The following is a 110756-nucleotide window of genomic DNA, read 5'->3' as shown; positions in this document are numbered from 1 at the left end:
GTGTCGCACAAATCGCATTTGCCGCAAGGTTCGGCCTGTTCGCCGAAATAGCCCAGCAGAGTTTGACGGCGGCACACCAGCGCCTCGGCCAGACCCAGCAAAGCGTTCAGGCGGGCGTGGTCGGCCATGCGGCGCTCGGGCGGGGCCAACCCTTCGTCTATCTGCGACCGTCGCAGGCGGATATCGTCGGGGCCGAATAGGGTCAGTGTCTCGGCGGGGCCGCCATCGCGCCCAGCGCGGCCAATCTCCTGATAATAGGCTTCTATGGACTTGGGCAGATCAGCATGGGCGACCCAGCGGATATCGGGTTTGTCGATGCCCATACCAAAGGCAACGGTTGCCACAACGATCAGACCATCCTCGCGGGCGAAGCGGGCCTCGACGATGCGCCGGTCCTCGGGATCCATACCGCCGTGATAGTGGCAGGCGGTGTGGCCCTCGTCGCGCAAAGCCTTGGCCAGCACTTCGGTCTTGTTGCGGGTGCCGCAATAGACGATGCCGGATTGACCCTTACGGGCAGCGGCGAAATCGAGGATCTGTTTACGCGGCCCGTCCTTGGCAGCAAAAGCCAGATGGATGTTGGGCCGATCAAACCCACGCAGAAACTTGTGTGGTTCGATGCCGTCGAACAGTTTCTCGACAATCTCGTCTTGCGTCTCTGCATCCGCCGTGGCGGTGAAGGCAGCAATAGGAACGTTCAGCGCGCGCCGAAGTTCACCGATCCGCAGGTAATCCGGGCGGAAATCGTGGCCCCACTGGCTGACGCAATGCGCCTCGTCCACGGCAATCAGGCTGACATTGATCCGGCGCAGCATGCCTAACGCCGACCCGGCCGCCAGACGTTCCGGTGCCATGTAAAGTAGCTTGAGCCGTCCGGCCTCCAAAGCGTCCCACACCGCGTCGGTTTCTTCAGGCGTGTTGCCCGAGGTCAGCGCCCCGGCCTCGACCCCGGCCTCCTGCAACCCACGCACCTGATCACGCATTAGGGCGATCAGTGGCGATATCACTACGGTCACGCCATCTCGCAGCAGGGCGGGCAGCTGAAAACACAGAGATTTACCGCCCCCGGTCGGCATGATCGCAAGCACGTTTTCGCCAGCGGTCACGGCATCGACAATCTCTTCCTGCCCGGGGCGGAAGTCATCGAATCCAAAGACATCTCGCAGCAAGGGTGCGGAGTCGAACATCTGCGGGGTTGCCCTGTTTTAAGGTTTATCTGCTCTTAAGACAGGACAATCACATACTAAGATTCGGTGAACAAGAGGTCAGTAGAAGAACGCGGCATTGTTGGCGAGGATAATGCGAAGCGAAAACACACCGAGAAGCACAATCAGCGGTGCCAGATCCAATCCGCCCATAGGGGGCAAAAAGCGCCGAATTGGACCGTAGATCGGCTCTAATAAACGGTTCAGGCCGTACCAAATTTGCGCGACAAGTTGCTGGTGAAGGTTGAGCACCTGAAAGTTGATCAGCCAGCTCATGATGACGTGGGCGATGACTATGAACCAGACAACGCTCAGCAACATTTGCAAGATTTCGTATAGAGATTGCATGGGCACTCCGTTCTTTCACCGAAAAGAGACCTAAGCGCCCTCGTTGCAAAGAGCAAGTCTGCGCCAACTCAAAGCTTGCGAATTGAACCAAACCCCCGTCTTATAAACATAACGATAACAGAGGCAGTGATGGCAGAGATTTCCAAACGCAGGCGCATCTGGGGCTGGTGGTTTTTTGACTGGGCCAGCCAGCCATATCACACGCTGTTGGTCACCTTTGTCTTTGGCCCATATTTTGCCGGGGTGGCAGCCGGGTACTACGCGAACAGTGGGCTGGATGCCGAAGCCGCAGCCGCACAAGCGCAGACGGTCTGGGCGAACTGTTTGACGATCACGGGGCTGATCATTGCCTTTGGCGCGCCTTTGCTGGGGGCAATGGCGGATGTGTCAGGGCGGCGCATTCCGTGGATTTTTGCTTTTTCGGTCATGTACGCGGTTGGATCCGGTGCGTTGTGGTACACGATGCCCGATGGCTCGAACATGTGGCTGATGCTGTCGGCCTTTGGGCTGGGTTTCGTGGGCGCGGAATATGCGCTGATATTTATCAATTCTCAGCTACCTGATCTGGGCGACGACAGTGAAGTGGGCGAGATTTCGGGCTCGGGCTTTGCGTTTGGCTATTTCGGCGGCCTGATCTCACTGGCGATCATGTTGGCGCTGTTTGTGGAACAGGCGAACGGCAAAACACTGATCGGGATGGAGCCTGCATTGGGTCTAGATGCGGCGACCCGGGAAGGCACCCGTTTTGTCGGCCCGTTTACGGCTGCTTGGTTCATTCTGTTTATGGTGCCCTACTTCCTGTGGGTGCGCGATGACGTACCAAGTGACAAAACGGGCAGCGTGGGTGAAGCGCTGCGGCTACTGGCGAAATCAGTGTCTAACCTGCGCCATCGCGTCAGTCTTGCCAGCTACCTCGGTTCGTCCATGTTCTACCGTGATGCGCTGAATGGGCTTTACAGCTTTGGCGGTGTCTATGCGCGGTTGGTGCTGGAGTGGGACCTGATCAAGATCGGTATCTTCGGGATTGTGAGCGTGTTAGCGGCCGCCGCGTTTTCCTGGGTCGGCGGCAAGCTGGACAAGAAATACGGCCCCAAACCCGTGATCATCGTTGCGATCTGGGTTCTGATATTTGTCTGCGCCACCGTGGTCATGATGGACCGGACGCAAATCTATGGCATTCAATTGGCCGAAGGATCCAATTTGCCGGATATCGTTTTCTTCGGCTGCGGTGTGTTGATCGGTGGTATGGGCGGCATTCTTCAATCGGCCAGCCGCTCAATGATGGTGCGCCATACTGATCCCGAAGCTCCGGTGGAAAGCTTTGGACTTTTTGGTCTGTCGGGGCGCGCGACCGCATTTGCGGCACCGCTTTTGATCGGAATTGCAACAACCGTGACCGGCAGTGCCCGGTTGGGGGTGTCACCCATCGTTGGGTTGTTTATTCTGGGACTATTCCTGATGCGCTGGGTCAGACCGGAAGGGGATCAGAGCAGATGATTTTAAAGCGTTTTTTGATAATCGTGGCTGCACTTGCTTTGGCGGGTACAGCGACGGCAGAGCCGTTGGCAAAGCAGTTGTTCGGGGCGCAAAGGGTCAATTCGCAACAAAAACCGGCCGCGTTCGGCAGTTATTCGCGCGGATGCGCCGCCGGATCAGTGCAATTGCCCGAAACCGGGGCCACTTGGCAAGCTATGCGTCTGTCACGCAACCGCAACTGGGGACACCCCGAGGCAATCGATTATGTCAAGGACCTCAGTAAGTTTGCCGCGAAACAGCCGGGCTGGAATGGTCTCTATATCGGGGATATCAGCCAACCGAGGGGTGGGCCGATGACGTCGGGCCATCGGTCCCATCAGGTGGGTCTGGATATCGACATCTGGATGCTGCCCGGGGACAACATGCGTCTCAGTCGCAAAGCGCGCGAGAATATCTCTTCTATTTCTCTGCGTCGCGCAAATGGAGCTTTTGTCAACGGGAACTGGACGAAGCAGCACCATGCCGTTCTGCGCGAAGCCGCCAAAGACAAGCGTGTCGCGCGTATTTTCGTCTTTCCCGGTGCCAAAGTGCAAATGTGCAAGGATGAGAAGGGTAACCGCGCCTATCTGCGCAAGATCAGACCATGGTGGGGGCATCACTATCATTTTCACGTCCGTCTGAAATGCCCCCGAGGGTCGAAAGGTTGCGTCAATCAGGACCCGCCCCCCAAGGGCGATGGATGCGCTCAGGCGCAGGAATGGGTGAACAACATCCTCAATCCGCCGCCACCTGACCCGAACGCCCCAGCCCCCAAGAAACGCCGGGAATATGTTCTGGCTGATTTGCCACAACAATGCGCCGCCGTTTTGCAATCCAACTAAGCGTCTTTCTGTTTGCAGCCACGGCAGCTGTGGCGGTCGAAATCAAGTCCGCCACCCATCTGCACAGTTTTGAATGGAAAAATCCGGCGGATTGGTTTGGTGGGTTTTCGGCGCTGCACGTTCTGGGCGACGGTCAACAGATACTGGTGCTGAGCGATCGAGCCAGAATAGCCACGGCCCGCGTCGAGCGGGACGGAGACCAGATCACCAGCATTCATGTTTTGGATCAATGGCGGGTCTTGTCCAGTCAGGGGCACATCATGAAAGGTGGTGTCGGCGACTCCGAAGGGCTTGCGCTGGCACCAGATGGCGGGCTCTATATCTCGTTCGAAGGGGTGCACCGGATCGCCTATTATCCAGAGCCAGGTGCCAAGGCGCGGGTTTTGCCGCGACCCCCGGGCTTTAACGACCTCGCTGACAATGGGTCTTTCGAAGGTCTTGCAATCGATGCGCGCGGCCAGCTTTACACAATGCCGGAAAAAGACCGCACCGCTGACGGGGACGTCCCCGTTTACCGTTGGAACGGTGATGCATGGTCGATCCCATTTGTCCTGCCGCAACGCGATGGCTTCAAACCTGTCGGTGCCGACTTCGGCCCGGACGGAAAGTTTTATGTGCTCGAGCGTAAGCTGGGTTTTTTCGGCTTTCGCTCGCGGCTGCGTCGATGGGATGTGGCCGATGACGCACCCAGCGCCGAAGAGGTCCTGTTCGAAACAACAAAAGGCGCGCATGACAACCTCGAAGGGCTGTCTATCTGGCGTGACGGTCAGGGCCGTTTGCGGGCCACGATGATCTCGGATGACAACTTTCTGGCTCTACAGCGAACCGAATTGGTGGAATATCTGCTGCCCGATTGACAGAGCCACGGCAAAGGTCTAAACGCACGGCTTGCCTTGGGACGGTCCCTTGGCCAAGTCGCCGCTACCTTGTCAAAACGGGCATCAAAACATGCAACGCGCTTACATTCCCGGCATCATTGCCATGGCCGCCATTGTTGTGGCCTCAAACATCCTGGTCCAGTTCCTGATCCTTGACGGGCTGTTGACCTGGGGTGCTTTCACTTATCCGCTGGCCTTCCTGGTCACTGACATCATGAACCGCGTCTATGGCGTGGGTCCGGCCCGCAAGGTCGTGTTCGCCGGGTTTGTCACCGGTATCATCTGTTCGTTAATCGGCAGTCAGATCATGCTGCAAGGCGACGGGTTTGAATACGCCGCCGTACCGCTGCGGATCGCAGTCGCCTCGGGCACAGCATTCCTGATCGCGCAACTGACTGATGTTACTGTGTTCAATGCCATGCGCGGCGGCCGTTGGTGGCGCGCACCCCTGGTCTCGACGCTGGTTGGATCAGCGCTCGATACCGCCATCTTCTTCACCATCGCCTTCTCGGCCTCGGTCACGTTCTTCGGTGCCAACGCCGACACCGCGATCAACTGGGCGTGGGAGCCTGTGCCGTTTATGCTGTCCGGCCCGATGGCCCCGCTGTGGGTGACGCTGGCTTTTGCAGACTGGCTGGTGAAACTGTCACTGGCGCTGATTGCTTTGATCCCGTTCAAAGTCATTGTTGCCCGGCTGACTGCCGCACAGCCTGCGTAAAAAAAAGTGCTTTGAGAATGGCGCATCTTGTGTCAGGCTCAAAGTTAACCGCAACAGATAGAAAAGGAGGTGATCCAGTGTCAAGAAAGAGATTGGAGAGAGGTGTCGGAACAACCGGGGGGAAAGCCTGCTAGGGCAGCCCTTGGCGGAGCGCTCGCTCCGGCTGGTCGATTGATCTAACCGACCCGACCTCCTGAACTTTCGAAGGGCCGTCCCACAAGGGGCGGCCCTTTCTGTTTCCACCCCTGCCCTGTAAGGTCCGGCCCATGTTGCGCATCACCGACGATATCATCCTTCAAGACTGGGAAATGACCGAAAGCTTTGTCCGTTCTTCCGGTCCCGGTGGGCAGAACGTCAACAAGGTTTCCACGGCTGTTGAACTGCGGTTTGAAGCGGCACGGTCCCCCTCTTTGCCGGATCCGGTCAAGAACCGCTTGAAACGGCTGGCCGGGCGGCGCTGGACCAAAGAGGGCGCAATCATCATCCAATGTGAAGAAACCCGTTCTCAGGCCCGAAACCGTGACATCGCGCGCGCTCGGCTGGCCGAACTGATCACCCGCGCGCTCGTTAAACCCAAACGGCGCATCGCAACCAAGCCGACCTATGGGTCGGTCAAGCGAAGGTTGGCGGCCAAGAAGGCGCGCGGCGAAGTCAAAGCGCTGCGGGGCAAGGTCTCAGAAGAATGATCTGGCATCTTTTCGATGCGTTGTTACTCTGCCCCTGACAGGCAGGAGGGTAACGCCATGAGGCTGGAGGGAAAAACCGCAATCGTAACCGGTGGCGCATCCGGGTTCGGCGCAGGGATCGTGCAGAAGTTCCTGGACGAAGGCGCGCGCGTCATGATTGCGGATATCAATGGCGAAGCGGCGCTGGATCTTGCAAACACACTCGGAGAACGGGCAATCGGACACCAGGTTGACGTTGCAGACGGGGCTTCGGTTCAAGCCATGGCAGATACCGCAAAGCGTCAGTTCGAAAATCTGGACATTCTGGTGAACAACGCAGGTGTCACGCATTTGCCGACCCCGCTCGAAGATGTCGCCGAAGACGATTTCGACCGCGTGTTCAATGTAAATATGAAATCGGTCTATCTGACCGCCCGCGCGTTTGTCCCGGTGATGAAAGCACGCGGGGCAGGTGCGATCCTGAACGTGGCCTCAACGGCTGGGTTATCCCCGCGTCCCAACCTGAACTGGTACAACGCCTCAAAAGGCTGGATGATCACGGCAACCAAGACCATGGCCGTGGAACTCGCCCCGACCGGTGTGCGTGTGAACGCGATCTGTCCTGTGGCCGGAGAAACACCGCTGCTGAAATCCTTCATGGGCGAAGACACGCCCGAGATTCGCGCCAAATTCCTGTCGACCATCCCGCTGGGCCGTTTCTCCACACCAGAAGACATGGCCAATGCCGCCTGTTTCCTCTGCTCGGACGAGGCCTGCATGATCACGGGTACAGCGCTTGAGGTTGACGGTGGCCGCTGCATCTGATCCGCTCTTCATCTGGCTAAAAATACCTCCGCCGGAGGCAGCGCGCTTGCGCGCTTTTCGACCTGAACATCGAAGCAAAAAATGACACCCGGACCCAAAAACCTGATCACCGATATCCCCGGCCTGATGGTCGGCAACGCGCAGGACGACACGCTGAAATCCGGCGCGACAGTCTTGACGGCGCAGGCTCCTTTTGTGGCTTCGGTCCATGTGATGGGGGGCGCACCCGGGACGCGCGAAACCGATCTTCTTGCACCAGACAAAGCCGTGACACATGTGGATGCGATTGTATTGTCTGGCGGCTCTGCCTTTGGACTGGATGCCTGTTCCGGCGTCTCAGACGGGCTGCGCAAAAGGGGGCTGGGTTATCCGGTCGGCGACGTCACTGTGCCCATAGTCCCAGGGGCGATCCTGTTCGATTTGCTCAACGGTGGTGACAAAAACTGGGTTGAAAACCCGTATCGTGCCTTGGGTCTCGCAGCGTACGAGGCAGCGTCGGATCAATTCGATCTCGGCTCAGCAGGCGCAGGCACCGGAGCCTTAGCTGCGATGCAAAAGGGCGGGCTGGGCTCTGCGTCGTGTGTTCTGGACAGTGGCGTCACTGTTGGCGCGCTGGTTGCCGCCAATCCGCTGGGCAGTGTGACAACACCCGGGGATCGACACTTCTGGGCGGCATCGTTTGAAATGGGTGATGAATTCGGTGGTTTAGGGCCTGATTACAATGCCGCTCTTGGTACGCCGCAGGCCAGCCGCAAGGCGCAGGCGATGAAATCCGTAGACCCGAGCAAAACAAATACAACCATTGCCGTCGTCGCAACCGATGCAGCCTTGACCAAGCCCCAATGTCAGCGGATGGCCGTTGCCGCCCATGACGGCATTGCCCGTGCAATTGTGCCCGCCCATACACCGGGCGACGGCGATCTGGTGTTTGCCGCCAGCACCGGCGTGCGACCCTTATCAACCGAAGCGGAGCTGGGGCTGATTGGTCACGTTGCTTCGATTTGTCTGGCACGGGCCATTACGCGGGCGGTGTATCTGGCGACACCGGCCGCAGGCGACCTTTTGCCCTGCTGGTCCAGGGTACATGACATAAGTTAAGGACATCCCATTTGTCGCAGTGGCACAGTAAGCCTGCGCGGCAATCTGCGCGTTGACTCTTTTTTGCGCCGAAGGTCCATTCGGTGCAGCAAATTTGTATCGGAGCAATAGCTATGAATCGCATCCTCGCTACCGCAATTGTCGGCCTTCTGGCCCTGCCCGCCTATGCTGAAGGCGATGCCGAAGCCGGTAAGAAAGCCTTCAACAAATGCAAGTCCTGCCACCTGATCGCTGACCCGGAAGGCGAAGTGATTGTCAAAGGCGGTAAGACTGGCCCGAACCTGTATGGCATCGCTGGCCGCACCGCTGGCACATATGAGGGCTTCAAATACGGTGACAGCATCGTTGCCGCAGGCGAAAAAGGCCTGGTTTGGGACGAGACAACCTTTGTCGAATACTCGCAAGATCCCAAAGCTTTCCTGAAATCCTATCTGGATGACACTGCGGCCAAGTCGAAAATGACCTTCAAGCTGAAAAAAGGCGCTGAAGACGTCTATGCCTATATCGTCAGCGTTTCGGGCGAATAAGCCTTAACGCAAGATGCAACAGCACAAGGACCAAAGGCCGCAGCCCCTGCGGCCTTTCGTGCGATTGATGCCGGGGCAAATCACAGCCACTTTGGTATCAGACAGGTGGTTTCCACCCGTCGCACAGCCAGACCGATCCGGCGGCAGCTAAACTCACAACAACCGCCCGGTAAATGGACTGGCAGCAGGAGAGGACAGATGGGAATTATGATCCCGGCCTGGGTCGATGGCGAATTGACCCCTGTGGACAAGCTCGAAGCGCATGAAAAAGGGCTCAAGCACAAGGCTGTGTCCGTGTTTGTTGTGCGCGGAACGGAAATTCTGCTGCAACGTCGCGCAATGGGCAAATACCACACGCCCGGCCTGTGGGCGAATACCTGTTGCACGCATCCGGATTGGGATGAAAGCTCGTCGACCTGTGCGGTGCGCCGTTTGCGTGAAGAGCTTGGGATAACCGGTCTCTATCCAGAATACCGGCACCGTCTTGAGTACCACGCGGATGTCGGCAACAACATGGTTGAAAACGAAGTTGTCGACGTCTTTCTGGCCCATGTTCGCGGGCAGCTAAAGATCGAGCCTAACCCTGACGAAGTCATGGATATCCGCTGGATCGACTATCATGATCTTCTGGCCGAAGTGACCCGTCACCCGGATCGATTCACGCCATGGCTCAAGATCTATCTGCACAAATATGCTGACACGATTTTTGGCCCTGATCTGATCATTTCTGCCAAATCCTGATGCAGTTGGGCAAACCCTGCCTTGCAAGGTCGGCGCAAGCCGCCTAAATCAACGCGTCATGGCCAAGCAGAAGACAGACCCGAATTACAAGGTAATCGCCGAAAACCGGCGCGCTCGCTTCGATTACGCGATCGAAGAGGATATCGAGTGCGGCATTGTCCTGGAAGGGTCCGAGGTCAAGTCCCTGCGCGCTGGCGGGTCGAACATTGCGGAAAGCTATGCTTCGGTAGACGACGGGGAACTGTGGCTGATCAACAGCTATATCGCGCCTTACGAGCAGGCCAAGGTGTTCAAGCACGAAGAACGTCGTCGTCGTAAGCTGTTGGTGTCACGCAAGGAACTGTCGAACCTGTGGAATGCGACCCAGCGCAAGGGGATGACGCTGGTGCCGCTGGTCCTGTATTTCAACCACAAGGGTCGGGCGAAGATTAAAATCGGCATCGCCAAAGGTAAAAAGCTCCACGACAAGCGCGAGACGCAGGCCAAGCGCGATTGGTCACGTCAGAAGCAGCGGCTTTTGAAAGATCACAGTTAGATCGCGCTGGCTTGGTGTGACCGGGTGTAATCTGCTGCGTTGCCTACACTTGCGGAAAAGGTCGGCAAGCGGCCCGTGATGCCCTATGGCTTTGCACTTAAAGATGGCTTTCGCCATTCGAACCGTTCCACAGCGCTGTCCAGCGGCACTTCCGTCAATGCGGCCGTGTAATTGCTGACGACCTTGTTTGCGATGCCCAAAACAACCTCTAGCGCGTTTTGCGGAGTGTATCCGGCGGCCAGAAATTTTTTCAGGTCGGCTGGCGCGATGCTGCCCCGGGTGCGTGCCATGGATTTGGTGAATTCGTGCAGCGCATTGAGCTTTTCGTCGGGCAGTGCGTCGCCCGAGCGCTGGCTTTCCACAGCATCAGGCGTCAGCCCGGCCATTCGCGCCAATTTTGTGTGCCACGGGACGCAATACTCGCAGTTGTTCTCGAAATTCACGGTCAGATACACCACTTGCTGCTCTGCCGCCGTCAGTGTTGTTTTGGCAAACTCGTCCAGACAATCCAGGTGGGTCTTAAGCAACTGTGGGGACAGCGCCATAACGCCCTGCAAATTCGGAATCACCCCGTAGTCTGCTTTGGCCTTGTCCAGGAATGGCTTCGCGTCTTCGGGTGCGTTGTCGGGAGTGAGGACTTCAAAAGATGTCATAGCGCTTCCTGCAGGGATTGCGTTGCACGTCAGCCCACGCCAGCGGCGCAGACATGTTTCGGAAAACAATTCTATGGATCAAAACGCCATTGCGGCCTGTACTGCGCGTTGCCAGCGGGCATAGGCCGCATCGCGGTCGTCCTGCGCCATTTTTGGCTCAAACCGCGTGTCCAGCCGCCATGTGTCAGCAAACCCATCTTGATCGGGATAAACACTGGCCTTCATGCCAGCCAGCCATGCAGCCCCCAATGCAGTTGTTTCCTGCATCACCGGACGATCCACCGGCGCGCCCAGACAGTTCGACAGACCCTGCATGGTCCAGTCAGACGCACTCATCCCGCCATCGACGCGCAGGATGACATCGGTGTCTGCCCCCCAGTCGCCCTGCATGGCATGCCACAGGTCGCGGGTTTGGAATGCGATGCTTTCCAGCGTGGCGCGCGCGATCTCAGCCCGGCCCGAGCCACGGGTCAGTCCGAACATCGCGCCACGGCAATCGGGTTTCCAATACGGTGCGCCCAATCCGGTGAAGGCCGGCACAAGAATGACATGTTGGTTCGGATCTGCCTGAGCGGCAAGATCACCGCTTTGAGGTGCCGAGTCGATGATCTGCAATGCGTCGCGCAGCCATTGCACGGCAGCCCCGGCGATAAAGATCGATCCTTCCAGCGCATAGGTGCGCTGTCCATCCAACTGATAGGCAACGGTCGTCAACAGGCGGTTTTTCGACTGAACCGGCTGCGCGCCCGTGTTCAGCAACGCAAAGCAGCCCGTGCCATAGGTGGATTTCATCATGCCTGGCTGGAAACAGGCCTGCCCGATTGTGGCGGCCTGCTGGTCTCCTGCAACGCCCAAAATAGGAATGTCACCCCCGAATAAAGTGGTGGAGCCAAAATTCGCAGCGCAATCAAGCACGTCAGGCAAGATGGTCAGGGGTACATCCAGCAGGTCGCAAATCTCGGCGCTCCATGTGCCTTTGTGGATGTCAAACAAAAGGGTGCGGGCGGCATTGGTGGCATCTGTGGCATGGACACGGCCTTCGGTTAGTCGCCAGATCAGGAAACTGTCGATCGTGCCAAACAGCAACTCTCCGGCATCGGCCCTCTCACGCGCGCCCGAAACGGTATCCAACAGCCATTTCACCTTGGTGCCCGAGAAATATGGGTCCAGCAGCAATCCGGTTTGAGCGGTGACGTCATCTTCGCACCCGGCCTGTTTGTAGCGGGCGCAGATATCGGCGGTGCGGCGGTCCTGCCAGACGATGGCGTTGTGGATCGCTTTGCCGGTGTGTTTGTCCCAGACGACGGTCGTCTCACGCTGGTTGGTGATCCCGATCCCGGCGATCTGATTGGCGGAAATGCCGGTGGCTTCCATCACCTCGCGGCACACGTGCAAAACACTGGACCAGATATCTTCGGGGTCATGTTCAACCCAACCTTCCTGAGGGAAGTGCTGGGGAAACTCTTGCTGTGCGGTGCTAACTGGCTGCATTTGCGCATCAAAAAGTATGGCGCGCGAGGACGTGGTGCCCTGATCGATTGCCAGAATATAGGTCATGTCCGCTCTCCCCCGGTCTCGTTTCGCGGGACTTTAGCGCAAACAATGGCGCAGGGGCCAGAGCAGAAATCAGGCTGGATCAACCGGGATATTATCGATCAGACGAACGCCATCGGCCCATGCGGTTACGAACAGGCGGGCTGGCCTGCTGGCACTGGGCAGGCTTTCCAGCGTCTCGGCGCAGCGCAGGTCCACGTATTCGATCTCTGAAAACCCGGCGGCCAGCAAGCGCGCTTTGGCATCGTGCGCCAGAGTTGCGAAATCACCGCCCTCTGCCAGGTTTTGTGCGACCTGTTGCATAACCTTGTTCATATGTTCTGCGATCTTTAGCCCATCAGGGGAAAGCAGAAGGTTGCGGGACGACATCGCCAGCCCAGAGGGTTCACGCACAGTCGGGCAGCCGATCACCTCGATTGGAATGTCCAAATCGCGGGCCATACGGCGGACAACCAGCAGCTGTTGGTAGTCTTTTTCCCCGAAATAGGCTCGATCTGCTTGCGTTTGGAGAAACAGCTTGGCGACAACGGTGGCTACGCCCTCGAAATGGCCTGGGCGGAAAGGGCCTTCCATCATATCGGTCAGGCCAGCAACCGTAACTGTGGTTGAAAAGCCGTCAGGATAGACTTCCTGCGGATCAGGCACATAGATCGCGTCCACGCCGTAAGGGGACAGTTTTTTGGCGTCTTCATGTTCAGTGCGGGGGTAATTTGCCAGATCTTCGGGGTTGTTGAACTGTTTGGGGTTCACAAAGATCGTCACGATGACCCGGTCACACCCTTCCTTTGCGGCCTGCGCCAGCGACAAATGCCCTTCGTGCAACGCGCCCATGGTCGGAACCACGCCGATCGCATCGCCATTGCGGTGCCATTCAGTGGTTTTGGCGCGCAGCTCTGCCAGAGACCGCAAAATCGGCGCGGTCATGCTTTGGCTCCTTTGGTCGGAGCCTGATCTGCAAAGACATGTTCGTCTGCCGGGAAGGCCCGTGAGCGCACCTCGGCGGCGTATTCCGCGATGGCAGCCTCGGCCAGTGGGCCCAGCTCGGCATAGCGTTTGACAAACTTGGGTTTGAAGGCGGTGAAAAAGCCGACCATGTCGTCCACGACCAGAATCTGCCCGTCACAGCCTGCGGATGCGCCAATTCCGATGGTTGGGATCGCGACCTCTTCGGTGATCTGGTCTGCCAGTCCTTGGGGAACTTTTTCCAGAACGACTGAAAACGCACCGGCCTCGGCCACGGCGCGGGCATCTGCCATAACGGCTTCTGCCTGCTCGGCACGACCCTGCACCTTGTAGCCACCCAGCGTGTTGATCGACTGTGGCGTCAGCCCGATATGAGCCATCACAGGGATGCCGCGCTTGACCAGAAAGCGGATGGTTTCAGCCATCTCAACGCCACCTTCCAGCTTCACGGCCCCAGCACCTGTTTCCGCCATAAGGCGCGCGGCATTGCGGAAGGCATCGGCCGGAGAGTGTTCGTAGCTGCCAAACGGCATGTCGATGACCATCATCGCCTTATCCAATCCGCGCGATACAGCCTGACCGTGCAGGATCATCATCTCCATCGTAACGCCTAGCGTGGATTCCAGCCCGTGCAGCACCATGCCGACGCTGTCGCCCACCAGAACAAAGTCACAATGCGCATCCATCAGACGTGCCATGGGCGTGGTATAGGCGGTTAGCGAGACCAAAGGCGCGCCGCCTTTTTGGGCGCGAATATCCTCGGCATTCGGGGCTTTCTTGCGGGCGGTGGCGCTCATGTGTCGCTCCTGCAGGTATTATGTTGCAGTGCGGCATAGCAGACCGAACAGGGCCAAAGAAACCCCGGTTGCGCGAACATTCCCTTGATTGACCTCAGGTTTACAGGAAAACTGGTCTCAAAATGGCCCTGAAAACAAGGGTGCAACCAGTTTCAGTAGGGAGAGTTCACATGACAAAATTCATGTTTCGGACATTTGCGTCGACCTTGGCGGTGGGCGTTGGTCTGCTTGCCACGCAGGTCTATGCCAAATCGGACATCACCATTGCGATGCAGCTTGAACCCCCGCATCTGGACCCGACCAGCGCCGCGGCACAGGCCATCGACTCGGTGGTCTATTCCAATATCTTCGAAGGTCTGACCCGGTTCATGGGCGATGGCTCGGTCGTGCCCGGCTTGGCTGAAAGCTGGGAGATTTCCGACGATGGTACGGTTTATACCTTCAAGCTGCGCGATGGTGTGACCTTCCATGACGGCACAAATATGGATGCCGAGGACGTCAAGTTCACCCTTGATCGCGCCACCGCCGAAGACAGCGCGAACGCCCAGAAGGCGCTGTTTGCCGGGATTGAAAGCGTTGAGGTTGTCGATCCACTGACTGTCAAAGTCACTCTTTCGGAACCAAACGGCAATTTCCTGTTCAACCTGGCTTGGGGGGATGCGGTCATTGTCGCGCCCGACAGCATCGAAAACATCAAGACCAACCCTATCGGCACCGGGGCCTATACCTTTGGCAACTGGGTGCAGGGCGACAGCATCACGCTGAACCGCAACCCCGACTATTGGGGCGATCAGCCTGCGTTAGAGACTGCAACGTTCAAGTTTATCTCGGACCCAACCGCCGCTTTTGCCGCCATGATGGCCGAGGATGTGGACGTATTCGACAACTTCCCTGCGCCGGAAAACCTGCCGCAGTTCGACGCCGATCCGCGTTTTCAGGTTCTGGTTGGTACAACTGAGGGCGAGACGATTCTGTCCACCAACAACAAACAGCCGCCGTTTGACGACATTCTTGTCCGGCAAGCCATGGCTCATGCCATCGACCGGCAGGCGATTATCGATGGAGCGATGTTTGGCTATGGCACGCCGATTGGAACCCATTTTGCACCGCATCATCCGGCCTATGTCGATTTGACCGGCGAGTCCGCATATGACCCGGAACAGGCTAAGGCGCTGCTTGCCGAGGCCGGTTTTGAGAACGGGTTCGAAACTACGCTACACCTGCCGCCGCCGTCTTATGCACGCCGGGGCGGTGAAATCGTTGCCGCGCAACTGGCCGAGGTCGGCATTACGGCCGAGATCATCAATGTCGAATGGGCGCAATGGCTGGAATCGGTGTTCAGGGGTAAGGATTTTGGCCTGACGATTGTCAGCCATACCGAACCCATGGATATCGGAATCTATGCGCGGCCAGATTACTACTTTCAGTATGAAAGTTCCGATTTTCAGGCGCTGATGGATACGCTTAACGCCACCACCGATCCTGATGAACGCAGCCGTTTGTTGGGTGAGGCCCAGCGTCTGATCTCAACCGATTATGTGAATGGCTATCTGTTCCAATTGGCCAAGCTGGGCGTCGCAAAGGCCGGTGTGCAGGGATTGTGGGCAAACGCCCCCACGGCAGCGATCGACCTAACACAGATCAGCTGGTCTGAATAATGCCTGAACCGGGGCTTTTTGCCAGGGTCCCGGTTTCACGCTCTTTTCGTGTGTCTCTCGTAATGGTCTTGTTTCGCGGTTTTTGTTTTCTTTTACTGGCCCTTTGCCTTTCGTCGATTGCGCCGGACAGGGGCTTGGCGCAAAACGTGTTGGGTGGGCGTCTGGATGCATTGACCGGCACGCCTGAAAACCCGCTTGACGTTGGCATAGGTATCCGCATCGACCAGATCACCAGCGTCGATCAAAAGGCCGAAAACTACGGCGCCGTTGTGGTTTTGCGGGTCGAATGGACGGATCCTGCGCTGGCATTTGATCGTGCCGAGATCGGGCGCGAGATCCGGGTGTTCAGCCCACCGGATCTGGCGGATCATGCCGCCGATATCGGCACCGTTTTGCCCGCCTTTGTCATCCACAACCAGCAATCCAACAAGTGGATACACGAGTCTGCTGCGTCCCTGCGGTACGACGGGCGTGTGGTTTACGTTGAGAAATCGTCGCTGACATTACAGGCGCCGCATTTTGATTTCCGTAAATACCCGTTCGACACACAGGAGTTTCACTTCGAAGTCGTATCAATCTTTCCCTCTGACTACGTGAAGTACCGCCCGCTTGAAGAATACTCGGGACTTGGCGATCTGTTGGGGGAAGAAGAGTGGATTTTGGACAATGCACGTCTGGAAGCAACCAAGGTCACAGGTTTGTCCGGCAGGGAAAGCGATCAGGTCGCGCTTGTTTTCGAAGGTAACCGGCACCTGACTTACTACGTCATTCGGGTTTTCTTGCCGATGCTGGTTCTGATTTCTGTCGGCTGGGCGCTGTTTTTCCTAGATGAATACCGCCGCAGGATCGAGATTGCGGGCGGCAATCTGCTGGTCTTTGTTGCATTCAACTGGGCGATCTCGGCAGATTTGCCAAAGCTGGGCTATCTGACCTTTCTGGATTTTGTCCTGCAATGCATGTTCCTGATGACCGGGGCCTTGATTGTGTTCAATGTGGCGTTGCGGAAACTTAAAGTGTCCGGAAGGGAAGGCACAGCGCGGACGTTGGACAATTACGCGATCAAGTGGATCTATCCTCTGGGCTATGCCGCAATCGTGGCTTACGCGGTTTTCGCCTATCTTCTGGTGCCTTAGACGCTGGACCCGCGCCTGATGTGACCCTAACGTGGTGCCAATGCTCCGCTATGCCTTTAAACGCCTGATTTCGCTGTTGATCAGCTTGGCCGTCGCCTCGGTCGTCATCTTCGCGGTGATCGAGGTCGCTCCGGGCGATCCGGCCTCGTTCATGCTGGGCGTGAACGCGCAAGAGGATACGCTGGCAGCGTTGCGGGCTGAGCTGGGCCTGGATGGGTCAAAAGTGCACCGGTATCTCAATTGGGTCGGCGGAATGCTGGTGGGGGATTTTGGCACGTCCTACACGTACCGCACGCCGGTGTCCCAGATGATCGCAGACCGGCTATGGGTATCGCTGCCGCTGGCACTTTACGCGCTGACACTGTCAACATTGATCGCGTTTCCCGCCGGGATCTACGCCGCCGCCCGCCGGGGCAAGCCGGGGGATCTGGCGGTAATGGGCGCCACTCAGTTGGGCATTGCCGTCCCCAATTTCTGGTTTGCGATGATGCTTGTGCTGATCTTCGCCATCAACCTGCGCTGGTTCAATGCGGGCGGGTTTGTCGGTTGGAGCAACGGCGTATGGGCCGGATTGCATTCGCTGACCCTGCCCGCAATCGCACTGGCCTTGCCACAGGCGGCTATCCTCGCTCGCGTGATGCGGTCGGCTCTGTTGGATATTCTGGGCGAGGATTTCATGCGCACCGCCCGGGCCAAGGGGTTGTCCCGCCGTCAGGCGCTGTGGCGGCACGGGGTACGAAATGCGCTGATCCCGGTGCTGACCATCATCGGCTTGCAGTTTTCCTTTCTGCTGGCCGGGTCGATCATCATCGAACAGGTGTTCTACCTGCCGGGCCTTGGGCGACTGGTGTTTCAGGCCATCTCGGCTCGTGATCTCATCGTAGTTGAATCGGTGGTCATGTTACTGGTCTTTGCCGTAATCACCGTGAATTTTCTGGTCGATCTGGCTTATGCCGCCGTCGACCCAAGGCTGAGGAGCAGGACATGAGCCGCAACCTGTTTCTGGGCGCTTGTTTGTCTTCTCTGGTGGTTTTGGCCGCGCTGATTTCGTTTGTCTGGACCCCCTATGATTACTCGGCCTTGAGCATTCCAGAGAAGCTTCAGCCCCCAAATGCGCAGCACTGGTTCGGTACGGATCACTTCGGGCGTGACATGTTTTCGATGATCATGGTTGGTGCGCGCACGTCCATTGCGGTGGCTTTGGTGGCTGTGGGGATCGGTATGGCGCTGGGAGTCCCGCTTGGCCTGACAGCCGCGGCCCGCAAAGGATCGTGGTTGGATGAGGTCATCATGCGCGGCAACGATCTGGTTTTTGCCTTCCCCTCGCTAGTGATCGCCATCCTCATCACCGCCGTGTTTGGTGCCGGAGCGATTAACGCCATCATTGCCATCGGCATTTTCAACATCCCCGTTTTTGCCCGTATCACCCGGGGTGCGGCCCTGTCGCTGTGGGAGCGAGAGTTCATCCTTGCCGCGCGCGTGTCGGGAAAAGGGGCGGCGCGGATATCGGTCGAGCATATCCTGCCCAATGTCGCCAACCTGCTGATCGTGCAGGGCACCATTCAGTTCAGTCTTGGAATTTTGGCTGAGGCCGGTCTGTCCTACGTCGGTCTGGGGGCGCAGCCGCCCACGCCAAGTTGGGGCAGAATGCTGGCGGATGCGCAGACAATGGTCAGTTTTGCCCCGCATTTGGCTCTGATTCCAGGCGTGGCGATTATCGTCACCGTCTTGGGCCTGAACCTGTTGGGCGACGGGTTGCGGGATTGGCTGGATCCCCGGATCAGGGTGGCGCGGGCATGAGTTTGTTGCGCATCAAGAACCTGTCACTGTCGATCCATGGGACATCGATCCTGAAACAGGTCGACCTGTCCATCGATCACGGTCAGATCGTCGCCGTCACGGGCGAGAGCGGTTCGGGTAAATCCATGACGGCCTTGGCTGTGATGCAGTTGCTTCCGAACGGAGCAGAGGTAGACGGCTCGCTCCAACTGGAGGGCAAAGATCTGCTGACCCGGTCCGAGGCCCAGATGTGTGCTTTGCGCGGCGCATCCATCGGGATGGTTTTTCAAGAGCCGATGACAGCGCTCAACCCCGTTAAAACCATTGGCGATCAGGTGATGGAAACGATCCTGATCCATAAGGCGATGCCTCTGGCTCAGGCTAGAGTAAGGGCAGAAGAGGTTCTGACCCGCGTCGGTTTGCCTGCCGATCGGTTCCCTTTATCCCGTTACCCGCATGAGCTGTCTGGTGGGCAGCGCCAGCGCGTAGTGATCGCCATGGCCATTGCCTTGCGACCCAAGCTGTTGATCGCGGATGAGCCAACAACGGCGCTGGATGTCACCACGCAGGCGCAGATCCTTGATTTGCTCAAGGGGCTGGTGCGCGAATATGACATGGGTCTTCTGATGATCACCCATGATCTGGCTGTGGTCGCGGATATGGCTGACCAGATCACCGTCATGCGTCACGGCGAAGTGGTCGAAAGCGGCGCGACCAATCATTTGATGCACAACATGCAGCACCCCTACACCCGTATGCTGTTTGAGGCATCCGGCCATCAGGTCACGCTGCCAGAGCCACCGCAGCCTCAGCCGTTGCTGGAGGTGAGCCAGGTCGTGCGCGCGTACCGCCTGCCCCGAAAGGGCTTGTTTGACAGGCCGCTTCATCACAGGGCTGTGGATGGTGTGAGCTTTACCCTCAATCGAGGAGAGCGTTTGGGGCTTGTGGGTGAGTCTGGCTGCGGAAAATCGACCCTAACACGGGCTATTTTGGGGTTAGAAGAGGTGCAATCGGGCCAGATTCGACTGGACGGGCAGCCTGTGTTCACAGGTCACAAACCCAACCTTGCGGTGCGCCGGAAGATGCAGGTGGTTTTCCAAGACCCCTTTGGCAGTTTCAACCCGCGCCACCGTGTTGCGCGTCTGATCACCGAACCCTTCCATCTGCTAGATACTCCGCCGACTGGATCGGACCGTCAGGATCGGATCGCTGAGATGCTGACAGCGGTCGGCCTCAGCCCGGATGACGCGGGTAAGTACATTCACGAATTCTCGGGCGGGCAGCGTCAGCGGATTGCCATCGCGCGGGCGCTGATTATCCAGCCCGAGTTGATCTTGTTTGACGAAGCTGTCTCGGCGTTGGACGTGTCGGTCCGAGCGCAAATCCTGGATCTGCTGGCCGAGCTTTGCGACGCCTACGACCTGACCTATCTATTCATCAGCCATGACCTGAGCGTTGTGCGCACCGTCACCGATCGCGTGTTGGTGATGCAATCCGGTCAGATCGTTGAACAGGGCGAGACCAATCAGGTCTTTGAGGCACCACAACACCCCTACACACAAACTCTGATCGCAGCCGCACCGCGATTGCTAGAGATTGAGATGATATCGGCCTAAAACCACTGATTAGAGCCTGAAATGGAGACGAAATTGACCCAGAAGATATGGTTCGACCCCACGCTTTGTCTGATCGAGGGACAATGGAAACCCGCGGCCTCGGGTGGCACCCTGCCGCTCATCAACCCCTCGGACGGGACCGAAATCTGCCGGATCGCACGTGGTTCAGAGACAGATGTCGTCGTCGCAGTTCAAGCGGCTCAAGCCGCATTGCAGGGCGATTGGGGGCGTAAAACGGCGTTGGAGCGGGGGCGTATTCTTACGAGGTTGGGTCAGCTGGTGCTGGAACGGGTCGAGGATCTTGCACAGCTTGAGGCGATGGATGTGGGCAAGCCGTTGACGCAAGCCCGTGCCGATGCTGTTGCGCTGGCCCGGTATTGCGAATTCTATGGCGGTGCAGCAGACAAGGTGATGGGAGAGACCATCCCCTATCTTGATGGCTACACCGTTTATACGCTGCGAGAACCGCATGGGGTGACGGGCCATATCGTGCCGTGGAACTACCCGATGCAGATCATTGGGCGTTCGGTCGGGGCGGCGCTGGCCATGGGCAATGCTTGCGTTCTGAAACCTGCAGAGGAAGCTTGTTTAACGGCACTGGCTTTTGCTCATCTAGCGCAGCAGGCCGGTTTACCAGCCGGTGCGTTAAACGTCGTGCCCGGTCTTGGAGCCGAGGCAGGCGCGGCGCTGTCAGCACATCCGGGGGTGAACCATATTTCGTTTACCGGCTCGGTGGCCACGGGAGCCCTGGTGCAACAGGCAGCTGGCCGCAATGTGGTGCCTGTAACGCTGGAACTGGGCGGAAAATCCCCGCAACTGGTCTTTGACGATGCCGATCTGGACGCGGCGCTGCCGTTTTTGGTGAATGCTGGCATACAGAACGCAGGCCAGACGTGTTCAGCCTCGTCCCGCATTCTGGTTCAGCGTGGCGTATACGATCAAGTCAAGTCCCGTATGTCTAAAGCCTATGAACAGCTGACCGTCGGACCTGCAATGCAGGATCTGCGCGTGGGGCCCTTGATCTCGGCCCGGCAGAAACAGATCGTCAGTGGTTTTCTGGGCAAAGGCACGGATCTTACCATTGCGGCACAGGGGCAAATTGTTAGTGACGCGCCTGAAACCGGCGCTTACGTCCGGCCCACCTTGTTTGCTGATGTATCGCCCGATCATGTGCTGGCGCGGGATGAGATTTTTGGCCCGGTTCAGGTTCTGATCCCGTTTGACACCGAAGAGCAGGCTCTAACAATCGCAAACAGTACGGAATACGGCCTGGTTGCCAGCATCTGGACGCGTGACGGAGCCCGGCAGATGCGACTGGCGAAAGGGCTGCATTCGGGGCAGGTGTTTATCAACAACTACGGTGCCGGGGGCGGAGTTGAATTGCCCTTTGGCGGTGTTGGTAAATCCGGTCACGGTCGCGAAAAAGGGTTCGAAGCGTTGTACGGGTTCTCACAACTGAAGACTGTTGCCGCCTATCACGGTTAGACGACAACCTCGATCGCTTCTTGCGCGCCGACCCCGAAAACACGCTTGTACCGCTCGATCTGGTCTTGTGGTCCCATCGCCTTTTCAGGGTTGTCCGACAGCTTCACCGTCGGGCGACCGTTCGCGGAAACCGCTTTGCAGACCAATGAGAACGGGGCCAGTGCGTCATTGGGCACAAGTCCGCGAAAATCGTTGGTCAGCAAAGTGCCCCAGCCGAAGGAAATATTGGCGCGACCTGCGAATTGGGTGTGCAACTCCTGAATTTTCTCGACATCCAGACCATCTGAGAAAATGATCCGCTTTTGGGTCGGATCTTCACCGCGCGACTTCCACCACTCGATGGCCACTTCGGCCCCTGCCGCCGGATCGCCGCTGTCGATGCGTATTCCGGTCCATCCGGCCAACCAGTCGGGGGCGTTGTCCAAGAAACCTTTGGTTCCGTAAGTGTCGGGCAAGATGATACGCAGGTTGCCGTCATGCTCATCATGCCAGTCGCTTAGGACGTCGTAGGGGGCTTGCGCCAATTCTGCGTCGGTGTCGGCCAGCGCTGAATAGACCATGGGTAATTCATGGGCGTTGGTGCCTATGGCCTCAACTTCGCGCCGCATGGCGATCAGGCAATTTGACGTCCCGGTAAACGACGCGCCCAATCCTTCGATCATGGCTTGCACGCACCAATCCTGCCACAGGAAGGAATGCCGCCGCCGCGTGCCGAAGTCCGCAATGCTCAGACCGTCAACCGAGCTCAGCTTTTCGATCTTTTCCCACACGCGGGTCATCGCACGGGCATAAAGCACCTGCAGCTCGAACCGTCGCATATCATTGAGAACGGCGCGCGATCGCAGTTCCATCAACACCGCCAGCGCAGGGATTTCCCACAGCATGACCTCATGCCATTTGCCTTCGAAGGTTAATTCATACTGATCGCCCTTCCGTTCCAGATGGTAGGGCGGCAGGCGCATATTCTCGAACCATTCCATGAAATCCGAGCGAAACATCTGCCGTTTTCCATAGAACATATTGCCCCGAAGCCAGGTGCTTTCGCCCCGGCTCAGGCTAAGTGAGCAAATGTGATCCAGCTGTTCCCGCAGTTCTCCTTCGTCGATCAATTTCGCCAAAGGCACGTGATTCGACCGGTTTATCAGTGAAAAAGCCACAGTTGTTTGGGGCTTGTTTCGAAACACTGACTGACACATCAGCAGTTTGTAGAAGTCCGTATCGATCAAAGACCGGACAATAGGGTCAATCTGCCATTTGTGATTGTATACACGGGTCGCAATGTCGACCATGGGGAACTCCTGCAATTTCCGTAGTTAGATCAATCGACAACGGGAATGGCAAGAGTCGCTGATTTGGTGACAATGCCAGTATGACGTCACATTACCGGCATATTGTGCATTGTTTTCACCAGTTAGTGAGAAGAGGGGATGGAAATACGGAACTGAGTTTGTGAATGGGTCTCGAGTACGATTTTGATATTGTTAAAGCTGCACTAGACGATTTTGACTCTGAAAAGCCAGGGGCTCAGAGGGATGGGGGCCGTCAGGTGCATGCAGTTTTCCGCGACATTAGAACTGCGGATGCTTTGCGGGGAACTTCGCCGAAAATCCGCAAGATGTTCCTGGACGCTGGGTTCAGCCTTGAGTCGCGCAACAGCGGCATCGTGCCGGGTGTTTTCCCTGCCGAGGATCAAGCCGACCGGGTGCGGGTTCTGAGGTCACTGTTTGCCAATATAAAGACGCATGGGGTTCGCGGGGAATATTGCGGCGAATTCGACCTGATGGATTTCCTGACCTACGTGCGTGTTGCGCAGCCGATGGCAGGGATCGTGCGTGCGCGTCAGGTGCGTACGCCACCGCCAAAACCGGTGCAGCCTAGCAACGACCGGCGAACAGTACCTGGCCGCATCGGGTTGGCTTTGGGGTTGGCAGTCGTTTTGTTTGTGATTCTTAAGCTGCTGGCAGCCGCCGGGACGACCCCTTAAATCAGGGTAACTCCGGCGTCGCGCATGGCCTGTTCCGCTGCGGCCAGCGACCCCTCCATATCAATGGCGCGGCAGGCGTCCATGCGAACGGTGACATCAAACCCCAGCCGCGCTGCATCCACGGCCGAGTAATGAACGCAGAAATCAGTGGCCAAACCAACCAGCGTCAAGCGGTCGATACCTCGTGTTTCCAGATATCCTTTCAACCCTGTGGGCGTTTTTTGATCATTCTCAAAGAATGCAGAGTAGCTGTCGATGGCACCGCGAAACCCTTTACGGAGGATCAGATCGCCATTGACGCGGAGATCAGAGTGAAACGTGGCCCCCTGCGATCCTTGAACACAGTGGTCGGGCCAGAGAACCTGAGGGCCGTAGGGCATCTCGATCAGGTCAAACGGATTTTTGCCCTCATGTGAGCTGGCGAATGAGGAATGTCCTGCAGGATGCCAGTCTTGTGTCAGGATCACAGCGTCAAAATCGTCCATCATTGCGTTGATGGGGGCCACGATTTCATCCCCCCCTGCCACCGCCAAAGCACCGCCGGGGCAGAAATCGTTCTGAACATCTATGACGAGCAGGGCATGGGTCATTGCGGCCTCCTTTGATTGTCTTATCGGTAGGGGGCGGGGCGTCAGGCGTCAATGCACTCCCTTGCGGCTTCGGGTCTACGAAGGTAAATCGCGCCTATGTATACCATCGCTGCCCTGTATCATTTCACACGTTTCCCGGATCCCGCCGCGTTGCGCGACCCGCTGCTGGACCTGTGCCGCGCCCAATCAGTCACCGGCACATTGCTGCTGGCGCATGAAGGGGTCAACGGCACTATCGCAGGTCCGCGTGCTGGGATTGATGCGGTTCTGGAATATATTCGCGCCTTGCCCGGTTGCGCGGATCTTGAGTGGAAAGAGGCGACCTCGGATCATCCGCCATTTGGCAAGATGAAGGTGCGGCTGAAGAAAGAGATCGTGACTATGGGGCAGCCGGATGTCGACCCGCGTGCCCGCGTTGGCAACTATGTTGAGCCGCAGGAGTGGAACGAACTTATTCGTTCGGACGATGTTGTGGTCATCGACACGCGCAACGACTACGAAGTGGCAATAGGCACGTTTGAAGGCGCAATAGACCCTGAAACGGCCAGTTTCCGCGATTTTCCGGCGTGGTGGGAAGAAAACAAGGACCGTTTTCACAACAAACGCGTCGCCATGTTCTGTACCGGCGGTATCCGCTGCGAAAAATCCACCAATTATCTGCTGGGGCAGGGGGTTGAGGATGTCTATCACCTCAAAGGGGGCATCCTGCGGTATCTGGAAGAGACGCCCGCTGAAGACAGCACCTGGCAGGGTGAGTGTTTTGTGTTCGACAATCGCGTATCCGTTGGCCACGGCCTTGTAGAAGGGCCACACATGCTTTGCCACGGTTGCCGCCGACCGATCTTGCCTGAGGACATGAAATGCCCGGAGTACGAACATGGCGTGTCCTGCCACCAATGTATCGATGAGACGTCCGAGGCCGATAAAATGCGCTTTCGCGAGCGGCAAAAGCAGATCCTGCTGGCGCGCGAACGGGGTGAGACGCATTTGCGGCAGGATTGAATTCGGGTTGCAGGCCATTGCTTTAGGTCGGATGATCACCTGGAAATCAGCTTGAAGGGGCACTCATGCGCCGCAAACCCACAACACTGGAAGAGTGGAAGTCGACCTTTTTGGCTGCGTTGGGTTTGGTTCTGGCAAGCTTTCTTGCCTGGTATGGCCTTTCACGCCTGAGCGAAACGACCGCAGGTGACACGATCGGCACAATCGCTTCGGTTGGTCTGTTGATCTGGCTGGTGTCGCAGTCCTGGTACTACATGACTCAAGTGAAATCACCGCGTAGGCTATTGTTCCTGATGGGGGTGTCTTTCATACAGGTGGTCCCGTTCCTGTTTGCTGCGGTATATGGCGCGTTTGGATACAACGATCATTGTGTCGTCGGCGCGCAGGGTCCGGGTGACATTCTGTATTTTTCCTATGTGACCTTCACAACGGTTGGATATGGCGACATGTCTCCAACCGGCCTGTGTCGCGGGCTTGCCGTGTCCGAGGCTGTGACAGGATACATCCTGCTGGGTATGTTCGTTGCGGCAGCGGTCTCACTGTACGCGCGCAATCACAGCCATGAAGACCCTAAATAGGCTCTATTTGTTGTGATCGATCCAGCGCGACATCATTTTCTTGTCGCGAAAACACTCGGACGGGATAGGGCGGCGTTTGCTGCGTGAAATCCGCTCGGCAAAGGCGACTTGCTTGCCTGTTGGGTAGTTGTCGAATTGCGACGTGCTGCGCGGTTTGTGCGTTGAAATCCAATCCGAAAGCAGCTTTCGGTCACGTTGTGCCTCGACCGGTATCTCCAATGCCGATTTTTCGGCAATTGCGCGGGCATAGCGCATCTGTCGGTCCGTCACCGGAAGCAGATGATAGTCGTTGCTGGGCCCGTTCAGGGCAGATTGGCGCGTGTGCTGGGCCATCGGTTTATCCTCTGACTATGTAGAACATAAATAGAACATTAACCGAAAATTTCAAGGTTTGGGGGCTTCGGTTGGCATGATCCTGCCGTCCGAATGAATTTATTGACTGGTCAATCAATAATCTTTAGGGCCGATTTCAACGAACCAATTGTCCCGTTCAGACGGGTGAATAGAAGAGGACTTGGTATGAAGTTTCAGCCCAAAGCCAGCCATTTCATTGATGGCGCGTATGTCGAAGATACAGATGGTGCCGCCATCGACGTGATTTACCCGGCCACTGGAGAGGTGATCGCACGATTGCATTCGGCAACACCGGCGATTGTTGAACAGGCTCTGAACAGTGCCAAAAGCGCACAAGCAGCCTGGGCGGCGATGTCAGGAACCGAGCGGGGCCGGGTGTTGCGCCGTGCCGCTGACATCATGCGCGAACGCAATTACGACCTTTCCGTTCTGGAAACCCATGACACCGGGAAGCCGATCCAGGAAACCACCGTGGCGGATGCCACTTCGGGCGCGGATGCTCTTGAGTATTTTGGTGGTCTGGCAGGCAGCCTGACAGGCGAACACATTCCTCTGGGCGGCGGCGATTTTGTCTATACGATCCGCGAGGCTCTGGGCGTTTGCGTCGGGATTGGGGCATGGAACTATCCGACCCAAATCGCCTGCTGGAAAGGGGCCCCGGCGCTGGCCTGTGGCAATTCCATGGTATTCAAGCCATCCGAGACCACGCCCCTTTCGGCGTTGAAAGTCGCAGAAATCCTCATCGAGGCCGGCGCGCCAAAAGGCGTTTACAACGTGATCCAGGGGTATGGCGATGTAGGCGCTTCGCTGGTCACTGATCCGCGCGTGGCCAAGGTTTCGCTGACCGGCTCCGTTCCGACGGGCCGCAAGGTCTATGCCGCAGCAGCCGAGGGCATGAAACACGTCACCATGGAATTGGGCGGTAAATCCCCGATGATCGTGTTTGATGACGCCGATATCGAAAACGCGGTTTCGGGTGCAATCCTGGGCAACTTCTATTCCTCAGGTCAGGTCTGCTCCAACGGTACCCGCGTGTTTGTACAAAAGGGTATCAAGGAAGCTTTCCTCAAACGTCTTTCCGAACGTTTGGCCAACGCCAAAATCGGCGATCCGATGGACGAGGATGTCAGCTTTGGCCCGATGGTCAGCGAAAATCAGATGAATATCGCGCTGGGCTATACCGAAAAAGGCAAGGCCGAGGGCGCGCGTCTGGTCTATGGTGGAGCGCGGCTTGATGGCGACGGGTTCTACATGCAACCCACAGTCTTTGCAGACGTGACCGACGACATGACCATCGCGCGCGAAGAAATCTTTGGTCCGGTCATGTCGGTGCTGGATTTTGACACCGAAGCCGAGGTCATGGCCCGCGCCAACGACACTGAATTCGGTCTGGCCGCTGGTGTCTTCACCAGCGATCTGACACGCGCCCACCGCGTGGTGGCCGGGTTTGAGGCAGGTACCTGCTACATCAACACCTACAATCTCGCTCCGGTCGAAGCCCCGTTTGGCGGATCGAAAATGTCCGGCGTGGGGCGCGAGAACTCGAAACTGGCGATCAACCACTTCAGCGAGATGAAAACCGTCTATGTCTCAATGAACGATGTCGAGGCACCATACTGATAAGCGATGGCTCGGCTATAGACCCATTTTTCTGCGCCCGGCACAAATGTCGGGCGCTGAGCATATCAACAGGATTGCTATCCGACTTTTGGGGTTTCTGATACTTGCGAAACCAAAATCGGTGACGACGAAGCTTTGAATGGTTATCGGGGGGTTCATCCCAAGATGTAGAGTTCCCGCATTATGAAAACCTATTGACTGCGGCACGCGAGAAGCGCGGGTCACTCTCTATTGATCGAATTGAACATCTCAGCGATCTTCTGTCGCGTCGTTTCGCTGTCTTCAAGCAGATCCTGTGCGTCTTTCAATGGTTTTTCCAAATGCCTTTCAGGGGGAGCAATCAAGGATTGAGTGGTCCGGTTCAGAGTCGCGTATTTCCCATCCGTAGGATCAACCGTGTCTCCCGGCAAACCCGCCAACCATAAAAGTCTTTTTGCAGCCTCGTCTTGCTCCAAACTCTGCATGACCTCAGCTGCGCCCAAATAGTCCTGCGCTATTTCCATGGCCTGTGCTCGCAACGCCAGTGCTTTGTCCGAGTCGTCCTTAGCTAATTCAAGCAGCGCTTGGTGGGGGCGTTCCGAAAGCATGGCTGCCCTAGCTCGTAAACGGGCCCTTTCAGTCCGACGGGTTTGATCTTCGGTTCTGTTTGCCAGAGCAAACGCCTGATCCACAAACCCGAGCGTGGCGAGCCGATCAGCCAATGCGATTGCAGCGCCTGTGGTCAGGGGTGGCGTTTTTTTCATCTGCAGGATGTGAAATGTTTGCTGTAAGAAGGTCACGTCATCGGACCGCTCTGCCAATAGGTGCAGATGCCGATTGAACGCGCGGTCCCTGTCCTGCCCGTTTTCCAGTTCCAAAATGATGCCGAATGCAGGATCAAAATCCTGACTAAGGCTCAGCGCAATCGCATGGGTACGGGCCATCATAGGGCCCAGATACGAGCGCCGATACTCAACCGAATAAGACGCAGCCAACTCAAGCTCTTGCGTGGAAACAGTTTTGCGATCGGTCCTACGCTTTTCAACCAAACGGGCCAAGGCCACCGGTGCTTCAGGCGTTGCTTCGGTTGCCGTAACAACCTCGGTCAGCAACTTTTCTTCACGGGCTCCGTTGCCTTCGGCTGCGGCAATCATGGCCTTGGCGCGCGTCATGCTGGGCGACGCGCTTTCGTCAATACGCTCAACTGAACGTATCACTCTGCGCGCGGCTTCCAATTGGTTTCCTTCGACGAGAATTTGTGAAAGCTGCATACCAAACCTGCGGCGGAGATGATCCGGCAATCCTGCATATGCTTGCTCGATTGCTTCGACATCGGCATCGGCAGCTAACGCATTGTCAGAAAGGACAGCCCAAAGCGCTGCATCGCTGTCGCAACGTTGCAAACCACTGAACGGACTGGTGTTTTGCACCGCCGTTTCGTCTACGATCCGCGCAATCGCCTTGATGCGATCCGCTTCATCAGACACTAACTCGGTCAATTCTAAAACGGCCAAAGCCTCGGCCCCAAAGCCGTGGTATGCATACAGCTTAGCCAGTTTCAGAGCGCTGTCTTCGTCGAGCGTGTCAAACTCATGATAAAGCGCTGTACGCAGAACAGATACCTGCGTGGCGAATGGGTCCGCTGTGGACCAACTTGAGAAACCCAATTCGGACGTCGAGATGCAGGCTTTTTGAAGGTCGAGTTGCAGAACCTCGGAATTCAACACATCCTGCAGATCGTCCAGCACAGTCGTCAGGCGTATATTCGCACTCAAGCCGCTCAACAGTGGATCTTCATTGGATGTGATAGAACTGCGCGGTCCAACCGGGGCCAGATGCAGATCAAGCAGCTTACGGTCAGCGCCCTGCAAAAACCGGGTCGACAGTTGGTCTTTTAACCCACGCTCAAGAAGCGGCAGGTCAAGCCCTGACATTTGCGCGTTTGTATCCGAAGCAGTTGTTGCATTAACGGGCCGTTGTTGCATCGGCGGTGGAAAATCAGCCAGCAACGGCGGCAGGAACTCTCCCGGCGTGATGTCGAGAACGATCATCGACCCTCGGTACAGAAAAGCCGAAGCCACGCATTCGCAGCCGAACTCAAGGTCCAAAGCGTCCCCGGGTTGAGCCTGTGACAGCGATTCAAGACGGTTCGTCGTCAATCTGCTGAAAACCGATCCTGTTCGAAAGGTCACGCCGTCCAAGTCCACCGTCAATCGCGCGCCGTCTCTGCGCTGGGCCAATCTCCATTCTGTGTTCGGCGGCACTTTAAACACCAAACGCGTGTATCCGTCATGCTCACCTGACCGAACTGCCACGTCTTGCGCCGTGGCTGAGGAGGCCGCTGCGACAACAGCCAATATCAACAGTCCGAGATGTTTCATGCGGCCGCCTGCTTTAGGTCCTTCAACGCTTCTTCAAGTTCGGTAAAGCCGGGGCGGTTGTGCGTGGGTGTATTCTGACGGCCGACCTCGATACACATGGCAGCATTGTGGTTGTGCAGGTTTGCGACCAAAACTTCCTTGATAAGTTGATAGAAGTGATTGTCTTCCTCGACCACGGATTTCAATTTCCCGGCAAAGGGGCCCACCAGACCATACGCCAGGAAAACCCCAAGGAACGTGCCTACCAAAGCACCGCCGATCAGCTTGCCCAGCACCTCGGGAGGTTGATCGATCGAGCCCATGGTCTTGATGACCCCCAAAACCGCTGCCACGATTCCAAGCGCGGGCAAGCCGTCTGCCACTGTCTGTAAGGCATGGCTCGAGTGCATCGCGTGATGAAAATTCGCCACCATCCGCTTTTCCAGCACCTCTTCCACTTGGTGGGGATCATCATAATTCATCGCGGCAGACCGCATCGTGTCACAGATCAGATCAACCGCTTCCTTGTCGGCTTGAATCTTGGGGTAGGCAGAAAACAGGCTGGAGTTTTCCGGATCTTCGATATGTTGTTCAACCTCAACCGGATTGGCGCGCGCAATACGGATCAGCGAAAACAAAAGGCAGAGAAGGTCGCGATAGTCTTCGGGTTTCCATTTCGGACCTTTGAAGACCTTGCCCATATCCTTGACCGTGTGTTTCACACCGCCCATGTCATTGCTGATCAGAAAAGCGCCAACTGCTGCACCGCCGATCATCATCATTTCGAACGGCAGAGATTTCAGAATGATGGTCATCTTGCCGCCAGCAGCAAGGTAGCCGCCGAAAACCATCACAAAAATGACGACAATTCCTACAATTCCAATCATTTGAAATCTCCGGTTAGAGGGTGCGCTAGACGGGGTGACACAGGTAACTATTCCAGTGGGGCTGAGGCGTTGCGCCCGGCCATGACCACGCTGATCGTATAGGCCGCCTCAGGACTGAGACCCGCAAGAATCCCAGCCGCAGAGTCGGGCGGCACACGGGACAGGAATCCAGCTGCAAAAGTTGGCTCCATGGTTTCAAATAACGCGGCGGCATCTTTGGGTTTCATGGTCTGATAAACATCTGTCAGACGGGTCAGATCTTTCTCGGCGGCGTTGTCGGCAACGGCCAGAGTAGCGCGCAAAGACTGCTCTGCCTCTTCAAGCGCAACCAAACGCGTCTCAATCGCTTGACCGGCGATCTCCAGCGCCTTTTCCTGTTCACGAAGCATGTCTTCACGTTGCTTGACCCGTTCTTCTCGCTTTAGAAGTTCATGCAAGAGCGCCTGAATATCGCGTGCCTTTGGTGCTGTGGGTTTGGATTCTGCAAACTCAGATTCTGTCGGCTTCGCAAGGGCTGGTCCCGCCTCTAACCCGATACGAATAACGGCAGAGTCGAGCATCAGTAAGGCAATGACGGTTAGGACGCCGGCTCGCGGGCGGCCGTCTTGTCGGGAGGCGCGGCGACGGCTCATGCCTGGGCTCCGTCCTGATTGCGGTCATGGCGGAAAAACATCAACCCATCGGGGGCTTTGTTTTGCTGTTCCTTCCCTTCAGGCGCAGCGGACTCGGCGGGGTCTGCGGAGATTTCTTGCTCAATATCGCATGGCTCTTTTGGTTGGGTTGCATCAGAAACCGGCTCTTCCGTTGCATCCGGCTTAGGTGCCTCTTCGGGGACAATGTCATGCATTGACGCCATCATGAGTTCCAGCCGCTGAGCGACGGTTTCAGCCCGTTGTGTCAGCGCCCCAAGCTGTTCACCGGACTGATCAGATGCGTCACGTGCGTTATCCAGAGATTTCTTCAGCTCTTCCGCTTGTGTTGATAGCACGGCCACGGCGCCACCAACGCCTTTCTCAAGGTCGGTAAACCGCTTAAGGCGGCGCGATAGAACAAAACAGTACAGACCCGCACCCAGCGCGCCAGCGACCAGCAAAATATCCACAATCAGCTCCAATTTCGCCTCCTAATTCAGTATAAATTCCATGACCAGCACGTCGCGAACGCGACCGTCGCCTACAACAATTTCAACGCGCCGTAGCAAGTGGCCACGGATGCGCATCAGCGCCAGCGGATCTTCAAGATCGTGCAACTCCACTGCCCGCAGATATCCGTTCAGAACATCCATGATCCGCGGCAGCATTTTTTTGACGTCAGCCACATACGGGGCGTTCACTTCGAGCTGCGCGTGAAATTTCAGATGCCGAGAACTGCCCGAATTCACAGATACGATCACGGGTGGCAGATCTACGAACCCGACATCTGCCAATGCTCTGGCTGGCGTGTCCTTTTCGACGTCCTGACTTGATTCTTTTGCGGCTTTACCGCCGAACGGAATCAGCCCTGAAGAGGTCAGGAAATACCCGCCAGCAGCCCCGGCAATCGCCAGAATCACCCCGATGAGTATTGCTTTTTTCCCTTTTTGTCAGGGGCTTCTGCCTGTTCAGCCGTTGCGTCGGTCATGACGTCCTCATTCATCCGTTCTGTCGTTTCATAACCGGTCAGGGACTAACCGATTGTTAAGGGCAATCGTCCAAACAAGAGATGCGCCGGGCAGAATGTCGGCGAGTCGGAGGTGAACGTGCAGCAGATCGGAACTGTCTGGGCAAGTTTGGACAGGCGTAAACAAATTATCGTTGCTGGTGCGGTTGCGCTGGTGTTTTTGGGAATTCTGGGAATGTCCCGCCTTGTAACGGCGCCGTCCATGACGCTGCTGTATGCAGGCCTGGAAAGCGGCGCTGCAGGGGATATCGTGCGTGCCCTGGATCAGCGCGGCGTCATCTATGAGATTCGCGGTGGATCAATCTATGTCCCCGGCGCGCAGCGGGATGAGTTGCGGATGACCCTGGCCAGCGAAGGTCTGCCAGCGAATGGCAACCGGGGGTATGAACTGCTGGATTCGCTGAGTGGGTTTGGCACCACCTCGCAGATGTTCGATGCAGCATACTGGCGCGCAAAAGAAGGTGAGCTGGCGCGCACAATAGTCGGCAGCCGACATGTCAGCCAGGCGCGTGTGCACATCGCCAAAGGCTCGGCGAACCCGTTCCAGCGCAGTGTATCACCTACGGCTTCCGTCTATCTGGTGCCTTCAGGCGCCGACATCACCAGCGACCAGGCCAAGGCCATCCGGTTCCTGGTTGCCTCAGCCGTGAGCGGGCTTGCACCCGAGAACGTGACCGTGATCGACTCGAACACGGCCGTGATCGGTGGGCAGGACACAGCTGTTGCCGCTGATACAGCGGAAGACAAATCGCGCCAGCTGCGTGAACGTGTTCTGCGTCTGGTCGAAGCGCGCGTTGGAACCGGAAATGCGGTGGTCGAGGTCAGTGTGGACACTGAAACCAAGACCGAATCCATCCGCGAGCGGCGCTTTGATCCCAAGAGCCGTGTGGCGATCAGCACGGATGTCGAAGAACGCTCGGACAGTGCCCGCAATCAGTCTTCCGATGTCACCGTGGCATCGAATCTGCCCGATGGAGATGGGGCTGGCGGGGATGAGTCAAACTCCACCGCTACCCAAACACGTGAGCGTGTGAACTATGAGGTCTCTGAGACAGAGCTTGAAGTGCACACCGCGCCCGGTGCGATCAAACGACTGACGGTTGCTGTGTTGGTGAACGGGACCCGGACCGTGGATGCCTCGGGCGTGGAATCATTTGCACCGCTGCCACAGGCAGAGCTGGACGCGCTTCAGGAACTGGTGGCTTCGGCCGTGGGTTTCGATGCCGCGCGGGGGGATGTGATAACCCTGAAGTCTCTGGATTTACCGATAATAGAGCCGCAAGGCACATTGGCGTCGTCTTCAATGTGGCAAAGGATTCATCTGGATGCCATGTCCCTGATCCAGATGGTGGTCTTGGCGGTTGTCTCGTTGGTACTTGCGTTGTTCGTCATCCGACCGATCCTTATGAAGCCCGCAATGACGGCAGCGCTGTTGCCCGCCGCTGATGAAGCCAGTGAAGCCGCTTCGGTTCTGACTGGTGAAATTGCAACAGGCGAGGGTGCTGATTTCGCACCTTTGCCGCCACAGGGGGGCGTTCCTGTTCTGAGCGATAGCGCCACTGAAGATCCCGTCGCGCGATTGCGGACAATGATCGGCGACAAGCAAGAAGAAACAGTCGAGATTCTGCGCAGTTGGCTTGAAGAAGGCGAGGAGAGGGTGTGATGTCTATTGCCCATCTGCTTGAGGATTTCACCGCTCAGACCAGCACCGGCAACGTTCTGCTGCTGGATGAGGAAACGCTGGAAGAACAAAGGCTCGCATCTTTCGAAGAAGGCTACGGGGCTGGTTGGGAAGACGCCTCTCAGGCTCAAGAGCAAAACCGTGGGAAGGTTTCGGCCGAGCTTGCGCAGTCGCTGGAGGACATGTCTTTCACCTGTCACGAGGCGATGATGCGGATGACCATGTCTTTGGAGCCGATGTTTGAAAGTCTGGTCCAAAAGGTTTTGCCCCAGATGGTTGAACAAGGGCTGGCCGCACGTCTTGTTGAACAATTGTCCGAGATGGCACGGTCGCAGATCGAGCAGCCGATGCAGATCATGGTGCCCATCGGATGCGCTGAAGATGTTAAGGCGCTGTTGCTCTCAGGCACGCACCGCGAACCGAATGTCATCGAAGATCCTTCACTCGAGGCCGGGCAAGCACGCCTGCAGGTCGGAACCAACCGGCGCGAAGAGGATTGCAGCGCTTTGCTGACCACCGTCGCACAGATTTTTGACGCTTATGTCTTTGAGGCAAGAGAGGCTTTGTCCAATGAATGACACTCAAATCCCGCAAACAGAAAAACCAAACCCGTTTGAATCTGTCCCGATCGAGGTGACAGTCTCGGTTGGTCGTGCCCGTCCGCTAATCAGGGATCTGTTGAACATGGGCGAGAACGCGGTTTTGACGCTGGACAAACGGATCGAAGATCCGGTCGACCTTTACGTCGGGGACCAGCTGGTTGCGCGTGGTTTGCTGGAAGAGATGGAGGGCGACCAGGCCGGACAATTGGCTGTGCGCCTGACCGAGATTGCCGACCTTCAAAACGGGATCGGTTGATGCGCTTTGCGATCTGGCTGGCTCTGGCGATTGTGCTGACGCCATCGCTCGCTGCAGCACAGGACGTGACTTTGTCCCTGGGCGAGGGCGGGTCGATTTCGGCCCGAACCATCCAGTTGATCCTTTTGATCACGGTGTTGAGCATAGCGCCGGGCCTGGCAGTTATGATCACCTGTTTCCCGTTTCTGGTTACAGTCTTGTCGATCCTGCGACAGGGGATAGGCTTGCAGCAATCGCCGCCCAATATGCTGATTGTCAGTCTGGCGTTGTTTCTGACCTATTTCATCATGGACCCCGTGTTCACCGAAGCCTGGGAAAGTGGCATTCGCCCGATGATGGAGGAAACGATCGGGGTCGAGGCCGCGCTGGAACGGGCGCTGGATCCCTTCCGCACTTTCATGGCAGCCCGCTTGGATGCGGATACTTTTTATGCCATGGCTGCCCTACGTCCCGGTGGAGATGAGATGGAACTGTCGGCGCAAGCGCCGCTATCCGTCCTGATGCCGTCTTTCATGCTGTCCGAAATCGCGCGGGCTTTTCAGATTGGCTTTCTGATTTTCCTGCCGTTCCTGATCATCGACCTTGTTCTTGCGGCAGTGTTGATGTCGATGGGCATGATGATGGTTCCTCCGGCAATCGTATCCTTGCCATTCAAACTGGCGTTCTTTGTCATCGCAGACGGCTGGGCCTTGATTGCGGGCGCTTTGGTACGCAGCTATGCGCCCTGAAATCGAAACAAAAAAAGGGTCAGAAGAACCTGACCCTCTGTTATGTGCCTGAAATGGCTTCGAGCTGGCGCGTTGCCACGCCCGGCCGCAAGGTCAGCCTGTTTTGTTCAGATCTCTGATCAGTTGATCCAGATTGCCTTTCCGGGCATCCAGCATAGCGCCGATTTCGGTGCGTTCGGTCAGCAGCAGGTTCACGCCTTCGATGAACATATTATAGAACTTGTCCCGGCCCGACTTGTCGGAAACCAGAAAGGTCACGTCAAAGGGGGCCGAGCCGCGCAGTTTGACCAGCGTCCGAACTTCGTACCCGGCCTTGATTTTCCTGGCATTGCGCACGTCGACCTCGCCGCCGATAAACTCTCGGAACCGGCGGCCGTACTTGCGCGAGATATAGCCCTGGAACGCTTTGGTGAACTTTTTCAATTGGGCCGGGCTGGCCGTACGGGCATCCGCACCCAGCGCGTAACGCGCCATGATGGGGACATCGCCATATTGAACAAAGATCTTTTCGAAGTCGCGCAGCATTGCTTTTTCAGACTTGCCTGAATCGATCACTCGATTGATGTCAGCAACCACGCTGTTGACCAGCGCTTTTGCTGCGGCTTCGGTCTGTGCCAAGGCTGGCATCGGCAGCAGGGCCAATGCAAGGCCCGAGGCGATGAAGTGACGGCGGTTCAACTCGTTATTCGGCATAGGGGTCCTCGTAGGGGTCTAAAAAGGGGTCCCTGACCGGGTCTGTCCCGGTTTCGGCATAGGGGTCAGAATATAGATCCAGATAGGCGTCTTCGTCATCTCTTGCCAGTTCAAAGCGCCGATTTTGCAGAAAGATCAGGCGTGCTTGCGCGTAACTGTCTGCACTTTCATAAAGAATCGAATCGACGGTGTCCGAGAACCGGCCGCGATCTCCCATGCGGCGGACGATCTCGGCGTATACGCCAATGTTGTCGACGGGTCGAACCGGAGAAAAATTGATTGGGTTCGAGAACAAATTGATCACAACCCCGATCGCATCCCTTTGGGTCGATGGGCCGTAGAAGGGAAGCTCAACATATGCGCCTTCGCCCACACCCCACACGTGCAGCGTCTCGCCGAAATCGGTATCCACTGGTGGCAGGTTCAATTCATCCGCCGGTGCGGAAAGACCAAAGCCACCCACGGTCATGTTGATCACGAAGCGCAGCAACGCGTTGCCCATCTGTTTCGGATTGCCCTGCAACAGGTAATCAACGGCTTGCCCCGGCAGCGAGATGTTTTCGGCGAAGGTGCTGAAACTGGTCACCATCGGGTCAGGAACGATCTTCACATAGCCTTTCGAAGCAGGGCGGAACAAGAATCGGTCCACACCAAGGTTGAACTTGTGGATCGCCCGGTTGTTGTTCTCATACGGATCAAAAACGTCGCTACGCGAGGCCCCCTCGGGCGGGGTCGTAGCGCAAGCAGACAGAATGGCCATGCATGACAGGACAATAAAATGTTTCAGGCGCAATCTGCTTGGCACGGTTTGCTTCTCCCAAAATGGTCCGACACATGGTCCGCCGGACGTTCAATCAAAATCCACGTGCTGGGGTGGCACAAGTTCTGTCACTAGTCGTTTCGGGTCTTAAATGAAACACCTTGCGTGTAACCTGTCATTTGGGGGCGGGTAAAGTGACCAAGGATCAACAGCTCGTAATAAGTAAAGAAACGCTCAGATCGCAGGCAGACAGGACATTGCCGGTTTTCGACTTTCCCAAACCAAGCTTCCCGGTTAGCGTCCGGCAGAGTCGAATTTAGGGAAGGACCCTCTCAATGAGCATCGCCGCAAAGCTGGAAACCCTGGGTGTTACACTGGATGAAGCGCCTGCACCCGCTGCCAACTATGTGCCTTTCGTGCGCATGGGCAACATCGTTTATGTGTCGGGCCAGATTTCGAAAACCGATGAACTGATCACCGGTAAACTGGGGGATGACATGGATGTCGAAGCCGGAGCCGCAGCGGCACGGGTTTGCGCGATCAATCTGTTGGCGCAGGTCAAAGCAGCCTGTGGCGGCGACATCGAAAAGCTGGTGCGTGTGGTGAAACTAACAGGGTTTGTTAACTCGACGGCGGATTTCACGCAGCAGCCGCAAGTGATCAACGGCGCGTCTGATTTCCTTGTCGAGGCGCTGGGCGATGCCGGTCGCCATTCGCGCTCTGCCGTCAGTGCCGCGTCACTGCCGTTGGGCGTCGCGGTCGAGATCGAAGGGATATTCGAAGTCCAATGACACCCACATTGCCGTCAGAGTTTCTTCAACGCCCGATTGCGCATCGGGCGTTGCATGACATTTCCGACAACCGCCCCGAAAACAGCCGCGCCGCCATTCAGGCTGCAATTGACGCTGGATATGGGATCGAGATTGACCTGCAACTGACTGCAGATGGTCAGGTGATGGTCTTTCACGACTATGACCTCAAGCGTCTGACCGGACAGACCGGCGCGATTCAGCAGATCACCGGGGCAGAGGCGTCGGCGGTTCCGTTGCTGCATTCCGACAGTGAAGGTATCCCGTCGCTGAAAGAAGTACTGGATATTGTCGCCGGTCAGGTGCCGTTGCTTGTTGAGTTCAAAGATCAGGACGGGGCCATGGGCACCGGCATCGGTCCGCTGGAGCAAGAGGCCCTGCGTATTCTGTCGGGCTATGAAGGCCCGCTGGCGCTGATGTCGTTCAACCCGAACTCGACCGCTGAACTGGCGCGCCTGGCCCCGCATTTGCCATGCGGGATCGTAACATGCGCCTTTGAGTCGGAGGATTGGCCGTTGTCTCAAACCGTCCGCGAACACCTGCGCGACATTCCGGATTTTGAGCGCAGCAATGCCAGCTTCATCAGTCACGAGGCAGCCGACCTGACGCGCCCCCGCGTGGCCGAGTTGAAGGCGCGCGGCGTGCCGATCCTGTGCTGGACCATCCGGTCGCCTGAACAAGAGGCAGAGGCCCGTGAAGTTGCCGACAATGTGACATTCGAAGGGTATCTGGCTGCGCATTCAGCTTGAACCCACTCTGACCTGTCACAGATAATGGACAGGCGCGGAGGACATATGGATCAGGCACAGATCGAAATTCAGGTACTAGGCACCTTGTCGCAGATTTCTGCGGCAGAGTGGGATGCCTGCGCCTGTCCCGAGGCCGCTGATGGCGGGCGGCCTCTTGATCCCTTTACGACCCATCGGTTTCTGTTGGCGTTAGAAGAAAGCGGGTCGGTCGGGCGCGGCACAGGCTGGCAGCCCCAATATCTGACGGCTTATCTGGACGGTATGCTGATTGCAGCGGCCCCAATGTACGCCAAATCGCACAGTCAGGGCGAATACATCTTCGATCACAGCTGGGCCCATGCCTATGAAAGCGCAGGCGGGCGATATTACCCCAAGCTGCAGATTTCGGTGCCGTTCACCCCGGCAACCGGGCGACGTTTCCTGGTGCGCCCGGGTTACGAGAGGATCGGCATGTCAGCCCTTGTGCAAGGCGCAGTGCAACTGGCAGCAGACAATCAGGTCTCATCGGTGCACGCGACCTTTTGTACCGAAGACGAAGCGTTGGCCGGGGAACAGATGGGCCTGATGTTGCGCATCTCGCAGCAGTTTCACTGGTTAAATGAAGGCTATTCTGATTTCGACGCTTTCCTGATTGCCCTGTCATCACGCAAACGCAAGAACATCCGCAAGGAACGGGCGCAGGCCAATGACTTTGGCGGTGACATCCGCACCCTGACCGGCGACGCTTTGCGCCCCGAACATTGGGATGCATTTTGGCGGTTCTATCAGGATACCGGAGCGCGCAAATGGGGCTCACCCTATCTGACGCGTCAATTCTTTGATATTGCGCAGGAAACCATGGCAGACGACATGGCCTTGGTGCTGGCGGAACGGGATGGCTATGCCATCGCGGGTGCGTTGAACTTCATAGGTCGTGAAACGCTTTTTGGGCGGTATTGGGGCTGCGTTGAACACCATGCCTGCCTGCATTTCGAATTGTGCTATTATAGGGCGATAGACTTTGCCATTGCCCATGGTCTGGCCCGGGTCGAGGCGGGCGCTCAGGGTGAACACAAACTGGCGCGAGGCTATTTGCCAACGCGCACGCATAGCTTGCACTGGGTCGGCGATCCGGGTTTTGCTGATGCCGTCAAAAAATATCTGGACGCCGAAGGCCGTGCAGTGGGAGAAGAGATCGAGATTCTAACGGACTACGGCCCGTTCAGGAAATCGAACCCGGAGGAACAGCAATGACCGAACTCTTGTCGACCGAAACCCGTGGCCCGCTGCTGGATCCGCTGTTCAAGAACGGCTGGACGATGGTCGAAGGCCGAGATGCGATCACCAAAACGTTCATCTTCGACAATTTCGTTTCTGCCTTTGGGTGGATGACCCAAGTGGCGATTTGGTCCGAGAAATGGAACCACCACCCGGAATGGTCAAACGTGTACCGCACGGTTGAAGTCGTTCTATCTACCCATGACGTGGGCGGGCTGTCCTCGTTGGATGCCAAGCTGGCACGCAAGATGGACAGTCTTTGCTAGCGATCGTTGCCTGAGCCCTGGCCACCGGCGAGGGACGCGGCAGTGCCCATCTGTCGGAACTCGGCAGGTGTCACAGTCCCGTCGCTGACGTCAATGGATCTTGGGATACCCGTTGTCTTGTTTCCAATCTGGCGCACGCTGCGCGCGGCGGGGCTAATGTCGAGACAACGGTTTTCATAACAGGTCAGCCCGGATAGATTGATTTGAATGCGGGCCTGACCGTCCGGCCCCGTCACAACCGGGGCCTGCGGAACGTCACACGCTGCGACCAACGCCAATACACCCAAACCAATCCATTTGTTCATCTCAAACTCCTGTCCGTGGCAGGCCTAGTCCAGCTGGCCATTGCCATCCTTGTCCGCAGCGTTGAAATCCTCACCCATCTGAGCATCATATTCCGCCCTTGAGATAAAGCTGTCCTTGTTGCGGTCAACATCCTGAAACTGTTTGATGTCTAAAAACGGCTTTGCCTCGTCCAGCCCCAAAGTGCCATTCTTGTCTTCATCCATGGTCTGGAATGCGTAATCCGAGAATGCGTTGAACTCATCCTTGGACAAGAAGCCATCATTGTTCGCGTCAATGGCGTTCAGCTCTTTTTCATGCAATTCAGCAACGGTTTCCGCTGTTGCTGCAGATGCCAGAATAAAGGCTGCGGTTATGAAAATTGCTCGTGTCATGTCCATCCCCTCAGCATGCAAATCTTTGCCCTTCAAATCCGCCAGCAGCAGCGCCTGCCGCGGTCAGTATCGTCTTACCCGACCCACCGCCGAACTGGTTGCCGATGGCGCCACCGATCAACGCGCCGCCCAATGTGCCGCCCAGGCACGCGATCTCGTGCTGGCGCGCGGCTTGTTGTTGTGGGGTAGGGGCCGGTCCGCAGGCCGAGATCAGGGCTGCGCCGGTCAGAATAAGTGATAATGTCTTAAGTTTCATAAAGAACTCCACGTATGCGTAGGCCAAGTATTTGCGCAATGGAGCAAGGCTTCAAGTTAATTTGGGGTGCAAAGGCCCCGGATACCCGGGGCCGATGTTGTTCAAATGGCCTCTAACAGGCCCTCACCGGCAGAGATCTCACAAGCGCCTGGATTTTCTTCCAAATTCAAGGCTGTGACTTTGCCGTCTTCAACCAACATGGCATAGCGCTTGGATCGTGCAATCAGACCGACAGGCGGGGCGTCAAAATCCATGCCAATGGCTTTGGTGAATTCCGATGTCGCATCGGCCAACATGGTCAATCCGGCCTCGGACGCGCCTGTCGCTTCGCCCCAGGCTTTCATGACAAACGGATCGTTGACTGAAATGCAGATGATTTCATCCACGCCTTTGGCGTCGAACTGATCTTTCGTCCGCATGAAGCTGGGCACATGCGCCGAATGGCAAGTCGGCGTAAACGCACCCGGAACGGCGAAGATCACCACTTTGCGGCCCTTGGTCTTTTCTGAAATCCGAACCTCTTCCGGCCCGTCCGCGCCCATCTGGGTCAGTGTCGCTTCGGGAAGGGCGTCTCCTGTTGAAATCATTTTTCAGCTCCTGTTGTTTGGATTTGCAGAATTGGGCTTAGCCGCAATATAGGTGGTCCAATCACAGAGACCACGGGAAAACTGCAGGGTGGGCAAAACATGAACCATATTGTCGTGATCGGTGCCGGTCAGGCGGGGGCATCTTTGGTGGCGCGGTTGCGCAAGGATGGGTTCGACGGGGACATCACCCTTATCGGAGCCGAGCCGCATTTGCCCTATCAGCGCCCACCTTTGTCCAAGGCATACCTTCTGGGCGAGATGGAGCTGGAGCGCCTGTTCCTGCGACCCGAGAGTTTCTATGCCGAGAACAACATCACCCTTCGTCTGGGTCAGCACGTCACGGGCATCGATCCGCAAGCCAAGACTGTGACGTTGGGGGACGAGGTCATTACCTACGACGAACTGGCGCTGACCACCGGGTCCGATCCGCGTCGTCTGCCTGCTGCGATTGGCGGCGATTTGGATGGCATTCATGTGGTGCGCGATCTGGCGCATATCGACGATATGGAGCCCAAAGTGACCGAAGGTGCCCGTGCGCTGATCGTGGGCGGCGGCTATATCGGGCTTGAGGCCGCAGCCGTCTGCGCCAAACGCGGCGTCAAGGTGACTCTGGTCGAGATGGCCGACCGTATCCTGCAACGAGTTGCAGCACCCGAGACCAGCGACTATTTCCGCGCATTGCACAGCGAGTATGGTGCGGACATTCGCGAAGGTGTCGGGTTGGATCGGCTGATTGGCGAAAACGGTAAGGTCACAGGTGCCCTGCTGACCGACGGCACCGAGCTTGAGGTTGATTTTGTCGTGGTTGGTGTCGGCATCGCGCCCGCAACCCAATTGGCCGAGATGGCAGGGCTTGAGTTGGACAATGGTATCAAGACCGACGCCCATGGCCGCACTTCGGATCCGTCAATCTGGGCGGCAGGCGATTGTGCTTCGTTTCCACACGGTGAAGGCCGTATCAGGCTAGAGAGTGTGCCTAACGCAATTGATCAAGCCGAGATCGTCGCGCAGAACATGCTGGGCGCGGCCCGGGATTATGTGGCGACACCATGGTTCTGGTCGGACCAGTATGACGTCAAATTGCAGATCGCCGGTCTGAACACCGGATATGACCGGGTTGTGACCCGCAAGGGCGAAGGGCAGACCGTGTCCTTCTGGTACTACAAGGGCGATCAGTTGATAGCTGTGGACGCAATGAACGATCCCCGCGCGTATATGGTCGGCAAACGCTTGATCGATGCAGGCAAGACGGCCGATCCGGCCATCGTGGCGGATCCGGACGCGGACTTGAAGCCGCTGCTCAAAGCGTGAGGATCATCGCCGGAGAGTTCCGGGGCCGCGCCTTGGCCTCGGTCGGCAAAGGGGATGCGGGGGCACATCTGCGTCCCACCACTGACCGTGTGCGCGAAAGTCTTTTCAACGTCCTGACCCACCAGATCGACTTTGACGATCTGCGCGTGCTCGACCTGTTTGCAGGTACCGGGGCGCTGGGGCTCGAGGCGCTGTCGCGTGGTGCGTCCCATGTCACCTTTGTTGATGACGGACGTGTGGCCCAAGGGCTGATCCGCAAGAATATCGACCTGACCCACAGCGCCGGGCGCACTGACCTGATCCGCCGCGATGCAACGCGGCTGGGCGACAACCCGAACGCCCCATATGATCTGATCTTTCTCGATCCGCCCTACGGCAAAGCGTTGGGCCAAAAGGCAGTGACCGCAATAACCGCCGGTGGATGGGTCGCTGATGAGGCCTTGCTGGTTTGGGAAGAAAACACCCCGATGCAAGCACCCGCAGGGTTCAAGCTCCACGACAGTCGGAAATACGGCGACACGCATATCTCTCTGATGTGGAAAGACGAATCGGATGCATGATCTGGTGATTTTCGATTGCGATGGTGTTCTGGTCGACAGCGAAGTGATCTCGAACCAGGTGCTGATGGGCAATCTGGCTGGTTATGGCCTGCACCTCACATTGCCTGAATGCATGTCGCTGTTTGTAGGCGGAACGATGGTCGGGGTGCGCGACAAGGCACGCAGCATGGGGGCCGATCTACCCGACGACTGGGTGGATCAGATCTATGCTGAAACCTATGACCGCCTGCGCAAAGGGGTTCCTTTGGTGCCTGGTGTTTCCGAATTGTTGGCGGCACTGGATCAAAACGGCATCCCGTTCTGCGTTGCGTCAAACGGCAGCCCGGACAAGATGAAGATCACCCTGGGTCAGAATGGGCTTTGGGACCGGTTCAAAGACGTTATGTTCTCGGCTCATGTTCTGGGAACTGGCAAACCGGACCCAAAGATGTTCAAGCTGGCCGCTCAGCACTTCGAAGCAAATACCCCTGTGGTTATTGAAGACAGCCAGAACGGTGTCAAAGCGGCCTTGCGGGCAGGTATGCGCTGTTTGGCCTATGCCCCGCACGGAGGCGGCGACAGCTTGGCTGATCTGGGTGCCGAAGTCATCACGGATATGGCACAGGTGCATCGGCTTTTGGGACTCAGAGCCTGATTTGTGCTAACGTGCGATCATGGACCGCGCCCTGACACCCTTTAGTTGGACGTTTTCCCGCGACGCCGAAGCCTCAACCGGGCCCGAGCGCAAGCCGATGCGCGCGCCTGTTTTCATCCAAGACGCGGTGACGCCGTGGGGGGCAGAGACGATGCTGCTGAAAGTGATGCGCGAACAGGCTGCCGATCAGGAGGAATAGGTCGGGTGGAACTTGTCGCCCGGCGAGAGCGTAAAGATCTCGACCCCATCCGCCGTGACACCCACCGAATGCTCGAACTGTGCCGACAGTGACTTGTCGCGTGTTACAGCTGTCCAGTCGTCGGCCAGCGTCTTGGTTTCCGGACGGCCCAGATTGACCATCGGTTCGATGGTAAAGAACATACCCTCTTCCAGAACCGCACCGGTGCCCGGACGGCCATAGTGCAGAACATTGGGCGGCGCATGGAACACGCGACCCAAACCGTGGCCACAAAAATCGCGTACAACGCTCATCCGGTGCGCTTCGACATAAGCCTGAATGGCGTGGCCGATATCACCGAAAGTGTTGCCGGGCTTGACCATCTCGATGCCCTTGAACAGCGCGTCATGGGTCACTTGGATCAGCCGTTCCGCCTTGCGCGGCAGTTTCCCGGCCACGTACATGCGCGAGGTGTCGCCAAACCAGCCATCGACGATAACAGTCACGTCGATGTTCAGGATGTCGCCATCCTTCAGCTTTTTTTCACCCGGAATACCATGGCAAACAACGTGATTGACGCTGATGCAACTGGCGTGCTGATAGCCTTTGTACCCAATCGTGGCCGAGGTTGCGCCTGCGTCTTCAACCATCTGAGTAATCAGCCCGTCAATCGCGCCAGTGGTCTGGCCGGGAAAGACGTGTTCTGCAATATCATCCAGAATGCGTGCCGCCAAAGCCCCTGCCGCGTGCATTCCGGCAAAGTCGCTTTGTTCATATATGCGGATGCCGTCTTTGGTCAGGCGGCCACGATGTTCTTTCATCGACGCTAAGCTCCAAATGTTTCGCGCAGCATTCCTTTTACGCTGCTTGTGCAGAAAGTACCAGAGGGCGCAGGGTCACACTCCTTCAGCGAAGTAGTTCGACGGCTTATCAGTTTCAACAGCCGCTCGTTCATGTCGTCTTTACGACCCTATGTCGCGACAGGCTCAATCCCACGCTATTTTGGGGGGCGGAGTGCCACAAACTTCCAAACGAGCGGACAGTGCTATCAATTTACCCTTGGTCGCGGCTATTTCGCCTTCCAAGTCATCTCCCGACAAACTGGATACGGGAACTCCGATCAACAGCACACCAACAGCGTCACCAGCAACCGCTTGTTTCTGGGCGGAAACCAAGGCGGGTACTCTGGCGACCTCTTGTTGGTAGAGTTGTCGTGCCTTCGCGCAGGAAACGTCGCTATAGACATCCCCTATTGGAACCGGTGCAATCGAACTTGGTTGTTCCGCGCATGCGGTGACGGCGAGAAGGACTGCCAATGTGATTAAATTTTTTGGCATGCTGAACTCCGTGATTTCTGACAAAAGGCGACAGTTTCGCGAAGGCTCAGCAGGTATAGGTGAACTCCCACTGAGGGTCGATGACCAGTCGGGCAGAACGGATGTCACATGTTCTGCCGGTTGACTTCAGGTATTCTGCCGCTGCCGATTGAAAGACCAACTGCGTGGGGTCCATACTGCCAGCCAAGCCGAATGTTGCCCCTTCGGCGGCACCTGCCAATGCCGCATCTCCCAAGCTGGGCGTCAGCATAATCAAGCCGCTTTCAGGCTTGTCGAAGACGCGCCAGGTTCTGCCATAGGCTTCGAAGTTTATTGGGTCGACGTCGCCATATGTCTTCATCGCGTAACTCATGCCCGAGCAAGAGGCCGTGTATAGGAGTGCGGCGCACAGAACGGTCATACCAATAGCTTTGTATCGCATGACAAATCTCCCCCCGAAATTGTCGTGCTGAGTAGCAAAGCTTTTTGTGCGCTAATTAACCTTGATATGAATCAACAAATACCGTTTTAAGAATATATTTAGTCAGCTTTAGGTTTAACCCGAGACGCCAGGCTTTCTTGTTTCTCGAGGATGCTGCTCAATGGGCTCTAGATCTGTTTGGGTAAGACTGCGACACCCAAAGGTGAAATCTCTGTCCCATACACCAACCGTTCCACCCCCTTCGCCTGCGCTGCTTCAAACGCCGCCGCATAGGCCGGGTCAATATCAGCCGCCAGTGCAAACTGGTCGCAATCGGTGCGTTGTACCAGATACAGCATGATCGCGCGGTGTCCTTGCGCGGCCATTGCTGCCAGCTCGCCCAGATGCTTTGTACCGCGCGCCGTGACGCTGTCGGGGAACTCGGCCAGGCCGGGCTGGCGCGAGAGGGTCACGCTTTTGACCTCGACATAGGCGTGGGGCAGGCCCGGCCCGGTCAGTAGGAAATCGATGCGGCTGTTTTCGCCGTATTTCACCTCGGGCCGGACGGTGTCATAGGCGGCCAGTTCTGCGATCTCACCAGCTTCAAGCGCTGCCCTTAAGGCGCGATTGGGAACCGAGGTGTCAACGCCAGTGAAATGCCCGTTTTCGTGATCCACCAGTCGCCAGCCGTATTTCAACTTTTTCTTCGGGTCGTCATTGGGTTCCAGCCAGATTTTCTCGCCCGGTTCGGCAAGCCCCATCATCGATCCCGGATTGGCGCAATGGGCTGTAACCTCATGCCCGTCTTCCAGCGTGCAATCAGCCAGAAAGCGTTTGTAGCGACGGATCAGGCGGGCGGGGACAAGAGGGGTTTCAAAACGCATGGTTCAGGGCCTATACCTGCCCCTGAGAACGATCAAGAGGGGAGAGCGCCATGGCCAATCCAACCGCAGCGATGCTGGTGATCGGGGATGAAATCCTGTCCGGCCGCACCCGTGATGCGAATATGCATTTTCTGGCGCAGGAGCTGACGAAACATGGCATCGACCTGAAAGAAGTGCGCATTGTCAGCGATGACGCCCCTGCCATCGAAGGGGCGGTTAAGGCATTGTCTGATGCCTATGACACCGTCTTTACCAGTGGCGGCATTGGTCCGACCCATGATGATATAACCGCCGATTGCATCGCGCGGACCTTCAATACGCCGATTGATATCAGGGATGACGCGCGGGCATTGTTGCAGGCGCATTACGACAAATCGGGGTTGGAACTGAACGCCGCCCGACTGCGCATGGCCCGCATTCCCGATGGTGCGGCGCTGATCGACAATCCGGTCTCGACTGCACCGGGCTTTACTCTTGTGAACGTGCATGTGATGGCCGGTGTGCCTTCGGTGTTTCAGGCGATGGTGGCCAGTGTTCTGCCAACGTTAACCGGAGGCAGCCCCTTGCTGTCGCAAACTCTGCGCGTGGATCGGGGCGAGGGCGATATTGCCACAAACCTGTCCGCCTTGGCCGAAGAGTTCAGCGACCTGTCCATCGGCTGTTATCCGTTCCAGATCAACGGAGCCTTCGGTGCCAACGTCGTGATACGAGGCACTGACGGAGGGCGGATTGATGCGGCGATGACCCGTCTGGCGAAAGAGTTGGAGCTTTGAGCCTGAACTGGGCCGATATCGTCGACGGCACATGGCCTGCCGCAGGCTACAAGGCGCTTGGCCCGTTCCAACTGCGCGAAGGGCGGGGTGGTGGGTCACGTGTGTCTGCGGCCAATGCGTTGGGTCCTGCAACAGACGCGGATATTGACGCCGCCGAGGCCGCAATGCTGGCCATGGGGCAGAAACGCATTTTCTGTCTACGTCCGGGTGATGAGGCGCTGGATACAAAACTGGCTGATCGGGGGTACAGCGTTCTGGACCCGGTCAACATCTATGCCTGTCCGGTCGACCTGCTGACAGATCAACCGATCCCTCCGATCATGGTCTTCTCGGTCTGGGAGCCGCTTGAGATTATGCGCGAAATCTGGTCTTCGGCTGGGATCGGCGCAGAACGGCAAGCGGTCATGGCGCGCGCGAAAGGTCCCAAGACCAGCCTGTTGCTGCGCCACAACGATAAACCCAGCGGCGTGGCATTTGTCGCGATGCACGGGGATGTTGCGATGGTCCACGCGCTTGAAATTCTGCCCGATCATCGCCGCCAAGGTCTGGGCCACTGGACCATGCGCGCGGCGGCAATCTGGGCGCGGGATAATGGCGCGCAGACCCTCAGCGTGATCTGCACCAAAGCCAATGCAGGTGCCAATGGCCTTTATCGCGCGCTCGGGATGGAGCTTGCAGGCGAATACCATTACCGTCACCTTGAGTGAACTGAAGAGGCTGCCGTGACACAGAAAGACATTCCCACCGCGCTGAACCTGCCCATGGTCGATCCGCTGCCGCCGGAAACGCAGAAATACTTTGATATCTGTGTCGAAAAGCTGGGAATGGTGCCGAACGTATTGAAAGCCAACGCATTCGACATCGACAAGCTGAACGCCTTCACAGCGATGTACAATGACCTGATGCTGGCCGACAGCGGCTTGTCCAAGCTGGAGCGCGAGATGATAGCGGTGGTGGTATCGTCGATCAACAAGTGCTTCTACTGTCTGGTCGCACATGGCGCGGCGGTGCGTCAGCTGTCGGGTAATCCGCAACTGGGTGAGATGCTGGTGATGAATTACCGCGTTGCGCCGCTGGATCCACGTCAGCGTGCGATGCTGGATTTTGCTGCCAAGATGACTACCTCCAGCGCCGAGATCGAAGAACCCGACCGGCAGAAGCTGCGCGATGTTGGGTTCACCGACCGGGACATCTGGGACATTGCCAATGTTACCGGTTTCTTCAACATGTCCAACCGGGTGGCCAGCGCGACAGCAATGGTACCCAACGAAGAATATCACGCACAGTTTCGATGATCCGTACGGCTGTCCTTTTATCAATGCTACTGACGGGGCCGGTTCTGGCGCAGGACCTGACCCTGCCCACCAGTGCGCGCCAGATCAGTGACCGAACCTCGCCGTTGGACAGTTATGACCTGCCGACGGGGCCTTATGAGAACGGGGCAGTGCCTTCTGACACAATCGAAGGTCGGGTTGAGCGGTTCACGTGGCGGTTACAGGCAGGTTCCAGCACGACACTGCAATTATTGTCCCCGCTGCGCGACCAGATCGAGGCGCAAGGCTACAAGATCCTGTTTGAGTGTGAGGCGCAAGCTTGCGGCGGCTTCGATTTCCGTTTCGGGACGGAAGTTGTGCCAACACCAGATATGTATGTCGCCATTCAGGATTATCGTTTCCTTTCAGCGACCAAGGGGTCCGTTGCGCTTAGCCTGTTGGTCAGTCGCAACCCGCCGGATGGCTACGTACAGTTGATCCGCGTAACGCCGCAGGATGCGCCTGACCCTGATCCGGTTGTGATCGAACAGGCCGTCGAAGGCTCGGGCGGATTGCTGGAGGCTCTGACAAGAGCAGGGCATGTGATCCTGGATGATTTGCATTTTCCAACCGGCGAGGTGGCATTGGGTGAAGGGCCGTTCGCCTCGCTGACTCTGGTCGCCGGTTACCTGTCTGACAACCCCGATACGCGACTTGCGTTAGTAGGGCATACCGATGACACTGGCGCGCTGTCGGCCAATATCTCTGTCAGCAAAAGCCGGGCCGAGGCCGTACGCACCCGATTGATCGAGGCGCATGGCGTGGCCCCCGAGCGGATCGAGGCGCAGGGCGTGGGCTATCTGGCTCCGATAACGTCCAACGCGACGCCCGAGGGGCGCGACCTGAACCGCCGGGTCGAAGCGGTTTTGCTGGTCAACTGAACAGGTACGGTCAAGCCTAAAGGCAAAAAAAGACCCGCACTTTGACATGCGGGTCATAAGGTTGGTCTTCAGGGAGAATTACCAGTCCATCGGGCCTTTGTCGTGGTAGGAATTGACCAGGAAGTCGATGAAGGCCCGAACTTTGGGTTGTGTGAAGCGGCCAGGCGGGTAGACGGCATAGATGCCCTGGACCTCGTCCGGCAGAGATGGCATGGCGTCGACCACCTGTCCTGATTTTAACGCTTCGGCATAAAGATAGCTGGGAAGGTAAGCGATCCCCAGCCCCGAGATGGCCGCGTTCAGCAGCGATTGCCCGTCATTCACGCTCAACCAGCCCGCGGTACGCACCTGGCGTTTTTCACCCGATGGCGCGGTCAGTTTCCAGACGTTGCCCGAGGATTGGCTGGAATAGTGCAGCAGCTTGTGTTCGTTCAGATCATCGATCTTCTGCGGGCGTCCGAAGCGTTCAATATAGCTGGGTGCAACCACCATGCGTTTCACGGTTTCAGTTAGCTTACGGGCGCGCAGCGTGCTGTCTTCCAGCTCGCCGATGCGGACGGCCACGTCAAATCCTTCGGAAATCAGTTCGACATAACGGTTGTTCAGAACCATGTTCACTGTGATGTCGGGATAGGCGGCCAGGAACTCGGACAGAACGGGGGACAGGTGATTCACGCCGAAGTCGGTGGCAACGCTGATGCGCAGCAGGCCCGATGGGGCCGATTGCATCGATGTAACCAGCGAATCTGCTTCGCCCGCGTCATTCAGAACACGCCGCGCGCGGTCATAGTAGGCAAGGCCGATTTCCGTCGGCGACACCCGGCGTGTGGTGCGGTTCAGCAACCGGGCCCCCAGACGCGCTTCGAGGCTCGAGACATGTTTGGACACGGCGGATTTGGAGATGCCCATCTTTTTGGCCGCATCGGTGAAGCCACCTTGATCCACCACATTGGCGAAGGCTTCCATTTCAGTCAGTCGGTCCATACTCGTTCCCCAGATCTTGATTTCCTCTCTGACTATGGCGCTGAATCTGGGCGGAAACGCGGCAGACATGGGATAATATCAGGGATTTGAATCGGATCGTTTGCGTATGGGAAACGCAGAAACAGTGGTTTCCAAATGCGCCTGTGCCCCTGTCTGGCTGTGTTTTTTGGCGCAGCGACCTAATGTGTTACCTTGAGGATGGCATTTTTGTGACAAGGGAGGAGACCATGAAGACCGTTTTCACCATCGCTGCCTTTTGCCTTTTTGCGGGCTTTGCACACGCCGGGGGTGAAACGCCTTCGAACCCCGACGCGAAGGTTTATTTCGTTAATCTATCTGACGGTGACACAGTGCAATCACCGGTCACGGTTGTCTTCGGTCTCAGCGGAATGGGCGTCGCCCCGGCCGGGACCGAGAAGGAAAATACCGGCCACCACCACCTGTTGCTCAACCGCCCCCCGATTGGTGAGGGCGAGGATGGAGTGGATGAGCTGGCTTATGGCCTTCCTGCCGATGACAACCATATGCATTTTGGCGGCGGCCAGACCGAGGTGACACTGGACCTGCCCGCAGGTCAGCACACGCTGCAACTGGTATTGGGAGACGCGGGCCATGTGCCACATAATCCACCGATTGTGTCCGAGGTGATTACGATTACCGTTGAGTAGGTAGCTGCACGCCTGTTTACTTTCGGTTTGATGTGGGGAACTCTCCGGCAAGTGGTCGGAGGGTTCAATGTCGCTTGAGTTTTTCATTACATCTTTGATCGTCGTGCTGTTGCCGGGCACCGGCGTCATCTACACGCTGGCCATTGGGCTTGGCCGAGGATTTCGCGCCAGCATTGCGGCGGCAGCAGGCTGCACGCTTGGAATCGTACCCGCCGCTGTGGCCAGCATTATCGGCTTGGCCGCTCTGCTGCATACAAGTGCGCTGGCCTTTCAGGTTCTCAAATACCTTGGGGTGCTCTACCTGTTCTATATGGCGTGGGGGATTGTCCGCGAGGGCGGTGCGATGGAGGTCAGCGCGAATAAATCAGCCAAAGGGTACCTTAGAATTGCGGCGACCGGCACGCTGATCAACGTGTTGAACCCCAAACTATCGTTGTTCTTCCTCGCGTTCCTGCCGCAATTTTTGCCCGCCGGCACAAACCATGCAGGGCTGGCTTTGGTGCAACTCGCGCTTGCCTTCATGGCGATGACCTTTGTTGTCTTCATCGCCTACGGGGCCTGCGCGGCCTTGGCGCGGGACTACATAATCCACCGCCCGTCAGTGATGGCCTGGATCAAACGGTGTTTTGCAACGGCCTTTGGCGCGCTGGGGGTGAAACTTGCGCTGTCCGACTGACCGAGCTTAAAGCTCGGCCGCCAATCGTGTTCCCTGATTGATCGCCCGTTTGGCGTCCAGTTCGGCCGCTACATCCGCACCGCCGATTACGTGGGGGGTAACGCCGCGTTCGATCAGCGCGTCCGCCAGCGACCGGTCTGAAACCTGCCCGGCACACAGAACGATTGTGTCCGCCGAGATCGCGGTCGGGTCAGCACGGTCTTCGCCAAAGCTGACATGCAGGCCGTCATCGTCGATGCGCTCATAGTTCACACCGCCCACGAAGTTGACGTTTTTCATCTTCAACGCTGCACGGTGAATCCAGCCAGTTGTTTTACCCAATCCCTTGCCGTGTGCCTGTTTCTTGCGCTGTAGCAATGTGACCTGACGCGCAGGCGCGCTGGGTTGAGGCCCTTCTGGCGCAAGGCCCGAGCGGTGCTCGGCCGGGTCTGTTACGCCCCATTCCTTCATCCAAAGCGGCAAGTCGGTGGTTGCGCTGTGCCCGTCCTCCAAAAGAAATTCGGAGACGTCAAAACCTATACCGCCTGCGCCGATTACGGCGACGGATTCGCCGACTTCGGCCTTGCCACGCAGCACGTCGATATAGCTGAGGACATTTTCTCGATCCTGCCCCGGAATCTGCGGATCGCGCGGGGTGACGCCGGTTGCGATGATCACCTCGTCAAAGCCGGTCAGATCGTCGGCGCTGACCTCACGGTTCAATTCCACCTTTACGCCCAGATCGGCCATCATGGTGCGATACCAATCGACCAGCCCCCAAAACTCTTCCTTGCCCGGAACCTGTTTGGCCATGTTCAACTGCCCACCAATCTCTGCGGCGCGGTCAAACAAAGTCACGTTGTGGCCGCGCTGGGCAGCGGTCATCGCGGTGGACAAACCGGCTGGGCCCGCACCGACAATGGCAACGTTTTTCTGCGTCGAAGCAGGCTCAATCACCAGTTCAGTCTCATGACAGGCACGGGGATTGACCAAACAAGACGTCAGCTTGCCGCTGAATGTATGATCCAGACAGGCTTGATTGCACGCAATGCAGGGTGCGATTTGCGCAGATTGCCCCGCAACGGCTTTGTTGACGAAATCGGCGTCTGCCAGCATCGGGCGGGCCATCGACACCATATCGGCACAGCCGGAGGCCAAAACCTCTTCGGCGACCTCGGGCGTGTTGATCCGGTTCGAGGTGATTACAGGTATCGAAACCTTGCCCATCAGCTTTTTCGTCACCCAGGCGAAAGCAGCACGCGGCACACTGGTGGCGATGGTCGGAATCCGCGCCTCGTGCCAGCCAATGCCGGTGTTGATGATGGTGGCACCGGCCTTTTCAACCTCTTGCGCCAGTTGCACCACTTCTTCATGGGTCGAGCCGTTGGGGACCAGATCAATCATCGACAGGCGGTAGATGATGATGAAATCGCGGCCAACGGCCTCACGCGTGCGGCGCACGACCTCGATAGGCAAGCGCATTCTGTTTTCGTAGGTCCCGCCCCAGCGGTCTGTGCGTTTGTTGGTATGGGTCACAAGGAACTGGTTCAGGAAATACCCTTCAGACCCCATGATCTCGACCCCGTCATAGCCCGCCTGTTGGGCCAGAACGGCGGCGTTCACGATGTCGCTGATCTGTTTTTCGATGCCGTCTTCATCCAGCTCATTTGGCGGAAAGGGTGAGATAGGGGATTTCACCGGACTGGGGGCCACGCATTTCGGGCCATAAGCATAGCGGCCTGCGTGCAGGATCTGCATCGCGATCTTGCCGCCTGCTTCGTGCACCCGCTGGGTGACGATGGAATGGTTCGCCACCTCTTTTTCATTGGTCATCATCGACGCGCCGGGCAGAACCGAGCCCTCAAGATTTGGACCAATGCCACCTGTCACCATAAGCGCCACGCCGCCGCGCGCCCGGTCCGCATAGAATTCAGCCACCCGGTTCCAGTCACCGGTTTCCTCAAGCCCCGTATGCATCGAACCCATCAGCACGCGGTTCTTCAAGGTGGTAAAGCCCAGATCCAGCGGGGCCAGCATGTTTGGGTACGCAGTCATGGCGAAACTCTCCCTCCCGAATATGCGAGTTAGATTGACCTTCGCGTCATCTTTGTCACGCGAAACCCCACGTCACCCTCTTTGCTGTTGCCCCTGTGGTTGTTAGAGATTGGCGGAACAATCCGATGAGGCCCCGTATGACCCCCGAAGATATCGCCAAGCTGCCCTACCGTCCTTGTGTGGGGCTAATGCTGATAAATGCGGACGGCAGGATTTTTGTGGGTCAGCGCAATGATCGCCACAAAGACGCCTGGCAGATGCCGCAGGGCGGCGTGGACAAGGGCGAAGACCCGCGCGATGCGGCCCTGCGCGAGTTGTGGGAGGAAACCGGGGTAACCTCGGACCTGGTGGAGATCGTGGCCGAAACCGACGGTTGGCTGCCCTACGATCTGCCGCAGGACATCGTGCCCAGGATCTGGAAAGGGCGCTATCGCGGGCAAGAGCAGAAATGGTTCCTACTGCGCTTTGTCGGTAAGGATGATCAGATCAACATCGAAACCGACCACCCAGAGTTTTCACAATGGAAATGGCAAGCGCCTGATCGGTTGATCGACGAGATCGTACCGTTCAAACGGGACGTGTACGAGCAAGTGCTGGCGGCTTTTGAAGACCACCTCGGCTCGTATAAGTGACGCTTGGGAAAGTTGGACATCCTTTTGGCGGGACTTTAGCGCAGAGCTGTTTTTAACTGGCCAGTCATGATGAAAACCACCTATCCCAGCCCCGCGCGTGCGCATCGTACCGCCGACATGATTGTCCATGTGATCGGTTTGTCCCTGATCCTGACGGCTGGCAGCCTGCTGATCGTGAACGCCTATCAACGTCTGGATGTTGCGCTGCTTCTTGCGGTCATAGTTTATGTTCTCAGTGCACTTGCGTCGAACCTTGCGTCCTGCGCCTATCATTTTGCGCCTTGGCATGATCGCCGCAAGCTGTTGCGCCGTATCGACCACGCCGCGATTTATCCCAGTATCTGCGGGACGTTCACACCATTCTTCGTTCAGGCGGGCACGGCATGGACCATGACCTTGCTTTGGGTGTGCTGGGGGCTGACCATCGCAGCCGTCTGGAACAAGATCGCGAATGAGACGGTTAAGTCGCGATGGTCGACGGCGTCATACCTTGGTTTGGGTGGTATCGGTTTAGGCGCAATCCCAGACATGACCACCGTTCCCGCAGCCACCCTTTGGTGCATTGCGGGCGGTGCAGTCAGCTATGTCGTTGGAACGATGTTTTACGCCCAAAAGACACTGCCGTTTCGTTATGCGATTTGGCACGTCTGGGTGAACCTGGGTGGGGTTCTGATGTTCGTCGGAATCTGGCTGGCGCTGTTTTCTAACTAAAGGGTAGGGTTGGGGCGCTGACGCCCCAATCCATTTTGTGAAAAGGACCCGATCCGAGGTCAGAGCAACCCTTCGGCGCGCAGCAATTCCTGCATGTTTGCCTCGGGGCGCGGACCGATATGGCTGATGACTTCGCGGGCACAGACATTGCCGATCTTTGCGCAAGTCTCATAATCCCGACCTGTGGCCATGCCAAACAGGAAGCCTGCAGCGAACTGATCACCCGCACCTGTTGCGTCCACGGGCACAATCTTTTCAACCGGCACGTCAATGCGGCTGTCACTATTTAGAACTGTCACACCGTCGCCTGACCGGGTGCAGACAACCAACGGACAGATGGCGGCGGTTTTGGCCAGCGCTTCCTCCAGATCGTCGGTTTCGAACAGCGACTTGATCTCGGCCTCATTGCCGATCACGAAATCCAGTTCGTTTTCGATCAGCAACAGGAAATCGACGCGGTGACGTTCCACGCAGAACGGGTCGGAAATGGCAATACCGGCCTTTCCGCCGCCCTTGTGACAGGCGCGCGCGGCTTCAAGAAACGCGGCTTTGCCCTTTTCCTTGTCGAACAGATAGCCTTCGAGGAACATGATCTGGCTGTTTCCTGCAACGTCATCCGAGACGTCCTGCGAGGACAGCTCGGATGAAATCCCCAGATAGGTGTTCATCGACCGCTCACCATCGGGCGAAACAAAGATCATCGAACGCGAGGTCGGCAGCTCTCCGCCCGGAACCGGCGGGTTCACGAAGTCAACGCCGTCTTCGTTCATCGCATCCGCATAGAACCGCCCCAGCGCGTCGTCGTGCACGCGCCCGATAAAGGCAGCGTCCAGTCCAAGGGCACCGGCCCCCGCGATGGTGTTGGCGACCGAACCGCCAGGCGTCTGCACGCGGCCTTCCATCGAGGCATAGAGAACTTCACCGCGCTCCTGCTCGATCAGCTGCATGATGCCTTTCTCGATGCCCATCAGTTCCAGGAAACTGTCGTCGGCCTGGGAAATCACGTCTACGACGGCATTTCCGATGCCGGTCAGTTGGTAAGTTTTCATTGGGTTTTGTCCTCGAATCGACAGAGATCACGGATGATGCAGGTCGGGCATTGCGGCTTGCGTGCCTTGCAATGGTACCGGCCATGCAGGATCAGCCAGTGATGTGCATGAAGCTGGAAATCAGCAGGTATGTTGTCTTCTATGGCGCGCTCGACCGCGTCCACGTCCTTACCGGGGCAAATGCCGGTTCGGTTGCCGACGCGAAAGATATGCGTATCAACCGCCTGAGCAGGTTGCCGCCACCACATGTTCAGAACCACGTTGGCCGTCTTGCGCCCGACACCCGGCAGCGATTGCAACGCAGCACGGGAATTGGGAACCTCGCCGCCGTAATCTTCGACCAGAATCCGGCTAAGCTTGATGACGTTTTTCGCTTTCTGACGGAACAGGCCGATGGTCTTGATATGTTCGATCAGACCCTCTTCGCCCAGGTCCAGCATCTTTTGTGGTGTGTCGGCGATCTTGAACAATTCGCGCGTGGCTTTGTTGACGCCCGCATCGGTCGCCTGCGCCGACAGCGCGACGGCCACGACCAGGGTATAGACGTTCACATGCTCAAGCTCGCCCTTGGGTTCGGGGTCGGCCTCCTGAAAGCGCGTAAAGATCTCGCGGATCGTATGATAGTCGAGTTGTTTTGCCATCCGGGCCTTAATGCCGTGGGATTGTGCGGGCTGCAATTGAAAACACGCTTTATGTAGTCATGCGCGAAGCTCGTTTAGCTTGGTTGCAAGCTTTACAGCTTCAAACTCTGCAGGGGTCTCGTCACCCATTGGGCAAAAGCTGGCCACCAAAAGCCCGGAAGGGGTGTCTGGAAACTGCGCGATCAAATTTGCCGAAAACGGGCCGCATCCAGTGTGCCCGATAACGCGGCCCACGGGTTGGGCCGCACCGATCATCAGACCAAGCCCATAGCCGGTTTCGCTCCAAACCCGTCCCGGAATAGCCGGGCCTTGCATGGAACGGCTGAGCAACTGGTCTTTACTTGCAGCAGATAACAGATCGCCGTTCAGGACGGCGCGTAACAGGCGCAAGGCGTCGGTTGCAGTGCCCATAAGGCAGCCGTGGTAGACCCAGTCCGGGTGATAACCATGCGCGTTCCAATACAGTTGTTCGAAATCATCCCGTGTCCGAGCAACACGCGCGGTCAGACCCAGCGGCTGGCAAATACGAGCCTGCATGATTTCGGCCAGACTGGCGTTGTGCACCTCTTCCAGAAATTGGCGCAAGAGCAGATAGCCCACATTTGAATATACCCAGTTCGTTCCGGGCGGGTAGGCGAGGTTGCGAAAATCTGCTTCTGCCAACAACTGCTCGACAGACCAGGGATCTGCACCTTGCGCGACGGCATCTCCATAGCCCGGTAGCGCCCCATAATCTCTCAGCCCGGCGCGGTGCTGCATCAATTGGCGCAGCGAAAACGGATGCTCTCGGAACGGTGCATCAAGATCGCATTGCTGGCGTTCCCACGCCTGCATGACAAGAACTGCGATTGCAGTTTTGGTGAAGCTCCACCAGGGAAACAGGGGTTCACCGCACTCGTCCAGAAGAACGCGGCCTGTTTGGTCCATGGCGGCGGAGAGGGTCATGTTCGGCCCGGAATTGATTGGATGTGGTTCGACCCTAAGTCAGATCAATTCTCAAAGAAATACGGTTGCGCAAGTTTCGGGTCGCTCACCAATAGGCAGACGACGTATAGTCTGGGAAATAGTGCAAGAGGTAAGCGACATGAATGTCCAGACCCCGGAAAGCGGATACCACTACAACGTCATGCGCCGCGCAATCGACCTGATCGATCAGGGTGGCGAGGGCCTGAGCCTCGATGAGCTGGCCCGTCAGATGGATATGAGCCCCGCCCATTTTCAACGCTTGTTCTCGCGCTGGACCGGGGTATCGCCGAAACGGTATCAACAATACCTCACGCTGGGCCACGCAAAGGCCCTGCTGCGCGAGCGGTTCACCACATTGGAAACCGCGCATAACGTTGGCCTGTCCGGCAGCGGCCGCCTGCACGATCTGTTCCTGAAGTGGGAATCCATGAGCCCCGGCGAATACGCTCGGAAAGGCGCAGGATTGACGATCTATTGGGGCTGGTTCGAATGCCCCTTTGGCCCTGCGCTGGTCATGGGCACAGACAAGGGCATCTGCGGCATGGCATTCGGGGCAGAGACCGGGGAAGAGGCCGCGATGGAAGACATGATCTCGCGCTGGCCCAAAGCGGATTTCGTTGAGGATCCGATGCGTTTGCGTCCTTGGGTGCTGAGTGCCTTTGGGGCTGCCAGCGACCGGTTGGAACCAACGCCGCTTTACCTGATCGGATCGCCTTTGCAGATCAAAGTGTGGGAAGCGTTGATGCATATCCCTTCTGGGCAGGTCACAACCTATTCCGAGATCGCGCAGCGCGTAGGCTCACCACAAGCTGTTCGCGCCGTGGGAACGGCAGTTGGGCGCAATCCGGTCAGTTGGTTGATCCCTTGTCACCGCGCGCTGCGTAAATCAGGTGGGTTAGGTGGTTATCACTGGGGTCTGCCGGTGAAGCGCGCCATGCTGGCCTATGAAGCAGCGCAGGCAGACGCCTGATTGACAGATGACCCGACCGCTGCCAAAAGGCACCGCAGGTTCGGGTCCCCTGCCGTTCGCGGCCTTTGGCTTTGGTGAAACCCGATTTGAAAGACATCTGTTGCCCTTTTTCCGGCGCGCGGATGGTAATGCGAACCCCGTCCAGACTTCGCGCCCGTTCAAAGACACGAGGCACATGATGACACGACTCCAAACCGTTGCTCCGGTTGAAGAGCTGAAAGAGCAGGCAAAACGCCTGCGGGAAAAACTGAAAGCGACGGGCGTATCCCTGTCGCATAGCGCCACACTGGAACTGCTGGCCCATCAGCACGGCGTACGAGACTGGAACACATTGCATGCAATGGCCGGAAATCGGATGCACCTGCGTGTAGGTGACCGGGTTGAGGGACGATACCTGGGTCAGGCATACACGGGGGAAATTCGCGGCATAACTATGCTGGGCGATGGCGCGCGCCGTCGTGTTACCCTGCATTTCGATACGCCCGTCGATGTGGTGCGGTTCGATAGCTTTTCCGCCTATCGACAGCGCGTCACCGGAGAGATTGGCTGGGATGGTCAATCCCTACGGCACACATCTGACAGAGAGCCTCAGCTTGTGGTGCGGCCTGTTTGAAACACTAAGGGCGGGGCACCTATATTGCCCCGCCCAAATTGATTGACTCATTGGACAACTTATTCAGCCGCCCATCCGCCGACCGCTTTGATTTCAAGGAAGTCTTCCAAACCGAAAACACCACCTTCACGCCCGTTGCCGGATTGCTTCATGCCCCCGAACGGAGAGCCCGCGCTGCGTGATTGGCCGTTCATCTCGACCATGCCCGACCGCAAGACACGTGCCATACGATTGGCCCGCGCGCCGTCTTGCGTCTGAACATAGTTGGTCAGGCCATAGGGTGTATCGTTGGCGATCTCGATGGCTTCTTCTTCGGTGTCGAAGGGGATCATGGTCAGAACAGGACCAAAGATCTCTTCGCGTGCGATGGTCATCTGATTGTTGGCGTCGGCAAAGACTGTAGGGCGGACATAATAGCCTTTGTTTAACCCCTCTGGCCGTCCGGTGCCACCAGCGACCAAACGTGCACCTTCGTCGATGCCTTTCTGAATCAGGTCCTGAATCTTGGTCCACTGGACCTCATTCACCACCGGGCCAATGTGGCGGCCTTCTTCGATGGCAGGGCCGACCTTGACCATGTTGGCCACTTCAGTCGCCGTTTCCACCGCCTTGTCGTAAATCGGGCGCTGCACCAGCATCCGGCTGGGTGCATTACAGCTTTGGCCGGTGTTTTGCATCATGTGCAGCACACCGCGCTTGACGGCCTTATCATCTGCATCCTCAAAGATCACATTCGCGCCTTTTCCGCCCAATTCCAGATGCACTTTCTTGAGTGTCTCTGCAGCGTTCTTCGAAATCGCGGTACCAGCGCGGGTCGAGCCGGTAAAGCTGACCATATCCACATCTGGATGGCTGGAAAGTTGCGAGCCAACGCCCACCCCGTCACCGTTAACCAGATTGAACACGCCGGGCGGAAAGCCTGCCTCATCCATCATCTCGGCAAAGATCATCGCGTTCAGCGGGCTTTGTTCTGATGGTTTCAGCACCATGGTACAGCCCGCAATTGCCGCCGCACCGACCTTGAGCGTGATCTGATTCATCGGCCAGTTCCACGGCGTGATCAACGCGGCAACACCAACCGCTTCATAGATGATGCGATCATTGGGGGCGTGGTCGCCCAACGGGTGTTCGAACTCAAACGCATTGGCGGCGCGGATGAAGTTTTTCAGGTGGTAGATACCCGCCCCGGCCTGCGCCGAACGGGCCAGATCAATCGGTGCACCCATCTCAAGTGACATGGCTTGCGCCAGATCCTCGGAACGCGTCGCGTAAAGTTCGATTAGTCTTTCCACCAGCGCAATGCGGGTTTCCACCGGAGTCGCCATCCAACCGGGCAGCGCGGCTTTGGCCGCTGCAACAGCCGCATTTGTGTCGGCTTCATCACCCAGTGAAATCACGGCACAGGGTTCCTCGGTCGAAGGGTCGATCACTTGAAAATCATTGGGCGACGAAGGAGAGACCCACTTACCGTTGATGTAAAAATCCCGCTTTTCGATCATCGTGAATCCTCCTGATGGATCGGCACTAACCCAGTTGTCAGCGCATACTCTGGCAGCCATACCAAGATCGAGCAATAGCGAATTTGATCAAATTATTTTCCTTTAACGCGGTCGAATTCCGTATCCCTGAGCGCAGGGGATGGTTTAACCTGCGCGCAAAGTGACTAGGTTCCAAGCAACCGACTCAGGTTTTTAACAGGAAAGGAGATGCCCCATGGGTTTGCGCATCAACGATACCGTCCCAAATTTTACAGCAGAAACGGATCAGGGCACCGTTCAGTTTCACGACTGGATCGGCGACAGCTGGGCTATTTTGTTCTCGCACCCAAAGGATTTCACCCCTGTTTGCACCACCGAGTTTTCGGCTGTTGCGCAGCTGAATGACGAATGGGCCGCGCGCAACACCAAAGTAATCGGCGTATCGGTCGATGGGGTCGAAGACCACAAGAAGTGGAAGAAGGACATCGAAGAATACGGCAAGGCCAATCCCGGTTTCCCGATCATCGCCGATGACGGTTTGGCCGTGTCCAAAGCCTTCGACATGTTGCCCGCAGAAGCCTATCTGCCTGACGGTCGCACTCCGGCTGACAGCGCAACTGTGCGTTCGGTTTTTATCATCGGCCCGGACAAGCAACTGAAACTGTCGATGACCTATCCAATGACCGTGGGTCGGAACTTCGCCGAGATCCTGCGCGCTCTGGACGGGCTGCAGATGTCGGCTAAGGGCGTTGCAACCCCGGCTAACTGGGTGCCGGGCGAAGATGTGATCATTCCGCCTGCAGTGTCGAACGATGAAGCAAAAGAGAAGTTCGGCGAGTTTGAAACGATCTTCCCTTATCTGCGCAAAACCAAGGCACCGTCCTAAATCGGTTGCCGGTTCAGGGGGCTGTCTGCCCCCCCATCGCGCCTGTCGGCACGATTCCCCCCGAAGGTATTTTCGGCCAGATGAAGCAGGCGGTTGTTACGGGCAGGGCGATCCAAAGTACATCCGACGTGAGTTGTGTTGCTTGAATGCCCCCGCACCTTGGGTGCGAGGGCAAGAAGGCGGCAGAAAACCGGAGAGAAACCTGACGCCCAAAGCGATCAGAACTTGTAGCGCAGCCCGAAATTGACGCTGAATGTGTCCAGATCGTCTTCAACTGTGCCCGTCAACGCGCCGTTCGGGGCCAACCGCTCCGACGATACGTCAAAGGCGCGGGCATAGCGGGCGTCTACGGTAAAGGCGGTCGACGGGTTGATGTCATATGCCACGCCTGCGATCACCTGAGCTGCAAAAGCGGTGTCGCTGTCATCCAGTGCCACACCGGGGCCGTAAGCGAAATCCAGATCCGAGTAGGTGGCACCCAGACCAAACCCTGCAAACGGGGTCAGCGCACCGGCTTGTTTGAAGTCGAACAAGATGTTGGCAAAGAGCGAGGTTTGCGAAACGTCGCCAGAGATGTTGCCTTCTGGTGCTGGTCCGTTGCCGGTAAAGTTCACACCATCCACGTCGCTGTCGCGATAAGAAAGCTCCAGTTCGATTCGTGTTCCGATCGTGTCATTGGACCACTGCGGGATCTCTTTACCAATGGCCACGCCCAGGCCGAAACCTGCATCAAAGTCTGTATCGACCGATTGTGTTGCGCCCCCGATTGTGCCCGAAAAGTCGCTGTCTTGCAGTTGGCTGTAGCCGATAAAGCCCTGAACATAGGTGCCGTCACCCAGGCTTTGTGCGGTTGCTGCGGTTGTGCCCAGCATCAGGGCGGCGGAGGTCAGGATGAAACGACTAACCATGATCATGTCCTTTGTTCCAAAACGTTTCCCTGCTTAGATCATGTGTCTGGTGGTGCATGGAAAGGGTTCCGGCGGTCACATCGGGTCACTCTAATTTGGCGCCATGTGATAGAATAAATCGCTTGTTCGAGTTGTTGTCGCTGAATGGCAGGCCGTCGATTTCTGATCTGCGCCGGGACGTGCTAGTATGGCTCAAGGGGGCTGTTCCACAGGCGAAGGCCATCGGGATTTCACTGTACTTTGCAGGAGAGAACCATGGCGTTTACAGATTGGTATGTTGAAGGAGAAAGCTTCGGAAACTGCAATTGCGGTTATGCCTGCCCTTGCCAATTCGAAGAACTACCCACCCACGGAAACTGCCGGGGCTTCGAAGTGCTAGAGATTGGCACAGGGTATTTCGGTGACACTGATCTGGGTGGTGCCAAGGCCGCGCTGATCTATGCCTGGCCGGGGCCTATTTTCGAGGGCGGCGGAGAAATGCAGGTTGTCATTGATCCTGCTGCGACCCCAGCACAGCGCGCGGCGCTGGAAAAGGTCTTTCACGGTGAGGAAACGGAGGAGATGGCGACGCATTGGTACGTGTTCCGTGCCATGTGCGAAAAGGTGCACGACACGCTCTACCTGCCGATTGATTTCGAAATGAACATGGAAGAGCGGACCGCCCGTGTGTCCATCGGCGATGTGCTGAGCTCGACAGGTCGCCCCATTGAAGCCCCTCATGGCGGGGGACCGCATCGCGTACGAATCGATATTCCTGGCGGTATCGAGTTCTCTGTGGCCGAGATCGGCTGCGCTACAACGCGCGCAGACGCGGCGATCAAGCTGGATTTGAACGACAGCTATGGCCAATGGCACGTTTTGAAACACGGGCCGGGTGGTGTTGCCCACTAAACCGAGTTAGGCGGCCTTCTTAAGCGCATTTGGGTAAACCCGCCAATTTGGAACCTTCAGGTCTGATTTCAGCATTCCGGCTTCGAAAGGTTTAAGGACCGGTAGCACCGTTGGTCCGTAACCAGTCGCGCCGTGGGACAGGTCCGGGAACAGGTCGAACAACTTGCGCAGGGTGGCAGGTGCCATTGCACTGAGGGTCGTGTCGCCGGGATAAAAGGATTCGGACCAGATTCCTTCGACATTCACCAGCTCATGCTGATCTAAAAGGATGTGAACATATTCGATCCCTTGCTCAGGCGGGTCCTGCACAATGCTTTGCCCATTTATCAACGCCTTCGCCGGGGCCAACATCACGGTCTCGCCATGCATCAGTTCCATCATCGCTGAGGTTACAGCGACCCGATGTTGCGGCGACACCAGCAGGTCGCGCGTGGGGCAGTTCGGACCGAAACAGCCCGCCTTGAAACGCACTGGGCACAGATGCGGAGAGGAGCGCAGCTCTTGCGTCGACAGATGCCGTCGACCGATCCAGCGCACCGGGCGGATGCGTCCACCTGTGGTCAGGACAGGGTCCCCAGGTTCCAGTTCTTCCACCTGGCGCTGCCCGGTGGGGGTCAGGATCAGCGACCCTGTGGTGAAGCACACGAAAGACGGCAAGCTCTGATACGGGGTAGAAGATGCGGTGCCGCCAAAGCTGGTGTCTTCGATGGTGTCATTCAGCGCAGCTTGCCCCGAAGTGACGATGATATAGCGCGGGTTGCTGAACTGGATCAGGGTGAAACTGACAGGCGCGCCGTTGATCGTTCCGGTATACGTCTCGAACGTACTGAAATTCTGAGACGAGGCGGTAAAGCCCGGCAGCCCGGACAGGTCCAATTGGGTGCTGTCGGGGTCTGGGTCATCTAAGATCGCGTCGTTGTCCGTTACTTCAACAGAATACGCGGCCGTGATATCGACGTTGCGTGTGCTGAACGGGTCTGCACTGATTTCATAGACTGTAATCGTGGCCACGGTCGCACAACATCCCTGAGAGCAACTAAGTCACCCTTAAGGTTGTGCTAATACGTTTAAGAAACGTTAATGGTTGATTTACCTAGACCAGATTACGGGGGGAGTGGTCGGAGCCACACCTTAACAAAAAAGGCCCCGGACAGCGCCGGGGCCTTTCGAGCCAGAAGATAGGTACAGATTACTCTGCGTCTTCTTTCTTTTCTTTCTTCTCGGGAACGATCTCTTCGCCGGTTTCCTGATCGACGACTTTCATCGACAGGCGGACCTTGCCGCGATCGTCAAAGCCCAGCAGCTTGACCTTCACTTCCTGACCTTCCTTCAGAACGTCTGACGGATGGTTCAGGCGGCGGTTTTCGATCTGGGACACGTGGACCAGACCGTCGCGCTTGCCAAAGAAGTTCACGAAGGCGCCGAAATCGACGATCTTGACCACTTTACCGGTGTAGATCTGACCTTCTTCCGGTTCGGCCACGATCGAGTAGATCATGTCATAAGCCTTCTGGATCGATTCACCATCGGGCGAGGCGATCTTGATCACACCGTCGTCGTTGATGTCGACCTTGGCACCCGAAACCTCAACGATCTCACGGATGACCTTACCGCCCGAGCCGATCACTTCGCGGATCTTGTCGGTCGGGATGTTCATGGTCTCGATGCGCGGGGCGTGGACCGAGAATTCGTTGGTCTCGGACAGGGCTTTGCCCATCTCGCCCAGAATGTGCATCCGACCTTCTTTGGCCTGTGCCAGAGCGGTTTCCATGATCTGCGGCGTGATACCTGCGACTTTGATGTCCATCTGCAGCGAGGTGATGCCGTTCTCGGTACCTGCCACTTTGAAGTCCATGTCGCCTAGGTGGTCTTCGTCACCCAGGATATCGGTCAGAACAGCGTAATCGCCATCATCTTCTAGGATCAGACCCATGGCCACACCGGCAACCGGTGCTTTCAGCGGAACACCTGCGTCCATCATCGACAGCGAACCGCCGCAGACAGAGGCCATCGAGGACGAGCCGTTCGATTCAGTGATTTCCGATACCACGCGCACGGTGTAGGGGAAGTCGGTCGGCGCAGGCAGAACCGCCTGCAGCGCGCGCCATGCCAGTTTGCCGTGACCGATCTCACGACGGCCGGGCGAACCCACGCGGCCCACTTCACCCACCGAATACGGAGGGAAGTTGTAGTGCAGCAGGAAGTTCGATTTGAAGTTGCCGTGCAGCGCGTCGATGAACTGCTCATCGTCGCCGGTGCCCAGCGTGGTCACGGCCAGCGCCTGTGTTTCACCACGGGTGAACAGGGCGGAACCATGAGTACGGGGCAGCAGCGAGGTTTCGGCTTCGATGGCGCGTACATCGGTGGTCGAACGACCGTCGATGCGCTTGCCGCCTTTGACGACGTCGCCGCGCAGAATACCGGCTTCCAGCTTTTTCATCGCCGATCCAAGATTGGCGTCTTCCAGCTGTTCCTCGGTCAGCGCTTCTTTGATCGCTTCGCGGGCAGCGGCAACAGCGGCGGTGCGCTCTTGCTTGTCGGTGATCGCGAAGGCGGCGCGCATCTGCTCTTCACCGGCTGCGGAAACAGCGGCGTAAAGCTCCGAGTAATCGGGGGCGACGAATTCAAAGGGCTCTTTGGCGGTTTCTTCGGCCAGCGAGATGATCAGGTCGATGACCGGCTGGATTTGCTCATGCGCAAAGGTCACGGCACCCAGCATTTCGGCTTCGGACAGTTCGTAAGCTTCCGATTCCACCATCATCACGGCGTCTTTGGTACCGGCCACAACCAGATCCAGACGCTGTTCGGGGTTCAGGCGCAGGTCCTGCATATCGTCTACGGTCGGGTTCAGGACGTATTCGCCATCCACGAAACCAACACGGGCACCAGCGATCGGGCCCATGAACGGCGCGCCGGAAATGGTCAGGGCAGCCGAAGCAGCGATCATTGCAACGATGTCGGGATCGTTGACCAGATCGTGAGACAGCACGGTGCACATCACCAGAACTTCGTTTTTGAAGCCGTCAACGAACAGCGGGCGGATCGGACGGTCGATCAGACGCGCGGTCAGCGTCTCTTTCTCGGTCGGGCGCGCCTCGCGCTTGAAGAAGCCACCCGGAACTTTACCGGCGGCATAGTATTTTTCTTGGTAGTGTACGGTCAGCGGGAAAAAGTCCTGACCGGGTTTTTGTTGCTTGGCAAAGGTCACGTTGGCCATGACGCTGGTTTCGCCCAGCGTGGCAATCACGGTGCCGTCCGCCTGACGGGCAACCTTGCCGGTTTCCAGTGTCAGCGTCTCTTCGCCCCACTGAATCGATTTCTTCGTTACATCAAACATATGCGTATCCTAGAACGGAGCACTCCCGCCCCTGCGGGTCTCCGGTTTGCATGGCGGCCCCATTGCCGCCGACCCCACTTTATCTTCCATTCGAGTGCCGGGGTCAGGGCACAACGTCTCAGATACCGCGCGCATACATGAGAATGCGTTGGAAGGAAAGAGAAACCGCATAACGCTGAGACGGTTTCCCCCACTCAGAAAGATCGCTCACGGGACTTGCGTAGTGCGCGGATGTCCGTTGCTGTTTCAGGACCGGGTTGCGGACTGGTTGCCTGTAAAGGGGCCGCGCCGCTGTGTTTCAGAAACGCCAGAGCGCTAACCGACCAGATCCAGGAGTTCAGCCAAAGCAGGGCAGAACTTGCTGCGATTCCCTTCAGAATAAGGTCTAAGTCGAAATCGGGCAGAGACTGAGTCAGAATGATCGAGATAACGGAAATGAAGATAGGCAGAAGCGCAAATAGCGCTGTCAAAAGTCCGAAATAAAACTGAAGCACGATCGAGAAGAAAAAAACGCAGAACAATGGGATGAAACTGCGGCCAAAGCCGTAAAAAAACCCGCGGCTTGGTGCGCCGTAGCCAGCTTCCTGCGCGGCGCTGGCCATAGGGACGGCCATCACGGCACTGACCGCTGCATAGACGACGTACAAAACGATAGCTGTGCTGCCGAAGGTAAGCAGAACTAACGATGTCTGAACTGGTTCCGCAGCATCTTTGACCGCTGTCAATGAGATTGGTTGATCAAGCCTCCAGAGCGCAAAAATCGTTGAGGCAACACTTACCATTATACTCAGAGCGCCAAGCACGATCAGAAAAAACACTCCGTATTTGACAGCATTCAGAATGAGTATCTTTAGGTCAGTGCGACGCGTGTCCCCTTTGATTGCAAGGGCGGCCCGTATGCCAAACAGGGTTATTATTGCAGAGTTGACTGGTTCGCTCAGTGTATCTGCATAACCGGCTGTAATGATGTCCAAAAGCGACGACACAATCGATGAAAGGAAAAAGATAATGATTACCGGAACGATCATCCGCGAAAAAACGCCGAATGACATAGGGACAGCTTTTAGGATGAGAAACATAGAACAGGTCCGAAAACTATGTATGCAATGGTCAGGTATAGTGACTTGGTGTGTGAAACGTGAACTTGTCGAAAAGATCGTTTCAGTAGGTTCTACTTATTGGAGAGAGATGCGCAAGTGATGTTCAGTTCAGTTGTGCGATCTGAAATCCGGACAGGGCAATCACATAGATAAAGCTGAATGCATTTTGCAAAAATATGAAGGCAGTTTAAGATTTTACGAATAAGCCCACGGTCGAGATGACGGAAACGCGCCAAGGGGGTAACTATCTCATAACCGTCCGCCGACCGAATACCTTGGCGTTTGCAAATAGCGAACAGAAGGGCAATCGAATGGCACAAACAAAGAAGATGCTGGATCCGGACCCCCGGATTTACGACTTCGAAACGGAATATGAGCTGGGGCAGGATAACGTCCGGCCATTTGGTCTGGATATTCACAACCCGGTTTTTCTGATCTCGAGTATTTTGATCTTTGCGTTCGTTCTGATCGCATTGGCCAACCAAGAGGCTGCGGCTTCTTTCTTCGGCTGGCTCCGGCCTTGGCTGACCAGCACCTTTGACTGGTTCCTGGTTCTTTCGGTTGACGCCATCACCCTGTTCTGTCTGGTTCTGATCATTCTGCCGGTCGGCAGTGTTCGGATCGGCGGCAAGGATGCCAAGCCTGACTATTCCTATGCCGGATGGATCGCGATGATGTTCGCCGCCGGTATTGGTATCGGTCTGCTGTTCTTTGGCGTGATGGAGCCGGTTTACTATAACTTTGCCGAAGGCGGGAATGCGCGGCCCTTGGGCATTGATATCGCAGTTCCAGGCAATGAATACATCGGCATCGTCGGCACAATCCACCATTGGGGGCTGGAAGGTTGGGCAGTCTATGCCGCTGTGGGCCTGAGCCTTGCGATTTTTGCCTACAACCTGAATCTGCCGCTGACCCTGCGGTCGGCCTTTTATCCGATCCTGGGCGAACGTGTCTGGGGCTGGTGGGGCCATATCATCGACACGCTTGCTGTGTTTGCGACGTTGTTCGGCCTGACGACCTCTTTGGGTCTTGGGGCGCAACAGGTTGCGGCTGGGCTGAACGAGGTGTTCGGCATTGAACCCAGTCCGACCGTGACCGTCCTGCTGATCATCGGCATCACCATGATCGCGCTGGGATCAGTCCTGATGGGCATGGATGCAGGTGTGAAACGGCTGAGTGAGATCAACATGATCATGGCTGTGGGCTTGTTCCTGTTCGTCATTGTTGTCACCGGCGTTGGCACAGCCATCGCGCGGTATTTCAACGTGATGGTGGATTACGTGACGCACCTTCCAGCGCTGTCCAATCCGTTCGGGCGAGAAGACACCAGCTATTTCCACGGCTGGACGACGTTCTACTGGGCCTGGTGGATCGCATGGTCACCGTTTGTGGGTATGTTTATTGCCCGCATCTCGAAGGGTCGCACGGTGCGAGAGTTCATCCTCTGCGCGCTGCTGGCCCCGACGGCGGTCTGCGCCCTGTGGATGTCGACCTTTGGCGGTGCGGCCATCGACATGCTGAACGCAGGCGGAGCCGAAGGCGTCCGCGCCACCGTAATCGACAGCTACGCCCCCGAAGGCGCGCTGTTCGGCTTCCTGAAAGAGCTGCCGCTTTATGGCATCGTCGCGCCCATCGCGTTGATCCTGATCGTAGTGTTCTTTGTCACCTCGTCCGACTCGGGCTCGCTGGTGATCGACACGATTACGGCAGGCGGCAAGATGGATGCGCCAGTTGTACAGCGCGTGTTCTGGTGCACGTTGGAGGGTCTGGTCGCTATCGCCCTGCTGCTTGGGGGTGGGTTGTCCGCCCTGCAAGGCGCAGCGGTGTCTACGGGGATACCGTTCACGCTGGTGGTTCTGATGATGTGCTACTGCCTGTGGCTGGCGCTGAAATCGGAAAAGGCGAAGATGTAAATACGACCGCTATGAAAATTGAAAACGCCCACCAGATGGTGGGCGTTTTTTGATCCGGTATTAAAACTTGCCGTTGTCATGCGCCATTTCAGACGGGATGGGTGAGACAACATCCCAATGCTCAACAATTTTCCCGTCCTCTACGCGCCACAGATCAAAGAAGGCCCATGGCTCACCGCCCATGATGGCATCGGTGGCCACGAAGACGAAATTGCCCTCAGCTACGGCGAACTGAGGCTCGAACTTAGTGATCACCATGCCTTGCGCGGCGAAAGCGTCGATCGCGGCCATCAATCCGGCCAGACCGTCCTCAATAGAAGGATTGTGCTGCATATAGACCTCTGGGTCCATGTAGGTTGTGACGTTCTCTGGCGCGGCACCGCCCAGCACATCACGCACAAAGCCCAGCACCAGCGCCTTGTTTTCTTGGGTTTTATCGAGGTCGGTAATTTCAACCGGCCCGTCCGTCATGCCACGCCCTGACGCGGTGGTTTCTGGGATGGGTTGCAGATTGTCCCAGTGTTCGACAACCTTTCCATCTTCCACGCGGAAGATATCAAAGGCCGCAAGCGAAGAGGCTCCAAACGCGTCGGCATTGTCATAAGTGTTGTGCAGCACAACCATGTCGCCTTCGGCAATCACACGGTGGGTTGTGGCAGTCATGCCGGATTGTCCAACCAATGGGATCAGCCCCATCAGCCCTTCAGCGCCGGTCGGAACCTGCGGATTGTGCTGGATGTAATCGGCGCTCACCATCTGGCGTGCGGCTTCTGGGTCGTGATCGATAAAAGCGGCTGAGAACAGGGCGAGGACAAGCTCTTTAGGGGTCATGGTCAATTCCTGATGATTCGAGTTGTGCTGATAGTAAGTATTAAAAACGCACCACATTTCAGTTACGCACTAAACAGTCACGAGGTTACTCCTAGGATACTCCATTAAAAAACATAGCCTTGCGATTATTTCGGGAGGTTCTATTGTTGTTATAAGTTACTAAACCGCACCAGAGGTCCTCATGCTCCCCATTGGCGTCAACAGCAAGGCCGAAGCGTCCAACTGCTCGATCCGTTCGGTTCTGTCCAACGTCACCGGCAAATGGCGGATGATCACCATTTTGGCCCTTGAGGATGAGCCGAAACGGTTTGGAGAGCTCAAACGCTGTATTGGGGACGTGACGCAACGTGTGTTGACCGAAAACCTGAGAGGGTTGCAACGGGATGGGTATCTGACTCGCACTGTCGATCCCGGCCCGCCTGTTGCGGTTTCTTATGCGCTGACACCTTTGGGTCGCGACCTGTTGGAGCTGCTCAAGCCGCTTGTCTATTGGTCACACGAACAAATGGATCAGGTCAAATCCGCGCGCATGGAATATGAACGGGCCCACCCAGATTGAGGGCACCTGACTCCCAGCTGGTTGACCTGCACAAAAAAACGCCCGCCAAAGTGACGGGCGTCTGAAATCTGCAAGCGATGCGATCCGACCTTAGCGGCGGATGCCCAGCTTTTTGATCAGGTCCTGATAACGCGCTTCTTCTTTGCCCTTCAGGTAGTCCAGCAGCTTACGGCGCTGAGCAACCATTTTCAGCAGACCACGACGACCGTGGTTGTCTTTTTTGTGGGTCTTGAAGTGCTCGGTCAGGGTGTTGATGCGCGAGGTCAGGATGGCAACCTGTACTTCAGGCGAACCGGTGTCGCCTTCTTTGGTTGCGAATTCTTGCATGACGCGTGCTTTTTCAGCGGCAGTGATCGACATCGGGGTCTCCTTTAAAGGTTAGAGTTGATGGCGCAGGCCGGGATGTCGTCCAGCGCAGGCCCATGGAGAAAACCGCACCGATTCCGATGCGGATGGGCGCGTATAAGCGGATTTTTATCAAATGGCAAAGGGAATCTGCGGGGTCAGACCATCTGCCCATACTGTTCCAGTTGGGCTTCGGTGATCAGTTGGATATCGGCTGCCGTCATCCCTTCGGCACCATACACCTGTGCCACTTCCTGACTGTTGATGATCACCCGTGTAAGATTTGAGTCTTCAGCGTCAGGTTCCACGGCTATTTCAGGCTCGGATTCGTTCTCCCAGGTGACAAGCAACTTATCCTCACCCGGCTGGAACCCCATGACGGTAATATCGTCTTCACCTTGTCCCACCACAATGTCATCGGCCCCCTGACCACCCGTCACGACGTCACCGCTGCCGGCAACAAGAGTGTCATTGCCGGCACCGCCATTCAGGAAATCTTGCTCGGCTGCACCCTCTTCGATGCCGAATACAAAATCGTCCCCGTCGCCGCCAAAGATCGCATCCTCGCCTGCATCTCCGGTCAGGACATCATCCCCAAATCCGCCCTGTAGTGCGTCATCATCAGCCCCACCTGCCAAAGTATCATCGCCCTGCCCACCATAGAGCTCATCTTCGCCCTCGCCTCCGTCCAGAGTGTCGTCGCCGAAATGCCCGAACAGAGCGTCATTGCCCGTGTCCCCAAACAGCAGGTCATCATCCGCTTCGCCATGCAGGACATCGTTGTCCCGCCCGCCATAGATGGTATCTATCTCGTCGCCGCCATGCAGGACGTCGTCCCCCTGGCCCCCGTGGATCGTATCTTCACCGCCGTAGCCGTTGATCTGATCCACGCCGTCCCCTCCGGTGATGATGTCCGGGCCGTCTTCGAATTCGGAAAGGACGATACCGGTGGACAGGGGTTCGACCTCGGTTTCGACGGAGTCTTCGACGTTTTCGCCGATTTCCAGAAATTCCCCGGTTTCGGCTTCGGTCGGCGGCTCATCTTCGGGAATGTCTTCTGACGTGCCCTCGTCTTCGATCAGCATGTCGCTCATCGCGTAGGCTGCACCGCCAATGGCGGCCAGTCCGATCAATCCGGCCAGAAACATGACACTCCTCCGATAGCAGAATGCTCCGAGGATGAGTGTTTCATGCCGGGGACAGCGGCGTCAAAGGCAAGTCTTTGAAATGGTTAATACTTTATCACCACCGCTCGGGCTGCTGGGTGTAGGCGATGTAAAGGGGGTGTTTGGGGTGCCCGTCTTTGGTCAGCCCCAGATGGAACAGGGGTTGTCCGGTCGCCCTCAACAGCTGTTCAACTGCCGGACCACGGTCCAGATGTGCGCCATGGGTGCCCCAGGCGGCGACGACCTGATCGGCCCAGTCCACGCCGTCCAGAATAGCTTTGTCATTCGCAGGCCCGACCGGATCGGTTGCGGCGCGCATCTTGCGCGGGTCAGTGTCGCGCCAGGCAAAGATGTTGGTCACCTGAAACGCGCCAAACCCTAAGGCCCGCGCACGCCGTTCGCAGCGCTCCACCGTGGGGTCGTTCTGCACCTCGGTCGCAGTCGAGGGGTTCAGCATAACAAACAGCGCTTTTCGGCCTGTCGAATCCCATATGCGGGTCAGGCTATAGCGATAGTTCTCGCAATCGGAATAGACGGCGGTTGAGGGCGCATCGCCCTTGGTATGTGTTCGGGTGATCATGCCAACCGCCTAGCACGTGTTTCAGGAAACGAACACCCGGCTGGGATGCAGCTCGCCTGATTTGTAGACACCCACAGCCACCGCTTTACCATCCAGCGAGGCCCAGGCTTCATCGCCGTATTCGACGTCTGATGCCAGCACCATGCCGGGATTGCCGTTGCGCAGGCGAGTGGCACCCTCAGGGGTGCATTTCAATTCGGGCAGGTCCGACAGGCCGGTTTCCAGCGGGTGCAGATACGCGTCCAGTGCAGTGGTCTTGGCCATATCGTCGATCTGTTCGATGGTCAGCCCGTCTTCAGCTTCAAACGGGCCGGACCAGATGCGGCGCAGTTCCTTGACGTGGCCGTGGCATCCAAGTGCCTCACCCAGATCGCGCGCGATTGAGCGCACATAGCCTCCTTTGCCGCAGGTCATCTCTAGCACAACGTGGTCTTCGTCCGGTCGGTCGACAAGGATCAGTTCCTCGACCCAAAGGGGGCGGGCGGCCAGATCCACATCTTCGCCATCGCGGGCCAGTTTATAAGCGCGCTGGCCGTCGATCTTCACGGCAGAAAACTTAGGCGGAACCTGCATGATGTCGCCCAAAAACGGGGTCAGCGCCTGTTTGATGTCCTCATCCGAAGGGCGCGCATCGCAGCTTGCGATCACTTCGCCCTCGGCATCGTCGGTATTGGTTGCTTGACCCAAACGCACAGTGAACGTGTAAGCCTTCAGCGCATCGGTGATATAGGGAACGGTTTTGGTCGCTTCACCCAAAGCCACGGCCAGAACGCCAGTAGCCTCTGGGTCCAGTGTGCCCGCGTGGCCTGCCTTTTTGGCGTCCATCGCCCAACGCACCTTGTTGACCACCGACGTAGAGGTCATGCCCGCAGGCTTGTCCACAACCAGCCAACCGGAAATTTCGCGACCCTTGCGTTTGCGTCCCATCTTGCACCTTGCCTTTTGCTGAGGCGCGCGGGTTAACGGATCACACCCGCCCTGTCAATTTGCAGGCATGTCCTCAACTACACCCACAATCGGTCCCAAGGAGAATCCCAGATCCGAGCGATTGCCTGCCCGGTCATACATCCGTGAGATATTGCCATCCAGAAATAGCGCGTTTGGGGTGTTCAGAACATCGCGAAACAGGCTGCCGAATTCGTGGAAGGTGACATAATCCTCTGAGATCGCAAAAACGGTCCGCGTGCCATCGGCGCTCGTGCCAACACCGTTGCGGATATAGCGCGAGGTCGAATCAGGCAGAAAGCGCGGGTGCAGTCCGCCGTCGATCACCAGCATTGGGCCGGATTGGGTGGCAAAGCGGCAGGTGGGGGCCTGGTCGACGAAATCCAGTGTCTCGAACACATCGGCGCGCCCGTCACGGATGCAGAACACGCCATTGGGCAGCAGGCCGAAGTTGCCGGGGCCGGGGTTCGGGATCACCCGCATCTGCTCCTGCCCATCCTCGACATAATGGCCGACGGGCGAGCGGTCGTCGTGATACATGCCGGCGTTCATCGCAAAGGCCAGCCGTTTGCCCTCGGGTTCAAGCGTCTCGTTAACCGATGAGAAATGCCCCAACACTTCGCCGTCTTCACCATTCAGAAACAGGCGCAGATCTGCTGCAGTCGCATCGACCTCGCAGACGGTGTAGCGCAGATCCTCATGAGTCACCTTTTCGCAGGTCACCGCAGAGGCTTGCGCGGCCCATAAAGCCGCGCCCAAAATGGTCAGTGCCCGGATCACTCGTCCAGATCGCGGCGCACCGCGTCCTGCTGGAACATGCGGCGGGTGTCGTCCAGACGGTCAAACGTGTCATCCAGACGGAACCGCAGATCGGGCGAGAACTTCAGGTTCAGTTTCTTGCCGATCACGCGTCGTAATTCGCCTTTATTGCGGGCCAGCAGGTCGATCACGTCCTCTTGCCCTTTGCCGCCCAGAGGCAGCACATAGGCGGTGGCGATTTTGAGATCGGGCGAGGTACGGACCTCACCCACGGTGATTGACATGCGGTTCAGGTCGGGGTCGTGGACATCTCCGCGCGCCAGAACTTCGGACAGGGTGCGACGGATCAGTTCGCCGACACGCAGCTGTCGTTGGGAAGGGCCGGGGCCATCGTGGAATTTGTTCTTTGCCATATCTCCGATCTAAGCCCAAAGCGGGGCTTTGCCAAGCGGGCGCGAACGGGGTAGGAGGCTTTGAGCCGACTTAGCGAAAAGGACCAGCGCAATGACCCATATTCCGGGGATCGTCATCACAGGGGCTTCGGGCCGTATGGGGCAGATGCTGATCAAGACTGTCACCGACAGCGAACAGGCGCGTCTGGTTGGTGTGGTGGAACGTAAGGGCCATGACTGGATCGGTAAGGATGTGGGCGAGGCCATGGGTGGTCAGGCGCTGGGCGTCACCGTCACCGATGATCCGCTGGAGGCGTTTGCGCAAGCGCAGGCGGTGATCGATTTCACCGCGCCCGAAGCGGCTTTGGAATTTGCCGCTCTGGCTGCGCAGGCGCGTTGTGTTCATGTCATCGGCACTACGGGCATGTCCGACGAACAAATCGCGGCACTTGAACCGGCATCACGCCACGCCGTGATCGTGCGGTCGGGCAATATGAGCCTTGGTGTAAACCTGCTGGTGCAACTGACCAAGAAAGTCGCTGCCGCATTGGATGAAGACTTCGATATCGAGATCATCGAAGGCCATCACCACCTCAAGGTCGACGCGCCCTCGGGCACAGCGTTGATGCTGGGTGAGGCGGCCGCGGAAGGGCGCGGCGTCAATCTGGCGGATGTGTCTGATCGAGGCCGTGATGGCATCACCGGTGCGCGCAAGCGGGGTGATATCGGCTTCCACGCCATTCGCGGCGGCGATATCGTTGGTGAACATGATGTGCTGTTCGCTGCCCCCGGAGAACGCATCGTCCTGCGCCATTTGGCCTCGGACCGCGCGATCTTTGCCCGCGGCGCGCTGAAGGCGGCGCTGTGGGGGCAGGGCAAAGCGCCGGGTCAGTATGACATGGTGGATGTGCTGGGTTTGTAGGCCCTTAGACGGATCGCCTTAAGGCGCTAAGGTCAGATCATGCGGATCCTGAAATCGCGTGTGGCAATCGGATTGTTGTTGGCAGTGTTCTATCTGACGCTGCTGCCGTTTGTGCTGCATGGATTTGGTATGATCAGCATTGGGCTGTCGCATGATGCGCCTGCGCAAAGCTATTTGTTTGCAGACGGTCAGAGCGTCGGCAACGCGGCGATGATTCTACATATCTTTGCCGGAACGGTGTTGGTAACACTGGTGCCGCTGCAACTGTTCCGCGCCCTTCGGCAACGCTTCAACTGGTTTCACCGCGCCTTGGGTGCTGTGCTGATTGCGCTGGCTCTGATCACCGGGCTGGCCGGGATGACCTATATTCCCCTGCGTGGAACAATCGGTGGTCCAGTCATGACTGCCGGCTTTTTCCTGTATGGCCTGTGCCTGTTTACCTCGGCGCTGATGTTGGCGCGCATGGCGCTTTGCAATGATCGCGCGGGGCACTGGGCCTGGGGGCTGCGGCTGTTCTGGCTGGCGCTGGGATCATGGCTCTACCGGGTGCATTACACACTTTGGTATCTGCTGACCGGCGGGCTGGGGTCAGAGCCCGACTTCTCGGGCCCTTTCGATCTGATTCAGAACTTTGCGTTCTACGTGCCCTATTTGCTTGCGGTGCAGATATGGATCGCGCGCAAACGGTTGGGGCATCAAGGTGTTTTGGTCACAGTTCCTTGATCCTGTCTTCGCGCAATGGGCAGGCCAGGTACACACCGAACTCTTTCCCGATATCAGCGCTGACTCGTGCGTGAACCGCACCCTGTCGGTCTAGGAATCTTTGGTCATCTTCGACCGGGAATATCCCCTCGTGCCAGATGCCCGGATGGATATAGAGGCCACGCGAGCCGTCGCACCAGAACGCCACCACCTTGTCGGGCGTCAGGTTGTCACCGGGCAGAGCGGCGGGGACAATGAAAGGCTTGTTGTCCAATGGCCAAAACATCTGTCCGCCATCGGGGTGATAGTTCATGTGCCAGAGCAATACCTGATCACGAGGCGCGGTTTGCCGATCCGTCTGCGCGGTTTGCGGATCCGTGGACCAGCCAAGAACGTAATGCCCTTTGACGGCTTCGTTCTCGCCATACAGCACGTCGCCTCGCCAGTCACATTTGAACGTGCCTTCGACCCAGCCGCCTTCGTCGCCGGTGCCTTCGTCTATGGGGCGCCAACCTTGTTGCGGCCAGCGGACGATCTCGATTTCAAAGGTCTCGGGGTCATCGACCAGACAGCCATAGCCTTTGACCGTCTCTTCCGTTGCGCGGATCAGAGGAACTTTGTGCCAGGGTAGCGAGGGCTTGGAACTGGCCTCGAAGATGTATTCAGGTGCAGTCATGACGTGCCCAGATGTTTGTCGACCATGCGCTGCACCATGGGTGCGAAATGGGCGAAATCGGGGGTCTCCATATCCGCGCGTTTACCGGCCTCATCCAGATAGCGCACCTGAATGATCTCTTTCAGGTTTGGGTTGGATTCGAATGCGGTAACCTCTTCTTCGCTCATCGGGCCGCCCTGCAGTTCCAGCGTATGAACCGAGGCGGCAGACAAGCGCTGGAAATACTCGGGCTTGGTGGCGCAGAGATACCGTTTGGCCGCCACGTGATAGCGGCAGCAATCGGTGATGACCGAGGGGAAGAACTGTTCCAGCACCTCGGCCCCTGCATCCTCGTGATGGCGGTCTTCGGTATCGTCGGGGTGATAGGTGCCAAATTCGGAGGTGAAATGGCCAATGTCGTGCAGCAACGCGCCGACGATGATTTCTTCAGGCTGGCCGTTCTGCTCGGCGATGGTGGCCCCTTGCAGCATGTGTTGGGCCATGGTGACAGGTTCGCCCAAATATTCCTCATCGCCGCGGCGCTCGAAAATATCACCGATGAACTCTACGATATTGTCACGGTTTAACGTCGAGAAATCGGGTTTCATTCAGCGGCCTCCGGGTGCGTTATTTCCATCGCGGCGAGTGTGGACAGCAAGCCGTCCTTGTCAGCATAGCATCCCTGCAACCAGCGTGAGCCCGCGCCGGAATAGCCCAGCCGCGCATGCAAGACGCGGGTGTTATCGACGATGAAGCTTTCGCCGGGTTCAAGCTTGAACGACACGCCCATAGCAGGGTCGTCGATGATCTCGCCGAATTGACGGTAGGCGGCATAATACGCTTCCATCTGTTCGAAGGGGATGTCCACAAACGGCGCAGTTGAGCGGTTGTTGAAACGGACGCCGATCAACTCTCCGTCCGGAGACAGTTCGATCATCGGACGGCGCGATTGCAGCCAAACCCCGTCTGAACCCTTGTATTCGAACCGCGCCGGGTAGCCGGCCAACAGGGCAAAGCCTTCGGGATTCTGCGCACGCAGCTTTTCGGCCGCGCGGAAACCATCGACCACGATCGAATCTCCGCCTTCGGCAGAATTCTCAAGGCAATACAGGATTTGCAGCGTTGGCACCGGATCGCGATACGGGTTGTCGGTATGCGCCTGCAAGCCAAGTCCGGTATAGGCAAGGTTGGTCGGGTTCACCTCAGTCCGCACTTCGAAATAGGGTCCATAGTTCGTCTCGCGTACATAGCCGAACAAATCAGCCACTTTCAGCAGCGATTCAGGTTCGGTCGGGCCACCTGTTAACTTGGCAAACCCGAATTCCGCGACGGCTGCCAGCCAATCACGCTTGGCGGTCGGGCTGACGTGAACTTCATTCCAGTCGCCGCTGGGTGCATTGATGCCGCTTTCCCACGTGGTGATGCCCGGGGCGATGCGACCAAACGCGTTTTCCTGATCGCGGTCATAGATTTGGTCTGCCAACCATTCGGCGGGGAAGACCACGGTCTTTTCCTCGGGCTGGAACGTGATCTTCAGATCGCCAGAAACAACCTCGGCCGCGCTGATTGAGACGTCGGACGGAATGTCGCCGATCGTGATCAGGCGCTGACCGTTTCCGGGTGAGCGGGTCTCAGGATCAAGCGCGTTGTCGCGCAACCAGATCGCGTGAAAGCGGGCTTCGGCTCCGGTGTCGAATGCGACGGTCACGACCGAAGCGTCATAAGTGGCGGTGCGCAGCATTGGGGGGTCTCCTGTTCGGCGCGAGCTTTGGTTGAGCAGATACGCCGTTCATGGCATTACGACAATTAATCCTTATTTCCGCTGAGGCTTGGAAAAACTTATGGCTAAGAAAAAGATCGGACTGCCGCCGCTGGACTGGTTGCGCGTGTTCGAAGCTGCGGGGCGTTTGGGTGGATTCTCGGCTGCGGCCAAAGAGTTTGGTTTGACTCAGGCCGCTGTAAGCCAAAGGATCGGTAATCTCGAGGCATGGCTGGGCCGGTCTTTGTTCGTGCGCGAAGCGCGGGGCGTGTCGCTGACGGTGGAAGGCGAGAGCTATTTGCCTTTGGTGCAAGACAGCTTGCAGGCGTTAGAGCGCAATACCGAGGATCTGTTCGGAAAGTCCCCACGAGAGCTGCGCGTCGCCGGATTGTCGTCCAACATTCACGCGCTTGTCCTGCCGGCCTTGCCAGCGTTTCAAAAACTGCGGCCCGGGGTTCGGGTGCTGACCGATTCAGGGGCACGCCGGTCGACTTTGGATGAAGAGCGGACCTGGCTGCAAATCCGATATGGCCGTGGCATTTGGGCCGGGCGCGATGCGGCCTTGATCGCGCATGAGGTTCTTGTGCCTATGGCGGCACCGGGAATCGAGTGGGGTGCGCCTTTGATCGATTTGCGCGGAGAACGCCCCGGATGGCGGGAATGGGCCCAGAAATGCAATCAGGAGGATGCACCGCCGTCCCAAATCAGTTTTGATTCGATGGAACACGCGATCTCGGCAGCGCGGCGCGGGCTGGGAGTAGTGCTGGGATCGGTTCCTCTGGCTTTCGCCGACCTTCAAGAGGGCCGGTTGCGCAGAATGGGCCTGCCGGAATTGCAAACCAAAGACGGGTACTGGCTAACCTGGCCCGAAGATCGGGCGAAGTCCAAAAAACAACGCGCATTGATCGAAGACTTTTTACAGGCGCTGCGCGGCTGAGCGCTTAGAAATCGATGGCGATGCCCTTCTTTTCCCAATCGCCATAGCGGGCCGGGTCCGGTCCGTCGCGCCCGCCCAGTTCCTTGGGCAACGCCTTGGCCTCAGCCTCGGCTTTGCGCCGACGTTCTTCCGCTTCGGCCAGTGCGCGTTGGGCGGCTGGGGGCAGGTCTTTGCGGTCGTCACTCATGACATCGGGTTCCTTTCCGTGCTGTGTCTTGATATACGCCCGCGTCCGCCATTGGCAATGCGGGCGCAAGTCACAGTAAGGCGGTACCATGGCAAACAGCGCAACAGCAGCACGGCGCAGCGCAATCTATCTTCTCGATCAGGTTCTGGGTGAGGGTCGCCTGTTGTCCGAATGTCTCGCAGCGGGTGCATTGGACAGGCTGGGGCCTGAAGATCGCGCGCGTGCTCAACGGTTGGCGTTGGAGACCTTGCGCGGGCTGGAACGCGCCGACAGGTTGCTGGACAATCACTTGAATCGCACGCCTGCTCTGACAGTCCATAACGCGCTCAGGCTGGGCGCAGTCGAGCTGTGTAACGGTGAAGCGGCGCATGGTGTGGTGAATTCCATGGTCGAGATCATTAGCCGTTCGCGCAAGCATGGGCGTCTGAAGGGCCTGGTGAATGCGGTTCTGCGCAAGGTGGCCGCCGAAGGCCCTGAAGCCTGGCCCAAAATGCGTGTCCCGCGTTTGCCGGAATGGCTTCGCGATCCCTTGACTATGGCGTGGGGCGCGGGTGCCGTGGCTGGAATGGAACAGGCGCATTTCACAGGCGCACCGCTTGATCTGACTTTGAAGCCGGGGTCGAATGGTCCCGCGGGCGACGTGCTGCCGACAGGCTCAATTCGTCTGCAGGATGCCGGTCAGGTTTCGGCCCTGCCGGGATACAAAGCCGGGGACTGGTGGGTGCAGGATGCGGCGGCTGCCTTGCCTGTTCGCGTCCTGGCCCCGAAGGCCGGTGAGAACGTGCTGGATCTTTGCGCTGCGCCCGGTGGCAAAACGATGCAACTGGCTGCGGCGGGGGCGGATGTCACCGCGCTGGATGTTTCAGAAGCTCGGATGGAGCGGGTACGCGAAAACCTTGCACGGACGGGTCTGACAGCGCAGGTCATTGTCGGCGATGCGCTGGAACATGAAGGTCAGTATGACGCGATTCTGCTGGACGCACCGTGTTCGGCAACAGGTACAATAAGGCGGCACCCGGATTTGCCTTTCGCCAAGGATGGGTCTGAATTTGGCGGCTTGATCGAGCTTCAGACGCAGATGCTGGCCCATGCATGGGGTTTGCTGAAACCCGGCGGGCGTCTGGTTTATTGCACCTGTTCTTTGTTGCCGGACGAAGGTGAAGTGCAGATCGAAGAGGCGCTGGAGATGTATTCCGACATGAGCGTGGATCGCGACGCAGTGAACATATCAGGTGTTGATACGGATTGGATAACAGAAGAAGGCGGCCTGCGTCTGCGGCCTGATTATTGGCCGGATCGCGGTGGCATGGACGGGTTCTACATCGCCTGTCTGACCAAATCCGCCTAAGCGCACGCTTTTCGATGACTTGACGATCGGCGCGGTCTATCGTTGGGTCTCAAGCGCCAGCAGAGCGCAAGGGGCAGAGTAACACACGTCATGTCGAACTCGGACACCATGACCAGTCGGTGGATGCGGTTTCAGAACCGTTTCTACGCGCGCCTGAGCCAGCGGCAAAAGGCGGTCACGGGGTTTGTCGCGCAACCGGATCCGCGCACTGTGGGCTCGTTTGCGCGTGGTCGGCAACTGGTTGCCGGAAACCTCTTGTTCGCCGGGTACCTGGTCGAGGCGGAAGACACCGGATTGTGGGACGTCGCAGCCCCCAGCGCAGGTTTCGATGATGAACGCCATGGTTTTGCCTGGCTGGACGATCTGGCTGCGGTTGGAGACATGCGCGCACGCGAAAAGGCGCAGCGCTGGGTTTTTGGCTGGATCGAAGCGCATGGTCGTGGCCAAGGTCCCGGCTGGGTGCCTGATCTGACCGGTCGGCGCGTCATGCGCTGGATCAACCACGCGATTTTTCTGTTGCGTGGGGCAGATGACAGGCAAAGCAAGTTGTTCTTCCGCTCCCTGGCGCAACAGACATGGTTTCTGTCCAAACGCTGGCAGGCGGCGACCCCCGGCCTGCCCCGATTTGAAGCTTTGGCGGGACTGGTTCAGGCCGGGCTGGCGTTGGAAGGGCTGGAGCATATGGCCGATCCGGCGTTGCGGGCGCTTGCCAGCGAATGTGATCGGCAGGTGGACGCGCAGGGTGGTATTCCAACGCGCAACCCAGAGGAGTTGCTGGAAGTTTTCACACTGCTGAGTTGGACGACGGCGGCGCTGAATGATCTGGGGCGCGGAGCGCCTGTCGCGCAGGTCAATGCAATCAAGCGGATCGCGCCGACCCTGCGCAGCTTGCGCCACGCGGATGGTGCTTTGGCGCGGTTCCACGGTGGTGGGCGCGGAGTCGAGGGGCGTCTGGAACAGGCCCTAGCCCAAAGCGGCGTCAAGCATAAGGCGGCGACCGAATTGCCGATGGGCTATGCGCGCCTGTCTGCTGCACGTACCACAGTAATCGTGGATTCCAGCGCACCGCCCACTGGTGCGGCCTCGTTCAATGCACATGCCTCTACGCTGGCGTTCGAGTTGACCTCGGGGCGGCGTCCGTTGATCGTGAATTGCGGGTCGGGGGCCAGCTTCGGGTTGGAATGGCGACGCGCTGGGCGGGCAACGCCCTCGCATTCGACATTGTGCCTGGATGGGTTTTCCAGCGCGCGGTTGGCCAATCCATTGCCGGGCCGCGAAAGTCAGGCGTTGGTGGATGCGCCACAGGACGTGCCAGTTGATTTCGAGGACGCGTTTGAAGGCATCCGCTTCATGGCCGGTCATGACGGATATGCCAAAGTGTTCGGCCTGACCCATGCCAGGACTTTTGAGTTGCGGTTCGATGGCCGCGAGCTTGCGGTCGAGGATATTTTGCTGACTGCGACCGACAAGGCGAAGCGCCAATTCGACAAGGCGATGGACGCCTCAGCGCTCAAGGGGATCGGGTACGATATCCGTTTTCATCTGCATCCTGACGTGGATGCCGCGCTGGATTTAGGCGGGGCGGCGGTGTCCATGGCGCTCAAAAGCGGTGAGATCTGGGTTTTCCGTCATGATGGCATTGGAAAATTGTCCGTCGAGCCAAGCGTTTACCTTGAAAAAGGGCGATTAAAGCCACGCGCGACAAAACAGATCGTTCTATCCGGGCGCGCAATGGAGTATGCGACGCGCATCCGGTGGACGCTAAGCAAGGCGCAGGACACAGCCTATGCCGTGCGCGATACGCACCGGGACGAGCCAGAATTCGACTGACGCCAAAAGGACCTTTGGACCCATGACCGATCTTCACCCCGTGCGCCGCGCGCTGCTTTCCGTATCCGACAAAACCGGGCTGATCGAGCTGGGCAAGGCGCTGGCCGAGCGCGGGGTCGAACTGCTGTCGACCGGCGGCACGGCCAAGGCGCTGCGCGATGCCGGGCTTGCGGTGAAGGACGTAAGCGAAGTCACCGGCTTCCCTGAGATGATGGATGGTCGGGTCAAGACTTTGCACCCGATGGTGCATGGTGGGCTGCTGGCGTTGCGCGACAACGACACTCATGTTGCTGCGATGACCGAGCACGGGATTGGCGCGATCGATCTGCTGGTTGTGAACCTTTATCCGTTTGAGGCCACCGTCGCCAAAGGCGCCGATTACGATGAATGTGTCGAGAACATCGACATTGGTGGCCCTGCAATGATCCGCGCGGCGGCCAAGAACCATGCCTTTGTGAACGTGGTTGTGGACGTCGAGGATTACGAAAAATTGCTGGGCGACATGGATCAGCACAACGGTGCAACTTGCCCGAAATTCCGGCGTAAGCTGGCACAGAAAGCCTATGCCCGTACAGCTGCCTACGACACCGCCGTGTCCAACTGGTTGGCTGACGCGCTGGAACTTGAAGCACCTAAACGCCGTGCCTTTGCAGGCGAATTGAAGCAGACCCTGCGCTATGGCGAGAACAGCCATCAACAGGCTGCCTTCTATACGGACGGGACCAACCGCCCGGGTGTGGCCACTGCCGTGCAGCATCAGGGCAAGGAACTCAGCTACAACAACATCAATGACACCGATGCGGCGTTTGAGCTGGTTGCTGAATTTGACCCTGCTCAGGACGCGGCTTGTGCTATTATCAAACATGCCAACCCTTGTGGGGTGGCCACAGGCGCGACGTTGCTTGAGGCATACAAGGCCGCGTTCGACTGCGACCGCACTTCGGCCTTTGGTGGGATCGTGGCATTGAACCGGCCGCTGGATGCGGAAACCGCGCAAGAGATCACCGGGATTTTCACCGAGGTCGTGATTGCCCCCGGAGCATCTGACGAAGCCAAGGCAATCTTTGCGGCCAAAAAGAACCTCCGCCTGCTGACGACCGAGGGTCTGCCAGACGTGACCGCCGGTGGTAAAACCGTTCGTCAGGTGGCTGGTGGTTTGCTGGTTCAGGACAAGGATAACGGGTTTGTCGGCATGGATGATCTGAAAGTCGTCACCAAGAAAGCCCCGACGGACGAACAGATGCGCGATCTGCTTTTTGCTTGGAAAGTGGCCAAACACGTCAAGTCCAACGCCATTGTCTACGTCAAAGACGGTGCAACCGTGGGCGTGGGTGCGGGTCAGATGAGCCGGGTGGATTCGGCCCTGATCGCCGCCAAGAAAGCCGAACGGATGGCGGATGTGCTGGACCTGCCTCAGCCGCTGACCATCGGATCTGCTGTCGCCTCTGACGCCTTCTTTCCTTTCCCTGACGGTCTGATGGAAGCCGCCGAGGCCGGTGCAACCTGCGTCATCCAACCCGGTGGCTCCATGCGCGACGACGAGGTGATTGCTGCTGCGGATGAGGCCGGTCTGGCCATGGTCTTCACCGGTATGCGGCATTTCCGTCACTGATGCGGTCTGGCCTGCTTCTCTGGGCGGCGATTGCCGCCTTTGCGATCGACCAGATCAGCAAGTATCTGGTCGTTCACGTTATGCGCGTGGCCGAACAACCCGGTGGTATCGACGTTCTGCCCCCGCTGCTGGTTTTCAAATACGGCGAGAATCGCGGTATCAATTTCGGTCTGTTTCAGGGGAATTCCGACGCCGCGCGTTGGGTGCTGATCGGTATCTCGATTGCGATCTGTGTTGGCGTTCTCATCTGGCTCAGCCGTACAGCCGCATCAAAACTCATGCTCTTTTGCGCAGGTCTGTTGATAGGCGGTGCGCTTGGAAACGTGGTGGACCGGCTGTTATACGGCTATGTGCTGGATTTCCTGAACATGTCATGTTGCGGCATCAACAACCCGTTTGTGTTCAACCTTGCTGATGTGTTCATATTTGCAGGCGCTTTGGGGTTGGTTCTGTTCGACAGCAAAAAGCCCTCGTGACGCGCGGAATTATATGAGATAAAAGCGCCAGAAACAGGTTGGAGAAACCAATGCGGATGCCGCGCGCCATATTTGTTCTGACTGTTGTCGCAGCGGTTGCGGCATGTTCGAATCCCGGTCTGCGGGATCTGGCGCCTCCGGGGCAGGGTCCGGATGAGTTTTCGGTCTTGCCGGTCAAACCGCTGACGCAGCCTCAGGATTATGCGTTTTTGCCTGCACCCACACCGGGCGGTGGCAACCTGACAGATCCGAACCCCAATGCCGAGGCCGTTGCCGCACTTGGTGGAAACCCTGCCGCGTTGAACCCAAATGCGGCGGTACCGTCGTCCGACGCAGCACTGGTCACAGCCTCCAGCCGGTATGGCGTCGCGCCTGATGCCCGCCAGGTTGTCGAAGCCGAAGATGCCGCGTTCCGCAAGCGCCGTGGTCGTTGGACCGGATTGCGCCTGTTCCCGGTGGATCGCTACGGTCAGGTCTATGAACGGCAATCGATCAATCCGTACGCGGAAACCGATGCAGCCCGTAGTGCCGGTATTGAAACGCCGTCCTCTCCTCCGAATGAATAATTCTTAACTTTCCGTCATCGGGCTTGAACCCGGGCCGCACCACCGTAGTTTGAATACCAGAAACGAAACGGAGGATGCCCCATGGTTCGGGCCCTAGCCCTGTCGGCTGCCCTTATCGCTGCCACCCCGGTCTTGGCCGAGGGCGGAAAAGAAGCGGTTACCACATTCACTTTGGACAACGGCATGGATGTCGTCGTCGTCGAAGACCACCGTGCACCAGTTGTGCAACACATGGTCTGGTATCGCGCCGGATCTGCGGATGAACCGGTGGGGACATCCGGGATTGCGCACTTCCTGGAACACCTGCTGTTCAAGGGCACCGATACGCTTGCTCCGGGCGAGTTTTCGGCCACAGTTGCGGCCAATGGTGGCAATGACAATGCGTTCACCTCATACGACTACACCGCGTATTTCCAGCGCGTCGCGACTGATCGGCTTGAGTTGATGATGCAAATGGAATCCGATCGGATGCGGAACCTTCGCCTGAGCGAAGAGGATATCCTGACCGAGCGTGATGTGATCCTTGAAGAGCGTAACCAAAGGACCGAGAACAACCCGCGCTCTTTGTTTGGGGAACAGATGAACGCCGCGCAATACCTCAACCACAGCTACGGCGTGCCGATCATTGGCTGGAAGCACGAGATGGAAGAGTTGGACATGGAGGATGCATTGTCATTCTACCAGACTCATTATGCGCCCAACAACGCCATCCTTGTGGTCACAGGCGATGTCGTACCTGATGAGGTCCGCGCGCTTGCTGAACAGTATTACGGTGTGATCCCGGCCAACCCGGACTTGCCCGAGCGGATGCGGGCGCAAGAACCGCCTCAAACGGCCGAACGGCGACTGACTTACAAAGATCCGCGTGTAGCGCAGCCCTATGTGCAGCGCAGTTATCTGGCCCCCGAACGCGATCCGGGTGAACAGGAGAAGGCGGCCGCCCTGTTCCTGTTGGCCGAACTGCTGGGTGGCAGCACCACGTCTTATTTGAATGAAAAACTCCAGTTCGATCAGCAAAAAGTCGTGTATGCAGGCGCATTCTACCGCGGTGTCTCGCTGGATGACACGACCTTCGATTTGCTGGTTGTTCCGGCGCAGGGTGTGTCGCTGCAAGAGGCCGAAGATGCCATGGATCAGGCGGTCGCTGATTTTATCGCTGAAGGTGTGAAAGAAGACGATCTGAACCGCATCAAGATGCAACTGCGTGCGTCCCAGATTTATGCCCGCGACAATGTTGATGGGATTGGCAACCGGTATGGCCGCGCCCTGACCAGCGGTTTGACGGTCGAGGATGTGCAGGCTTGGCCCGACATTCTTCAGGCCGTGACCGGAGAAGAGATCATCGCCGCTGCCCGCGAAGTCCTGCAACCTGAAACATCTGTCACGGGCTGGCTGATGCGTGATGATGAGGTGACGCAATGAAAAGGTTTCTTACAACGCTGATCGCCTGCGTAATTGCTTTGCCGGCCCTGGCCGAGATCGAGATCAAAGAGGTGACTTCACCTGGCGGGATCAAAGCCTGGCTGGTTGAAGACCATGCAATCCCCTTCACTGCGTTGGAATTGCGGTTCCGTGGCGGGACGTCGCTGGACGATCCGGACAAGCGCGGGGCCGTCTATTTAATGAGCGGCCTGATCGAAGAAGGCGCTGGCGAAATGGACGCCCAGACCTATGCCCGCGAACTGGAAGCACTGGCCGCGTCTTTCTCGTATGATGCGGGCGATGATACCGTTTCGATTTCGGCGCGATTTCTGACCGAAAACCGGGATGAGGTGGTCGACCTTTTGCGTACCACGCTGCACGAACCGCGTTTCGATCAGGATGCGATTGAGCGCGTACGTGCTCAAATCCTTTCAGGATTGCGTTCGGACCAGACCGACCCGAATGAGATTGCTGGCCTGAACTTTGCTCAGATGGCCTATGGCGATCATCCTTATGGGTCTGAAGGGAAGGGCACGATCGAAAGCGTCTCGGCCCTGACGCGGGATGACGTGGTGGCCGCGTATGACAGCGTCTTTGCCAAGGACCGCCTGTATGTCGGGGCGGTGGGCGACATTACGGCGGAAGAACTGGGCACGTTGCTGGACAAATTACTCGGCGATTTACCGGAAACCGGGAAACCCATCCCTGACAAAGCCGATGTGACCATTCCGGGTGGCGTCAGCGTCGTCGAGTTCGACACGCCGCAATCCGTGGCCCTGTTTGGTCATGCCGGGATTGATCGGGATGACCCGGATTTCTTCGCTGCGTTTGTTTTGAATCACATTCTTGGTGGGGGCGGGTTTGAAAGCCGTCTGATGCAGGAGGTGCGTGAAAAACGTGGTCTGACATATGGGATCGGAACCTATCTGGTGCCCAAGGATCTGGCATCTGTCTATCTTGGGTCAGTTTCGTCGGCCAATGACCGCATTGCCGAGGCGGTTGAGGTGATCCGTGACGAATGGGCCAGGGCAGCGACCGAAGGCGTAACCCAGAAAGAGCTGGACGATGCCAAGACTTATCTGACTGGTGCATATCCGCTTCGGTTTGATGGCAACGGGCGGATTGCCGGGATCATGGTCGGGATGCAGATGGAAGACCTGCCAATCGACTATATCGCAACCCGCAACGACAAGGTGAATGCCGTAACGCTGGAAGACGTAAACCGCGTTGCGTCCGAATTGCTGGACCCGGACGGGCTGCATTTTACCATCGTCGGAAAACCTGTCGGTCTTGAGACCACAAACTGAAAAGAGGGGTGAGCGTGTCTCACCCCTTTTTCACGCTGCGCAGCATCTCACCCATCATCTGTCCAAACTTGCCCGAGCCGCGTTGATACAACGCGCCATCCACGGCCAGAACCGTGCCGCTGATATAGCTGGCCAGATCCGAGCAGAGGAACAGGCAGGCATTGGCCACGTCCTGAGGCTGACCCCAGCGGCCCAACGGTACATCGCGGCGCAGCGCCTCACCGGCATCCGGGGTAGGGGCCAGACGTTTTGCGCCCTCGGTGCCTTCGATGAACCCCGGCACGACCGAGTTCACGCGGATCCCTTCGACACCCCATTCCATCGACAGCGTCCGGGTAATCTGATCAACCCCTGCCTTCGCGGCACAGACATGGGCTTGGCCTTCATAAGGCAGGTAAGATTGCGGGGCCGAGATGTTGATGATGCTGGCACCGGGGCGTTTCAGGTAAGGGTAGGCCCCTTTCATCACGTGGATCGTGCCCATCAGGTCAATGTCGATCACCGTTTTGAACGCGTTGACTGACATCTCGGACGCCAGCGCCGGGAAGTTCCCCGCAGCGCCGGACACCAGCACGTCGAAATCGCCATAGGCGTCGTGAAACTGTTTCAGACCAGCGGCCACAGCATCCGGATCACGCACGTCAAAGGCCGCCCCGATGGCGTCCTGTGCACCTGCGGCTTTCAGCGCGGCCACGGTGTCGTCCACCTTTTCCTGTGAACGGCTGGCGACGGCCAGTTTGGCACCCGAGGCCGCAAAGGCCTCGGCTATACCGCGATTGATACCGCTGGTTCCGCCAATGACGATGACGGTTTTTCCTGCAAAGTCCATAAGGGCCTCCCGTGATGCGCGGGGGCCCTACTCGCCGTAGGGCACCCAGATGTTTTTCACCTCGGTCGCAGCCTGAAGGAAGCGGCGGGAATGATCCATGCTCCAGTCAAATGCCGTTGCGTTATTGACCCAGGTCCGTTTCAGGTTCCCGGCCGAGACCGCTTCGACCTCTTTCGAAAGGTCAGTGGACGAGAAGGACCAGACCGCATCGACGTTCAAGTGCGAGGCCAGAGGTTTCGCCAGTTCCGCGTGGCTGCCGGTCAGGATGTTGACCACGCCTGCGGGGACGTCCGAGGTCTCCAGAATCTGGTAGAAATCGGTTGCCGCCAGCGGGTAGGGCTCGGATGCCGCCAGAACCACCCGGTTGCCCATCGCAATCGCAGGCGCCATCACCGAGATCAGACCCAACAGAGGCGCCTCGTCCGCGCAGAGCGCGCCGACGACGCCCACGGGTTCCTTCATGGCAATGGCCACACCCCGGATCGGGACGCCATGCACCTGACCGTCGTATTTGTCGGCCCAGGCCGCCGCGGTGAACAGGCGCTGGATCGAGGTTTCGACCTCTTTCGCGCCATCCTTCTTGCCGGTCATGGCGTCGATGCGCGAGGCGAATTCACTCGTACGGGCTGAGAGGTTTTCACCGATGTAATACAGAATCTGTGCCCGCAGATGGCCGGTGGTCTTGGACCAGCCTTTGGCACCCGCTGCAGCCTCGACCGCGTTGCGCACGTCTTTGCGGTTGGCCAGACCCACATGGCCCAGCAGGCCGGACTTGCCCCAGACGGGTTTGGAATACCCACCATCGGGCCGGGCCTGCTTGCCGCCGACATACATCTTGGCGGTGCGGTCAATCGGGTCGACCGGAGCGCCTTCGCCCATCGTCGCCTCAATCTTCGCCAGAGGTTTGCCCTTGCCCTTTGGCTTGGTATAGGCCGCCAGACCTTCCCATCCGCCTTCGCGGCCAAAGCCACTTTCGCGCACGCCGCCGAAGCCTGCGGCGGCGTCGAACAAGTTGGTCGCATTCACCCAAACCACGCCTGCAACCAGCTTGGGCGCGATGTCCAGCGCAAGGTTCACATTCTCAGTCCAGACTGTCGCGGCCAGCCCGTAACGGGTGTTGTTGGCCAGTTCGACCGCTTCAGCCGGGGTGCGGAAGGTCGAGGAGACCAGCACCGGGCCGAAGATTTCCTCCTGCATCAGCGGGTCGGATGTCTCGAGCCCCGAGATCAGCGTTGGCGGGTAGTAGCAGCCATTTGCGGGCAGTTCACAGGCGGCCTGATGCACGTGACCCACCGTATTGCTTTCGACCATGCCCTTGATGGTCTGCAACTGAACCGGATCCACAACCGCGCCCACGTCGATGCATTTGTCCAGCGGATCACCCACCCGCAATCCATCCATCCGAGCGCGCAGCTTTTCGTGGAACCGGTCGGCGATACCTTCCTGCACCAACAGGCGAGAGCCCGCGCAGCAGACCTGACCCTGATTGAACCAGATCGCATCGACCAGACCCTCGATGGCACTGTCAATATCGGCATCGTCGAACACGATGTAAGCGGACTTGCCGCCCAGTTCCAACGTCAGTTCCTTGCCCGATCCAGCCGTCGCCTCTCGGATGCGCCGACCCACAACGGTCGAGCCGGTAAAGGCGATCTTGTCTACGTCGGCGTTCACGATCATCTCGCCCACCGCGCCGTCGCCGGTCACGATGTTGACGACACTCTTCGGCAGCCCGGCTTGCGAGCAGATATCTGCAAACAACAACGCAGTCAGCGAGGTGTACTCGGCCGGTTTCAGAACCACCGTATTCCCCATCGCCAGCGCAGGTGCGATCTTCCATGCCAGCATCAACAGCGGGAAATTCCACGGGATGATCTGACCACAAACGCCCAAAGCCTGCGCATCGGGCAACTCGGCCTCCATCAACTGCGCCATGCCTGCGTGGTAGTAGAAATGCCGCTGCGCCAGGGGGATGTCGATGTCCCGCGATTCACGTATCGGTTTGCCGTTGTCCATGCTTTCCAGCACCGCAAACAGGCGTGCGTGTTTCTGCAATAGCCGTGCAATGGCATAGAGATACCGCGCACGACCCGCACCGCCTAGCTTCTCCCATTTCGGCTGCGCTTTGCGGGCAGCGGCCACCGCGGCGTCCACATCAGCCTGTTTCGCCTGCGTCAGTTTAGCCAGCACCTCTCCGGTCGCCGGGTTGAGGCTTTCGAACCCTTTGCCGGGTTTGGTGAATGCCCCATCGATATAGTGTCCGAACTTGTCACCCTGATCGACCAGCCAGGCCAGCGCCTCGGCAGCGCTTTCTGGGGCGGGGCCGTAATCCATGGTCTCGAAGATTTCTTTGACTGTCATAACTTCATCTTTTCCCAAATACTCACTGTCCAGACATTTCAGCAGGCTCAGCCCATCGAATGTCTGTATCCAGCCGAGTAAGCCCCAGTCACATAGTGTTCCAACTGCCGCTCGATGTCGCCCAGCAGAGAAGAGGCACCAAAGCGGAACAGGTCTGGTTCCAGCCAGCGATCGCCCAACTCGTCCTTGATTAGCGACAAGTACACTAGCGCGTCCTTGGCTTTTGAAATACCACCGGCGGGCTTGTACCCAACGCGATACCCGGTGCGATCATAGAAGTCCCGAATGGCGCGGATCATGACCAGCGAAACGGGCAGGGTGGCGTTGACGCTTTCCTTGCCGGTCGAGGTCTTGATGAAATCGGCACCCGCCATCATACAGACCAGCGAGGCGCGGGCGACGTTACGCAGGCTGCCCAACTCTCCGGTCGCCAGAATGGCTTTGACATGGGCATCGCCGCAGGCCACGCGGAAAGCCTTCATTTCATCGTACAACGCCTGCCAGTCCCCTGACAGCACATGACGGCGTGAAATGACGATGTCGATCTCCTCGGCTCCGGCTTTCACGCTTTCCTCAATCTCGGCCACACGCAGGTGGAACGGCGACAGGCCGGCCGGGAAGCCAGTGGATACCGCAGCGACCGGAATGCCGGTGCCTTTCAGGGCATCCACCGCAGTTTCTATCATGTCGTGATAGACGCAGACAGCACCCGTGGTGATCTGCGGCATATCCAGCGCCTGCAAGACAGAAGTCGCAACTGGCTGCCGCGCCTTCGCGCAAAGGCGGCGCACGCGGCCTACAGTGTCATCGCCTGACAGCGTGGTCAGGTCGATCATCGTAACCGCCTTCAGCAGCCACGCCGCCTGATAGTCCTTCTTGACCGACCGCCGCCCGGGAAGGGTCGCAGCCCGGCGCTCAATGGCCGAGGTATTGGCCTGAACGGCGCGGACCCAGTCAAGATCAAGATCTATTCCCGGATTTCGGGGTTCGGTTACTTGCGGCAGATGCGCGGTGCGCACGGGGCTTTCTGAGCTCTGCGTATCCATAGTCACGTCCTTTGGGAGGTTTGCGACAAATTCGCACGGCAGACCGGGGAATGGAAGGTGTTGGATGTATTTGAATGGCAATTTTTTGACCATTTGGACAAAAAGAGCGTGCTTTCTTGCGAATAATTCGCATTAGCGTTGACTTAGTTGCGAATGGTTCTCATATTCAGTCTCAACAGGACGCAAAACTGAGGTCGAAGATGATTCGTCGGAGTTTTCTTGCAGCGTTGGCGCTGGCCTTTTCGATGCCAGTCGCCGCTTGGGCTGAAGCGCCACTCAAAGTGGTCGCGACAACAGGCATGATCGCGGATGCAGCGCGCCAGGTGGGCGGTGATCAGGTTGAGGTCACAGGTCTGATGGGGCCGGGCGTTGACCCTCATGCCTATCGACAGACCCGCAGCGACATCGTTGCCATGACCCGCGCTGACCTGATCCTTTGGCACGGTTTGTATCTGGAAGCGCAGATGGAAGATTTCTTCCACGATCTCGAACGCAAACGCGCTGTGGTCGCAGTGGCCGAAGGGGTCGATAAATCCAAACTGCGTGCCCATGACGATTACGCAGATAAATACGACCCGCATGTGTGGATGTCGCCCGTGCTTTGGCGCGAAGTTGTGCTAGAGGTTCAGGATGCCTTGACCGACGTTCGTCCCGAAGCGGCAGGCGTGTTTGCAGCCAACGCACAGGCCCATCTGGCCGATATTGACCGTTTGGCGGCTTATGCCGAGGATGTCCTGTCTTCGGTGCCCGAGAACAGCAGAGTCCTGCTTACCGCCCATGACGCATTTGGCTATTTCGGTCAGAGCTACGGGTTCGAGGTTCTGGGCATTCAGGGCATCTCGACCCAGTCCGAGGCGGGTTTGAACCGGATCAGCGAATTGGTTGACCTGCTGGTTGACCGCCAAATCACGGCTGTCTTTGTTGAAAGCTCGGTCTCGGATCGCTCAATTCGCGCATTGATCGAAGGCGCAGCGGCCAAGGGGCACAAAGTTACCATCGGTGGTGAGCTTTTTTCGGATGCGATGGGCGCAGAAGGCACCTATGAGGGTACCTATATCGGGATGCTGGATCACAACATCACAGTCATCGGCGGTGCGTTGAACGGCGACGCCCCCGGTCGAGGCATGGACGGCAAACTGTCTGCGGGGTTTTGAATAATGCTGGGTCTGGTCAGCAATGACGGTGTGACGCTTGAGGATCGCGGGCTGGGCGACAGCCCGCTTGCGGTGCGAGGCCTGACCGTTTCCTACGGACAAAAGCCTGCTGTGTTTTCGGTTGATATGACCGTCCAGCCCGGTGCCATGACTGCCATCATTGGCCCAAACGGTGCGGGCAAGTCCACGCTTCTCAAGGCGGCGCTGGGAATCGTCACCCCCTTATCCGGTCAGGTGACGGTATTTGGACGGCCGCTGGAGGCGCAGCGCGCGCGTATTGCCTATGTTCCGCAACGGGCCAGCGTGGATTGGGATTTCCCAACGCGCGTGATTGATGTTGTGCTGATGGGTCTGTCGCGCGAGCTTGGGCTTCTGGGGCGCGTACGTGCCCGCCACAAGGCATGTGCGATGGACTGTTTGAACCGTGTCGGGATGCGGGACTTCGCGGACCGTCAGATCGGCCAGTTGTCCGGCGGCCAGCAGCAGCGCGTGTTTCTGGCTCGTGCTTTGGCGCAAGGCGCGGATCTGTACTTGCTGGATGAACCGTTCGCCGGGGTGGATGCCGCCACCGAGAAGGCCATCATCGCGGTGCTGAAATCTCTGAAAGAGGCGGGTAAGACGGTAGTCGTGGTGCATCACGATCTGGCGACAGTGACCGACTACTTCGACCACGTTTTTCTGATCAATACCCGCAAAGTGGCCGAAGGGCCGGTGTCCGAGGCGTTCACTGCGGAAACGTTGCAAGCGGCCTATGGCGGGCGTTTGGCAACTGCGCAGATCGATCAGATATCGCGCGCGCTGGGATAACACATGATTTGGGACGCTCTGACCCTGCAGCTTGGCTATAACGCCACGCTGGTCGCAGTTGGTGCGACGTTGCTGGGTGTATCGGCCGGTGTGACAGGGACATTCCTGTTCCTACGCAAACGTGCGCTGGTCAGCGATGCCATCAGTCATGCAACTCTGCCGGGCGTCTGTCTGGCCTTTATGGTCTTGGTCGCGCTGGGCGGGGATGGGCGCAATCTGCTGGGCTTGCTGGCAGGATCTGCAATTTCGGCGTGGGTTGGGCTTCTTTGCATGAACTGGCTGACACGCCGCACCCGACTTGCCGAAGACGCAGCAATCGGTGCGGTTCTGTCTGTCTTTTTTGGCTTTGGGATCGTTTTACTGACGATCATTCAAACCATGGGCGTCGGGCGTCAGGCAGGTTTGGAGGGTTTCCTGTTAGGCTCGACCGCCGGAATGCTGTGGGCAGATGCCATGATCATCGCCATCGGTGGTGCGGCGACGCTGCTTCTGGTTCTGATCCTGCGTCGCCCCATGACCCTTGTCGCGTTTGACCCGGAATATGCTGCCGCTCGTGGCTTGCCAATCCATCGCATCGATCTTGCGATGATGGGGCTGGTCATGGCGGTCACTGTGGTCGGCCTGAAAATTGTGGGCTTGATCCTGATCGTGGCACTTCTGATCATTCCGGCAGTCACAGCGCGGTTCTGGTCCGAGCGTTCCGAGCACGTCGTCCTGCTTGCGGGGCTTGCCGGAGGTCTGGCCGGGTACATCGGTGCTGCTATTTCCGCTTCTGCCCCCAACTTGCCGACTGGACCGATCATCGTGCTGGTCAGCTTTGCATTCTTCGTCCTGTCCCTGTTCTGCGCCCCAAAGCGCGGGGTTCTGGCGGCGGTGTTGTGGCATCTGCGCTTCCAGCGCCGGGTGCATATCCGCCAGGGTCTGTTGGCGCTGGCGCAGGGGCAGAAAATTTATGAACCTCTTACGCTGCGTTTGTTGCGCCGTGCAGGGATGGTCCGGCCAGACGGGGTTGCCACGGACTCTGGCAAGGCGCGGGCGGCCAAGGCGCTGCGCGACGAAAAACGCTGGGAGATCGTCCGCGCGGATCAGGCGCATGAGGCGACGGCTGCGCTCTATGACGGGTTACGGGATATCGAAACAGTCCTGACCCGTGACCAGATCGCTGAAATCGACCGTCAAATCGGTGGGCCGCAAGGAGTGCCGGTATGAGTGGTGAAGAATTTGTCCCGCTGTCGTTGACGCCGCTGCTGATTGGCACATTTGCGGCCATTGCCTGCGCCTTGCCCGGCAACTTTCTGGTGCTGCGCAAACAAGCGCTGATTGGCGACGCGATCAGCCATGTGGTGCTGCCGGGTATCGTGGTGGCGTTCCTGGTGACCGGGGCGATATCGACCTGGCCAATGATGCTGGGCGCTGCTGGGGCGGCGATTGTGGCTGTGGTGCTGATCGAAGCCATTCGCCGGCTGGGTCAGATCGAACCCGGTGCCGCCATGGGTGTTGTCTTTACCACAATGTTCGCGGCGGGCGTTTTACTGCTTGAACAAACAGACACCTCGACCGTGCATCTGGATGTGGAACATGCGCTTTACGGCAATCTGGAAAGCCTGATCTGGCTGGACGCAACAGGTTGGGGATCGTTGCTGGATGTCGAAGCTCTTGCGGGTCTGCCACCTGAACTGCCTCGGATTGCTCTGACTCTGGTGGGCGTGTCTGTGTTCACCTTGCTGTTCTGGCGACCACTGAAGATTTCCACCTTCGATGAAGGATTTGCGCGCACGATCGGCATTCGCACGGGTGCTCTGAGCATGGCATTGGTGATAGTAGCGGCCATCGCGGCGGTGGCGGCATTTGACGCGGTGGGCTCGATCATCGTGATCGCCATGTTCATCTGCCCTCCGGCGGCGGCGCGGATGCTGACCAACCGGCTCGAGGCGCAGATTGCCTGGAGCATTGTGTTCGCCACGGCCTCGGCAGTGTCGGGCTATGTATTGGCGGGATACGGCCCCTTGTGGTTGGGCGGGTCGGATGCAGTCAGCGCGGCTGGCATGATTGCCACGATGTCTGGTCTGATACTTGCCGCAGCCGCCATGTTCGGACCGTGCCGCGCGCGGGTCGGGGCGCACACATCTGCGTGATCGGGCATGTTCCCGCCGCACCTATCCGCACGTCATAGGCCAATCTCTGCCCAGATGCCCAAATGATGAATCTTAAGCAGCTTTTAATCTGGTCACATGTTACACGCCGTCCATTCATTAGCTGAATCACACCACTCACTTGGTACGTCCGGGTGGACCTGAGCGCTAAGCCGTTCACGGCCATCCGGACACCCCCTCTCTGATCAAAAGACCTGCGTAAACCAGTGGCAGAATCGTGCGAGCCTGTGCTAGGTCTAGGGGTATGGCGCAGGCAAACCCCAATATCAGCGAAAATCGCCCGGTGATCCGGCAATTGGATGACGCTGCAATCAACAGGATTGCAGCCGGTGAGGTGGTGGAACGTCCGGCCTCTGCCGTGAAGGAACTGGTCGAGAACGCAATCGACGCAGGGGCCACGCGGATCGCCATCGATATTGCGGATGGGGGCAAGACCCTGATCCGCGTCACGGATGACGGCTGTGGTATTTCGGCGGATGATCTGCCGCTGGCGTTGTCCCGCCATGCCACGTCAAAGATTGATGGGTCGGACCTGCTGAACATCCATACCTTTGGGTTTCGCGGAGAGGCGCTGCCTTCTTTGGGTGCGGTCGGGCGTCTGACCATCTCTAGCCGCGTACCGGGTGCCGAGGCGGCGCAGATCCACGTTGCGGGCGGCAAGATGGGCGCGGTCAAACCCGCCGCCCTGCGCGCGGGCACAGTCGTCGAACTGCGCGATCTGTTCTTTGCCACGCCCGCCCGTCTGAAGTTCATGCGCACCGACCGGGCCGAGACGCAAGCCATCACCGATACGGTGAAACGGCTGGCCATGGCCGAGCCATCCGTAACCTTCACGCTGCGCGATGTGTCCGGTGGCGGTGAAGGTCGTGTGACCTTCCGCGCAGATAGCGAGAACGGAGATCTCTTCGATGCGCTCCACGGCCGTCTGGCCCGCGTGATCGGGCGTGAGTTTGCTGAGAATGCGCTGCAAATCGACGCCACGCGCGAAGGCATCCGGCTTTATGGCTATGCTGCCTTGCCGACCTATTCGCGCGGTGCTGCGGTGGCGCAGTATCTTTTTGTTAATGGCCGCCCTGTGCGTGACAAGATGCTGACCGGTGCCTTAAGAGCCGCCTATTTCGATTTCCTCAGCCGGGATCGCCATCCGGCGGCGGCTTTGTTCATCGACTGTGACCCGACGCTGGTGGATGTGAACGTTCATCCCGCCAAATCCGAGGTGCGGTTCCGCGACCCCGGCGTTGCGCGCGGTCTGATTGTGTCCAGCCTGCGCCATGCTCTGGCCGAGGCCGGGCATCGGGCGTCCTCGACCGTGGCCAATGCGACCTTGGGGGCGATGCGGCCCGAACCTGCGCAATCTGCCCCGGCGCGGGTGTATCAGATGGATCGACCTTTGCCAGCAGCGCGGCAGGCGGCGTATCGGGCGCAATCTCCGGGCTTCGCTGAACTGGCTCAGGATTACAGCGGCAGCATTGTCGAGCCCACCCCGGTTTCGCCGATTGCCGAGACAGAAGAACCTCAACCGCAGGACCTGCCATTGGGGGCTGTGCGGGGGCAGGTGCACGAGAATTACATTATCGCGCAAACCGCCGACGGTATGGTGATCGTGGATCAGCACGCTGCACATGAACGGCTGGTTTATGAAAAGCTGAAAACGCAGATGGCGGAAAACGGCGTTGCGGCGCAGGCGCTTCTGATCCCGGAAATCGTGGAGCTGTCTGAAGGCGATTGTGCGCGTCTGATGGCTGTTGCTGATAACTTGACGCGCTTTGGTCTGACCATTGAACCCTTCGGTGGCGGGGCCATCGCTGTGCGTGAAACTCCTGCCATTTTGGGCGAGGTCGATGCCCGCGCGATGATCCTGGATATCCTTGATGAGTTGGCCGATCAGGGTGAAAGCCAGATGGTGCAGGCAAAGATCGAGGCGATCCTCAGCCGAGTGGCCTGCCACGGCTCTGTCCGCTCTGGTCGCCGTATGCGCGCCGAAGAGATGAACGCTTTGCTGCGCGAGATGGAGGCGACGCCGCATTCCGGTCAGTGCAACCACGGTCGCCCGACCTATGTGGAGCTGAAACTCAGCGATATCGAAAGGTTGTTCGGACGCAGTTGATCCGTCGTTCGGAACCAATTAAGAAGATAGAAACAAAACGAGAACATAAAGACTGATATGATCCAGATTGCAGGCACCCAGATCCCAGTAGATGACCCGGTCTTTTTTACCGGTGGCGGGGTTGTCCTGCTGATCCTTTTGCTTTTGTTCCTGTCGCTGCGGGCGGCCAATCGCTCGGCCCGGATGGCGGAACCTCTGGCGCGGCAGATGGCGCATCTGGGACAGCATGTGCAGCAACTGGGGCAGGGGCAGGAACAATTGCGCGGCGGTCTTCAGCATGTCTCGGACACGCAAGCCAATGCGCAAGTGCAGGTGATCCAAACAGTCGAGGCGCGCCTGTCCTCGGTTCAGCAGCAGATGAATGACCGGCTGGCGGACAACGCGATGAAGTCTGCACGCGCGCTGGCCGAAATGCAGGAGCGGATGAAAGAATCGCTGCATGGGTCATCGAAACAGACCGCGACATCCCTGACCCAATTGCAGGAACGTCTGGCCGCGATCGACAAAGCGCAGGACAATATCACCAAACTGTCTGGTGACGTTCTCAGCCTGCAGGATATCCTGTCGAACAAGCAGACGCGCGGGGCGTTTGGCGAAATCCAGCTGACGGACATTGTCTCAAAGGCACTTCCAAGGGACAGTTTCCAGTTGCAGGCTACCCTGTCGAATGGGCGTCGTGCGGACTGCCTGATCCATCTGCCGAACCCGCCCGGCCCTATCGTGATCGACAGCAAATTCCCGCTGGAGGCGTATGAAGCGCTGATCGGCGCGACCAATGACGCTGAGCTGAAAGCGGCGTTGCAGATGTTCCGCAGTACTGTGCGTAAGCACATCAACGACATTGCCGAGAAATACATACTGGATGGTGAAACCGCTGACGGTGCGCTGATGTTCCTGCCGTCCGAGGCAGTTTATGCCGAGCTTCACGCAAAGTTCCCTGAGCTGGTTCAGGAAAGTTTCAGCAAGCGCGTTTGGATCGTTTCGCCGACCACCTGCATGGCGACGCTAAACACAATGCGCGCGATCCTGAAAGATGCCCGGATGCGCGAACAGGCAGGTGCGATCCGCAAAGAATTGGGATTGCTGCACAAGGATGTGGAGCGTCTGGGTGATCGTGTGATCAATCTTGATCGTCATTTTGGTCAGGCGGCCAAGGATATCTCTGAAATCAAGATCAGCGCCGAAAAAGCCGGCCGACGGGCGCAGCGTCTGGACAATTTCGATTTTGAAGAAATCGCACCTGATGCCGCGTCAGACGTTGTGCCTTTGGCGCGTCACGAAGGTTGAGCCTTACTGGATCGACAGGTCCAGGTTGTACCCGACGGTTTTGCCGGTATCTCGGTCATTGCCCATCAGATAGACACGGATCGTATAGTCTCCGTCCTCGGGCAGATTGATTCGGGCTGTATTGCCGTCAATCGACCCATTGTAGATCGCGACCCCGTCACTGCCCGGGGGAAGAATGTTGAAATAAACCACGCCGTTTCCATCGGTGTCACTGACCTGAAGGTCGGCAAACATCTCCTGACCGGCTTTTGCACCCAACACATAGTCGAAGTATTCGTCGCCAGTGACAGCCCCGTTGACCATGGTGCCATAACTGCCGGACTGAAATTGCACCTCTGCGGTCATCTGGGCAAACGCCGCAGGCGCGAAACAAAGCAGAAGGGCCGACAAAAGAAGTTTTCCTGTCATATCTGTTTCCTTTCAAGCTTCGCTTTGGCCGGAACCCACCAGCAGTCAGATGCGCAGGAAGGGCTGGAATAAGCGCGGCATAAGCTTGTTGAATTTCAACGGTGCATCTGTGACTGCAAGACAAATGCAGTCTTCCGAGATATCCGCGACAGGTGTGTGTTCCAAATCCTCGTCAGCGATTTCAACGTCGCCGCGGGCAAAGTGATCCACCTCGTCCGAAAACGCGCCCTGCAGAACCATAGTCAGTTCCATGCCCTGATGACCGTGATCCGGGACCGCAGCACCGGCTGGGATGAACAACAACCGTGCCGTGGCCTCTTTGGTGGTCGGCAGAATGGCCTGCTTCACACCCATTCCAATGGATTTCCAGCGGATGTCAGCGACTGTGCCGCCCACATAGTCCTGCAAGGGGGTTGGCAGAACGGCGCAGCCCGGTCGCGCGGGCTTGGGGGTCGGGGCACCCTGCGCAATTAAGGCCATAGTCGCCGCGAGGGAGGCATCAGACATGGCGACCGAGCCTGCCTGATCATCCAGAACCTGCCCGCCAACGGCGTCAAAGCTCTCGGCCCGTGCGCGGCAATGGTCACACAGGGAAAGATGGGTTGCGACCATCAGATCGAACGCCTCGGGCAGAGTTCCTGCGGCATACGCCATCAGCAGGTCATCTGTCAGGTGATGTTTAATCGACTTGCTCATCTTACTCATCTCAGTTCATCGCGTGGCGCAAGCGGTCCAGCGCCAGCCTAATACGTGATTTGATCGTTCCCAGGGGCAACCCGGTCTGAGACGCAATTTCGCGGTGACTCAGGTCGCCGAAATACGCCTTCTCGATCAGCTCTCTCTGCGCCTCAGGCAACGCCAAAATGGCGGTGCGCAGCTGCGCGGTTTCCTGTTGCAGCGCGATTACGTCGTCCTGGTCAGGCTCGGCCTCGGGTCCCCATCCCAGTTCCTCGGGTTCGGGGCGGCGTTGCTTGCGCAGAACGTCGATGCGCTTGTTCCGAGCAATCGTGAAAACCCACGTGGCTACGGTGGCCCGTGTTGGATCGAACAGATGGGCCTTGTGCCACAAGGTCGCCATCACCTCTTGTGCGCATTCTTCGGCCATGGTGGCATCAGACCCTGATTTCATCAGGAACGCCTTGATGCGTGGCGCGAAGTGTTGGAACAGCTCGGCAAAGGCCGACTGGTCCTGCGCATCCCGGATGCGTTTGACGTGTTCCACCCACTCGGTTCTGGTGTCGCAACTGGCTTTCGTTCCGTTCACCTGTCTACCCTTGATGCGTTTCTTCCCGCGCCAAGGTTGAGGGGCGGCTGTGTCAGCCGCAGGTTCGTCCAAGGTCGCAGTATTGATCTCGGTAAACATAACCACATTACGGGCCGCGCCCCAAGCCGGATCACTTTATCGGGACATTATGATCCAACTCGCGCTATTTTCCGTAACACTACTATACAAATATGGCGGAAAACGATGCTGTTTTAAGCGGTTATGGGCAGGTCTGAAAACACACGATGGCAAAAGAAATAGATCATATCGCGGGCCACACCTATCACGGGCGCAAGGGCGGGATAGAAAACGCGTTTCGGTATTCGGTCGATTACATCCTGTTCGACCCCGAGGCCAAGTTGACAACGCCCCTGTTGTTTTCGCGTGACCGCGCAAACCTCGCCAATTGGCGTATGCGCGATCATGGCGGCGCACCCAGTCAGGGCGAAGGTGCCGCGTGGGTGCGTACCCGCTTTGACGAGATGGCCGTGCCGCAACCGGCGCGGATCATGTTGCTGACCCAGCCACGGGTTCTGGGGCATGTCTTCAACCCTGTCAGCTTCTGGTTCTGCTTTGGCGGCAACGACCAACTTTATGCGGTGGTGGCCGAGGTGACGAATACCTTTGGGACACGTCACAGCTATCTGTGCCACAAGCCTGACTTTGCGGTCATCGAACCATCGGATCGGGTGGTGGCGGACAAGCTGATGCATGTTTCGCCATTCCAGAAGATCGAAGGAAGCTATACATTTCGGTTTGATTTCCGCCCTGACAGGGTTGGTGTTTGGATCGACTATACTCGACCCGACGGAGGGTTGATCGCCACCTTGACCGGCCCCCGCCAGCCGCTGACCAATCGGGTGATCCTGTGGTCGTTGCTGCGGCGTCCGTTTGGGGCCCGGCGGACCTTTGCGCTGATTGTTTGGCAGGCGTTCAAACTGTGGCTGAAAAAGGCAACCTTCCGCCCGTTCCGCTCCCAACCTGTCCCCGATCAGCCAATGTCGCGCGTGCGGGACTGACCCGCAGTTTGCGTAAGATCAAAGACTCAGGCCCCTGTCGATGATTGTGATGGTTTGACAACCGCGAACAACAGGAGCTGAGGACATGTTGGAAATTTCGGCAAGGAAAGTTGCCCAGGTGGCCATGATGGGCCGCGAACTGAACCGGGCCGAGGGCGAGCTGCGGGCGTTCATTGATCGCATGGGCGAAGACGAGCAGGCCGAACTGGTCGCTATCATGTGGATCGGTCGCGAAAGCTTTTTCGCCGAAGATTTGGCTGAAGCCATCGCCACCGCCAAGTCCGAAGCCTCGACTCCCTGCGCCGACTACCTGATTGGAACCCCGCATCTTTCTGATCACCTGGAGAACGGATTAGATGCTTTGGGCATTTCGGCCGAGGATGTTGAGAACGACCTGATGTAGTTCGTTTTCCAAGCCAAATACGAGGATGGCGGTTTCGCCGCCATCTGGGCTTTATCTATGATTGAGATACACTTTTCTGGCGTAAATTGCAGACACGCCTCGGCATAACACATCCGACGCGTGCTTTCTCCGGCCCAGACTTAAACAAACCTTAATGATGCGCTTTGATAACGTTAAGGCAGCGTCCCCAAATTTGATGTCACCAAGACAACGCAAATCAAGTTTAGGAGGACAAAGACATGGTACATACCCAAGCAGTAAACACCCAGAACGGCCTTCTTGATGGTCTGTTTTCGAAGTACGCCGACAAAAAAGTCGAGCACTTCCGTCGCCGCATTCTTGCAAAAACTGTGCGTGATCTTGAGGCGCTGGATGATCAACAACTTGCCGATATCGGTGTTCAGCGGGACCAGATCAATCGATGCGCTTATGAGAGTGTTTACCACAACAAACCCTACCGCCAGTGATGGTGCGTTTGCCCTGAATTAACACATCCCCAGGTCTATGTTTGTGAGGTTATCCGTATGTTTGACGTTATCCCGCCCACCAATCAGCCGGCACCGGCTGCCAGTGCATTGCTGTTGTTCGACCGTGCCATGCGTATCCGATCGATCAGCTCCGACATTGTTCGTGCGGCACAGCATCTCAATGCGCTGACGGATCATCAGTTGTCCGAGCTTGGCATCAATCGAAGCGACATCGAAGACACGATTGAGCGGTACATCTGAAGGCCCGAAAGGGAATGCAAGTCATGCCTAGCCAAGAACTATGAAAGCCATTCCAGCAAAACTGGGATGGCTTTCACCTTTCAATCAGGCCAAGTGATCGACGATCTGCAAATGTTGTGCCAGCGTGTCGATCTCTCCCATCCAACCCTGTACAAGCTTCGGATCGCTGGGCGCGGCGTGAACGCCCGCCGGGATCGCGCGATTCAGAACCGCTTCGACGGCCAGAGACACCGGGATCGACACGAGGCGCGCCATCGCGGTGCCGCGTGCATCCCCCCAGGCATCCATGACATAGGTCTTGTTCCAGACCTCAATGCCGTCTTTTTCCGCCTTCAGACCAACGCACAGCACAACGCGGTCTGGTTCGCCCTCATCATAGGCGTTTTCGTCCCAGAACTGGTCCGACATCTCTTTCAGGCGGGCGTCGCCTTCGGGCCCGGAAAGAGTTTCGATCTCGGTGAACACGTCCGACCATGCTTCGGCCCAGCCGTTCAGACGCAGAGTGCCGCGGACGAATTCCTTGACCGGCCAGTGATCCTCGAAATGGTACTGCGCCATGAACGGGATCGAGTCGCGGTTCGGGTAAACCTCGAAGCTTTCCGGTGTGGGCAGCGGAGCGATATAGCTGCTGATGGCGTCCCACGGGCGGGCAACATCCAGCGGGGCATAGTCGCGGATTGACTTCGAGGGCGAGCGCAGCGCTTTCAGAACACCCAGAGGTGACCAGCTGAACTTGTAGCGGAACGGGTTGGGCGTTTTCGGGATCCCGCCGCAATACGAGATAAAGCTCAGGTGGTTTTCAGGATCGAACGCATCTGAAGCGCGATAGTCGTCGACCAACGCATGTGCCATCAGGTGATCGATGCCCGGATCCAGTCCAACCTCGTTGACCAGCGCGACACCAGCCTCACGTGCCTTGTCGTCCAGCGCACGCATCTCGGGCGCGATGTAAGAAGATGAGACGAAGTTGGCCTGTTTCGAGATCGCCAGCTCTGCCAGCGGAACATGCCAGTCGCCCGGCAGCATCGAGACGATCACGTCGCCCTTGCCCAGCACCTCTCCCAGGGCGTCGATGTCGAAGGCCCGGATGTCGTCGGTCAGGTCTCCGACCTCAGCCTTGGCTTTTTCGATGGTTCGGTTCCAGACGGTGACCTTGTGCCCGCCTTCGATCAGGCGGCGCAGGCCGGGAATGGCCGACAGGCCGGTGCCACACCAGTGAATCGTCATCGTTCAGATCCCTTCAATATGCGTTTTGTAGGTTGCTTCTGCCCGACCCCAGACGCCGCTGTCCAGATCGGTCAGAGTCAACAAGGACGGCAGCAGTTGCGCGGCATAGTCTTCCGAGCTTTCGACCGGCAGCATGGACGGCAGATTGTCGATGGCCATCACGTCCATCACCGGATCATTCGCCACGCGAAGGGCAGGCGCGTCCCATGTAGTTGCGCGGTCGTAGACCGGCACCGGGTTGTAATCGCTGTCCGGGTCGCAGGCGACGTCGCCTATGGCGGTCAGCTTTCGCGGTTCGGTCAGCGCCTCACGCGGAACAAAAACCGGCGTGCCGGGACGCGCGAAAATGCAATTCAGAAACAGATCGTGGTCCAGAATCTCAGGGAACGGCCCGCCGCTGGCGGTCTCGGCCATGTCCCATTTGGTAACGGCAACACCCATGGCTTCGCACAGATCGGCAGCGCCGGTGCCAACGCGGCCCAAGGCGCCGATGACAATGGCGGTTGGTCGTTCGGCCCCTGTGGCGTCCAGTTCTGCCAGCAAATCGGCATTCAGCGCGTCCTTACCGGCATAAATCCCAACAGGAGGGCATTGCTCGCCCCGTTGCTGCGCAGCCCAGGTTTTCAGCGTGACTGCCGCACCGGCATACCCGGCCCAATAGCCAAAGGCCGCAACCCGGCGACCATCTTCATCCACCAGATATTCCAGATCATACAGCGTGCCGCCCCCGGCCTTGAACCGTTCCAGCAAAGCGCGGCCGGAATGCTGGCCCTTGTAGGCATGTCCGAACATGATGTGGCGGTGGGGCAGGGGCGTGCCATCTTCGGGCAACTCTTTGAGGCCGAAAATGATCGCGTCCGCCGGGGCGTCGGGCCACGTGTTTTCAGGTGCGATCTCGCAGCCTGCGTCCTTGTAGCCGTCGATTGGAATGGCGCGGACATGGCTTTCCTCGACCGTCACGCGGATGCCAGCCGCGATCAGCGCTGCGGCCCCTTCGGGGGTCAGCCCAACCCGTTCCTCGTTCGGGCGCTGTTCTGCCCGGACCCAGAGATGTGTCATCGTAATTCCTTTTGTCAGAGCATTCCGGCGGCACGGACCGCCTGAACCGAAGGCCGCGCCTCCATCGCCTCGCGGAAGGCAAGAATTTTGGGAAAGGCCGAGACATCGACGCCATCGCCTTCCAGCCAGCTGCAAACCACATAAAGATAGGCATCTGCCAGCGAGAATGCGTCACCCAGAACAAACGGCCCACGCAGGCCGTTTGAACAGATGTATTCACAGGATGCTGTCATGGTCTGTGGGACTTTATCCTTCATGTCTTTCCAGCTGGGCTTCTTGTCCGCCCATCGCGCTCCGCGCATCTTGTGCGCGTGGTTCACATGCATGGTCGACGCAAGATAGAACATCACTTCACGCATGCGCGCGGCCATGACTGGATCAGCAGGGACTAAACCTGCCGACGGCGCTTGGGCAGCGATAAATTCCAGCAACGCTCCGGTTTCGGTCAGGATGCCACCGTCAACCACTAGCGCCGGAACCCGACCTTTGGGGTTGATCTGACGGTAAGCCGGTTTGGTCTGCTCGCCCCCGGCGAAATCCAGTTGGATCGCCTCATACTCCAACCCTGCCTCTTCCAGAGCAATCGCAACAGCGACCGAGATTGTGTGAGGGGCAAAATAAAGCTGCATGGGGTATCTCCGATCTGACTACAGGTGGGTCTGCGCGAATTGCCGGTCGGGTGCCTCAAGATGCGGGACAGCATTGAACAGAACCGGACTCAGCTGGGTGCCAATCGGGTGCAGACGATGCATCGACGTGTTCATGATGGCAAGGGCTACCCGCGCCATCGATGGAATATCCAACCCCATCGCCTGCCGCACCACCATCGAGATCAGCCCGCCCGAGGTGACAACAATGGCGGGTCCGCCTTCGGTTCCGATTTCACTCAGCGCATCCCGAACACGCGTTTCGAACGCTTCGAAGGTTTCGGGTGCGTTCTCGATGTCGCCATTGGCCCAGGCGGCAAAGGTCTTGGGCAGATGTTCGACAAACCCCTCGCGATCCGTTGGGATTGCAATGCCGTGTTGTTCTTCGAGCAATTGCGCCAGTGTGAAATACTCGATCTCATTCAATCGTGCATCACGGATCGGGTCAGTCAGCCCCATGCTTTGGGCGGTTTCTGCATGGCGAGTCAGAGTGCCGCAATAAACGCGGGTATAGTGGCTGCGCGTGTCGCGCAGATGTGCGCCCAGCCAACGGGCTTGCTGATGCCCCAAGTCGCTGAGCCTGTCGTAACTTACTTCGTCGCGCGCTGCGGTATTGGCCTGCCCGTGCCGCACCAATGTGATATGTGACATGTTGGTCCCTCTTGCGCAGACGTCTTAGGGCAGGTTCCACCCCGGGACCAGAGGGGTTTCACCTGCCAAAGAAAAAATCCTCGCCGCGGTTTCATTTGTGGCTATGGTCTGCCCACGGAAAATTCGGAGGGTGTCATGCCAGTCAATCACGAACGGTTCTTGGCGGATTTGCACAAGCTGCGTGAATTTGGGGCGTCGGGTGTCGGCAAGGGCGTGATCCGGCCGGCCTATTCACAAGCGGACATCGACGCGCGCAATTGGCTTGCTGAGCGTATGGTGGACGCCGGGCTGACACCACATTTCGACCCGGTCGGAAATCTGTTCGGGTTGGCCGAAGGTTCCTCGTTGCTGATGGGATCGCATTCCGACAGCCAGCCCGAGGGCGGTTGGCTGGACGGCGCGCTGGGCGTTATCGCCGCGCTGGAAATCGCGCGTTCCAGCGACCGGCCTATCTCGGTTGTCAGCTTTCAGGACGAAGAAGGCCGGTTTGGTGTAACCACAGGCTCGGCCGTTTGGTCGGGCGGCCTGCCGTTGGATCAGGCAGATGGTTTGAAAGATGGCGCGGGCGTCAGTTTTGGTGCCGCGCGGTCTTCGATGTCCGAATTGTCTGGTGCTTTTGTGGACTCGTCCCGGTTCAACGGCTTTATCGAGATGCATATCGAACAAGGCCCGTCCCTGGACGCGGCAGGCGAGCAGATTGGCGTCGTCACCGATATTGTCGGCATCCGTGATATGTCGATCACTTTTGAGGGTCAGCAGAACCATGCAGGCACAACACCGATGCACCTGCGCCGCGACGCGTTTCAGGCACTGTCCCTGTTCAACACCCGTCTCAATGAACGCTTCCGCAATGTGGTAACGCCACAGACTGTCTGGACCATCGGGCGTGTCGATGTGCATCCCAATGCCTCGTCTATCGTTCCGGGTCGGGTTCGGTTCTCGATGCAATGGCGCGATGGCGACGCGGATCGGCTGGTTCGGATGGAAGAGATCATTCGCGCAACAGCTCAGGAAGTCGCTGAAGAACAAGGGATGGCATTGGATTATGGCCCGATGCTGGGGCTCGAGCCTGTTGCCATGGACCAGACATTGCGGGAGGCGCTTGAAAGTGGTGCGCAGCAAGTGGCGCCGGAGGAATGGCGCAAGATGCCGTCGGGCGCATTGCACGACGCGACGAACGTGTCCCGCCTGATGCCTGTTGCCATGCTGTTTGTGCCTTCGATCAACGGAATCAGCCATGATTTCGCTGAAGATACCGCAGAACGTGATCTGCTTGCTGGTCTCAATGTGTTGGATGTCGCCGTACAGGCGCTTGGTGGGTGACGATGTAAGGTGAAGTAAAAGTAGTTATTTATCAATATTTTAAATTCCTACCAAATAGAGCCGCGCCGGAGAATGAGCGACATCAGGTGTCGAGGCGGAACCGATCAGATAAGGAGTGTTGCCTAAGGGAAAAAAGTTTCCTATAGGAACATTAATGTGCATACGCCTGTATGCAGACGTGTCGCAAAGGCAGTGTTTAAGGCGCAAGCTGACTGGAATCGTTGCAATCTTTTCAGCTTGGGGCAGACTGACGAGGCGGCACTCTAAACGCTAGATACGGAAAGTACCCGCCATGACCGATATTAGACGCACCCCGCTATACCCCTTACACGTTGAGTTGGGTGGTAAGATGGTTGATTTTGCGGGTTGGGAGATGCCTGTCCAGT

At 57.8% G+C, this 110756-nt stretch carries 122 protein-coding genes (1 of these 122 running past the window's edge); 67 read left to right on the top strand and 55 right to left on the bottom strand.

Annotated features, from left to right (window positions below):
* A protein-coding gene (gene recQ / locus GS636_RS16440; protein ID WP_171670748.1) for a DNA helicase RecQ crosses the window boundary here: on the bottom strand, positions 1-1187 show its 5' portion. Its footprint begins 853 nt before the window's first position; 1187 of the gene's 2040 nt are visible here — the first part of the coding sequence; its start codon is at positions 1185-1187; its stop codon lies beyond the left edge, outside the window.
* 78 nt (positions 1188-1265) lie between these two features.
* Positions 1266-1553: a YggT family protein gene (locus GS636_RS16435; protein WP_171093104.1), complete on the bottom strand. Its 288-nt coding sequence runs from the start codon at positions 1551-1553 to the stop codon at positions 1266-1268.
* Between the two features lie 129 nt (positions 1554-1682).
* On the opposite strand from GS636_RS16435, the gene GS636_RS16430 reads away from it, so the two are divergent.
* The 10 genes from GS636_RS16430 (at position 1683) to smpB (ending at position 9897) form a co-directional block, all read left to right on the top strand.
* A complete protein-coding gene (locus GS636_RS16430) occupies positions 1683-3050 on the top strand; it encodes an MFS transporter (protein WP_171670745.1) in 1368 nt (455 codons plus the stop codon).
* Positions 3047-3910, top strand: coding sequence for a penicillin-insensitive murein endopeptidase (mepA, locus tag GS636_RS16425; RefSeq protein WP_171670744.1), 864 nt, complete (start codon positions 3047-3049; stop codon positions 3908-3910). Before GS636_RS16430 ends, mepA begins: the two co-directional genes overlap by 4 nt.
* Complete coding sequence (locus GS636_RS16420; RefSeq protein ID WP_171670742.1) at positions 3883-4767, top strand: esterase-like activity of phytase family protein; 885 nt, start codon at positions 3883-3885, stop codon at positions 4765-4767. The genes mepA and GS636_RS16420 overlap by 28 nt, the downstream gene beginning before the upstream one ends.
* A 91-nt stretch (positions 4768-4858) precedes the next feature.
* Positions 4859-5506 carry a queuosine precursor transporter gene (locus tag GS636_RS16415; protein WP_171670739.1) on the top strand — a complete coding sequence of 216 codons (648 nt, stop codon included), beginning with the start codon at positions 4859-4861 and terminating at the stop codon, positions 5504-5506.
* A 266-nt stretch (positions 5507-5772) separates the two neighbouring features.
* The gene (gene arfB, locus GS636_RS16410; protein ID WP_171670737.1) at positions 5773-6192 is read left to right on the top strand and encodes an alternative ribosome rescue aminoacyl-tRNA hydrolase ArfB; all 420 of its coding nucleotides are present in this window, start codon (positions 5773-5775) and stop codon (positions 6190-6192) included.
* Positions 6193-6249: 57 nt separating this feature from the next.
* Entirely contained in the window at positions 6250-6996 is a 747-nt protein-coding gene (locus tag GS636_RS16405; protein ID WP_171670735.1) for an SDR family oxidoreductase, read from the top strand.
* An 81-nt stretch (positions 6997-7077) separates the two neighbouring features.
* Positions 7078-8094 (top strand): P1 family peptidase, encoded by a 1017-nt coding sequence (locus tag GS636_RS16400; RefSeq protein ID WP_171670732.1) that lies wholly within the window; start codon positions 7078-7080, stop codon positions 8092-8094.
* Between the two features lie 113 nt (positions 8095-8207).
* Positions 8208-8621, top strand: a complete 414-nt coding sequence (locus GS636_RS16395; RefSeq protein WP_171093120.1) for a cytochrome c family protein — start codon at positions 8208-8210, stop codon at positions 8619-8621.
* Between the two features lie 198 nt (positions 8622-8819).
* On the top strand, positions 8820-9362 hold the full coding sequence (gene idi / locus GS636_RS16390; RefSeq protein WP_171093122.1) for an isopentenyl-diphosphate Delta-isomerase: 543 nt from the start codon (positions 8820-8822) through the stop codon (positions 9360-9362).
* Between the two features lie 58 nt (positions 9363-9420).
* Positions 9421-9897, top strand: coding sequence for an SsrA-binding protein SmpB (smpB, locus tag GS636_RS16385; RefSeq protein WP_171670730.1), 477 nt, complete (start codon positions 9421-9423; stop codon positions 9895-9897).
* 83 nt (positions 9898-9980) lie between these two features.
* Here the strand turns inward: smpB and GS636_RS16380 are convergent, their stop codons facing one another.
* The 4 genes from GS636_RS16380 to panB all read right to left on the bottom strand — a co-directional run bounded on the left by GS636_RS16380 (position 9981) and on the right by panB (position 13864).
* Positions 9981-10550: a carboxymuconolactone decarboxylase family protein gene (locus tag GS636_RS16380; protein ID WP_171670728.1), complete on the bottom strand. Its 570-nt coding sequence runs from the start codon at positions 10548-10550 to the stop codon at positions 9981-9983.
* A gap of 78 nt (positions 10551-10628) precedes the next feature.
* A complete protein-coding gene (gene glpK, locus GS636_RS16375; protein ID WP_171670725.1) occupies positions 10629-12107 on the bottom strand; it encodes a glycerol kinase GlpK in 1479 nt (492 codons plus the stop codon).
* Between the two features lie 69 nt (positions 12108-12176).
* Positions 12177-13028: a pantoate--beta-alanine ligase gene (panC, locus tag GS636_RS16370; protein ID WP_171670722.1), complete on the bottom strand. Its 852-nt coding sequence runs from the start codon at positions 13026-13028 to the stop codon at positions 12177-12179.
* Positions 13025-13864, bottom strand: coding sequence for a 3-methyl-2-oxobutanoate hydroxymethyltransferase (gene panB / locus GS636_RS16365; protein ID WP_171670720.1), 840 nt, complete (start codon positions 13862-13864; stop codon positions 13025-13027). Before panB ends, panC begins: the two co-directional genes overlap by 4 nt.
* A 170-nt stretch (positions 13865-14034) precedes the next feature.
* On the opposite strand from panB, the gene GS636_RS16360 reads away from it, so the two are divergent.
* The 6 genes from GS636_RS16360 to GS636_RS16335 all read left to right on the top strand — a co-directional run bounded on the left by GS636_RS16360 (position 14035) and on the right by GS636_RS16335 (position 21535).
* Positions 14035-15522, top strand: coding sequence for an ABC transporter substrate-binding protein (locus GS636_RS16360; RefSeq protein ID WP_171670718.1), 1488 nt, complete (start codon positions 14035-14037; stop codon positions 15520-15522).
* A 134-nt stretch (positions 15523-15656) separates the two neighbouring features.
* On the top strand, positions 15657-16655 hold the full coding sequence (locus tag GS636_RS16355; RefSeq protein ID WP_253762838.1) for a hypothetical protein: 999 nt from the start codon (positions 15657-15659) through the stop codon (positions 16653-16655).
* Positions 16656-16695: 40 nt separating this feature from the next.
* Positions 16696-17643 (top strand): ABC transporter permease, encoded by a 948-nt coding sequence (locus GS636_RS16350; protein WP_171670713.1) that lies wholly within the window; start codon positions 16696-16698, stop codon positions 17641-17643.
* Positions 17640-18455 (top strand): ABC transporter permease, encoded by an 816-nt coding sequence (locus tag GS636_RS16345; protein WP_171093141.1) that lies wholly within the window; start codon positions 17640-17642, stop codon positions 18453-18455. The genes GS636_RS16350 and GS636_RS16345 overlap by 4 nt, the downstream gene beginning before the upstream one ends.
* Complete coding sequence (locus tag GS636_RS16340) at positions 18452-20050, top strand: ABC transporter ATP-binding protein (RefSeq protein WP_171670711.1); 1599 nt, start codon at positions 18452-18454, stop codon at positions 20048-20050. Before GS636_RS16345 ends, GS636_RS16340 begins: the two co-directional genes overlap by 4 nt.
* A gap of 33 nt (positions 20051-20083) precedes the next feature.
* Positions 20084-21535, top strand: coding sequence for an aldehyde dehydrogenase family protein (locus tag GS636_RS16335; protein ID WP_253762836.1), 1452 nt, complete (start codon positions 20084-20086; stop codon positions 21533-21535).
* On the opposite strand, the gene pncB is transcribed toward GS636_RS16335, so the two are convergent.
* Positions 21532-22824 carry a nicotinate phosphoribosyltransferase gene (gene pncB / locus GS636_RS16330; protein WP_171093148.1) on the bottom strand — a complete coding sequence of 431 codons (1293 nt, stop codon included), beginning with the start codon at positions 22822-22824 and terminating at the stop codon, positions 21532-21534. The genes GS636_RS16335 and pncB overlap by 4 nt on opposite strands.
* A gap of 164 nt (positions 22825-22988) precedes the next feature.
* Here pncB and GS636_RS16325 point away from each other — a divergent pair, with 164 nt between their 5' ends.
* Complete coding sequence (locus GS636_RS16325) at positions 22989-23519, top strand: hypothetical protein (RefSeq protein ID WP_171093151.1); 531 nt, start codon at positions 22989-22991, stop codon at positions 23517-23519.
* On the opposite strand, the gene pncA is transcribed toward GS636_RS16325, so the two are convergent.
* Positions 23516-24109, bottom strand: a complete 594-nt coding sequence (gene pncA, locus GS636_RS16320; RefSeq protein WP_171670706.1) for a bifunctional nicotinamidase/pyrazinamidase — start codon at positions 24107-24109, stop codon at positions 23516-23518. The genes GS636_RS16325 and pncA overlap by 4 nt on opposite strands.
* A gap of 96 nt (positions 24110-24205) precedes the next feature.
* On the opposite strand from pncA, the gene GS636_RS16315 reads away from it, so the two are divergent.
* Both GS636_RS16315 and GS636_RS16310 read left to right on the top strand, forming a co-directional pair.
* On the top strand, positions 24206-25111 hold the full coding sequence (locus tag GS636_RS16315) for a rhodanese-related sulfurtransferase (RefSeq protein WP_171105783.1): 906 nt from the start codon (positions 24206-24208) through the stop codon (positions 25109-25111).
* 65 nt (positions 25112-25176) lie between these two features.
* The gene (locus GS636_RS16310) at positions 25177-25689 is read left to right on the top strand and encodes a potassium channel family protein (RefSeq protein WP_171093157.1); all 513 of its coding nucleotides are present in this window, start codon (positions 25177-25179) and stop codon (positions 25687-25689) included.
* A 3-nt stretch (positions 25690-25692) separates the two neighbouring features.
* Here the strand turns inward: GS636_RS16310 and GS636_RS16305 are convergent, their stop codons facing one another.
* Complete coding sequence (locus tag GS636_RS16305; RefSeq protein ID WP_171093159.1) at positions 25693-26022, bottom strand: hypothetical protein; 330 nt, start codon at positions 26020-26022, stop codon at positions 25693-25695.
* A 186-nt stretch (positions 26023-26208) separates the two neighbouring features.
* On the opposite strand from GS636_RS16305, the gene betB reads away from it, so the two are divergent.
* On the top strand, positions 26209-27663 hold the full coding sequence (gene betB, locus GS636_RS16300) for a betaine-aldehyde dehydrogenase (protein ID WP_171670703.1): 1455 nt from the start codon (positions 26209-26211) through the stop codon (positions 27661-27663).
* A 221-nt stretch (positions 27664-27884) separates the two neighbouring features.
* Here betB and GS636_RS16295 read toward each other — a convergent pair whose 3' ends face one another.
* The 5 genes from GS636_RS16295 to fliL are packed head-to-tail and all read right to left on the bottom strand — an operon-like array spanning position 27885 to position 32441.
* Positions 27885-30023, bottom strand: a complete 2139-nt coding sequence (locus GS636_RS16295; RefSeq protein WP_171670700.1) for a hypothetical protein — start codon at positions 30021-30023, stop codon at positions 27885-27887.
* Positions 30020-30889, bottom strand: a complete 870-nt coding sequence (motA, locus tag GS636_RS16290; protein WP_171670698.1) for a flagellar motor stator protein MotA — start codon at positions 30887-30889, stop codon at positions 30020-30022. Before motA ends, GS636_RS16295 begins: the two co-directional genes overlap by 4 nt.
* 47 nt (positions 30890-30936) lie before the next feature.
* Positions 30937-31521, bottom strand: a complete 585-nt coding sequence (locus tag GS636_RS16285; protein ID WP_171670695.1) for a MotE family protein — start codon at positions 31519-31521, stop codon at positions 30937-30939.
* A complete protein-coding gene (locus GS636_RS16280; RefSeq protein WP_171670692.1) occupies positions 31518-32003 on the bottom strand; it encodes a DUF6468 domain-containing protein in 486 nt (161 codons plus the stop codon). The genes GS636_RS16285 and GS636_RS16280 overlap by 4 nt, the downstream gene beginning before the upstream one ends.
* A 9-nt stretch (positions 32004-32012) precedes the next feature.
* Positions 32013-32441 carry a flagellar basal body-associated protein FliL gene (fliL, locus tag GS636_RS16275; RefSeq protein ID WP_371808738.1) on the bottom strand — a complete coding sequence of 143 codons (429 nt, stop codon included), beginning with the start codon at positions 32439-32441 and terminating at the stop codon, positions 32013-32015.
* A 186-nt stretch (positions 32442-32627) separates the two neighbouring features.
* On the opposite strand from fliL, the gene fliF reads away from it, so the two are divergent.
* The 4 genes from fliF to fliP are packed head-to-tail and all read left to right on the top strand — an operon-like array spanning position 32628 to position 35815.
* Positions 32628-34211 (top strand): flagellar basal-body MS-ring/collar protein FliF, encoded by a 1584-nt coding sequence (gene fliF / locus GS636_RS16270; protein WP_171670690.1) that lies wholly within the window; start codon positions 32628-32630, stop codon positions 34209-34211.
* Positions 34211-34807 carry an ABC transporter ATP-binding protein gene (locus GS636_RS16265; RefSeq protein ID WP_171670687.1) on the top strand — a complete coding sequence of 199 codons (597 nt, stop codon included), beginning with the start codon at positions 34211-34213 and terminating at the stop codon, positions 34805-34807. The genes fliF and GS636_RS16265 overlap by 1 nt, the downstream gene beginning before the upstream one ends.
* Positions 34800-35087 (top strand): FliM/FliN family flagellar motor C-terminal domain-containing protein, encoded by a 288-nt coding sequence (locus tag GS636_RS16260; RefSeq protein WP_171093175.1) that lies wholly within the window; start codon positions 34800-34802, stop codon positions 35085-35087. Before GS636_RS16265 ends, GS636_RS16260 begins: the two co-directional genes overlap by 8 nt.
* Complete coding sequence (gene fliP, locus GS636_RS16255; RefSeq protein WP_171670684.1) at positions 35087-35815, top strand: flagellar type III secretion system pore protein FliP; 729 nt, start codon at positions 35087-35089, stop codon at positions 35813-35815. Before GS636_RS16260 ends, fliP begins: the two co-directional genes overlap by 1 nt.
* Before the next feature lie 93 nt (positions 35816-35908).
* On the opposite strand, the gene GS636_RS16250 is transcribed toward fliP, so the two are convergent.
* Both GS636_RS16250 and GS636_RS16245 read right to left on the bottom strand, forming a co-directional pair.
* Positions 35909-36508 carry a phospholipid-binding protein MlaC gene (locus GS636_RS16250; RefSeq protein WP_171184372.1) on the bottom strand — a complete coding sequence of 200 codons (600 nt, stop codon included), beginning with the start codon at positions 36506-36508 and terminating at the stop codon, positions 35909-35911.
* Positions 36498-37313 (bottom strand): VacJ family lipoprotein, encoded by an 816-nt coding sequence (locus tag GS636_RS16245; protein ID WP_371732269.1) that lies wholly within the window; start codon positions 37311-37313, stop codon positions 36498-36500. The genes GS636_RS16250 and GS636_RS16245 overlap by 11 nt, the downstream gene beginning before the upstream one ends.
* A 290-nt stretch (positions 37314-37603) precedes the next feature.
* Between GS636_RS16245 and GS636_RS16240 the strand changes: the two genes are divergently transcribed.
* The 4 genes from GS636_RS16240 to GS636_RS16225 are packed head-to-tail and all read left to right on the top strand — an operon-like array spanning position 37604 to position 40349.
* Positions 37604-38059 (top strand): RidA family protein, encoded by a 456-nt coding sequence (locus GS636_RS16240; protein WP_171093181.1) that lies wholly within the window; start codon positions 37604-37606, stop codon positions 38057-38059.
* Entirely contained in the window at positions 38056-38826 is a 771-nt protein-coding gene (locus GS636_RS16235; protein ID WP_171670682.1) for a glycerophosphodiester phosphodiesterase family protein, read from the top strand. Before GS636_RS16240 ends, GS636_RS16235 begins: the two co-directional genes overlap by 4 nt.
* Positions 38827-38871: 45 nt before the next feature.
* Complete coding sequence (locus GS636_RS16230; protein ID WP_171093185.1) at positions 38872-40059, top strand: GNAT family N-acetyltransferase; 1188 nt, start codon at positions 38872-38874, stop codon at positions 40057-40059.
* Positions 40056-40349 carry a 4a-hydroxytetrahydrobiopterin dehydratase gene (locus tag GS636_RS16225; protein ID WP_171093186.1) on the top strand — a complete coding sequence of 98 codons (294 nt, stop codon included), beginning with the start codon at positions 40056-40058 and terminating at the stop codon, positions 40347-40349. Before GS636_RS16230 ends, GS636_RS16225 begins: the two co-directional genes overlap by 4 nt.
* On the opposite strand, the gene GS636_RS16220 is transcribed toward GS636_RS16225, so the two are convergent.
* From GS636_RS16220 to GS636_RS16205, 4 genes are all read right to left on the bottom strand, one after another.
* Entirely contained in the window at positions 40346-40654 is a 309-nt protein-coding gene (locus GS636_RS16220; RefSeq protein WP_171670679.1) for a hypothetical protein, read from the bottom strand. The genes GS636_RS16225 and GS636_RS16220 overlap by 4 nt on opposite strands.
* A gap of 24 nt (positions 40655-40678) precedes the next feature.
* Positions 40679-41026, bottom strand: a complete 348-nt coding sequence (locus GS636_RS16215) for a hypothetical protein (RefSeq protein WP_171093191.1) — start codon at positions 41024-41026, stop codon at positions 40679-40681.
* 10 nt (positions 41027-41036) lie between these two features.
* Positions 41037-41282, bottom strand: coding sequence for a glycine zipper 2TM domain-containing protein (locus GS636_RS16210; protein WP_171093193.1), 246 nt, complete (start codon positions 41280-41282; stop codon positions 41037-41039).
* Positions 41283-41383: 101 nt separating this feature from the next.
* The gene (locus GS636_RS16205) at positions 41384-41869 is read right to left on the bottom strand and encodes a peroxiredoxin (protein ID WP_171670676.1); all 486 of its coding nucleotides are present in this window, start codon (positions 41867-41869) and stop codon (positions 41384-41386) included.
* Between the two features lie 99 nt (positions 41870-41968).
* Between GS636_RS16205 and GS636_RS22735 the strand changes: the two genes are divergently transcribed.
* Genes GS636_RS22735 through GS636_RS16185 form a run of 4 tightly spaced genes read left to right on the top strand, consistent with a single transcriptional unit; the run spans position 41969 to position 44573 of the window.
* On the top strand, positions 41969-43180 hold the full coding sequence (locus GS636_RS22735; RefSeq protein WP_171670673.1) for an NAD(P)/FAD-dependent oxidoreductase: 1212 nt from the start codon (positions 41969-41971) through the stop codon (positions 43178-43180).
* Entirely contained in the window at positions 43177-43740 is a 564-nt protein-coding gene (gene rsmD / locus GS636_RS16195) for a 16S rRNA (guanine(966)-N(2))-methyltransferase RsmD (RefSeq protein WP_171670670.1), read from the top strand. Before GS636_RS22735 ends, rsmD begins: the two co-directional genes overlap by 4 nt.
* Positions 43733-44374 carry an HAD family phosphatase gene (locus tag GS636_RS16190; RefSeq protein WP_171670668.1) on the top strand — a complete coding sequence of 214 codons (642 nt, stop codon included), beginning with the start codon at positions 43733-43735 and terminating at the stop codon, positions 44372-44374. Before rsmD ends, GS636_RS16190 begins: the two co-directional genes overlap by 8 nt.
* 19 nt (positions 44375-44393) lie before the next feature.
* On the top strand, positions 44394-44573 hold the full coding sequence (locus GS636_RS16185; protein WP_171670665.1) for a hypothetical protein: 180 nt from the start codon (positions 44394-44396) through the stop codon (positions 44571-44573).
* Here the strand turns inward: GS636_RS16185 and map are convergent.
* From map to sfsA, 4 genes are all read right to left on the bottom strand, one after another.
* On the bottom strand, positions 44561-45373 hold the full coding sequence (gene map / locus GS636_RS16180; RefSeq protein ID WP_171093205.1) for a type I methionyl aminopeptidase: 813 nt from the start codon (positions 45371-45373) through the stop codon (positions 44561-44563). The genes GS636_RS16185 and map overlap by 13 nt on opposite strands.
* Before the next feature lie 165 nt (positions 45374-45538).
* On the bottom strand, positions 45539-45889 hold the full coding sequence (locus GS636_RS16175; RefSeq protein ID WP_171184356.1) for a hypothetical protein: 351 nt from the start codon (positions 45887-45889) through the stop codon (positions 45539-45541).
* A 46-nt stretch (positions 45890-45935) separates the two neighbouring features.
* A complete protein-coding gene (locus tag GS636_RS16170) occupies positions 45936-46310 on the bottom strand; it encodes a hypothetical protein (protein ID WP_171670662.1) in 375 nt (124 codons plus the stop codon).
* A 167-nt stretch (positions 46311-46477) separates the two neighbouring features.
* Positions 46478-47173, bottom strand: coding sequence for a DNA/RNA nuclease SfsA (gene sfsA / locus GS636_RS16165; RefSeq protein ID WP_171670660.1), 696 nt, complete (start codon positions 47171-47173; stop codon positions 46478-46480).
* 50 nt (positions 47174-47223) lie between these two features.
* Between sfsA and GS636_RS16160 the strand changes: the two genes are divergently transcribed.
* Genes GS636_RS16160 through GS636_RS16145 form a run of 4 tightly spaced genes read left to right on the top strand, consistent with a single transcriptional unit; the run spans position 47224 to position 50140 of the window.
* Complete coding sequence (locus GS636_RS16160; RefSeq protein WP_171670657.1) at positions 47224-47946, top strand: molybdopterin-binding protein; 723 nt, start codon at positions 47224-47226, stop codon at positions 47944-47946.
* A complete protein-coding gene (locus GS636_RS16155) occupies positions 47943-48653 on the top strand; it encodes a GNAT family N-acetyltransferase (RefSeq protein ID WP_171184348.1) in 711 nt (236 codons plus the stop codon). Before GS636_RS16160 ends, GS636_RS16155 begins: the two co-directional genes overlap by 4 nt.
* 15 nt (positions 48654-48668) lie before the next feature.
* Entirely contained in the window at positions 48669-49241 is a 573-nt protein-coding gene (locus tag GS636_RS16150; protein WP_171670654.1) for a peroxidase-related enzyme, read from the top strand.
* On the top strand, positions 49238-50140 hold the full coding sequence (locus GS636_RS16145) for an OmpA family protein (RefSeq protein WP_171670652.1): 903 nt from the start codon (positions 49238-49240) through the stop codon (positions 50138-50140). The genes GS636_RS16150 and GS636_RS16145 overlap by 4 nt, the downstream gene beginning before the upstream one ends.
* A 78-nt stretch (positions 50141-50218) precedes the next feature.
* Here GS636_RS16145 and GS636_RS16140 read toward each other — a convergent pair whose 3' ends face one another.
* Complete coding sequence (locus GS636_RS16140; protein WP_171093217.1) at positions 50219-51124, bottom strand: LysR family transcriptional regulator; 906 nt, start codon at positions 51122-51124, stop codon at positions 50219-50221.
* A 227-nt stretch (positions 51125-51351) separates the two neighbouring features.
* On the opposite strand from GS636_RS16140, the gene GS636_RS16135 reads away from it, so the two are divergent.
* Complete coding sequence (locus tag GS636_RS16135) at positions 51352-51792, top strand: DUF4399 domain-containing protein (RefSeq protein WP_171670650.1); 441 nt, start codon at positions 51352-51354, stop codon at positions 51790-51792.
* 67 nt (positions 51793-51859) lie between these two features.
* Positions 51860-52468, top strand: coding sequence for a LysE family translocator (locus GS636_RS16130; RefSeq protein ID WP_171184343.1), 609 nt, complete (start codon positions 51860-51862; stop codon positions 52466-52468).
* 6 nt (positions 52469-52474) lie between these two features.
* On the opposite strand, the gene GS636_RS16125 is transcribed toward GS636_RS16130, so the two are convergent.
* Positions 52475-54502, bottom strand: coding sequence for an NADPH-dependent 2,4-dienoyl-CoA reductase (locus GS636_RS16125; RefSeq protein ID WP_171670647.1), 2028 nt, complete (start codon positions 54500-54502; stop codon positions 52475-52477).
* A gap of 137 nt (positions 54503-54639) precedes the next feature.
* On the opposite strand from GS636_RS16125, the gene GS636_RS16120 reads away from it, so the two are divergent.
* Complete coding sequence (locus GS636_RS16120; protein WP_171184338.1) at positions 54640-55134, top strand: RNA pyrophosphohydrolase; 495 nt, start codon at positions 54640-54642, stop codon at positions 55132-55134.
* Between the two features lie 66 nt (positions 55135-55200).
* Positions 55201-55845 (top strand): hemolysin III family protein, encoded by a 645-nt coding sequence (locus GS636_RS16115; RefSeq protein WP_171184337.1) that lies wholly within the window; start codon positions 55201-55203, stop codon positions 55843-55845.
* A gap of 59 nt (positions 55846-55904) precedes the next feature.
* Here the strand turns inward: GS636_RS16115 and GS636_RS16110 are convergent, their stop codons facing one another.
* The 3 genes from GS636_RS16110 to GS636_RS16100 are packed head-to-tail and all read right to left on the bottom strand — an operon-like array spanning position 55905 to position 58480.
* Positions 55905-56894 (bottom strand): adenosine kinase, encoded by a 990-nt coding sequence (locus GS636_RS16110; protein WP_171093229.1) that lies wholly within the window; start codon positions 56892-56894, stop codon positions 55905-55907.
* Complete coding sequence (nth, locus tag GS636_RS16105; RefSeq protein WP_171093231.1) at positions 56891-57535, bottom strand: endonuclease III; 645 nt, start codon at positions 57533-57535, stop codon at positions 56891-56893. Before nth ends, GS636_RS16110 begins: the two co-directional genes overlap by 4 nt.
* Before the next feature lie 57 nt (positions 57536-57592).
* Positions 57593-58480, bottom strand: coding sequence for a serine hydrolase (locus GS636_RS16100; RefSeq protein ID WP_171670645.1), 888 nt, complete (start codon positions 58478-58480; stop codon positions 57593-57595).
* Between the two features lie 139 nt (positions 58481-58619).
* On the opposite strand from GS636_RS16100, the gene GS636_RS16095 reads away from it, so the two are divergent.
* Positions 58620-59471 carry a bifunctional helix-turn-helix domain-containing protein/methylated-DNA--[protein]-cysteine S-methyltransferase gene (locus GS636_RS16095; protein ID WP_171093235.1) on the top strand — a complete coding sequence of 284 codons (852 nt, stop codon included), beginning with the start codon at positions 58620-58622 and terminating at the stop codon, positions 59469-59471.
* A 7-nt stretch (positions 59472-59478) separates the two neighbouring features.
* Positions 59479-60084, top strand: a complete 606-nt coding sequence (locus GS636_RS16090; RefSeq protein ID WP_371808737.1) for a glyoxalase superfamily protein — start codon at positions 59479-59481, stop codon at positions 60082-60084.
* Between the two features lie 59 nt (positions 60085-60143).
* Here GS636_RS16090 and GS636_RS16085 read toward each other — a convergent pair whose 3' ends face one another.
* On the bottom strand, positions 60144-61583 hold the full coding sequence (locus GS636_RS16085; RefSeq protein ID WP_171670643.1) for an aldehyde dehydrogenase family protein: 1440 nt from the start codon (positions 61581-61583) through the stop codon (positions 60144-60146).
* 214 nt (positions 61584-61797) lie between these two features.
* Between GS636_RS16085 and GS636_RS16080 the strand changes: the two genes are divergently transcribed.
* Positions 61798-62448 (top strand): peroxiredoxin, encoded by a 651-nt coding sequence (locus tag GS636_RS16080; RefSeq protein ID WP_171093240.1) that lies wholly within the window; start codon positions 61798-61800, stop codon positions 62446-62448.
* Between the two features lie 218 nt (positions 62449-62666).
* On the opposite strand, the gene GS636_RS16075 is transcribed toward GS636_RS16080, so the two are convergent.
* Entirely contained in the window at positions 62667-63356 is a 690-nt protein-coding gene (locus GS636_RS16075) for an outer membrane protein (RefSeq protein ID WP_171670641.1), read from the bottom strand.
* Between the two features lie 255 nt (positions 63357-63611).
* Between GS636_RS16075 and GS636_RS16070 the strand changes: the two genes are divergently transcribed.
* Positions 63612-64247: a DUF1326 domain-containing protein gene (locus tag GS636_RS16070; protein ID WP_171670638.1), complete on the top strand. Its 636-nt coding sequence runs from the start codon at positions 63612-63614 to the stop codon at positions 64245-64247.
* 6 nt (positions 64248-64253) lie between these two features.
* Here the strand turns inward: GS636_RS16070 and GS636_RS22915 are convergent, their stop codons facing one another.
* The 3 genes from GS636_RS22915 to GS636_RS16055 form a co-directional block, all read right to left on the bottom strand.
* Complete coding sequence (locus tag GS636_RS22915; protein WP_171184323.1) at positions 64254-65258, bottom strand: Hint domain-containing protein; 1005 nt, start codon at positions 65256-65258, stop codon at positions 64254-64256.
* A gap of 178 nt (positions 65259-65436) precedes the next feature.
* Complete coding sequence (gene pnp / locus GS636_RS16060) at positions 65437-67584, bottom strand: polyribonucleotide nucleotidyltransferase (protein ID WP_171184321.1); 2148 nt, start codon at positions 67582-67584, stop codon at positions 65437-65439.
* A gap of 194 nt (positions 67585-67778) precedes the next feature.
* The gene (locus tag GS636_RS16055; RefSeq protein ID WP_171670636.1) at positions 67779-68663 is read right to left on the bottom strand and encodes a hypothetical protein; all 885 of its coding nucleotides are present in this window, start codon (positions 68661-68663) and stop codon (positions 67779-67781) included.
* A 332-nt stretch (positions 68664-68995) separates the two neighbouring features.
* Here GS636_RS16055 and GS636_RS16050 point away from each other — a divergent pair, with 332 nt between their 5' ends.
* Entirely contained in the window at positions 68996-70597 is a 1602-nt protein-coding gene (locus tag GS636_RS16050) for a BCCT family transporter (RefSeq protein WP_171670634.1), read from the top strand.
* A gap of 60 nt (positions 70598-70657) precedes the next feature.
* Here the strand turns inward: GS636_RS16050 and GS636_RS16045 are convergent, their stop codons facing one another.
* Complete coding sequence (locus tag GS636_RS16045) at positions 70658-71428, bottom strand: nuclear transport factor 2 family protein (RefSeq protein ID WP_171105792.1); 771 nt, start codon at positions 71426-71428, stop codon at positions 70658-70660.
* Positions 71429-71609: 181 nt separating this feature from the next.
* Between GS636_RS16045 and GS636_RS16040 the strand changes: the two genes are divergently transcribed.
* On the top strand, positions 71610-71987 hold the full coding sequence (locus GS636_RS16040) for a helix-turn-helix domain-containing protein (RefSeq protein ID WP_171670631.1): 378 nt from the start codon (positions 71610-71612) through the stop codon (positions 71985-71987).
* Between the two features lie 90 nt (positions 71988-72077).
* Here the strand turns inward: GS636_RS16040 and rpsO are convergent, their stop codons facing one another.
* From rpsO to rbfA, 6 genes are all read right to left on the bottom strand, one after another.
* The gene (gene rpsO, locus GS636_RS16035) at positions 72078-72347 is read right to left on the bottom strand and encodes a 30S ribosomal protein S15 (protein WP_170329634.1); all 270 of its coding nucleotides are present in this window, start codon (positions 72345-72347) and stop codon (positions 72078-72080) included.
* A gap of 143 nt (positions 72348-72490) precedes the next feature.
* Entirely contained in the window at positions 72491-73480 is a 990-nt protein-coding gene (locus tag GS636_RS16030) for a calcium-binding protein (protein WP_171670629.1), read from the bottom strand.
* A gap of 94 nt (positions 73481-73574) precedes the next feature.
* A complete protein-coding gene (locus GS636_RS16025) occupies positions 73575-74078 on the bottom strand; it encodes a DUF1643 domain-containing protein (RefSeq protein WP_171670626.1) in 504 nt (167 codons plus the stop codon).
* Positions 74079-74099: 21 nt separating this feature from the next.
* Entirely contained in the window at positions 74100-75005 is a 906-nt protein-coding gene (gene truB / locus GS636_RS16020) for a tRNA pseudouridine(55) synthase TruB (RefSeq protein WP_171670624.1), read from the bottom strand.
* Positions 75006-75059: 54 nt separating this feature from the next.
* Complete coding sequence (locus GS636_RS16015) at positions 75060-75803, bottom strand: phosphodiester glycosidase family protein (protein WP_171670622.1); 744 nt, start codon at positions 75801-75803, stop codon at positions 75060-75062.
* The gene (gene rbfA, locus GS636_RS16010) at positions 75800-76195 is read right to left on the bottom strand and encodes a 30S ribosome-binding factor RbfA (protein ID WP_171093264.1); all 396 of its coding nucleotides are present in this window, start codon (positions 76193-76195) and stop codon (positions 75800-75802) included. The genes GS636_RS16015 and rbfA overlap by 4 nt, the downstream gene beginning before the upstream one ends.
* Before the next feature lie 91 nt (positions 76196-76286).
* On the opposite strand from rbfA, the gene dapB reads away from it, so the two are divergent.
* Positions 76287-77096 (top strand): 4-hydroxy-tetrahydrodipicolinate reductase, encoded by an 810-nt coding sequence (gene dapB, locus GS636_RS16005; RefSeq protein WP_171670620.1) that lies wholly within the window; start codon positions 76287-76289, stop codon positions 77094-77096.
* Positions 77097-77135: 39 nt separating this feature from the next.
* On the top strand, positions 77136-77819 hold the full coding sequence (locus tag GS636_RS16000; RefSeq protein ID WP_171670619.1) for a DUF2306 domain-containing protein: 684 nt from the start codon (positions 77136-77138) through the stop codon (positions 77817-77819).
* On the opposite strand, the gene GS636_RS15995 is transcribed toward GS636_RS16000, so the two are convergent.
* Genes GS636_RS15995 through GS636_RS15985 form a run of 3 tightly spaced genes read right to left on the bottom strand, consistent with a single transcriptional unit; the run spans position 77806 to position 80194 of the window.
* Positions 77806-78474 (bottom strand): ureidoglycolate lyase, encoded by a 669-nt coding sequence (locus GS636_RS15995; RefSeq protein WP_171670617.1) that lies wholly within the window; start codon positions 78472-78474, stop codon positions 77806-77808. The two genes, GS636_RS16000 and GS636_RS15995, sit on opposite strands and share 14 nt — an antisense overlap.
* The gene (locus GS636_RS15990; RefSeq protein WP_171184307.1) at positions 78471-79061 is read right to left on the bottom strand and encodes an HD domain-containing protein; all 591 of its coding nucleotides are present in this window, start codon (positions 79059-79061) and stop codon (positions 78471-78473) included. The genes GS636_RS15995 and GS636_RS15990 overlap by 4 nt, the downstream gene beginning before the upstream one ends.
* Complete coding sequence (locus tag GS636_RS15985) at positions 79058-80194, bottom strand: TauD/TfdA family dioxygenase (protein WP_171670615.1); 1137 nt, start codon at positions 80192-80194, stop codon at positions 79058-79060. The genes GS636_RS15990 and GS636_RS15985 overlap by 4 nt, the downstream gene beginning before the upstream one ends.
* A 100-nt stretch (positions 80195-80294) precedes the next feature.
* Between GS636_RS15985 and GS636_RS15980 the strand changes: the two genes are divergently transcribed.
* Positions 80295-81149 (top strand): LysR family transcriptional regulator, encoded by an 855-nt coding sequence (locus GS636_RS15980; RefSeq protein ID WP_171670613.1) that lies wholly within the window; start codon positions 80295-80297, stop codon positions 81147-81149.
* Positions 81150-81153: 4 nt separating this feature from the next.
* Here GS636_RS15980 and GS636_RS15975 read toward each other — a convergent pair whose 3' ends face one another.
* The gene (locus GS636_RS15975) at positions 81154-81336 is read right to left on the bottom strand and encodes a DUF1674 domain-containing protein (protein ID WP_171093279.1); all 183 of its coding nucleotides are present in this window, start codon (positions 81334-81336) and stop codon (positions 81154-81156) included.
* A gap of 88 nt (positions 81337-81424) precedes the next feature.
* On the opposite strand from GS636_RS15975, the gene GS636_RS15970 reads away from it, so the two are divergent.
* From GS636_RS15970 to GS636_RS15940, 7 genes are all read left to right on the top strand, one after another.
* Positions 81425-82684, top strand: coding sequence for an RsmB/NOP family class I SAM-dependent RNA methyltransferase (locus GS636_RS15970; RefSeq protein WP_171670610.1), 1260 nt, complete (start codon positions 81425-81427; stop codon positions 82682-82684).
* A 90-nt stretch (positions 82685-82774) separates the two neighbouring features.
* Positions 82775-84514 (top strand): heparinase II/III family protein, encoded by a 1740-nt coding sequence (locus tag GS636_RS15965; RefSeq protein ID WP_171184299.1) that lies wholly within the window; start codon positions 82775-82777, stop codon positions 84512-84514.
* 22 nt (positions 84515-84536) lie between these two features.
* Positions 84537-86126, top strand: a complete 1590-nt coding sequence (gene purH, locus GS636_RS15960) for a bifunctional phosphoribosylaminoimidazolecarboxamide formyltransferase/IMP cyclohydrolase (protein ID WP_171670608.1) — start codon at positions 84537-84539, stop codon at positions 86124-86126.
* Positions 86126-86602 carry a signal peptidase II gene (gene lspA / locus GS636_RS15955; RefSeq protein ID WP_171093286.1) on the top strand — a complete coding sequence of 159 codons (477 nt, stop codon included), beginning with the start codon at positions 86126-86128 and terminating at the stop codon, positions 86600-86602. Before purH ends, lspA begins: the two co-directional genes overlap by 1 nt.
* 50 nt (positions 86603-86652) lie before the next feature.
* Positions 86653-87168, top strand: coding sequence for a DUF3035 domain-containing protein (locus GS636_RS15950; RefSeq protein WP_171093288.1), 516 nt, complete (start codon positions 86653-86655; stop codon positions 87166-87168).
* 81 nt (positions 87169-87249) lie between these two features.
* Positions 87250-88590, top strand: coding sequence for a pitrilysin family protein (locus tag GS636_RS15945; RefSeq protein ID WP_171670606.1), 1341 nt, complete (start codon positions 87250-87252; stop codon positions 88588-88590).
* Positions 88587-89897 carry a pitrilysin family protein gene (locus GS636_RS15940; protein ID WP_171670603.1) on the top strand — a complete coding sequence of 437 codons (1311 nt, stop codon included), beginning with the start codon at positions 88587-88589 and terminating at the stop codon, positions 89895-89897. The genes GS636_RS15945 and GS636_RS15940 overlap by 4 nt, the downstream gene beginning before the upstream one ends.
* A gap of 19 nt (positions 89898-89916) precedes the next feature.
* Here the strand turns inward: GS636_RS15940 and GS636_RS15935 are convergent, their stop codons facing one another.
* The 3 genes from GS636_RS15935 to deoC are packed head-to-tail and all read right to left on the bottom strand — an operon-like array spanning position 89917 to position 94133.
* Positions 89917-90726 (bottom strand): SDR family oxidoreductase, encoded by an 810-nt coding sequence (locus GS636_RS15935; RefSeq protein ID WP_171670601.1) that lies wholly within the window; start codon positions 90724-90726, stop codon positions 89917-89919.
* A gap of 27 nt (positions 90727-90753) precedes the next feature.
* On the bottom strand, positions 90754-93087 hold the full coding sequence (locus GS636_RS15930; RefSeq protein ID WP_171670598.1) for an aldehyde dehydrogenase family protein: 2334 nt from the start codon (positions 93085-93087) through the stop codon (positions 90754-90756).
* Positions 93088-93134: 47 nt separating this feature from the next.
* Positions 93135-94133, bottom strand: coding sequence for a deoxyribose-phosphate aldolase (deoC, locus tag GS636_RS15925; RefSeq protein WP_171670596.1), 999 nt, complete (start codon positions 94131-94133; stop codon positions 93135-93137).
* Between the two features lie 200 nt (positions 94134-94333).
* Here deoC and GS636_RS15920 point away from each other — a divergent pair, with 200 nt between their 5' ends.
* The 6 genes from GS636_RS15920 (at position 94334) to GS636_RS15895 (ending at position 101641) form a co-directional block, all read left to right on the top strand.
* A complete protein-coding gene (locus tag GS636_RS15920) occupies positions 94334-95287 on the top strand; it encodes a metal ABC transporter solute-binding protein, Zn/Mn family (RefSeq protein WP_171670593.1) in 954 nt (317 codons plus the stop codon).
* 3 nt (positions 95288-95290) lie between these two features.
* Entirely contained in the window at positions 95291-96094 is an 804-nt protein-coding gene (locus tag GS636_RS15915) for a metal ABC transporter ATP-binding protein (RefSeq protein ID WP_171648321.1), read from the top strand.
* A 3-nt stretch (positions 96095-96097) separates the two neighbouring features.
* Positions 96098-97303, top strand: a complete 1206-nt coding sequence (locus GS636_RS15910; RefSeq protein ID WP_171670590.1) for a metal ABC transporter permease — start codon at positions 96098-96100, stop codon at positions 97301-97303.
* Positions 97300-98229: a metal ABC transporter permease gene (locus GS636_RS15905; RefSeq protein WP_171670588.1), complete on the top strand. Its 930-nt coding sequence runs from the start codon at positions 97300-97302 to the stop codon at positions 98227-98229. Before GS636_RS15910 ends, GS636_RS15905 begins: the two co-directional genes overlap by 4 nt.
* 262 nt (positions 98230-98491) lie before the next feature.
* Positions 98492-100354 (top strand): DNA mismatch repair endonuclease MutL, encoded by a 1863-nt coding sequence (mutL, locus tag GS636_RS15900; RefSeq protein WP_171670585.1) that lies wholly within the window; start codon positions 98492-98494, stop codon positions 100352-100354.
* A 57-nt stretch (positions 100355-100411) separates the two neighbouring features.
* Positions 100412-101641 (top strand): DNA recombination protein RmuC, encoded by a 1230-nt coding sequence (locus GS636_RS15895; protein ID WP_171670583.1) that lies wholly within the window; start codon positions 100412-100414, stop codon positions 101639-101641.
* Between the two features lie 3 nt (positions 101642-101644).
* Here the strand turns inward: GS636_RS15895 and GS636_RS15890 are convergent, their stop codons facing one another.
* From GS636_RS15890 to GS636_RS15880, 3 genes are read right to left on the bottom strand one after another with little or no spacing between them, the layout of a single operon-like run.
* A complete protein-coding gene (locus tag GS636_RS15890) occupies positions 101645-102049 on the bottom strand; it encodes a hypothetical protein (protein ID WP_171670580.1) in 405 nt (134 codons plus the stop codon).
* Between the two features lie 45 nt (positions 102050-102094).
* The gene (locus tag GS636_RS15885; protein ID WP_171093316.1) at positions 102095-102745 is read right to left on the bottom strand and encodes a ChrR family anti-sigma-E factor; all 651 of its coding nucleotides are present in this window, start codon (positions 102743-102745) and stop codon (positions 102095-102097) included.
* A gap of 10 nt (positions 102746-102755) precedes the next feature.
* The gene (locus tag GS636_RS15880; RefSeq protein ID WP_171670578.1) at positions 102756-103412 is read right to left on the bottom strand and encodes a sigma-70 family RNA polymerase sigma factor; all 657 of its coding nucleotides are present in this window, start codon (positions 103410-103412) and stop codon (positions 102756-102758) included.
* 146 nt (positions 103413-103558) lie between these two features.
* Between GS636_RS15880 and GS636_RS15875 the strand changes: the two genes are divergently transcribed.
* From GS636_RS15875 to GS636_RS15860, 4 genes are all read left to right on the top strand, one after another.
* Complete coding sequence (locus GS636_RS15875) at positions 103559-104332, top strand: DUF1365 domain-containing protein (RefSeq protein WP_171670575.1); 774 nt, start codon at positions 103559-103561, stop codon at positions 104330-104332.
* A gap of 85 nt (positions 104333-104417) precedes the next feature.
* Positions 104418-104735 (top strand): DUF3775 domain-containing protein, encoded by a 318-nt coding sequence (locus tag GS636_RS15870; RefSeq protein ID WP_171093320.1) that lies wholly within the window; start codon positions 104418-104420, stop codon positions 104733-104735.
* A 239-nt stretch (positions 104736-104974) separates the two neighbouring features.
* On the top strand, positions 104975-105202 hold the full coding sequence (locus GS636_RS15865; RefSeq protein ID WP_171093323.1) for a DUF1127 domain-containing protein: 228 nt from the start codon (positions 104975-104977) through the stop codon (positions 105200-105202).
* Positions 105203-105259: 57 nt separating this feature from the next.
* On the top strand, positions 105260-105463 hold the full coding sequence (locus tag GS636_RS15860) for a DUF1127 domain-containing protein (protein WP_171093325.1): 204 nt from the start codon (positions 105260-105262) through the stop codon (positions 105461-105463).
* An 84-nt stretch (positions 105464-105547) separates the two neighbouring features.
* Here GS636_RS15860 and GS636_RS15855 read toward each other — a convergent pair whose 3' ends face one another.
* From GS636_RS15855 to GS636_RS15840, 4 genes are read right to left on the bottom strand one after another with little or no spacing between them, the layout of a single operon-like run.
* Positions 105548-106690 (bottom strand): saccharopine dehydrogenase family protein, encoded by a 1143-nt coding sequence (locus GS636_RS15855; RefSeq protein ID WP_171093327.1) that lies wholly within the window; start codon positions 106688-106690, stop codon positions 105548-105550.
* Between the two features lie 3 nt (positions 106691-106693).
* The gene (locus GS636_RS15850) at positions 106694-107749 is read right to left on the bottom strand and encodes a saccharopine dehydrogenase (RefSeq protein ID WP_171184264.1); all 1056 of its coding nucleotides are present in this window, start codon (positions 107747-107749) and stop codon (positions 106694-106696) included.
* Between the two features lie 14 nt (positions 107750-107763).
* Complete coding sequence (locus GS636_RS15845) at positions 107764-108378, bottom strand: glutathione S-transferase family protein (protein ID WP_171670572.1); 615 nt, start codon at positions 108376-108378, stop codon at positions 107764-107766.
* An 18-nt stretch (positions 108379-108396) separates the two neighbouring features.
* Entirely contained in the window at positions 108397-109047 is a 651-nt protein-coding gene (locus tag GS636_RS15840; protein ID WP_171670570.1) for a histidine phosphatase family protein, read from the bottom strand.
* 135 nt (positions 109048-109182) lie between these two features.
* On the opposite strand from GS636_RS15840, the gene GS636_RS15835 reads away from it, so the two are divergent.
* A complete protein-coding gene (locus GS636_RS15835; RefSeq protein ID WP_171670568.1) occupies positions 109183-110370 on the top strand; it encodes a Zn-dependent hydrolase in 1188 nt (395 codons plus the stop codon).
* The last annotated feature ends 386 nt before the right edge of the window (positions 110371-110756 follow it).

The sequence above is a fragment of the Ruegeria sp. HKCCD4884 genome, assembly GCF_013110855.1.
Taxonomy (GTDB): Bacteria; Pseudomonadota; Alphaproteobacteria; order Rhodobacterales; family Rhodobacteraceae; genus Ruegeria.
The sequence above is the reverse complement of the archived record's forward strand: the minus strand, read 5'-3'. Positions and strand labels throughout refer to the sequence as shown.

Bases quoted from the DNA above. Each gene is read 5' to 3' on its own strand.
- GS636_RS16435 (WP_171093104.1), bottom strand. From the start codon at position 1,553: ATGCAATCTCTATACGAAATCTTGCAAATGTTGCTGAGCGTTGTCTGG.
- GS636_RS16430 (WP_171670745.1), top strand. From the start codon at position 1,683: ATGGCAGAGATTTCCAAACGCAGGCGCATCTGGGGCTGGTGGTTTTTT.
- mepA (WP_171670744.1), top strand. From the start codon at position 3,047: ATGATTTTAAAGCGTTTTTTGATAATCGTGGCTGCACTTGCTTTGGCG.
- GS636_RS16420 (WP_171670742.1), top strand. From the start codon at position 3,883: ATGCGCCGCCGTTTTGCAATCCAACTAAGCGTCTTTCTGTTTGCAGCC.
- GS636_RS16415 (WP_171670739.1), top strand. From the start codon at position 4,859: ATGCAACGCGCTTACATTCCCGGCATCATTGCCATGGCCGCCATTGTT.
- arfB (WP_171670737.1), top strand. From the start codon at position 5,773: ATGTTGCGCATCACCGACGATATCATCCTTCAAGACTGGGAAATGACC.
- GS636_RS16405 (WP_171670735.1), top strand. From the start codon at position 6,250: ATGAGGCTGGAGGGAAAAACCGCAATCGTAACCGGTGGCGCATCCGGG.
- GS636_RS16400 (WP_171670732.1), top strand. From the start codon at position 7,078: ATGACACCCGGACCCAAAAACCTGATCACCGATATCCCCGGCCTGATG.
- GS636_RS16395 (WP_171093120.1), top strand. From the start codon at position 8,208: ATGAATCGCATCCTCGCTACCGCAATTGTCGGCCTTCTGGCCCTGCCC.
- idi (WP_171093122.1), top strand. From the start codon at position 8,820: ATGGGAATTATGATCCCGGCCTGGGTCGATGGCGAATTGACCCCTGTG.
- smpB (WP_171670730.1), top strand. From the start codon at position 9,421: ATGGCCAAGCAGAAGACAGACCCGAATTACAAGGTAATCGCCGAAAAC.
- GS636_RS16380 (WP_171670728.1), bottom strand. From the start codon at position 10,550: ATGACATCTTTTGAAGTCCTCACTCCCGACAACGCACCCGAAGACGCG.
- glpK (WP_171670725.1), bottom strand. From the start codon at position 12,107: ATGACCTATATTCTGGCAATCGATCAGGGCACCACGTCCTCGCGCGCC.
- panC (WP_171670722.1), bottom strand. From the start codon at position 13,028: ATGACCGCGCCGATTTTGCGGTCTCTGGCAGAGCTGCGCGCCAAAACC.
- panB (WP_171670720.1), bottom strand. From the start codon at position 13,864: ATGAGCGCCACCGCCCGCAAGAAAGCCCCGAATGCCGAGGATATTCGC.
- GS636_RS16360 (WP_171670718.1), top strand. From the start codon at position 14,035: ATGACAAAATTCATGTTTCGGACATTTGCGTCGACCTTGGCGGTGGGC.
- GS636_RS16350 (WP_171670713.1), top strand. From the start codon at position 16,696: ATGCTCCGCTATGCCTTTAAACGCCTGATTTCGCTGTTGATCAGCTTG.
- GS636_RS16345 (WP_171093141.1), top strand. From the start codon at position 17,640: ATGAGCCGCAACCTGTTTCTGGGCGCTTGTTTGTCTTCTCTGGTGGTT.
- GS636_RS16340 (WP_171670711.1), top strand. From the start codon at position 18,452: ATGAGTTTGTTGCGCATCAAGAACCTGTCACTGTCGATCCATGGGACA.
- pncB (WP_171093148.1), bottom strand. From the start codon at position 22,824: ATGGTCGACATTGCGACCCGTGTATACAATCACAAATGGCAGATTGAC.
- GS636_RS16325 (WP_171093151.1), top strand. From the start codon at position 22,989: ATGGGTCTCGAGTACGATTTTGATATTGTTAAAGCTGCACTAGACGAT.
- pncA (WP_171670706.1), bottom strand. From the start codon at position 24,109: ATGACCCATGCCCTGCTCGTCATAGATGTTCAGAACGATTTCTGCCCC.
- GS636_RS16315 (WP_171105783.1), top strand. From the start codon at position 24,206: ATGTATACCATCGCTGCCCTGTATCATTTCACACGTTTCCCGGATCCC.
- GS636_RS16310 (WP_171093157.1), top strand. From the start codon at position 25,177: ATGCGCCGCAAACCCACAACACTGGAAGAGTGGAAGTCGACCTTTTTG.
- GS636_RS16305 (WP_171093159.1), bottom strand. From the start codon at position 26,022: ATGGCCCAGCACACGCGCCAATCTGCCCTGAACGGGCCCAGCAACGAC.
- betB (WP_171670703.1), top strand. From the start codon at position 26,209: ATGAAGTTTCAGCCCAAAGCCAGCCATTTCATTGATGGCGCGTATGTC.
- GS636_RS16295 (WP_171670700.1), bottom strand. From the start codon at position 30,023: ATGAAACATCTCGGACTGTTGATATTGGCTGTTGTCGCAGCGGCCTCC.
- motA (WP_171670698.1), bottom strand. From the start codon at position 30,889: ATGATTGGAATTGTAGGAATTGTCGTCATTTTTGTGATGGTTTTCGGC.
- GS636_RS16285 (WP_171670695.1), bottom strand. From the start codon at position 31,521: ATGAGCCGTCGCCGCGCCTCCCGACAAGACGGCCGCCCGCGAGCCGGC.
- GS636_RS16265 (WP_171670687.1), top strand. From the start codon at position 34,211: ATGTCTATTGCCCATCTGCTTGAGGATTTCACCGCTCAGACCAGCACC.
- GS636_RS16260 (WP_171093175.1), top strand. From the start codon at position 34,800: ATGAATGACACTCAAATCCCGCAAACAGAAAAACCAAACCCGTTTGAA.
- fliP (WP_171670684.1), top strand. From the start codon at position 35,087: ATGCGCTTTGCGATCTGGCTGGCTCTGGCGATTGTGCTGACGCCATCG.
- GS636_RS16250 (WP_171184372.1), bottom strand. From the start codon at position 36,508: ATGCCGAATAACGAGTTGAACCGCCGTCACTTCATCGCCTCGGGCCTT.
- GS636_RS16240 (WP_171093181.1), top strand. From the start codon at position 37,604: ATGAGCATCGCCGCAAAGCTGGAAACCCTGGGTGTTACACTGGATGAA.
- GS636_RS16235 (WP_171670682.1), top strand. From the start codon at position 38,056: ATGACACCCACATTGCCGTCAGAGTTTCTTCAACGCCCGATTGCGCAT.
- GS636_RS16230 (WP_171093185.1), top strand. From the start codon at position 38,872: ATGGATCAGGCACAGATCGAAATTCAGGTACTAGGCACCTTGTCGCAG.
- GS636_RS16225 (WP_171093186.1), top strand. From the start codon at position 40,056: ATGACCGAACTCTTGTCGACCGAAACCCGTGGCCCGCTGCTGGATCCG.
- GS636_RS16220 (WP_171670679.1), bottom strand. From the start codon at position 40,654: ATGAACAAATGGATTGGTTTGGGTGTATTGGCGTTGGTCGCAGCGTGT.
- GS636_RS16215 (WP_171093191.1), bottom strand. From the start codon at position 41,026: ATGACACGAGCAATTTTCATAACCGCAGCCTTTATTCTGGCATCTGCA.
- GS636_RS16210 (WP_171093193.1), bottom strand. From the start codon at position 41,282: ATGAAACTTAAGACATTATCACTTATTCTGACCGGCGCAGCCCTGATC.
- GS636_RS16205 (WP_171670676.1), bottom strand. From the start codon at position 41,869: ATGATTTCAACAGGAGACGCCCTTCCCGAAGCGACACTGACCCAGATG.
- GS636_RS22735 (WP_171670673.1), top strand. From the start codon at position 41,969: ATGAACCATATTGTCGTGATCGGTGCCGGTCAGGCGGGGGCATCTTTG.
- GS636_RS16190 (WP_171670668.1), top strand. From the start codon at position 43,733: ATGCATGATCTGGTGATTTTCGATTGCGATGGTGTTCTGGTCGACAGC.
- GS636_RS16185 (WP_171670665.1), top strand. From the start codon at position 44,394: ATGGACCGCGCCCTGACACCCTTTAGTTGGACGTTTTCCCGCGACGCC.
- map (WP_171093205.1), bottom strand. From the start codon at position 45,373: ATGAAAGAACATCGTGGCCGCCTGACCAAAGACGGCATCCGCATATAT.
- GS636_RS16175 (WP_171184356.1), bottom strand. From the start codon at position 45,889: ATGCCAAAAAATTTAATCACATTGGCAGTCCTTCTCGCCGTCACCGCA.
- GS636_RS16170 (WP_171670662.1), bottom strand. From the start codon at position 46,310: ATGCGATACAAAGCTATTGGTATGACCGTTCTGTGCGCCGCACTCCTA.
- sfsA (WP_171670660.1), bottom strand. From the start codon at position 47,173: ATGCGTTTTGAAACCCCTCTTGTCCCCGCCCGCCTGATCCGTCGCTAC.
- GS636_RS16160 (WP_171670657.1), top strand. From the start codon at position 47,224: ATGGCCAATCCAACCGCAGCGATGCTGGTGATCGGGGATGAAATCCTG.
- GS636_RS16145 (WP_171670652.1), top strand. From the start codon at position 49,238: ATGATCCGTACGGCTGTCCTTTTATCAATGCTACTGACGGGGCCGGTT.
- GS636_RS16140 (WP_171093217.1), bottom strand. From the start codon at position 51,124: ATGGACCGACTGACTGAAATGGAAGCCTTCGCCAATGTGGTGGATCAA.
- GS636_RS16135 (WP_171670650.1), top strand. From the start codon at position 51,352: ATGAAGACCGTTTTCACCATCGCTGCCTTTTGCCTTTTTGCGGGCTTT.
- GS636_RS16130 (WP_171184343.1), top strand. From the start codon at position 51,860: ATGTCGCTTGAGTTTTTCATTACATCTTTGATCGTCGTGCTGTTGCCG.
- GS636_RS16125 (WP_171670647.1), bottom strand. From the start codon at position 54,502: ATGACTGCGTACCCAAACATGCTGGCCCCGCTGGATCTGGGCTTTACC.
- GS636_RS16120 (WP_171184338.1), top strand. From the start codon at position 54,640: ATGACCCCCGAAGATATCGCCAAGCTGCCCTACCGTCCTTGTGTGGGG.
- GS636_RS16115 (WP_171184337.1), top strand. From the start codon at position 55,201: ATGATGAAAACCACCTATCCCAGCCCCGCGCGTGCGCATCGTACCGCC.
- GS636_RS16110 (WP_171093229.1), bottom strand. From the start codon at position 56,894: ATGAAAACTTACCAACTGACCGGCATCGGAAATGCCGTCGTAGACGTG.
- nth (WP_171093231.1), bottom strand. From the start codon at position 57,535: ATGGCAAAACAACTCGACTATCATACGATCCGCGAGATCTTTACGCGC.
- GS636_RS16100 (WP_171670645.1), bottom strand. From the start codon at position 58,480: ATGACCCTCTCCGCCGCCATGGACCAAACAGGCCGCGTTCTTCTGGAC.
- GS636_RS16095 (WP_171093235.1), top strand. From the start codon at position 58,620: ATGAATGTCCAGACCCCGGAAAGCGGATACCACTACAACGTCATGCGC.
- GS636_RS16090 (WP_371808737.1), top strand. From the start codon at position 59,479: ATGACCCGACCGCTGCCAAAAGGCACCGCAGGTTCGGGTCCCCTGCCG.
- GS636_RS16085 (WP_171670643.1), bottom strand. From the start codon at position 61,583: ATGATCGAAAAGCGGGATTTTTACATCAACGGTAAGTGGGTCTCTCCT.
- GS636_RS16080 (WP_171093240.1), top strand. From the start codon at position 61,798: ATGGGTTTGCGCATCAACGATACCGTCCCAAATTTTACAGCAGAAACG.
- GS636_RS16075 (WP_171670641.1), bottom strand. From the start codon at position 63,356: ATGGTTAGTCGTTTCATCCTGACCTCCGCCGCCCTGATGCTGGGCACA.
- GS636_RS16070 (WP_171670638.1), top strand. From the start codon at position 63,612: ATGGCGTTTACAGATTGGTATGTTGAAGGAGAAAGCTTCGGAAACTGC.
- pnp (WP_171184321.1), bottom strand. From the start codon at position 67,584: ATGTTTGATGTAACGAAGAAATCGATTCAGTGGGGCGAAGAGACGCTG.
- GS636_RS16055 (WP_171670636.1), bottom strand. From the start codon at position 68,663: ATGTTTCTCATCCTAAAAGCTGTCCCTATGTCATTCGGCGTTTTTTCG.
- GS636_RS16050 (WP_171670634.1), top strand. From the start codon at position 68,996: ATGGCACAAACAAAGAAGATGCTGGATCCGGACCCCCGGATTTACGAC.
- GS636_RS16045 (WP_171105792.1), bottom strand. From the start codon at position 71,428: ATGACCCCTAAAGAGCTTGTCCTCGCCCTGTTCTCAGCCGCTTTTATC.
- GS636_RS16040 (WP_171670631.1), top strand. From the start codon at position 71,610: ATGCTCCCCATTGGCGTCAACAGCAAGGCCGAAGCGTCCAACTGCTCG.
- rpsO (WP_170329634.1), bottom strand. From the start codon at position 72,347: ATGTCGATCACTGCCGCTGAAAAAGCACGCGTCATGCAAGAATTCGCA.
- GS636_RS16030 (WP_171670629.1), bottom strand. From the start codon at position 73,480: ATGTTTCTGGCCGGATTGATCGGACTGGCCGCCATTGGCGGTGCAGCC.
- GS636_RS16025 (WP_171670626.1), bottom strand. From the start codon at position 74,078: ATGATCACCCGAACACATACCAAGGGCGATGCGCCCTCAACCGCCGTC.
- truB (WP_171670624.1), bottom strand. From the start codon at position 75,005: ATGGGACGCAAACGCAAGGGTCGCGAAATTTCCGGTTGGCTGGTTGTG.
- rbfA (WP_171093264.1), bottom strand. From the start codon at position 76,195: ATGGCAAAGAACAAATTCCACGATGGCCCCGGCCCTTCCCAACGACAG.
- dapB (WP_171670620.1), top strand. From the start codon at position 76,287: ATGACCCATATTCCGGGGATCGTCATCACAGGGGCTTCGGGCCGTATG.
- GS636_RS16000 (WP_171670619.1), top strand. From the start codon at position 77,136: ATGCGGATCCTGAAATCGCGTGTGGCAATCGGATTGTTGTTGGCAGTG.
- GS636_RS15995 (WP_171670617.1), bottom strand. From the start codon at position 78,474: ATGACTGCACCTGAATACATCTTCGAGGCCAGTTCCAAGCCCTCGCTA.
- GS636_RS15990 (WP_171184307.1), bottom strand. From the start codon at position 79,061: ATGAAACCCGATTTCTCGACGTTAAACCGTGACAATATCGTAGAGTTC.
- GS636_RS15985 (WP_171670615.1), bottom strand. From the start codon at position 80,194: ATGCTGCGCACCGCCACTTATGACGCTTCGGTCGTGACCGTCGCATTC.
- GS636_RS15980 (WP_171670613.1), top strand. From the start codon at position 80,295: ATGGCTAAGAAAAAGATCGGACTGCCGCCGCTGGACTGGTTGCGCGTG.
- GS636_RS15975 (WP_171093279.1), bottom strand. From the start codon at position 81,336: ATGAGTGACGACCGCAAAGACCTGCCCCCAGCCGCCCAACGCGCACTG.
- GS636_RS15970 (WP_171670610.1), top strand. From the start codon at position 81,425: ATGGCAAACAGCGCAACAGCAGCACGGCGCAGCGCAATCTATCTTCTC.
- GS636_RS15965 (WP_171184299.1), top strand. From the start codon at position 82,775: ATGTCGAACTCGGACACCATGACCAGTCGGTGGATGCGGTTTCAGAAC.
- purH (WP_171670608.1), top strand. From the start codon at position 84,537: ATGACCGATCTTCACCCCGTGCGCCGCGCGCTGCTTTCCGTATCCGAC.
- lspA (WP_171093286.1), top strand. From the start codon at position 86,126: ATGCGGTCTGGCCTGCTTCTCTGGGCGGCGATTGCCGCCTTTGCGATC.
- GS636_RS15950 (WP_171093288.1), top strand. From the start codon at position 86,653: ATGCGGATGCCGCGCGCCATATTTGTTCTGACTGTTGTCGCAGCGGTT.
- GS636_RS15945 (WP_171670606.1), top strand. From the start codon at position 87,250: ATGGTTCGGGCCCTAGCCCTGTCGGCTGCCCTTATCGCTGCCACCCCG.
- GS636_RS15940 (WP_171670603.1), top strand. From the start codon at position 88,587: ATGAAAAGGTTTCTTACAACGCTGATCGCCTGCGTAATTGCTTTGCCG.
- GS636_RS15935 (WP_171670601.1), bottom strand. From the start codon at position 90,726: ATGGACTTTGCAGGAAAAACCGTCATCGTCATTGGCGGAACCAGCGGT.
- GS636_RS15930 (WP_171670598.1), bottom strand. From the start codon at position 93,087: ATGACAGTCAAAGAAATCTTCGAGACCATGGATTACGGCCCCGCCCCA.
- deoC (WP_171670596.1), bottom strand. From the start codon at position 94,133: ATGGATACGCAGAGCTCAGAAAGCCCCGTGCGCACCGCGCATCTGCCG.
- GS636_RS15920 (WP_171670593.1), top strand. From the start codon at position 94,334: ATGATTCGTCGGAGTTTTCTTGCAGCGTTGGCGCTGGCCTTTTCGATG.
- GS636_RS15915 (WP_171648321.1), top strand. From the start codon at position 95,291: ATGCTGGGTCTGGTCAGCAATGACGGTGTGACGCTTGAGGATCGCGGG.
- GS636_RS15910 (WP_171670590.1), top strand. From the start codon at position 96,098: ATGATTTGGGACGCTCTGACCCTGCAGCTTGGCTATAACGCCACGCTG.
- GS636_RS15905 (WP_171670588.1), top strand. From the start codon at position 97,300: ATGAGTGGTGAAGAATTTGTCCCGCTGTCGTTGACGCCGCTGCTGATT.
- mutL (WP_171670585.1), top strand. From the start codon at position 98,492: ATGGCGCAGGCAAACCCCAATATCAGCGAAAATCGCCCGGTGATCCGG.
- GS636_RS15895 (WP_171670583.1), top strand. From the start codon at position 100,412: ATGATCCAGATTGCAGGCACCCAGATCCCAGTAGATGACCCGGTCTTT.
- GS636_RS15890 (WP_171670580.1), bottom strand. From the start codon at position 102,049: ATGACAGGAAAACTTCTTTTGTCGGCCCTTCTGCTTTGTTTCGCGCCT.
- GS636_RS15885 (WP_171093316.1), bottom strand. From the start codon at position 102,745: ATGAGCAAGTCGATTAAACATCACCTGACAGATGACCTGCTGATGGCG.
- GS636_RS15880 (WP_171670578.1), bottom strand. From the start codon at position 103,412: ATGTTTACCGAGATCAATACTGCGACCTTGGACGAACCTGCGGCTGAC.
- GS636_RS15875 (WP_171670575.1), top strand. From the start codon at position 103,559: ATGGCAAAAGAAATAGATCATATCGCGGGCCACACCTATCACGGGCGC.
- GS636_RS15870 (WP_171093320.1), top strand. From the start codon at position 104,418: ATGTTGGAAATTTCGGCAAGGAAAGTTGCCCAGGTGGCCATGATGGGC.
- GS636_RS15865 (WP_171093323.1), top strand. From the start codon at position 104,975: ATGGTACATACCCAAGCAGTAAACACCCAGAACGGCCTTCTTGATGGT.
- GS636_RS15860 (WP_171093325.1), top strand. From the start codon at position 105,260: ATGTTTGACGTTATCCCGCCCACCAATCAGCCGGCACCGGCTGCCAGT.
- GS636_RS15855 (WP_171093327.1), bottom strand. From the start codon at position 106,690: ATGACGATTCACTGGTGTGGCACCGGCCTGTCGGCCATTCCCGGCCTG.
- GS636_RS15850 (WP_171184264.1), bottom strand. From the start codon at position 107,749: ATGACACATCTCTGGGTCCGGGCAGAACAGCGCCCGAACGAGGAACGG.
- GS636_RS15845 (WP_171670572.1), bottom strand. From the start codon at position 108,378: ATGCAGCTTTATTTTGCCCCTCACACAATCTCGGTCGCTGTTGCGATT.
- GS636_RS15840 (WP_171670570.1), bottom strand. From the start codon at position 109,047: ATGTCACATATCACATTGGTGCGGCACGGGCAGGCCAATACCGCAGCG.
- GS636_RS15835 (WP_171670568.1), top strand. From the start codon at position 109,183: ATGCCAGTCAATCACGAACGGTTCTTGGCGGATTTGCACAAGCTGCGT.